84 protein-coding genes and 2 pseudogenes are annotated in these 86353 nt (G+C 61.0%); 63 read left to right on the top strand and 23 right to left on the bottom strand.

Annotated features, from left to right (window positions below; genetic code table 11):
* From RIN49_RS22645 to RIN49_RS22630, 4 genes and pseudogenes are all read left to right on the top strand, one after another.
* Nucleotides 1–294: pseudogene (locus RIN49_RS22645) on the top strand (hypothetical protein); the annotation flags it as partial.
* Nucleotides 295–448: 154 nt separating this feature from the next.
* On the top strand, nt 449–697 hold the full coding sequence (locus tag RIN49_RS22640) for a hypothetical protein (RefSeq protein WP_309122424.1): 249 nt from the start codon (nt 449–451) through the stop codon (nt 695–697).
* A gap of 115 nt (nt 698–812) precedes the next feature.
* A complete protein-coding gene (locus RIN49_RS22635) occupies nt 813–1199 on the top strand; it encodes a hypothetical protein (RefSeq protein WP_309122423.1) in 387 nt (128 codons plus the stop codon).
* 78 nt (nt 1200–1277) lie between these two features.
* Nucleotides 1278–2120 (top strand): hypothetical protein, encoded by an 843-nt coding sequence (locus RIN49_RS22630; RefSeq protein ID WP_309122422.1) that lies wholly within the window; start codon nt 1278–1280, stop codon nt 2118–2120.
* 314 nt (nt 2121–2434) lie between these two features.
* On the opposite strand, the gene RIN49_RS22625 is transcribed toward RIN49_RS22630, so the two are convergent.
* Entirely contained in the window at nt 2435–2647 is a 213-nt protein-coding gene (locus tag RIN49_RS22625; protein WP_309122421.1) for a YrzA family protein, read from the bottom strand.
* 160 nt (nt 2648–2807) lie between these two features.
* Between RIN49_RS22625 and RIN49_RS22620 the strand changes: the two genes are divergently transcribed.
* From RIN49_RS22620 to RIN49_RS22590, 7 genes are all read left to right on the top strand, one after another.
* The gene (locus RIN49_RS22620; protein WP_309122420.1) at nt 2808–4877 is read left to right on the top strand and encodes a bifunctional aldolase/short-chain dehydrogenase; all 2070 of its coding nucleotides are present in this window, start codon (nt 2808–2810) and stop codon (nt 4875–4877) included.
* Between the two features lie 24 nt (nt 4878–4901).
* Entirely contained in the window at nt 4902–6188 is a 1287-nt protein-coding gene (gene rhaA, locus RIN49_RS22615; protein WP_309122419.1) for an L-rhamnose isomerase, read from the top strand.
* A 43-nt stretch (nt 6189–6231) separates the two neighbouring features.
* Nucleotides 6232–7704: a rhamnulokinase gene (rhaB, locus tag RIN49_RS22610; RefSeq protein ID WP_309122418.1), complete on the top strand. Its 1473-nt coding sequence runs from the start codon at nt 6232–6234 to the stop codon at nt 7702–7704.
* A gap of 17 nt (nt 7705–7721) precedes the next feature.
* Nucleotides 7722–8495 (top strand): DeoR/GlpR family DNA-binding transcription regulator, encoded by a 774-nt coding sequence (locus tag RIN49_RS22605; protein ID WP_309122417.1) that lies wholly within the window; start codon nt 7722–7724, stop codon nt 8493–8495.
* 105 nt (nt 8496–8600) lie between these two features.
* The gene (locus RIN49_RS22600; RefSeq protein WP_309122416.1) at nt 8601–10301 is read left to right on the top strand and encodes a hypothetical protein; all 1701 of its coding nucleotides are present in this window, start codon (nt 8601–8603) and stop codon (nt 10299–10301) included.
* Between the two features lie 105 nt (nt 10302–10406).
* Nucleotides 10407–12134: an extracellular solute-binding protein gene (locus RIN49_RS22595; RefSeq protein WP_309122415.1), complete on the top strand. Its 1728-nt coding sequence runs from the start codon at nt 10407–10409 to the stop codon at nt 12132–12134.
* 76 nt (nt 12135–12210) lie between these two features.
* Nucleotides 12211–14223, top strand: a complete 2013-nt coding sequence (locus tag RIN49_RS22590) for a glycoside hydrolase 5 family protein (protein WP_309122414.1) — start codon at nt 12211–12213, stop codon at nt 14221–14223.
* Between the two features lie 285 nt (nt 14224–14508).
* On the opposite strand, the gene RIN49_RS22585 is transcribed toward RIN49_RS22590, so the two are convergent.
* Both RIN49_RS22585 and RIN49_RS22580 read right to left on the bottom strand, forming a co-directional pair.
* On the bottom strand, nt 14509–15387 hold the full coding sequence (locus tag RIN49_RS22585; RefSeq protein ID WP_309122413.1) for a carbohydrate ABC transporter permease: 879 nt from the start codon (nt 15385–15387) through the stop codon (nt 14509–14511).
* A gap of 20 nt (nt 15388–15407) precedes the next feature.
* Nucleotides 15408–16331 (bottom strand): ABC transporter permease, encoded by a 924-nt coding sequence (locus tag RIN49_RS22580; protein WP_309122412.1) that lies wholly within the window; start codon nt 16329–16331, stop codon nt 15408–15410.
* Between the two features lie 174 nt (nt 16332–16505).
* On the opposite strand from RIN49_RS22580, the gene RIN49_RS22575 reads away from it, so the two are divergent.
* Together RIN49_RS22575 and RIN49_RS22570 are read left to right on the top strand one after the other, a co-directional pair.
* Entirely contained in the window at nt 16506–18251 is a 1746-nt protein-coding gene (locus tag RIN49_RS22575; protein WP_309122411.1) for a sensor histidine kinase, read from the top strand.
* 6 nt (nt 18252–18257) lie between these two features.
* Complete coding sequence (locus RIN49_RS22570) at nt 18258–19886, top strand: response regulator (RefSeq protein ID WP_309122410.1); 1629 nt, start codon at nt 18258–18260, stop codon at nt 19884–19886.
* Nucleotides 19887–20002: 116 nt separating this feature from the next.
* On the opposite strand, the gene RIN49_RS22565 is transcribed toward RIN49_RS22570, so the two are convergent.
* A complete protein-coding gene (locus tag RIN49_RS22565) occupies nt 20003–23173 on the bottom strand; it encodes a carbohydrate binding domain-containing protein (protein WP_309122409.1) in 3171 nt (1056 codons plus the stop codon).
* 235 nt (nt 23174–23408) lie between these two features.
* Here RIN49_RS22565 and RIN49_RS22560 point away from each other — a divergent pair, with 235 nt between their 5' ends.
* From RIN49_RS22560 to RIN49_RS22535, 6 genes are all read left to right on the top strand, one after another.
* A complete protein-coding gene (locus RIN49_RS22560) occupies nt 23409–24806 on the top strand; it encodes an extracellular solute-binding protein (RefSeq protein WP_309122408.1) in 1398 nt (465 codons plus the stop codon).
* A gap of 438 nt (nt 24807–25244) precedes the next feature.
* Complete coding sequence (locus tag RIN49_RS22555) at nt 25245–25985, top strand: (Fe-S)-binding protein (protein ID WP_309122407.1); 741 nt, start codon at nt 25245–25247, stop codon at nt 25983–25985.
* On the top strand, nt 25972–27489 hold the full coding sequence (locus tag RIN49_RS22550) for a LutB/LldF family L-lactate oxidation iron-sulfur protein (protein ID WP_309122406.1): 1518 nt from the start codon (nt 25972–25974) through the stop codon (nt 27487–27489). Before RIN49_RS22555 ends, RIN49_RS22550 begins: the two co-directional genes overlap by 14 nt.
* Nucleotides 27482–28201, top strand: a complete 720-nt coding sequence (locus RIN49_RS22545; RefSeq protein WP_309122405.1) for a LutC/YkgG family protein — start codon at nt 27482–27484, stop codon at nt 28199–28201. The genes RIN49_RS22550 and RIN49_RS22545 overlap by 8 nt, the downstream gene beginning before the upstream one ends.
* 14 nt (nt 28202–28215) lie before the next feature.
* Nucleotides 28216–28944, top strand: coding sequence for a FadR/GntR family transcriptional regulator (locus RIN49_RS22540; protein WP_309122404.1), 729 nt, complete (start codon nt 28216–28218; stop codon nt 28942–28944).
* Nucleotides 28945–29031: 87 nt separating this feature from the next.
* On the top strand, nt 29032–29901 hold the full coding sequence (locus tag RIN49_RS22535) for a M15 family metallopeptidase (protein ID WP_309122403.1): 870 nt from the start codon (nt 29032–29034) through the stop codon (nt 29899–29901).
* A gap of 117 nt (nt 29902–30018) precedes the next feature.
* On the opposite strand, the gene RIN49_RS22530 is transcribed toward RIN49_RS22535, so the two are convergent.
* Nucleotides 30019–30441 carry a bactofilin family protein gene (locus RIN49_RS22530; RefSeq protein ID WP_309122402.1) on the bottom strand — a complete coding sequence of 141 codons (423 nt, stop codon included), beginning with the start codon at nt 30439–30441 and terminating at the stop codon, nt 30019–30021.
* A 7-nt stretch (nt 30442–30448) separates the two neighbouring features.
* Nucleotides 30449–31453 (bottom strand): peptidoglycan DD-metalloendopeptidase family protein, encoded by a 1005-nt coding sequence (locus RIN49_RS22525; RefSeq protein WP_309122401.1) that lies wholly within the window; start codon nt 31451–31453, stop codon nt 30449–30451.
* Between the two features lie 190 nt (nt 31454–31643).
* On the opposite strand from RIN49_RS22525, the gene cls reads away from it, so the two are divergent.
* Entirely contained in the window at nt 31644–33080 is a 1437-nt protein-coding gene (gene cls, locus RIN49_RS22520; RefSeq protein ID WP_309122400.1) for a cardiolipin synthase, read from the top strand.
* Nucleotides 33081–33381: 301 nt separating this feature from the next.
* Here the strand turns inward: cls and RIN49_RS22515 are convergent, their stop codons facing one another.
* From RIN49_RS22515 to RIN49_RS22500, 4 genes are all read right to left on the bottom strand, one after another.
* On the bottom strand, nt 33382–34299 hold the full coding sequence (locus RIN49_RS22515; RefSeq protein ID WP_309122399.1) for a DNA polymerase domain-containing protein: 918 nt from the start codon (nt 34297–34299) through the stop codon (nt 33382–33384).
* 70 nt (nt 34300–34369) lie between these two features.
* Nucleotides 34370–35272, bottom strand: coding sequence for a YitT family protein (locus tag RIN49_RS22510; RefSeq protein ID WP_309122398.1), 903 nt, complete (start codon nt 35270–35272; stop codon nt 34370–34372).
* 6 nt (nt 35273–35278) lie between these two features.
* The gene (locus RIN49_RS22505; protein ID WP_309122397.1) at nt 35279–35503 is read right to left on the bottom strand and encodes a hypothetical protein; all 225 of its coding nucleotides are present in this window, start codon (nt 35501–35503) and stop codon (nt 35279–35281) included.
* Nucleotides 35504–35605: 102 nt separating this feature from the next.
* Nucleotides 35606–36928, bottom strand: coding sequence for a hemolysin family protein (locus RIN49_RS22500; protein WP_309122396.1), 1323 nt, complete (start codon nt 36926–36928; stop codon nt 35606–35608).
* A gap of 243 nt (nt 36929–37171) precedes the next feature.
* Here RIN49_RS22500 and RIN49_RS22495 point away from each other — a divergent pair, with 243 nt between their 5' ends.
* Nucleotides 37172–37903 (top strand): DUF1836 domain-containing protein, encoded by a 732-nt coding sequence (locus RIN49_RS22495; protein ID WP_309122395.1) that lies wholly within the window; start codon nt 37172–37174, stop codon nt 37901–37903.
* Between the two features lie 70 nt (nt 37904–37973).
* Here RIN49_RS22495 and RIN49_RS22490 read toward each other — a convergent pair whose 3' ends face one another.
* From RIN49_RS22490 to RIN49_RS22470, 5 genes are all read right to left on the bottom strand, one after another.
* Nucleotides 37974–38933, bottom strand: coding sequence for an ATP-dependent DNA ligase (locus RIN49_RS22490; protein WP_309122394.1), 960 nt, complete (start codon nt 38931–38933; stop codon nt 37974–37976).
* A gap of 31 nt (nt 38934–38964) precedes the next feature.
* Nucleotides 38965–39612 carry a GAF domain-containing protein gene (locus RIN49_RS22485; RefSeq protein ID WP_309122393.1) on the bottom strand — a complete coding sequence of 216 codons (648 nt, stop codon included), beginning with the start codon at nt 39610–39612 and terminating at the stop codon, nt 38965–38967.
* 6 nt (nt 39613–39618) lie between these two features.
* Nucleotides 39619–40017 (bottom strand): helix-turn-helix domain-containing protein, encoded by a 399-nt coding sequence (locus tag RIN49_RS22480; protein ID WP_309122392.1) that lies wholly within the window; start codon nt 40015–40017, stop codon nt 39619–39621.
* Nucleotides 40018–40256: 239 nt separating this feature from the next.
* Nucleotides 40257–41216, bottom strand: a complete 960-nt coding sequence (ku, locus tag RIN49_RS22475) for a non-homologous end joining protein Ku (protein ID WP_309122391.1) — start codon at nt 41214–41216, stop codon at nt 40257–40259.
* A gap of 67 nt (nt 41217–41283) precedes the next feature.
* Nucleotides 41284–42315: an HD-GYP domain-containing protein gene (locus RIN49_RS22470; RefSeq protein WP_309122390.1), complete on the bottom strand. Its 1032-nt coding sequence runs from the start codon at nt 42313–42315 to the stop codon at nt 41284–41286.
* A gap of 334 nt (nt 42316–42649) precedes the next feature.
* Between RIN49_RS22470 and RIN49_RS22465 the strand changes: the two genes are divergently transcribed.
* Both RIN49_RS22465 and RIN49_RS22460 read left to right on the top strand, forming a co-directional pair.
* Nucleotides 42650–45298, top strand: a complete 2649-nt coding sequence (locus RIN49_RS22465; protein WP_309122389.1) for a hypothetical protein — start codon at nt 42650–42652, stop codon at nt 45296–45298.
* 155 nt (nt 45299–45453) lie between these two features.
* The gene (locus RIN49_RS22460) at nt 45454–45657 is read left to right on the top strand and encodes an H-type small acid-soluble spore protein (protein WP_309122388.1); all 204 of its coding nucleotides are present in this window, start codon (nt 45454–45456) and stop codon (nt 45655–45657) included.
* Between the two features lie 97 nt (nt 45658–45754).
* Here the strand turns inward: RIN49_RS22460 and RIN49_RS22455 are convergent, their stop codons facing one another.
* Together RIN49_RS22455 and RIN49_RS28870 are read right to left on the bottom strand one after the other, a co-directional pair.
* Nucleotides 45755–46324 (bottom strand): GNAT family N-acetyltransferase, encoded by a 570-nt coding sequence (locus RIN49_RS22455; RefSeq protein ID WP_309122387.1) that lies wholly within the window; start codon nt 46322–46324, stop codon nt 45755–45757.
* A gap of 73 nt (nt 46325–46397) precedes the next feature.
* Nucleotides 46398–46514 (bottom strand): annotated as a pseudogene (locus RIN49_RS28870) (GNAT family N-acetyltransferase); the annotation flags it as partial.
* Nucleotides 46515–46787: 273 nt separating this feature from the next.
* On the opposite strand from RIN49_RS28870, the gene thiL reads away from it, so the two are divergent.
* The 16 genes from thiL to RIN49_RS22370 all read left to right on the top strand — a co-directional run bounded on the left by thiL (nt 46788) and on the right by RIN49_RS22370 (nt 58046).
* On the top strand, nt 46788–47783 hold the full coding sequence (thiL, locus tag RIN49_RS22445) for a thiamine-phosphate kinase (RefSeq protein WP_309122385.1): 996 nt from the start codon (nt 46788–46790) through the stop codon (nt 47781–47783).
* 27 nt (nt 47784–47810) lie between these two features.
* Nucleotides 47811–48311 carry a tRNA (adenosine(37)-N6)-threonylcarbamoyltransferase complex ATPase subunit type 1 TsaE gene (gene tsaE / locus RIN49_RS22440; protein ID WP_309122384.1) on the top strand — a complete coding sequence of 167 codons (501 nt, stop codon included), beginning with the start codon at nt 47811–47813 and terminating at the stop codon, nt 48309–48311.
* Nucleotides 48304–49149: a tRNA (adenosine(37)-N6)-threonylcarbamoyltransferase complex dimerization subunit type 1 TsaB gene (tsaB, locus tag RIN49_RS22435; RefSeq protein ID WP_309122383.1), complete on the top strand. Its 846-nt coding sequence runs from the start codon at nt 48304–48306 to the stop codon at nt 49147–49149. Before tsaE ends, tsaB begins: the two co-directional genes overlap by 8 nt.
* A 12-nt stretch (nt 49150–49161) precedes the next feature.
* Nucleotides 49162–49668 carry a ribosomal protein S18-alanine N-acetyltransferase gene (rimI, locus tag RIN49_RS22430; RefSeq protein ID WP_375295275.1) on the top strand — a complete coding sequence of 169 codons (507 nt, stop codon included), beginning with the start codon at nt 49162–49164 and terminating at the stop codon, nt 49666–49668.
* Nucleotides 49665–50696 (top strand): tRNA (adenosine(37)-N6)-threonylcarbamoyltransferase complex transferase subunit TsaD, encoded by a 1032-nt coding sequence (tsaD, locus tag RIN49_RS22425; protein ID WP_309122381.1) that lies wholly within the window; start codon nt 49665–49667, stop codon nt 50694–50696. Before rimI ends, tsaD begins: the two co-directional genes overlap by 4 nt.
* A 205-nt stretch (nt 50697–50901) precedes the next feature.
* Complete coding sequence (locus RIN49_RS22420; protein WP_309122380.1) at nt 50902–51675, top strand: CpaB family protein; 774 nt, start codon at nt 50902–50904, stop codon at nt 51673–51675.
* On the top strand, nt 51672–52901 hold the full coding sequence (locus tag RIN49_RS22415; protein WP_309122379.1) for a CpaE/TadZ family protein: 1230 nt from the start codon (nt 51672–51674) through the stop codon (nt 52899–52901). The genes RIN49_RS22420 and RIN49_RS22415 overlap by 4 nt, the downstream gene beginning before the upstream one ends.
* 19 nt (nt 52902–52920) lie before the next feature.
* Nucleotides 52921–54324 (top strand): ATPase, T2SS/T4P/T4SS family, encoded by a 1404-nt coding sequence (locus RIN49_RS22410; protein WP_309122378.1) that lies wholly within the window; start codon nt 52921–52923, stop codon nt 54322–54324.
* A complete protein-coding gene (locus RIN49_RS22405; protein ID WP_309122377.1) occupies nt 54321–55292 on the top strand; it encodes a type II secretion system F family protein in 972 nt (323 codons plus the stop codon). Before RIN49_RS22410 ends, RIN49_RS22405 begins: the two co-directional genes overlap by 4 nt.
* Nucleotides 55293–55310: 18 nt before the next feature.
* The gene (locus RIN49_RS22400) at nt 55311–56177 is read left to right on the top strand and encodes a hypothetical protein (protein WP_309122376.1); all 867 of its coding nucleotides are present in this window, start codon (nt 55311–55313) and stop codon (nt 56175–56177) included.
* Between the two features lie 44 nt (nt 56178–56221).
* Entirely contained in the window at nt 56222–56359 is a 138-nt protein-coding gene (locus tag RIN49_RS22395) for a hypothetical protein (protein ID WP_309122375.1), read from the top strand.
* A 72-nt stretch (nt 56360–56431) separates the two neighbouring features.
* Entirely contained in the window at nt 56432–56680 is a 249-nt protein-coding gene (locus RIN49_RS22390) for a hypothetical protein (protein ID WP_309122374.1), read from the top strand.
* Between the two features lie 37 nt (nt 56681–56717).
* Nucleotides 56718–56894, top strand: coding sequence for a hypothetical protein (locus RIN49_RS22385; protein ID WP_309122373.1), 177 nt, complete (start codon nt 56718–56720; stop codon nt 56892–56894).
* Nucleotides 56894–57049 carry a hypothetical protein gene (locus RIN49_RS22380; RefSeq protein WP_309122372.1) on the top strand — a complete coding sequence of 52 codons (156 nt, stop codon included), beginning with the start codon at nt 56894–56896 and terminating at the stop codon, nt 57047–57049. Before RIN49_RS22385 ends, RIN49_RS22380 begins: the two co-directional genes overlap by 1 nt.
* A gap of 15 nt (nt 57050–57064) precedes the next feature.
* Nucleotides 57065–57502: a hypothetical protein gene (locus RIN49_RS22375; protein ID WP_309122371.1), complete on the top strand. Its 438-nt coding sequence runs from the start codon at nt 57065–57067 to the stop codon at nt 57500–57502.
* Nucleotides 57495–58046 (top strand): hypothetical protein, encoded by a 552-nt coding sequence (locus RIN49_RS22370; protein ID WP_309122370.1) that lies wholly within the window; start codon nt 57495–57497, stop codon nt 58044–58046. The genes RIN49_RS22375 and RIN49_RS22370 overlap by 8 nt, the downstream gene beginning before the upstream one ends.
* 262 nt (nt 58047–58308) lie before the next feature.
* Here RIN49_RS22370 and RIN49_RS22365 read toward each other — a convergent pair whose 3' ends face one another.
* Nucleotides 58309–60240, bottom strand: a complete 1932-nt coding sequence (locus tag RIN49_RS22365) for an ABC-F family ATP-binding cassette domain-containing protein (protein WP_309122369.1) — start codon at nt 60238–60240, stop codon at nt 58309–58311.
* 177 nt (nt 60241–60417) lie between these two features.
* Here RIN49_RS22365 and RIN49_RS22360 point away from each other — a divergent pair, with 177 nt between their 5' ends.
* From RIN49_RS22360 to RIN49_RS22315, 10 genes are all read left to right on the top strand, one after another.
* Nucleotides 60418–61065, top strand: coding sequence for a 5-formyltetrahydrofolate cyclo-ligase (locus tag RIN49_RS22360; protein WP_309122368.1), 648 nt, complete (start codon nt 60418–60420; stop codon nt 61063–61065).
* 29 nt (nt 61066–61094) lie between these two features.
* The gene (gene moaC / locus RIN49_RS22355) at nt 61095–61526 is read left to right on the top strand and encodes a cyclic pyranopterin monophosphate synthase MoaC (protein WP_309122426.1); all 432 of its coding nucleotides are present in this window, start codon (nt 61095–61097) and stop codon (nt 61524–61526) included.
* Nucleotides 61527–61573: 47 nt separating this feature from the next.
* Complete coding sequence (locus tag RIN49_RS22350) at nt 61574–62068, top strand: MogA/MoaB family molybdenum cofactor biosynthesis protein (RefSeq protein WP_138194211.1); 495 nt, start codon at nt 61574–61576, stop codon at nt 62066–62068.
* Nucleotides 62065–63081 carry a molybdopterin-binding protein gene (locus RIN49_RS22345; protein ID WP_309122367.1) on the top strand — a complete coding sequence of 339 codons (1017 nt, stop codon included), beginning with the start codon at nt 62065–62067 and terminating at the stop codon, nt 63079–63081. The genes RIN49_RS22350 and RIN49_RS22345 overlap by 4 nt, the downstream gene beginning before the upstream one ends.
* 16 nt (nt 63082–63097) lie before the next feature.
* Nucleotides 63098–63373 carry a twin-arginine translocase TatA/TatE family subunit gene (tatA, locus tag RIN49_RS22340; RefSeq protein ID WP_309122366.1) on the top strand — a complete coding sequence of 92 codons (276 nt, stop codon included), beginning with the start codon at nt 63098–63100 and terminating at the stop codon, nt 63371–63373.
* A 334-nt stretch (nt 63374–63707) separates the two neighbouring features.
* The gene (locus tag RIN49_RS22335; RefSeq protein ID WP_309122365.1) at nt 63708–63866 is read left to right on the top strand and encodes a hypothetical protein; all 159 of its coding nucleotides are present in this window, start codon (nt 63708–63710) and stop codon (nt 63864–63866) included.
* A complete protein-coding gene (locus tag RIN49_RS22330) occupies nt 63863–64009 on the top strand; it encodes a response regulator transcription factor (protein WP_375295274.1) in 147 nt (48 codons plus the stop codon). The genes RIN49_RS22335 and RIN49_RS22330 overlap by 4 nt, the downstream gene beginning before the upstream one ends.
* Nucleotides 64010–64193: 184 nt before the next feature.
* Nucleotides 64194–64475: a co-chaperone GroES gene (gene groES, locus RIN49_RS22325; RefSeq protein ID WP_242734970.1), complete on the top strand. Its 282-nt coding sequence runs from the start codon at nt 64194–64196 to the stop codon at nt 64473–64475.
* 62 nt (nt 64476–64537) lie between these two features.
* The gene (gene groL, locus RIN49_RS22320) at nt 64538–66175 is read left to right on the top strand and encodes a chaperonin GroEL (protein WP_309122364.1); all 1638 of its coding nucleotides are present in this window, start codon (nt 64538–64540) and stop codon (nt 66173–66175) included.
* 182 nt (nt 66176–66357) lie between these two features.
* Nucleotides 66358–66756 carry a DUF2663 family protein gene (locus tag RIN49_RS22315; protein WP_309122363.1) on the top strand — a complete coding sequence of 133 codons (399 nt, stop codon included), beginning with the start codon at nt 66358–66360 and terminating at the stop codon, nt 66754–66756.
* Between the two features lie 85 nt (nt 66757–66841).
* Here RIN49_RS22315 and RIN49_RS22310 read toward each other — a convergent pair whose 3' ends face one another.
* Together RIN49_RS22310 and RIN49_RS22305 are read right to left on the bottom strand one after the other, a co-directional pair.
* Nucleotides 66842–67054, bottom strand: coding sequence for a hypothetical protein (locus RIN49_RS22310; protein ID WP_309122362.1), 213 nt, complete (start codon nt 67052–67054; stop codon nt 66842–66844).
* A 63-nt stretch (nt 67055–67117) separates the two neighbouring features.
* Nucleotides 67118–67558, bottom strand: a complete 441-nt coding sequence (locus RIN49_RS22305) for a hypothetical protein (protein ID WP_309122361.1) — start codon at nt 67556–67558, stop codon at nt 67118–67120.
* A gap of 186 nt (nt 67559–67744) precedes the next feature.
* On the opposite strand from RIN49_RS22305, the gene RIN49_RS22300 reads away from it, so the two are divergent.
* The 10 genes from RIN49_RS22300 (at nt 67745) to RIN49_RS22255 (ending at nt 80624) form a co-directional block, all read left to right on the top strand.
* On the top strand, nt 67745–69496 hold the full coding sequence (locus RIN49_RS22300) for a sensor histidine kinase (RefSeq protein ID WP_309122360.1): 1752 nt from the start codon (nt 67745–67747) through the stop codon (nt 69494–69496).
* A gap of 10 nt (nt 69497–69506) precedes the next feature.
* On the top strand, nt 69507–70565 hold the full coding sequence (locus tag RIN49_RS22295; protein ID WP_309122359.1) for a response regulator transcription factor: 1059 nt from the start codon (nt 69507–69509) through the stop codon (nt 70563–70565).
* A gap of 133 nt (nt 70566–70698) precedes the next feature.
* Nucleotides 70699–72396: a type 2 periplasmic-binding domain-containing protein gene (locus RIN49_RS22290; protein WP_309122358.1), complete on the top strand. Its 1698-nt coding sequence runs from the start codon at nt 70699–70701 to the stop codon at nt 72394–72396.
* An 84-nt stretch (nt 72397–72480) separates the two neighbouring features.
* Nucleotides 72481–73455, top strand: coding sequence for an ABC transporter permease (locus RIN49_RS22285; protein ID WP_309122357.1), 975 nt, complete (start codon nt 72481–72483; stop codon nt 73453–73455).
* Nucleotides 73456–73470: 15 nt separating this feature from the next.
* Nucleotides 73471–74367 carry a carbohydrate ABC transporter permease gene (locus RIN49_RS22280; protein WP_309122356.1) on the top strand — a complete coding sequence of 299 codons (897 nt, stop codon included), beginning with the start codon at nt 73471–73473 and terminating at the stop codon, nt 74365–74367.
* Nucleotides 74368–74388: 21 nt separating this feature from the next.
* Entirely contained in the window at nt 74389–76581 is a 2193-nt protein-coding gene (locus tag RIN49_RS22275; protein ID WP_309122355.1) for an alpha-amylase family protein, read from the top strand.
* Nucleotides 76578–77960, top strand: coding sequence for a glucosidase family protein (locus RIN49_RS22270; protein ID WP_309122354.1), 1383 nt, complete (start codon nt 76578–76580; stop codon nt 77958–77960). Before RIN49_RS22275 ends, RIN49_RS22270 begins: the two co-directional genes overlap by 4 nt.
* Nucleotides 77961–78071: 111 nt before the next feature.
* Nucleotides 78072–79247, top strand: a complete 1176-nt coding sequence (locus RIN49_RS22265; RefSeq protein ID WP_309122353.1) for a copper amine oxidase N-terminal domain-containing protein — start codon at nt 78072–78074, stop codon at nt 79245–79247.
* 60 nt (nt 79248–79307) lie between these two features.
* Nucleotides 79308–80324, top strand: a complete 1017-nt coding sequence (locus RIN49_RS22260; RefSeq protein ID WP_309122352.1) for a copper amine oxidase N-terminal domain-containing protein — start codon at nt 79308–79310, stop codon at nt 80322–80324.
* Between the two features lie 75 nt (nt 80325–80399).
* Complete coding sequence (locus RIN49_RS22255) at nt 80400–80624, top strand: hypothetical protein (RefSeq protein WP_309122351.1); 225 nt, start codon at nt 80400–80402, stop codon at nt 80622–80624.
* A gap of 76 nt (nt 80625–80700) precedes the next feature.
* On the opposite strand, the gene RIN49_RS22250 is transcribed toward RIN49_RS22255, so the two are convergent.
* Both RIN49_RS22250 and RIN49_RS22245 read right to left on the bottom strand, forming a co-directional pair.
* Entirely contained in the window at nt 80701–80988 is a 288-nt protein-coding gene (locus tag RIN49_RS22250; RefSeq protein ID WP_309122350.1) for a hypothetical protein, read from the bottom strand.
* 87 nt (nt 80989–81075) lie between these two features.
* On the bottom strand, nt 81076–81507 hold the full coding sequence (locus RIN49_RS22245; RefSeq protein ID WP_309122349.1) for a hypothetical protein: 432 nt from the start codon (nt 81505–81507) through the stop codon (nt 81076–81078).
* A 165-nt stretch (nt 81508–81672) separates the two neighbouring features.
* Here RIN49_RS22245 and RIN49_RS22240 point away from each other — a divergent pair, with 165 nt between their 5' ends.
* Together RIN49_RS22240 and RIN49_RS22235 are read left to right on the top strand one after the other, a co-directional pair.
* A complete protein-coding gene (locus RIN49_RS22240) occupies nt 81673–82218 on the top strand; it encodes an NUDIX hydrolase (protein WP_309122348.1) in 546 nt (181 codons plus the stop codon).
* A gap of 14 nt (nt 82219–82232) precedes the next feature.
* A complete protein-coding gene (locus tag RIN49_RS22235; RefSeq protein WP_309122347.1) occupies nt 82233–82664 on the top strand; it encodes a VanZ family protein in 432 nt (143 codons plus the stop codon).
* Between the two features lie 22 nt (nt 82665–82686).
* Here the strand turns inward: RIN49_RS22235 and RIN49_RS22230 are convergent, their stop codons facing one another.
* A complete protein-coding gene (locus RIN49_RS22230; RefSeq protein WP_309122425.1) occupies nt 82687–84348 on the bottom strand; it encodes an S-layer homology domain-containing protein in 1662 nt (553 codons plus the stop codon).
* A gap of 200 nt (nt 84349–84548) precedes the next feature.
* Between RIN49_RS22230 and RIN49_RS22225 the strand changes: the two genes are divergently transcribed.
* A complete protein-coding gene (locus tag RIN49_RS22225; RefSeq protein WP_309122346.1) occupies nt 84549–85172 on the top strand; it encodes a hypothetical protein in 624 nt (207 codons plus the stop codon).
* Between the two features lie 18 nt (nt 85173–85190).
* Complete coding sequence (galE, locus tag RIN49_RS22220; RefSeq protein WP_309122345.1) at nt 85191–86204, top strand: UDP-glucose 4-epimerase GalE; 1014 nt, start codon at nt 85191–85193, stop codon at nt 86202–86204.
* Nucleotides 86205–86353 lie beyond the last annotated feature (149 nt).

The raw sequence follows: 86353 nt of genomic DNA, 5'->3' as shown, positions 1-86353 counted from the left end.
AAGGCGAGCTACAAGGCGCGGATCGAGGAGGCGTTCCCGGACGCGGCGGCCGCGGCGCAATTCGCGGATCCGCGGGCGCTCGTCGTGCCGGAGGCGCGGGCGGCGATTCCGCCGGAGGCGCTGACGAACGCGACGACGGCGCTGGCCGGCTCGATCTCGTTCCTGTTCTGGATTTCGATCCTCATTCCGCTCGTCGGCTTGATCTTCGTGTTCATGCTCGGCAAGGCGCGGATGGAAATCCCGGCGAAGGGACAGGGCGAGGATGCGTCCGCCCCGGTGCCGGTCGGACATTAATCGTGTAGATGCGCAGGGGCCCCGACGTTCCGTCGGGGCTCTTTGCTTACAGCGCACAGAACGGGCGAACGGCGGGGGACAGACATACAGGCCGGACAAGGGCTGTTGTCGTATGCTATGGGTGTAAACCATCACCTGAAGGAGCGTGGGATTCATGGCATACCAAAACAATTGCTACGGTTGCCCTCCGGTTAGCCCGACGATGACGGCGCCGGCGCAGCAAGTCGTTCAGAACGTCTATCATCCGACGGTGGTGCCGGTCGTGCACCCTGTCAACATCGTGAAGAAGCATCATTGCGTCCCGGTCTATCAGCACTGCACGGTCGTGACGGTCACGGACGAAATGGCGAACGTCAGCAACTACAAGAGCAGAAAAAATCGTCGCCGCGCGCGCTCGAAGTAACGGGCGGCGACTGTCTTGCCGGAAGGAACGCCTGCGGGCGTTCTTTTTTTATAGAAGAGCGGGACGAGCCGTTCGTGTTATGATGGGGCTAATCCAAGGAGGAAGGTGGCTTCGGATGATGTGGAGATGGCTCGGGTGGTTGGCGTCGGTCGCGGTCGCGGCCGTCGCCGGCATGCTCGTCGCGTTCGCGCTCGCCTTCGCGCTGGCGGCGGCGCTGTTTCATGTCGCGTTCTACGTCGCGGTGTTGTTCATCGTCATCGGCTTGCTCGCGTTGGGACGAGGGGGCGGCGGCGGGTATCGCATGTCTCTCGAAGATGCAGGCGCTCCGGAGGAGGCGGCGCACGACGCCGGCGAGCTGGAGAAGGAGATGCATACGATCCGTACCGAGGGCGCCCTCGAGTCCGTTCGGCGTCACCGAACCGCGCGGTTGTCGTTCGCGTCGTCGACGTGGATCGGCGCCGGCGTTGCGCTGCTGCTCGCGTGCGTGTTGTTCGGCGGGTAAAGCCATATCGCGGCTTCTTGACCTTGCCCGTAGGGGAAGCTGTATGATCAACGAAACGAAAGGTAAAGGATGCGAAACATGAATCGACTCAAGCAAATCGAATTCGTATTCCCGGCGGGAACCGAGGAGGAGCGGCGATGGAACCGGACGTTCCGCAGCGTGTTGGCGGGAGCGGCGGATTCGCCGGACGAAGCGGTGCTGCTGCCGAAGCCGGAGGGGGCGCTCCCGACGACGGCGTTCCGCGAAGGCGCTTACGCCGCGCCGGCGATCGCGTTGGACGTCGAGGCGGCGATCGACCTGCGCATCGGCGAGTTCGTCCTCGCCGACCGGCGGACGCTCGCAGCTAGAAGAGCGGCGCCGGCGGCGTCGGCTACGGCATCGGCGCCGGCGGGGCTGCCGATCGAGGCGCTTCGGCGGCTGCTGTCCGGCCGCGTCGTCGACGTCGACCATACCGGCCTCAACGTGCCGACGTTTTCGGTCGCGAGGGAGACATGGAACCGGCTGGTGCAGACGCTCGCCGGGGCGGGGAACGTCTACCGGTATCCCGGCGAGGACTGGCCGTTCCTCTTCCCGTCGACGCCGGACGAGTTCGCAGGAGACATCGCTTCGTTCGACGCGTATCGCACGGCGAAATTCGAGCTCGTCTACGACGGCTGGACGAAGCTCCCGATACTGCAATTCGCGCTCTCGACGACGCTGACGCGCGAGGAGGCGGAAGCCGCGCTCCCGGGGCCGCACGGGTTCGGCATTCCCGGCTTGGACGGCATCTTCCGTTCGGCGTTCGTCGATTCCCCATGGCGCGACGCGATCGCGATACGCTTCGATCTGTACTACGTAAGGAGCGACGCCGCTTTGAACGAATGGGAAACCGGCGAATGGCTCGTCCGCGAAGGCGGGCGCATTCGGGCGGAGTCGTCGTAGAGCTAAAAAAACGCTATCCATTACGCTTGCTTCAAGCGTAGGGATAGCGTTTTTGCATCCAATCACCAACAAAGCGCCTGCACGAATGCAGTTATTAATTCGTTCGTACGCCTGCCGCGGCGCTATACCTGCAAAAGTGCATTTATTTGTCCCCATCGAGGCGGGTTCACTCCGAATTACCTGCATTTTTGCGGCTATTCGGAAGTTCGACGCGATTTTTGCGCGAAACAACTGCACTTATGCAGGCGGCTGCCGCAACCGGCGCATCCAACCGCCAAGCGCCTGCGCAAGTGCAGCAGAAAAGGCCCGCTGCCTCAGGGCTGCTTCCCCTTGAAATGCACCACGGCCGAATACAGCATCTTATTATGGAGCGGATGGAACGTGGTCGTGTGCGAGATCGCGTACACGTCCAACAGCAAGGCGCGGTTGTTTTCGATCTGCTCCGCGATTTTCTTCTCTAACGTCGCCAAGTCGTACGCCTCGAAAAACTCGATCTTCGATTCGATTCTTTCCAACATAAATCCCATACGCTGCGAATCCCTCCGAACGAAATCTATCAAGCTTAAGTATACCATAGCGCTGGCGACAATAAATATTTTCGGAAACGGGTTCAAAAGAAAACAAAGTCATGTTAGTATAAAACAAACACATTCAAAAATAAAACAACAAATTCGGAGGTACTTAGACATGCCGCAAAACTTATGGCAGCAAGACCAAGCTTCGCAACTAAAGCCGGGCTTGGATGAACTCGTTTATCGTTCTAACCTGCTCGGCACGGACCGCTCGGTCGCGAACTGGGGCGGCGGCAACACGTCGATGAAGACGGTCGTACAGGATTTCCGAGGTCGCGACGTCGAAGTGATGTACGTGAAGGGGAGCGGCTCGGATCTCGGGACGATGCAGGCGAAGCACTTCACGGGACTGCGTCTGGACGACATCCGTCCGCTGTTCGAACGCGATGCGATGACGGACGAGGAGATGGTCGCGTACCTCGCGCACACGATGATCGACGCGAAGCATCCGCGGGCGTCGATCGAGACGCTGCTGCACGCGTTCTTGCCGTTCAAGCATGTCGACCACACGCACCCGGACGCGATCATCTCGCTCTGCTGCGCGGATAACGGCCGCCAGATCGCCGAAGAGATCTATGGCAACCGGTTCGTATGGGTTCCGTACGTACGCCCGGGCTTCACGCTGTCGAAGATGATCGCCGAGGGCGTCCGGAGCAACCCGAACGCGGAGCTCGTGCTGATGGAGAAGCACGGCCTCGTCACGTGGGGCGACACTTCCGAAGAGAGCTACCGGAAGACGTTGCAAATCATCGGCGAAGCGGAAGCGTACATCGAAGCGCGCGCGAACGCCGAGACGCTGTACGGCGGCAAGAAATACGACGCCCTGCCGGAAGCGGCGCGCAAGCGCGTGCTCGCCCGCATCATGCCGATCGTGCGCGGCGCCGTCAGCGCGGAGCGCAAGATGCTGCTCACGTACGACGACGCGGACGACGTGCTGACGTTCGTCGGCAGCCGCGACGCGGCGGAGCTGTCCCAGGTCGGCGCGGCTTGTCCGGACCACCTCGTGCACACGAAGATGACGCCTTGCTTCATCGAATGGGATCCGGCGACGAACGACGTCGATGCGCTCGTCGAGAAGGTGAAGAGCGGCATCGCGGCGTACCAAGCGGAATATGCGGCGTACTTCGAGCGGAACAAGAACGAAGGCGACAAGATGTCCGAGACGTCCCCGCGCGTCATCCTCATCCCGGGCGTCGGCATGATCAACACGGGCAAGAGCTGGGCGATGGCGCAAGTGAGCGGCGCGCTGTACCACAGAGCGATCGCGGTCATGCGCGGCGCGACGGCGCTCGGCAAGTTCGTGTCCTTAAGCGAAAACGAATCGTTCAACGTCGAGTACTGGCCGCTCGAGCTGTATAAGCTGACGCTCGCTCCGCCGGAAGCGGAATTCAGCCGCAAGGTCGCCTACATCACGGGCGGCGCGGGCGGCATCGGCAGCGAGTCGGCGCGCCGCCTCGTCTCCGAGGGCGCGCACGTCGTGCTCGCCGACCTGAACCTCGAAGGCGCGCAGAAGGTCGCCGACGAGATCAACGCGAAGTACGGCGAGCATCGCGCGATCGCGGTGAAGGTGGACGTGACGAACGAAGAGCTGGTGGCGGCGTCCTACGACTACACGGCGCTGAACTACGGCGGCGTCGACATTATCGTCAACAACGCCGGCCTCGCGACGTCGAGTCCGTTCGACCAGACGTCGCTGAAGGAATGGAATTTGAACATGAACGTGCTCGGCACGGGGTACTTCCTCGTGGCGCGCGAAGCGTTCAAGCTCATGAAGGCGCAGGCGATCGGCGGCTCGATGGTGTTCATCGGCTCCAAAAACTCGATCTACGCCGGCAAGAACGCGAGCGCGTACAGCGCGGCGAAGGCGCTCGAAGCGCATCTGGCGCGCTGCATCGCGGCGGAAGGCGGCGAGTTCGGCATCCGCGTGAACACGATTCTTCCGGATGCGATTCTGCAAGGGTCGGCGATCTGGAACTCGAACTGGCGCAACGAGCGGGCCGCGGCGTACGGCATCGAGCCGGACCAGCTCGAAGAGTACTACCGCAAGCGCACGACGCTGCTCGTGAACATCTTCCCGAGAGACATCGCCGAAGGCGTCGCGTTCTTCGCGTCCTCGAAGTCGGAGAAGACGACGGGCTGCATGCTGACGATCGACGGCGGCGTGCCGGCGGCGTTCACGCGATAACCAATCCTAAGGAGGGTATCATCTATGTCCATCCAACCATCCATCGAAAAAGGGTACGCCGCGGCGAAAGAGCTGTACGCGGCGCACGGCATCGATACGGACCAAGTGTTGAAGCGGCTGGCCGACGTCAAGATTTCCATGCACTGCTGGCAGGGCGACGACGTGCGCGGCTTCCTGTTCCAAGATCAGGAGCTGTCGGGGGGCATTCAAGCGACCGGCAACTACCCGGGCGCGGCGCGCACGCCGGCGGAGCTGCGGTCGGATCTGGAGAAGGCGTATTCGCTCATCCCGGGCAAACATAAGCTGAACCTCCACGCGATCTACGCCGATACGAACGAGAAGGTGGATCTCGATCAGCTCGAGCCGAAGCATTTCGCGACATGGGTCGAGTGGGCGAAGGCGAACGGTCTCGGCCTCGACTTCAACCCGACGTGCTTCTCGCATCCGAAGTCGGACGACGGCTTCACGCTGAGCCATCCGGACCCGGCGATTCGGCAGTTTTGGATCGACCACTGCAAGGCGTCCCGGAAGATCGGCGCGTACTTCGGCGAGCAGCTCGGCCAGACGTGCGTCACGAACGTCTGGGTGCCGGACGGCTACAAGGACGCTCCGGCGGACCGCATGGCGCCTCGCCGACGGCTGAAAGCGGCGCTCGACGAGGTGTTCGCGGAGCCGCTGAACCCGGCGCACAACTTGGATGCGGTCGAGAGCAAGCTGTTCGGCATCGGTTCAGAGGCGTACGTCGTCGGCTCCCATGAGTTCTACATGGGCTACGGCCTGCAAAACAACAAGCTGATTTGCCTCGATGCGGGTCACTTCCACCCGACGGAGACGATCTCGAACAAGCTGAGCTCGCTCGCGTTGTTCGCGGACGGCATCCTGCTGCACGTCAGCCGCCCGATGCGGTGGGACAGCGACCACGTCGTCACGATGGACGACGAGCTGCTCGACATCGCCCGGGAGCTGGTGCGCGGCGAGCTGCTCGGCAAGACGCACATCGGTCTCGACTTCTTCGACGCGTCGATCAACCGCGTCGCGGCGTGGGTCATCGGCACGCGCAACACGATCAAGGCGGTGCTGCGGGCGATGCTCGAGCCGATCGAAGCGCTGAAAGCCGCCGAGCTCGAAGGCGACTACACGACGCGCCTCGCGCTGACGGAAGAGTTCAAGTCGTATCCGTTCGGCGCCGTGTGGGACTACTACTGCGCGACGCAGGGCGTTCCGGTGCGCGAAGCGTGGCTCGCGGAAGTGAAGCGATACGAAGCGGACGTCCTGCCTGCGCGCGGGCAAGAGGCGCTGTCGAAGGCGTAACTAGCGGAGCGTGAAGACGCGCGGGGGAGGAGTGACCTGAGGCATGAGCGTATTGGCATTCGATCTCGGCGCGAGCAGCGGACGCGCGGTCGTCGGGCGGCTGACGGAGGGCCGTCTCGTCGTCGAGGAGGTACATCGGTTCCCGAACGACCCGGTCGAGGTTGGCGGCCGGTTGTATTGGGACATCCTGCGGTTGTATCATGAGATTAAGCAAGGCATCGTGAAGGCGCGGCAGCAAGGCATCGACGTGCGCAGCATCGGCATCGATTCGTGGGCCGTCGACTTCGGGCTGATCGGCGCGAACGGGGAGCTGATCGCGAACCCGTACCATTACCGCGACCGTCATACGGACGGCGTTATGGACGAGGTGTTCGCGAAGCTGGGCAAAGCGTCGATCTATGCGAGGACGGGGCTGCAGTTTCTGCAATTCAATACGATGTATCAGCTCGCGGCGCTCGCGAAGGCGGATTCTCCGGCGCTATCGGCAGCCGACAAGCTGCTGATGATTCCGGATTTGCTCCGGTATTTCCTTACGGGCGTCATGAAAGGCGAGTACACGAACGCGTCGACGACGCAGCTGCTCGGCGCCGTCGACCGCGCGTGGGACGAGGCGCTCGTCGCGGGCGTCGGCGTCCGTCGGTCGCTGCTGCCGGACGTCGTGCAGCCGGGGACGGTCGTCGGGCCGCTCGCGCCGCGCGTGCAGGAGGAGCTGCTCGTCGGACCGATTCCGGTCGTCGCGGTCGCCGAGCATGACACCGCCTCGGCGGTCGCCGCCGTGCCGGCGCTCGAAGCGGACTTCGCGTACCTGAGCTGCGGCACGTGGTCGCTGCTCGGCACGGAGCTTGACGAGCCGGTGTTGACGGAGCAAGCGCTCGCGTGGAATTTCACGAACGAAGGCGGTTACGGCGGCACGTATCGGCTGCTGAAGAACATCATGGGCTTGTGGCTCGTGCAGGAGTGCAAGCGCGCATGGGATAAGGCGGGCGGCTCGCGGTCGTTCGCCGAGCTGGCGGAACGCGCGGCGGAAGCGAAGGGGCATGTCTCGTACATCGACCCGGACGACGATCGGTTCCTGAGCCCGGCCGACATGCCGGCGGAAATTCGCGCCTATTGCCGCGAGACGGGGCAGCCCGTCCCGACCGCGGAAGCGGAGACGATCCGCTGCGTGTTGGAGAGCCTCGCGCTGAAATACCGTTATGTGCTGGAGCGGACCGAGGCGCTGGCCGGGAAGACGTTCGGCGGCCTCCACATCGTCGGAGGCGGCATTCAGAACGAGCTGCTGTGCCGCTTGACGGCCGATGCGATTCGCCGCCCCGTCTGGGCGGGGCCGGCCGAAGGAAGCGCCATCGGCAACGTCCTCGTGCAGCTCATCGCCGCGGGCGACATCACGTCGCTCGCCGAGGGTCGCCGCATCGTGCGCGATTCGTTCGGCGTCGCGACGTACGAGCCGACCGACGGAGAGCGGTGGTCGGCGGAGTACGAACGTTTTCTCGACATTACGAAATTAAGATCTTAAGGAAGGGGGTCCGCTAGATGCTGGTTGCGGAACGACTGCAACGGATCGTCGATCTCGTCAACGAACGGAAGAGCATACGCGTATCCGAGCTGAGCGAGCTGTGCGACGTCACCGAAGAGACGATCCGCCGCGATCTGGATAAGCTCGAAGCGGAAGGCAAGCTCGCTCGTACGCACGGCGGCGCGATCAGCCTCGCGGAAACCCGAACGGAAGTGCCGTATTACGAACGGGAGATCGTCCGCAGCGAGGAGAAGCGGCGCATCGCGGAGGAAGCGGTGAAGCTGATTCGGCCGAAGGACCGAATTTTGCTCGACGCGAGCTCGACGGCTTGGTATATGGCGAGGCTCATCCCCGACATGCCGCTCACCGTCCTGACGAACTCGATCAAGGCGGCGGTGGAGCTCGCGGGCAAGGAGAAGATCCAGGTCATCTCGACCGGAGGCATTCTGTCGCCGGGATCGCTCTCCTACGTCGGACCGCTCGCGGAACGCGCCTTGGAGCAATATCACGTCGGTCGGCTGTTCCTCTCGTGCAAGGGCGCGCGGCTCGATCGAGGCCTCAGCGAGTCGAACGAGCTGCAGGCGCTCGTGAAGCAGCGAATGATCGCGGCGGCCGACGAGGTCGTGCTGCTCGCCGATCATACGAAGTTCGAGGTGCAGGCGTTCACGCACGTCGCAGGCTGGGACCGCGTGACGCGCGTCGTGACGGACGCGGGCACCGCGGCCGGCGACGTCGCCCGCTTGCGCGAAATGGGCATCGACGTCACGCAATTGACGGCTTCGTCGTCGTAACATCACCGCATTCGCCGAAACGGCGGGTGCGGTTTTTATTTGTTCAGTGACAATCGCCGGGGTTCAGGATAATATTGGGAAAAAGGCGATACGGAGGACGAGAGGATGAAGCTTTGGCGAACGGGGGCGTTCTTCCTGGCGTTGGCGGCCCTATGGCTCGCGCTGCCGGGATGCGAACGGAGCGGGGGCGAACCGTCCGAGGGGGCGTCGGATGCGGAGGAGCGGGCTTCGTTCCCCGAACCGTCCGAGATCCGCTCGATTCGAGTCGCGAACGAGGCGGATGGCGCCATCGTTATACAGATCGATAACGCGTTTATCGCCGGGCGGCTGGTCGAAGGTCTGAGAGAGGCGAAGCCGTCGTATATCGATGATCCGGAGCCGCTCGGGCGGAGGTATGAGGTGGATCTGAACGGCGAGGATGCAGCGGGACAACCGTTTACGTACACGTTTACGTTGAACGACATGACCGAGACGGATGCGCTGCGAGACGCCGGGAAGGTGTATTTTACCCTAGAAGACGGGACCACGGAAGCGTGGACGGTGCCGAGCGGGTGGATTCGCGCCTTGTTCGGGTATGACGCGGCTGTGGATCCGCTCCTGTACATCGCGACCGCCGACGCAAGCGCCAGCGTTATCGTGCAAGCGAACCGGCGCATTCGAACGGCGTCCGCGCCGGCGGCCGTCGCCGACACGCTGCAGGTCGCCGGCCTGAAGCCGGGAGAGAAGCCGCCCGGGTATAAGATTCATTGGTCGGACCCGCAGCGGTTCGTCATTCGATTCGATGCGCTGCCGGAAGGCGCATCCGTGGGGCTTCGCTTGGACGGCTTAACGTCGGCGGAAGGCGAGACGTTCGCGGTCGCGGAGCAGCCGGAGCGGAACGCCGCCGTACTGAGAAGCGCAGACGCATGGGGCGGCGTCCGATGGGCGGATGGGGACGGGCGAATCGAGCGGACGCGGGAGGTCGGAGAAGCCGTCATGCTCGGACCGATCAGCGGAGACGAGGGCGATTACGCCGCGGCTTACGGAACGGACGGGAGGGTGACGTTGGTCGAACTGGAAACCGGAGCGACGCGGTACCTTCCGGACATTGCGTGGCCGGAGCCCGGAACGCCGTTCGGCAACGACTACGGCTCCGACACGATGTTCTCCGACCGGCTGCACGGCAGCGTCCTCTTCGCGGTGCACGGGAACCGCACGTTGTATCGGGTCGAGATCGACACGGGCGAAGCGACGAAGCTGTACGAATCGGAACGGCCGGTGAAGTCGGTCGCGACCTCTCCAGACGGACGGCGCATCGCCTTGCTCGTTAACTTGGAGGATTCGCTGACGGCCGAAGGCGACGTGCTCGTGCTGAACGAAGCCGGCGAGCGCGTAACGATCGTACCTAAGGCGACATTCGGCGGACATAGCGACGGCTTCCTCTTTCCGATACCGATCCGGTGGGTCGACGGGCGAACGGTGTCGGTCGGGCGGTACGATGCCGATCGCGGGGCGACGGCGCGGATCGATGTGGAAGACGGTTCGATTCGCGTCGTTCCCGGCGCGGCGCTGCCGGAGCGGGCGCAACGTCTCTTAGACGAGCGGGTCGGTTGGCCGGCGGAGGCGTTACGCGTGCTGCCGCACCCGGACGGAACGCGGTACGCGGTTCAGACGCCCGAAGGGAGCTGGCTCGTCGATACGGCCTCGGCTCGCGCGATCTGGCTCGGACCGGGTACGGCGCTGCAGTGGGCGGACGGCGATCGAATCGCGGTGTGGGAGCAGCCGGCGTCGTCGACCGTACGGCCGTATCCCCTCGGTTGGGGATAAAGTTAATAAAGTTATATGGAAGTTGATACCTTCTTCTGTCTCCCCTTTGAGAAATCGCTTACAATTCGGTTGTAGAAGTCATTAACTCATTGGGGGGCTAGCTACATGGCAAGAACCTTTTCGAAATCGTTCGCATGGCTACTGGCTTTGACGCTTACCATTACCGCGTGTTCCGGCGGCGGATCGTCCGGGGGGTCGTCGGAAGGTCCGGCGGAGACGCCGCCAACGGCGGAGAAACCCGCCGAGGGAGGGGGGGCCTCGGCTCCGGCAGAAAGCGAAGGCTTGCCCGCGAAATTCGATCCGCCCGTCACGTTGACCGTCGTCCGCGGCGTCGGCTCCGACGTGAAGTTCAAGGACGGCGAGTCGATCGAAGACAACGTGCATACCCGATGGGCGAAAGAGAAGCTCGGCATCGAAATTAAATATTTATGGACCGTCGTCGACACGAACGACGCGTTCAAGACGAAGGTGCGCTTGGCGCTGTCCGCCAACCAACCATTCCCGGACGTGCTGCCGAACCGTCTGTCCTCCGACGTCATCAACGACTTGATCGATTCCGGCAAGTTCATGGAAGTCGGCGACGCGTTCGAGAAGTACGCCTCCCAGACGTGGAAAGACGCGATGAACGAAGACCCGACCGTCTGGTACCCGCACACGCGGGACGGCAAAAAATACGGCATTCCGATTTTGGATTACGCGTACAACGGAGACCCGGTTCTCTTCATCCGCGAGGATTGGTTGAAGAAGCTGAATCTGGAAGCGCCGAAGACGCTCGACGACTTGGAGAAGGTGTTGGACGCGTTCACGAACGGAGACCCGGACGGCAACGGCGCGAAGGATACGTTCGGCCTCACGATCGGCTTTAAAAACTGGCTCAATACGTGGATGGCGGACGCCGGCTGGGTGTTCGGCGCGTACGGCACGATGCCGAACCAGTGGAATAAAGACGGCCAAGGCGGCATCGAATACGGCTCGATCAACCCGGCGATGAAGGACGGTCTCGGACGAATCAAGAGCTGGATGGAACAGGGCTACATCTCCAAGGAATCGGCGCTGTGGGACGAAGTGAAAGCGACGGAAGCGTTCACCGCCGGCAAAGCGGGCATCGTCGCGGGGCCGCACTGGATGCCGTATTGGCCGCTCGAGGACGTGAAGAAGAACGTACCGGGCGCCGAATACAAGGCGTATCCGATCCCGACCGGGCCGGACGGCAAAGCGGGGCGCCACGGCACGACGAACGCCAACGGCGTCGTACTCCTCAACAAAGACATCGGCGAAGAACAGTTGAAGGCGTTCTTCGTATACCAGAACTATCTGTTCGACAACTATGCGAACCCGACCGCGGGCAGCGAGCATGAATTGGGCTTGCACCAAGGCTACGATTGGGACATCGTCGACGGCAAGCCGACCGCACTGACCGAAGGCCAAGGCGGCTTCGCCAGCAACAAGTACACGCTCACCTTCGACGGCGCGCGCATTCCTTCGCTGTCGCTTACGACGCTCGCGAAGATCGCGCGCGGGGAAGAAGCGGTGACGCCGTACGAGAAGCTGCAGAAGGAGATGGCGCCGGCGACGGTGCTGGAAGCGGCTAAGATCGTAATGGACCAAAAGGATATCGTCATGCCGAGCATGTTCACCGGTACGCCGACCCCGACGATGTCCAGCAAGCGGGAATTCCTGGAGAAGCTGGAGAAAGAGACGTTCTCCAAAATCATCTACGGCGAGGTTCCGCTGGAGGAGTTCGATAAGTTCGTCCAGGATTACATGAAGAACGGCGGAGAACAAATCAAGCAAGAGGCTAACGAGTGGTATAAGTCGGTAGGCGGCAACTAATCTTTAAGCACCTAAGAAAGCCCGGTCGACGCTGTCGGCCGGGTTTCGTTCTACACTCGCGGAAGGGGAGAAGGCGATGCGTTGGAATCCGAAAGACCGGTATGTTCGCGGCGAGGGCGCCGACATCGCGTGGGAGGGAGCGGCGCTGCGGCTTACGACCGAGCCGGGCGGGGGACATGCGTTCTTTCGCGTGGACGCGTCGGACGAGGACGCGCTCCGGGACGCCCGCTTTCTCGTGATGGACGTCTATCACGAGAAGGACGAGGCGCTTGGCGTAGCGCTCCAGTTTTTCAAAGACGGCGAGGCGCGGGGCGAACGTTCGCTGGCCGCGTTGATGGGCGCGCTGCCGGGCGTGCGGACGCGCCTCGCGTTCCCCCTTGCGGCGCTCGACTCGGAGCGCGTGTTTCTGCCGAGAACGCCGGGGCGATTGAAGACCGTTATTTTCGGCGAGGGGCTGCGGCAGCGGGACATTCGTTCGTTCGCGATCGGGACGCCCGAATCGCTGGACGGTTGGCGGTTCGAGCTGGAGAACGTGCATTTCGCGGCGGAGGAACCGGACTACCCGGTGCCGCCGACGCCGATCGTCGACGAGCTCGGTCAATATAAGCGGAAGACGTGGTCCGGCAAAACGAGCTCGCGCGTGGAGATGATCCGAGCGCTGAGGGAGGAGTACGAGGCGGGGGGAGAGGCGGCGATGCCGAACCGGTCGGCGTACGGGGGAAGCGCCGAGCGTCGGTACGAGGCGACCGGCTACTTCCGCACGGAGCGGGACGGCGCGCGTTGGTGGCTCGTCGATCCCGACGGTTACGCGTTCTTCAGTCTCGGGATGGACTGCGTCCAGCCGGGGGAGGCGGGGAAGGTCGACGGCATCGAAGCGCTGTTCGACAGCCTGCCTCCCGGGGGCGGAACCTTCAAGGACGCTTGGAGAACCGGGGAGGACGGCGGACCGCTGCATCGCGGACGGTACTTCAACTTCGCGGTCGCGAACTTGATCCATGCGTTCGGGGACGATTGGTTTCCCCGTTGGGCGGAGCTCACGGCCCGACGGCTGAAGCGGTGGGGCTTCAATACGGTCGGCAATTGGTCGAGTCCGGAGTTTATCGCAAGCCAAGACATCCCGTACGTGTATCCGCTCCGCGATTTCCCGGCGACGGAACGAACCGTCTTCCGGGACTTCCCGGACGTGTTCAGCGACGAGTTCCGGTCGGCGTCCGAGACGTTCGCGGAGCAGCTGAAGGCGTTCGCGGGAGACCGGCGCCTCATCGGATACTTCCTGCGCAACGAGCCGCTCTGGGCGTTCGCCGACGGGGTGAATCTGGCGGAGAAGCTGCTGGAGAAGGACGACGGATTCGAGAGCAAGCGGGAGTTGATTCGATACTTAAAGGAGCGATACGCGGAAAATGTGGACGACTTCAACGCGGCATGGGCGTCGAGCTTCGCGTCGTTCGACGCGCTGCTTGCGCCGATCGAGAACGCGTCGGGGCGGTCGGAGCGGGCGAGAGCCGACCTCGAAGCCTTCACGCGGCGCATGATCGAAGCGTATACGGCCATTCCTTCGGAGGCGTGCAAGCGGGTCGATCCGCATCACCTGAATTTAGGGATGCGCTACGCTTGGATTTCGTCTCCCGCGCTGTACGAAGGCAGTCAACATTTCGACGTGTTCTCGATCAACTGCTATAAGATGAAGCCGGACGCGGACGACATTCGCGAGATCGCCGAACGGACGGGGAAGCCGGTCCTGATCGGCGAATTCCACTTCGGCGCGCCGGACGTCGGCTTGTTGGCCACGGGACTGCGCGGGGTCGCCACGCAGGCGGAGCGAGGGAAGGCGTACCGGTATTATACGGAGCAAGCGGCGGCGCTGCCGGCGTTGGTCGGCGTGCACTACTTCATCTTGAACGATCAAGCGCTGCTCGGCCGCTTCGACGGCGAAAACTTCCAAATCGGCGCGGTCGACGTCTGCCATCGCCCGTATGAGGACTTCATCCGCGAGGTCGCCGAGACGCATGCGCGCATCTACGACGTCGCTTCGGGCGTCGTTCCGCCGTACGACGAAGAAGCGAAGGAAATTCCGCGCGTCGGCTTCTAACGGCAACAGGGAAAGGGAACACGAAAGTTCCCTATATCCGCTGCGAACGGCCAAAAGGGGCGAATAGGGAACACGAAAGTTCCCTATAGACCTTGGAAACGGGTCGAAACGTCCTTTTCGCGAGAAATAGGGAACTTTGATGTTCCTTATCCGGGGAGATTACGGGGATAGACCACAAATAGGGAAACTTGCTGTTCCCTATTTTGATGCTGCGTACGCTTGCACATGAAAATACCGTCAGGCGCGATCGCCTGACGGTATTTTCATGCCATTTTCCGAATAACCTTACTCCTTCACCGCGCCGAGCACGATGCCCTTGACGAAATACCGCTGCAGGAACGGATACACCAACAAAATCGGCAGGGCGCCGATGAAAATTTGGGCGGCCTTCACGGTACGCTGCGCGATGTTCTCTAGGTCTTCCGGCCGCACGTTCACCTTGCTGAAATCCTGCTGCACGATAATCGTCTGGAGGAACGTAGCCAGCGGATACCGGTCGTATTCCGTCATGTACAGCAGCCCGTCGAACCATGAATTCCAATGGAACACCATGTTGAACAGCGACAGCGTGGCGATGGCCGGCAGGGAGATGGGCAGGAAGACGCTGACCATCGTGCGGAAGTGGCTCGCGCCGTCGATCAGGGCCGCCTCCTCCAGCTCCTTCGGCACCGTTCGGAAGAAGTTCAGCATGAGGATCAGCAGCCAGACGTTGATCGCCGTCGGCAGCACGAGCGCCCAGATCGTATTCATCAGGTGCAGCTTCTGAACCAAAATGTAGAGCGGAACCATCCCGCCGCTGAACAGCATCGTAAATACGAAAAACCAAGCGTACGCGGTCCGGCCCTTGAAAGTGTAATCTTCCTTCGAGAGCGGGTACGCGGTCAGGAAGATGAGCGCCATGGAGATGACGGTGCCGAGCGCGGTCCGCTCGACGGCGATCCATAAGGCGCTTAAGAAGTTATTGTTGCCGAGCGTCTTCGCGTAGGCGTCGACGGTGAAGTCGATCGGCCACAGCCCGACGAGATTGGCGCTGGCCGGCGCCTTGCCGCTGAAGGAAACGGCCAAGATATGAACCATCGGCAGGATGCACAGCAAGCTCGCGACGCCGAGGAACGTATAATTAAACCACGAGAACAGCCGGTACGATATGGAGATCCGACGCATCGGACATGCCCCCCTCTTCGTTAGAATATTTTATAGTTGGCGAATTTGTAGGCGAGACGGTACGAGATGACGATCAGCACCAACGCGACGAACGACTTGAACAGGCCGACGGCCGTGCCGAAGCTCATCTCGCCGTTCAGAATCGCCATGCGGTACACGAACGTGTCGATGATGTCGCCCTTCGAATAGACGAGCGGATTGTACAGGTTGAAAATCTGGTCGAAGCCCGCGTTCAAGATGTTGCCGAGCGATAACGTGCCGAGCACGATCGTAATCGGAACGAGGGCCGGAATCGTAATGTGCACCGTCTGCTTCCACCGGTTCGCGCCGTCGACCTCCGCAGCTTCGTAGAGGGAGGGATTGATGCCTGCGAGCGAAGCGAGGAAGACGATCGTGCCGAAGCCGAATTCCTTCCAGACGTCGCTGAGCACGACCGTGACGCGGAACCAGTCGCCGTTGCCGAGGAAGAAGATCGGCTCGAGCCCGAACGCCGTCAGCGCCTTATTCACCAAGCCGGCCTCGGGAGAGAGCATATCGAGCAAGATCCCGCCGAGGATGACCCAGGAGAGGAAGTGGGGCAGATACACCAACGTCTGTACGGCGCGCTTGAATCCGAGGATGCGGATTTCGTTCAGCAGCAGCGCGAACAGGAACGGAGCGAACAGCTGGAAGACGATCTTCAAGGAAGCGATGATGAGCGTGTTCCAGATGACTTGAATGCTGTCCGGCCGCTCGAACATGTACCGGAAGTGATCCCAGCCGACCCAAGGAGAACCCGTGAAGCCGAGCCAAGGCTTGAAGTCCTGGAACGCCATGACGATCCCGGCCATCGGCAAATAGGCGAAGACGATCGTAAAGACGATGCCGGGAACCAGCATCAGATGCAGCGGCCACGTTTTGCGGAAGTTCCAACGCAGCTTGGGGCCTCTCGTTCGAATGTGCATAGCGGTATCGACTCCTCGCGAAGAATGACCGGTCCGATTTCCACGCGAACCGGCGGTTGTATCCTGGATCGGTTACAGTTATATTGTAGAGGGAAACCGCTTTCATTTCGACGTGAAAATGTAAAGACCGATATAACTTTGTTAACCGATTGATCGCGGAAGGGGAGAATGGCCGTGGTTCGCAACCGATTGACCACGTACGCGAAGCTCGTCATCTTGATCTTTGCCTTGTTGGTCCCGATCTCCGTTCTATACACGTACTCCAACGATACGACGTCGGGGGTCGTGAGGGAGGAGATTTTCGAATCGAACCGGAAGCAGCTCGTCTTCCTCGCCAGCCAAATGGACGAGCGGGCGGAGGAATTGGCGACGCTGGCCGTACTGCTCGTCCAGGACAACATCGTCAACGACTTCCAGTACGTGAAAGATTACGGCCGTTACACGGAAGTGATTCGGACGCGCACCGACGTCGTCGATCGGCTGATGCTGCAGCTGACCGCCAATGGCTGGATTAAACAAATTTCCGTATTCGCGCCTCGCGCGGGCGAGATGGAATCGACCGACCGCGGACGGGTGTTCGACGCGGCCGCGCTCACGACGGGCGTCGAGCACGGCTGGAGGTACGACCGCGCCGCGGGTGAGTTCGGTTGGTTCGCGGTCGAGCCGGCGAGCTTGTACGGCGAGCCGCTCAAGGCGAAGCTCGTGACGGAGATTCGGTTCTCTCGAAGCAATATCGAGGACATGCTCGATAACTACGACGCCGGGGGCTCGCGGAAGCCGTTCCTCTACCGTGCGCGGGACGGCATGATCGCCCTGCGGGAGGACGACCGGGAGATCCGGGAGCGCGTGACCTCCTTGATCGACGAAGTCGGGGGGGCGTTTTTCAACCGGACGCTTACGTACGACGGGAAGGAATTTCTGGCGAGCGCCGTCTATTTGCCGAATCTCGATTGGTATGTAGTGGACTACGTGCCGCTGGAGGAGGTGCTGGCGCCGATCGTTCGAAGCCGGAACCTGTTTTATTCCGTGTTGGTCTCTCTCCTCTTGTTCGGATTGGTCGCCTCCTTCATCCTGTACCGCAACGTGCAATTGCCCCTTCGCGAGCTGATCCGAAACATGCAGCGGCTCAAGATGGGCGATTTCGGAACGCGGATCGACGACGCGCCGCGCAACGAGTTCCGATTCGTCTTCGAACGATTCAACAGCATGGCCCGGCAAATTCAGGATTTGGTCGAGAAGGTGTACACCGAAAAGCTGCGCTCCCGGGAAGCGACGTTAAAGCAGCTGCAATCGCAAATCAACCCGCACTTCTTGTATAACTGCTTGTTCTTCATTCAAAATCGGGCGAGGCTCGGCGACGAGCAGGCGGTGGAAGCGATGGCGCTCAACCTCGGCGAATATTACCGGTACACGACCCGTCACGAGAAGCAAACCCCCCTGCTCGAGGAAGAGGTCCGTCTTCTTGAAAACTACTTGGTCATTCAGAAGCTTCGCTTGAAGCGGATCCGATACGAGATCGACGTTCCGGAGTCGATGCGCAAGCTCTCGATCCCGAGGCTGCTCGTGCAGCCGATCGTCGAGAATGCGATCGTGCACGGTCTCGAGCCGAAGGACGGGGAAGGGCGCATTCGAATTTCGGGGGCGACGGAGGACGGGCGCTGCCGGTTCACGATCGAGGACGACGGCGTCGGGATGACGCCGGAGCGGCTCGCGGAGCTGCGCCGCAAGCTGGACGAACCGCTGCAGGAGGAGACGGGCTGCGGGATGTGGAACGTGAACCAACGGCTGATCTATCTATTCGGCGCCGATTCGGGGCTGACGCTGTCGGCCTCCGAAGGGGGCGGGTGCCGGGTCACGCTGCAATGGCCGGCCGATCCGTCGTCGTCCGGGGAACATCATCGGGAAGAAAGGGCAGGATGAGAGCTTATGTACCAACTGTTGATCGTGGACGATGAAGAAACCGTCGTGGACGGCCTGGCCGATACGGTCCCCTGGGAGACGATCGGAATCGAGACGGTGCACCGGGCTTACTCCGGACACCAAGCGTTAGAGCTTGTAGACGCCCATGCGATCGATATCGTCATCACCGACATCCGGATGCCGGGCATCTCGGGCGTGGAGTTGATCGGGCGCATCCGGGAGCGGTCTCCGAGGACGAAGACGATCCTGCTCTCCGGTCACTCGGAATTCGAATACGCGCAAGAAGGCCTCCGCCAGCATGCATCGGATTATTTATTGAAGCCGATCCGCTACGAGGATCTCTTAGCCTCCGTCGCCCGGGCGATCGATCGGATTCGGGAGGAGTGGGAGGACGTCGTCTCGCATCGGAGAGCGTTGAACGCGCTCCGGCAGCATCTCCCGCTGCTCCGGGCGGATTTGCTGAACGAGCTGCTGCAAGGGCGAAGATTCGCGGCGGAGTCGCTTGCGGAAAAGCTGCGGATGCTGGAGGTGGAGCTGGCCGCCGGGGACGCCGTATCGCTCTTGCTCGTGCGCCTCGAAGAACCGTTCGCCGGGTCCGACCCCGGCAGCTTGTCTCTGTTCCAATATGCGATCGTGAATATGGCGGAGGAAATTTTCGCGGGGGAATTCATGCTGTGGGCGGCGAAGGAGCGGCACGATTATTTGGTGTTTCTGGCGAAAGCCCTAACGCCTTGCGAGCAGTCTGGCGAATCGCCTCGCGAGCGCGAGCGGCTCGAGACCCTTGCGGCGCAGCTGCAGAAAAGCGTGAATTCCTACTTGAAAGGAACGATCTCGATCGTCGCGAGCCCTTGGGGCGCGTTCCCGGACGGCGTCGCGACGCTGTACGAGTCGTCCGTCGCCGCGCTGCGGCGTCGTCTAGGCGCGGAACGCGAGCTGTTCGCCACGTGGAAGGAGCAGCACGGGGCCGGCGAAGGCGTCCATTCGCTTCGGCTGTTATACGAGCCGCCGCTGCTGCAACATCTGCTGGAGGCCGGGCGCTGGTCGACGGCGGAGGAGAAGCTGGAGGCGATCTTCGAGGAGCTCGAAGCGCGGTTCTCCGACTCGCTGGAGCATCTGCTCGAGGCCTATTACTCGATCGCCTCCGTCCTATCTTACATCGCTCATAAGAACGGCCGGAGGCTCGAGACCGTCATCGCCCGGGAATTCGACTTGTTCGCGGAGAGCGGGGGACTGCGTTCGATCGGGCGGCTGAGGGAGTGGACGCGTACGTCGATCGAGCGGATCCGCGCCGATATGGAGCACGAGGTGAAAGAGACGCGCACGTCCGTCGTGCAGCAGGTTCATGAGTACATCGAGCGGCACCTAACGGGGGACGTCTCGCTGCAGGCGATCGCGGGGCACGTCCATCTGCACCCCGTCTATTTATCCAGAGTGTACAAGCTGGAAACCGGGGAATCGCTCAGCGACTACTTGTATCGATTCCGCATGAATACGGCGGCGCATCTCTTGAAGGGAACCGACGATAAAATTTACGAGATCGCCGAACGCCTCGGGTACGCGCATCCGCCGTATTTCATTAAAGTGTTCAAGAAAGAGTTCGGCATGACGCCGCAGGAGTACCGGGACGGCAAATAACGGAGGTCGGGACGACGGAGCGGCGCTGCTACGACGCGAAGGCTCCCCTCGCGGCGACAGGCGATTGCGTACGCCTGCGCCGAAGGGGAGCCTGGTTTCGTTGCGGGGTCGCCCGCTTATTCGGTGATTTCGGATCGACCCGGAGGGGAGCGGACGATCCAAGGCGACAGGCTGTACAGCTCGCCGTCGAGGTAAGCTTTGAACTGTACCTGCTGCGCGTCCTGCGGAATGTCCTTCGGCTTGAAGGAGAAGCGATACTCCGCTTGGCCGTTCTCCGCAAGCCCGTACGTCGCGCCGGTCACGGTCTCCGACGCCAGGAGAGCGCCTCCGCCGTGCACTTCGATCGTCACCGATTCGCCGGCCGGCGCGTCCGCGTACAGCGCCCCGTCCGTCTTGCCCCCCGGATTGAACCGGAGGTCGCCGAACCGGTTCGGCATGACCCGCGCTTGAACCGACGCGGTAACGACGGTTCGGCCGTCGAGCGTAACGACCGCATGGACCGACGCCTCGCCCGCGGCTACGGCGGCGATGCCTTGCGCCGTCGCCGCGACGACGTTCGGATCGCTCGATACGTACCGGACCGACGCCCCGCCGAGCGCGGCTAGCCGTCCGTTCGCCAAGCTCACGGAGACCGAAGCGTTCGCTTCTTCGCCGACGTACAGCGGACCGGAGGACGACAGGGCGATGTCCGCCGAGTCGATCTTCACCGGAATCTTAAACAGCTTGGAGCCGTTCATGTAATAGAGGCTGCCGTCCGAGCCGAGCGTCATCAAGTTGACCGTGCCGTTGATCATCTGCTTCGTCCGGAGGTCCGCCGGGTCGACGGCGAACAAGCTTCTCCCGATATTCGTGTAGAGCAGTCCGTCCGGGCCGAAGCGGAGATAGTACGGACGATATTTGCTCGTGTTGAACGGCGACCGCGTCACGATCTTGCTCTTCACGACGTCGAGCGTCTCCGGATTCATGGCGAACAGCGCGGCGTCATACGCATCCACGGTGCCGTCCGCCTTGTACACGGCGCCGTCCGCGATGCCCCACAGCAGCCCGTCGGGACCGATCTCCAGCTCGCCGATCAAGTTGATCGGGCCTTCAAGGCCGGGGATGCGCGGCGTGAACGGCTGGACGGACAGCTGCCTCGACGCGACGTCGAAGACGAACATCTTGGCTTCCGACGCGGTCGGTTCCACGCCGAGGCCGCCGGCCCGCGACGTTCCGCCGTATACTTTCCCGTTCGCGTAAGCCAAGCCGAACAAGCTCTGGTTCGGAACGAGGCCCTGGTACGTCTCGAATTCGATGCGCGGCCGGTCGTTGTCGCCGTCCGCGATTTCGCGGAGGATCGTCAAGGCGCCGCCGAGACGACCGTACGTCGGGAACGTGCCGATGAACAGCTGGCCGTCGCCGCTCGTCATCGTGAACGGACGGTCCTGATCCGCTTCGAGATCGGCCGCGAGGCCCGGATTCGCCCAGCCTAGCTCGCTGTATTCCAGCGGCTTCGTCATATCCAAGCGATACATCTTCGCTCCGCTGTACGTGCCGAAGTAGACGTTGCCGTCGAGGAAGCCGATGCCCTCGGGCTGATGGAACGCTTGGTTGTTATAGATGAACCGCCCGCTCGCCGTATCGTAGATGCTCACGCCGCGCTGATAGCCGCCGATGAACAAGAAATCGCCTTGCGCTTCCAGCGCGTTCGCCGTCGCGGGCGAAGGAGGCACTGCCGCGAGGTGCTCCTCGTACGCGTTCGTCGTCGGATCGTAGAGGAATGTCTCGCCGAAGGCCGCCATGCCCGCGAGCACCGTCTTCCCCGCGAAGGCGCCGCTCGTCGGCGCAATCCAAGCGTGCGACTTCACGGCGGTGTCGTCCGGCAGCTCCGGAATGCCCTCGACCTTCGCGATGGTATCGGAAGCGAGATTGTAGGCGAACAGGTCGCCGTTTTGCTTATAGTACACTAGGTTCGAATCGTAAGGGGAAGGCGGAGACACCTTCGTCTGGAAGTCGATCGTGCGGATGTACGCATGGGTCGCTTCGTCGAGGACGTGAAGCTTGAGCCCGGAATACACCAACAGCTTGCCGCCGTAGACGTCGATCTCCGACAGCGTGCCGGATCGTCCGGAGACGCCCGGAATGTCGATCTCGGTCGCCTCGCCGCTGCGCCGGTCGTAACGCATGAGGTGAGCGGTCGTGCCGATCCCGACGTACACGTAGTCGTCCGTCACGCCGAGCCCGCGGGCGTATTGCTGGCCTTCCTTCATGACGCCGAGATCCCGGAAGACGCCGGAGGCGATGTCGTATTCGAAGACGCGGCCGAGATTCGTGCTGGAATACGTCGCGCCGTACAGCTTCCCGTCCGCGCTCGCCTTCAGATCGAACACTTGCTTGTTCGACGGATTTTGCCCCAACGCTTCGATGCGGCGCTCTCCGGGCAGGTAACGGTACAATTCGCCGTTCGTGCTGAAGTACACGTTGCCGTCCGGCGCCTTCGTCAGCCCCCAGATCGTGTCGGAGCCGGACAAGCTTTGCGAAAACAAGAGCTCTCCCGTAAGCGCATCTACCGCGTGGAACGCTACAGGGGTGCCGACCGTCGTCACGTATTGCTCCGGACGGCCGTCCGGGCCGACCCCGAACGCCGCCGATTGGGACAAGGCGATCTTCACCGCGTCGCCGATTTCGACCGGTTCGTCGTAGACGAGCGCCAGCGGATTCTCGACGGTGACTTGCTTCCGGTCGAGCGAGACATCGTCGATATACGCGGAAGTGCCGGTTCCGCTGCCGCCCATATAGAAGTAGAAGTCCGCGTACACGGTGCCTGCGGGCGCCGTGCCTTCGATCGTCATCGTCTGCCAGCCGTTGTTCGAGGAGAGGATGCTGACGAGCTGGGTTTCGCTCCCGAGGACCGGGGCGTTGGTACCGCCCTTAAACCGAAGGTACCCGCGCACACTCTTCGCAGCGACGTACACCTTCGCCGTCAATCGGTACGTCTCTCCCGGCGTCGCCGGGACGTTGGCGCCGTAGACGCCGATCTGGTTCGTCGCGTTGTCATCGACGATCTTCAGGCTGTTCGCGCCGGAATACGACTTGTCCTGCACGATCGTCGCGCTGACGCCCGCGGAAGTCGGCGAAGCGACGACCCGCCACCCGGTCGGCGCCGTCGGCGAGCTTTCGAAATCCCCGTTGACGACCGGCATCGGGACGTATTCGACGATTTCGTCCGCCAAGGCGGCGGGGGCGAGAGACGGAACGGCGAGCGCGGCGCTGAGAAGCAAGGCGAGAGGGCGTTTCCTGGTCAACATGATCTTCCTCCTTGTACGTTGGTAAGACAATGCATATCCCGTAGACTCGTCTTAGAATTCCACAAGGCGATATCTAGGCTACATAGGTTCAGGCTACAGGGGAATTGCAAGGATGTCAATCGGGAAAACGGTCGAAATCCGTCTATTTATAGTCTAGAAATCGCCTATCGTTTCGCTGGGGCAACATGCTATAATAATCCGAAACGAACAGATACGAAGGAAGGTAGGGAACGCCATGGCCAGGCCGAGCCGAAGCGAATTTACGGCCCGCATCCGCGCGCTCGCGGATCGGGTGCGCGAGGACATCGCCTCCGGCGCGCTGCAGCCGGGAGACTACTTGCCCTCCGAGGTGGAGCTGGGCGGAACGTTCGGGCTGAGCAAGGAATCGGTCCGCAAGGCGCTGGACGCGCTCGTGGGAGAGGGCTTGATCGTGAAAATGAAACGCGTCGGCAATCAAGTCGTCCGGCCGCCCGAGCGGAAGCCGGACCGCGTCGACGCCGCGGCGGGCGGGGAGCGGACGACGCTCCGCTTCGCCTATTACCCGTCGCTGGAAACGGAAGCGCGGATGGCATCGTCGATCGCCGCCTTCGAGCGGGCGTATCCGACCTTCGCGGTGCGGGCGATTCCGACGCCGTTCCCCGCGGAATATGCGGAACACGGCATCGCGGACGTCATCGCGCTGACCAATTGGGACGCGTTGAAGTGGAAGGAGCGGGATGCGTCGTTCGCGAGGCTCGGGGCCGCGCCGCGGACGGAAGCCGCGCACGCGTCGTTGTTCGCTCCGTTCCTGCGCGCGGACGGACGGGCGGCGGCTGCGCCGTTCGTCTATTCGCCGATCGTGCTCTGCTACAACCGCGAACATCTCGCCGCTTGCTCGCTGGAGGAGCCGCAGCCGGACTGGACGTGGTACACGCTGCTGAAGGCCGCCCGCGTCCTGGGCGGCGAGCTCGGCGTCACGGGCTTCGCCTCCCATATGCAATCCGTGAACCGCTGGACGGTGTTCCTGCTGCAGAACGGCTTCCGCTTCCAAGAAGGGGAAGGGGCTCGGGCGGCGGACCACCCCGCGTTGTGGGACAGCCTGCGGGTCGCGCGCGAGCTCGTCCATCAGCAGGAGGGCGGGCGCCGGTTCTGGACGGAGAACGACGCGGACGCGGAGCGTTGGTTCCAGGAAGGCCGGGTGTCGATGATCATGACCTCTTACTTCGGGTTGAATCGGCTGCTGCAGACGGGCATCGATTACGGCGTCGCGCGGCTGCCGAGGCTTCGGTACGACGCAACGCTGCTGCTCGTCACGGGACTCGCCGTCGCGGCGGACACGAAGCATGCCGAAGCGGCGGAAGCGTTCGTTCGCTTCCTGTGCGGCCGGGAGGCGCAGCTCGGCATTCGCCGCGACACGCTGACGCTCCCGGCTCATCCGGAGGCGCTGGCCGTTCTCGACGGGTTCGACGGAAACCGACCGTCTCGCGAGCCCGACCCGGCGGAACTGTGGGACGCATGCCGAGATTACGAGGAGCTCCGCTTCGGGACGTCGGCGCTCGAGGCGATTCGCGAGGAGCTGAAGGGGTACTGGTCGAAGCTCGAGGACGAAACGGAGGCCAGCCTTCGCTTGGAGTCGCTGCTGCTCGGTAAGTAGCTCGACGAAACGCTTCGAAAGGAAATGCACAAGTACAGCTATTCGAACGGAAAACGGGAAGAAACAGCGGAATACCTGCAAATCTGCAGGTACTCCGGCAGCTTCGTCGGTCTGAAGCTAGAAATAGATGTATTTTCGCAGGTATTGTAAGGCGGCAGGGATATAGGGGACGAAGTAACTGTATATCTGCAGGCAGAGCTGGAGGCGTAACGGCGACAGCTTCGCATGCCTGTGCAAGGACCGCCAAGCAAGCCGGGCGGGACAAGGGGGCTGGCCTTCGGGATGGGTTCGTCCGCAAGCCGGACGTCGGCTGCCGGGAAGAAGAGAGTCGACGCCGCAGGAGGGACGAACATAGCAAAAGGTTCTTTACGCTCCTTGACATGTCTGATAAGCTGATAAGTAAATCACACCATTTCCTCCGAGAGGACGGTTCGGCGCATGAAGGTTTCTTTATTTATTACGTGTTTGAGCGACGCCATCTATCCGCGCGTGGGCGAAGCGATGGCGCGGCTGCTCGCGAAGTACGGCGTGGCGGTCGACTTCCCCGCGTCGCAGACGTGCTGCGGCCAGCCCGCGTTCAACAGCGGTTATTGGGACGAGGCGCGCGCTTCGGCGAAGACGCTGATCGAGGCGTTCGACGACAGCGACTTCGTCGTGTCCCCGTCGGGCTCTTGCACCGGCATGATCCATCATTATTTTCCGAAGCTGTTCGAAAACGACCCCGCGCTGCTCGCGAAAGCGAACGCGCTCGCGGCGAAGACGTACGAGTTCACGCAGTTTCTCGTTCAGGTGCTCGGCGTCGAGGACGTCGGCGCGTCGTTCCCGCACAAAGTGACGTATCACCCGTCGTGCCACGGCAGCCGCTTGCTCGGCATCAAGAACGAGCCGGCGACGCTGATGGCGAACGTGCGCGGGATGGAGCTGGTGCCGCTGCCGTTCGCGGAGGATTGCTGCGGCTTCGGCGGCACGTTCGCGGTGAAGATGTGCGACATCTCCGGCGCGATGGTGTCGGAGAAGGCGGACCATGTGCTCGAGACCGAAGCGGAGGTACTGGTCGGCCTCGATATGGGGTGCATGATGAACATCGCGGGCAATTTGCGTTATCGCGGCAAGCCGGTGCGCGTCATGCATCTGGCGGAGCTGCTCTACGAGGGGGTGTCGGCCGTTGAGTCACGCTAACGCGCACGGGTCGACCGTCAAGGAACGCGCGGACATCGCGCTGAACGACGAGTTTCTGCGCAAGGCCGTCAAGTTTACGACCGAGCGGCTGCGGAACGGGAAGAAGGCGGCGTCCGCCGAGCACGGCAACTGGGACGAATGGCGCGAGCGCGGCCGGCAAATCCGTCTGCATACGATCGCGCATCTGGATTACTATTTGAATACGTTCATCGAAAATGCCCGCGCCAACGGCGTCCATATCCACTTCGCGGATACGGCTGCGGAGGCGGTCGAGATTTCGCTGACGATCGCGAAGCACGTCGGCGCGCGCTCCGTCGTGAAATCGAAGTCGATGGTGAGCGAGGAGCTTCACTTGAACGCGGCGTTAGAGGGGATCGGCGTCGAGTCGATCGAGACGGACCTCGGCGAGTACATCATTCAGCTAGCCAACGAGACGCCGTCGCACATTATCATTCCTGCGATTCATAAGAACCGCTATCAGATCGCGGAGCTGCTGTCGAAGGATGCGGGCGAGACGCTGGAGCCGGAGACGAAGATATTGGCGGGCTTCGTGCGCAAGAAGCTGCGGGAGAAGTTCCTCGAGGCCGACATCGGCATGACGGGCTGCAACTTCGCGATCGCGGAGAGCGGGTCGATGGTCCTGTTCGAAAACGAAGGCAACGCACGCATGGTCACCACGGTGCCGAAGACGCAAATTACGCTGATGGGCATGGAGCGCATCATCCCGACATGGGACGATCTTGAAGTGATGGCGACGCTGCTGCCGCGTTCGGCTACGGGTCAGCGTCTGACGGTGTATATGTCCGGCATTACCGGCCCCCGGCGGACGGACGACGGCGACGGGCCGGAGGAGATGCATATCATCATCGTCGACAACGGCCGTTCGCTGCAGCTCGGCGATCCCGAGTTCCAGGAGCTGCTCAATTGCATTCGCTGCGGCGCCTGCCTGAACGCCTGCCCGGTCTACCGCCACATCGGCGGACACGCGTACGGCGGCACGTACAGCGGCCCGATCGGCGCGGTGCTGACGCCGGCGCTGCAGAAGAACGTCGCCGAGTGGGACGACATCGCGAACGCGTCGAGTCTCTGCGGAGCGTGTTACGAGGCGTGCCCGGTCAAGATTCCGCTGCACGACATGCTCGTCTACTTGCGGCGGCGCAAGGTACAGGCCGGGGGCGGCGACCCGTTGGAAAAGGCAGGAATGAAAGGGTTCCAGGTCATCATGACGAACGCCTCGCGCTTCCGCGGCGTGCTGAAGCTCGCGAAGCTCGGGCAGCCGCTCGTCGCGCGGGACGGGTACATCAAGGCGAAGATCGGCCCTCTGGCGGGCTGGAATTCGTACCGCCATCTGCCGGCGCTGCCGAGCGATTCGTTCCGCGACCGCTGGACGACGTTGTACGGCGAGCTGCAAGCGGAGGCGGGAACGAAAAGCGAGGAAGCGCGTCGCCGGATGGAAGCGGCGCTCGCCAAGCGGAAACAGGAAGGAGGCCGCGGCCATGACTAACGATGTATTGAAGCGGCTCGAGGCGCGGTCGATCGCCAAGCAATCCGAATTTATCGGCAACATCGCGAGCCGGCTCGGCCGCGTCGGGAAAACCGATTCGAAGCCGAAGCATCCGTTCAAAGGCGCGCCGGCGTTCTGGAACGAGTTCGACCTGCCGCTCGAGGAGCGGGTCTCGTTGTTCTCGGACAACTGGGGCAAGGCCGGCGGCCATGTCGTGCGTCACGGCTCCATGGAGGAGGCGAAGGCGTGGATCGCGGCGAAGGCTAACGAGCTCGGAGCGAAGCTGGTGCTCCGGCAAAACCAGCCGGAGTTGAACGCGCTCGCCATCGAAGCGGAGCTGCCGGAGGCGCGCGTCGTCGTGTGGGACGAAGCGCCGAAGTCGGATCGGCTCGCGGTCGCGGCCGGCGCCGACATCGGCCTCATCGTCGTCGACCATGCCGTCGCCTATACCGGCTCGCTCGTCGCGAAGTCGTCCGCGCGGAAGGGCCGCTCCGTCAGCCTGCTGCCGACGGCGCTGTTCGCGATCGTGCCGCTGGACCGGCTGAAGACGCGCCTCGGCGAAGTGCTTCGCCCGCTCGACGCGACGCCGCGCGAGCAGCTGCCGGCCGGCGTCCACTTCATCTCGGGCCCGAGCCGCTCCGCCGATATCGAGAACGACCTGACGATCGGCGTCCACGGCCCCGGCGTCGTGTACGCGATTCTGGTAGGATAGGCGGGCTTCGGGAGATGGACATCGCAAAGCTGTCGAAGCGGAACCACTACGAGCACATTACGGAACAGCTGAAGCGGCTGATCGTGGACGGGGAGCTGAAGCCGGGCGACAAGCTCCCTTCCACGAAGGAGCTGTCGGAGCGGTTCGGCGTCGGACGCTCCACGATGCGGGAGGCGCTCAGCGCGTTGAAGGCGATGGGGCTGATCGACGTCCGGCAGGGCGGGGCGAGCACGGTGCTGGCCCCGCCGCCGGCGGGGATCGAAAGTCTCGAAAGCCTGGTCCTCAATAAGCGCACGATTCTCGATTTGCTCGAGGCGCGGCAGTCGTTCGAGATCGCCAACGCGGGCCTCGCCGCGCGGAAGCGGACCGAGGACGATCTCGCCGCCTTCCGGCTCATCCTGAACGACATGCGCGTCTCCCTCGGCGACGAGGAAGCCGGCGAGCGCACCGATCTCGCGTTCCATCGCCAGCTGGCGGCGGCCACGCGCAACTCGGTGCTGCCGACGCTGTTCGAGGCGGTCTCTTCGCAGATGGAGCTGGCGATCCGCGAGACGCGGCGGGCGGAGCTGTACGCGAACCGGTCCGTGTCGGATCGGCTGTACCTCGAGCACGTGGCCATATTCGAAGCGGTCGAGCGCGGCGACCCGCCGGCCGCGGAACGCCGCATGCGCGAGCATCTCGAGCATGTCGAGAGCATCCTGATGAAACATCTTCAACTCCTACAAAAGTATGGGGAAAAATAGGTCTGGCAATGCTATGTTCGCAATGCTATACTCCCGGTGTATACGTTTAACAACATGAAATACACCAAGATGCCGGGGTGAGCGAAGGTGAAAGTGTTTAAATATATCGTGCTGCCGGTCGTCGCGGCCGCGGTCGTCTGGTTCGGGGCGCCGTACGCGGCCGATTACCTGCAGCCGGATACGTCCGCGCAGGCGCCGACCGAGGCGCCGGCGGACGAGCCTGCGGGCGCCGATGAGCCGTCGGATGCCGAAGGCGAGGCGCCGTCCGAGCCGGAGGACGTTCCGGCCTCGGGCTCGCCGGAGGAAGCTCCGTCGTCGGACGAGCCTGCCGAGGAAGCGCCCGAGGCGGAGGAGCCGCGGGACGAGGAGACGGCGCCGGCGTTCTCCGACGAGGCGAAGGCGGCGATCTTGTTCGTCAACAAGGAGCATCCGCTCGACGCGAAATACAAGCCGGACGATCTCGTCGTGCCGGACGTGAAGTTCTCGTTCGACGGCGACAATCCGAAGAAGCAGCTGCAGCGGGTCGCCGCGGAAGCGCTCGAACGACTGTTCGCGCAGGCGGAAGAGGACGGCATCGAGCTGCGGGCGGTATCCGGCTATCGATCGTACGCGACGCAGAAGGCGATCTTCGAGCGCAACGCGAGCATCAAGGGCGAGGAGGAAGCGAACCGGACGAGCGCGTACCCCGGGCAGAGCGAGCATCAGACGGGCCTCGCCATGGACGTGTCCGCGGCCAGCGTGAACTATGCGCTCGAAGAAGTGTTCGGCGAGACGGTAGAGGGCATCTGGTTGGCGGAGAACGCGGCGAGCCACGGCTTCATTATCCGGTACCCGAAGGATAAAGAGGACGTCACCGGCTACAAATACGAGCCGTGGCATCTGCGCTACGTCGGCGTCGACATCGCCGAGTTCGTGACGGAGCAGGGGCTTACGCTCGAGGAGTTTCTAGAAGAATAACGGCGCCTAAGGGGCCGCCGCGAGAGCAGCATGGATGCTTTCGCGGCGGCTTTTTTACATCTTGGGGAGGGCTTGCCCAGAACAGAGGAAATCAGGTAACCTTCCTCGAGCGCTTCGCTATACCGCCGACGAGCTGTATTCGCCTTGCGGCGCGCGGGTCGGCTCCTGCGACTGCTCCGCTTCCTTGGCGGCCGCCTTTCCTTCCATCTTGCACATCCCTTGGAATACGGCGCCCTCGGCGACGACGAGCGAGTCGGCCGACGCGTCGCCGTACAGCCGGCCGGTGCCGGTCAGCGTCAAAGTGCCGCGGGCGGATACGTTGCCGTGCACGACGCCCGCGATCACGACGTTGCGCGCGTCGATGTTCGACGTCGCCTTGCCGCTCTCGCCGATCGCGACGTCGCCGCCGCACTCGATGTCGCCGATCATCCGGCCTTCGACCCGGAGGCTTGTCTCGGATGCGATCTTCCCTTCGAACGCGCTGCCTTCGCCGATCAACGTATCGGTCGCGCTCACGTCGACGCGTTTGGACTTAAACATGCTCAGGTCATCCTTCCTTACTGGAGAAATATCGTTTCGGATTGATCGGTTCGCCGTTCTTATGTACCTCGTAATGCAGATGCGGGCCGGTGCTGCGGCCGGTAGAGCCGAGCTTGCCGATGCGGTCGCCCTTCTTCACGCGCTGCCCCTTCGCGACAAGCGACTTCGACAGATGCATGTAGACCGTCTCGAAGCCGTTGCCGTGTTTCACGTAAATATAGTTACCCATGGCGCGATCGTACCCGGTGCGGGCGACTTGGCCGTCCGCCGTCGCGAAGATCGGATCGCCGACGTCGCCGCCGAAGTCGATGCCCTTGTGGTACGCGCTGCGGCGGGTGAACGGGTCCTTGCGGTATCCGAACGAGGACGTCACCGTCGTCGACGTCGTCGGGAAGATCGAAGGGGTGCCGCGCCGCAGACTCGCGAGCTTCTCCGCTTCCTGCAGCGCTTCTTGCAGCGCGCCTTCGAGCCGTTCGGCTTCTACGGACATCGCCTCGATGTCGCCGTGCGTCGTCTTCGACAGTCGAAGCGCCTCCTCGGTGTCGACGGGGTCGTATTGGCCGCCGACGGCCGACCCGGCGGGGACGAACCTTCCGGCGACGCCCCCGTTCGCCCGCTTCGCTTCCGCGGCGGGCGTCCCGTCGTCCGCTTCGGTCAAGGACAAAATTTCGCGTTCGAGCGACTGCAGCGCCGCCATCTTCGCGGCGAACGTCTCCGCTTCTTGCGACAATCGGACGACTTCGTCCTGAAGCTTCGCGATCTCCGTATTTTTCGCTTCCAAGGTTCGCTCGTGCGCGGCCCGTTCGGCCGACCATTCCGCCTTCATGTCGCCGTTCGCCTGAAGCGCCGCCGACTGGGTCTGGACTAAGACCGCCGCGGACGCGCCCAACAGGAGCGCGACGGGGGGCAAGACATAGAGCCAGACGGCGGAAAATTGCAGCCGCCGCACCTGCCGGTTCGCTTCGGGAATGATCAAAAACGTTAGCTTCTTGGTCCATCGGTGGGGAATCATATCGTCTCCTTCGAATGCCTGTGTGGGGTAACGTTTCTAAACGCAACGGGATTTAGTATGGACGATTTTGGGAATCGAACGCTTGGAAATTTAAGCCAGGTCGTCGGGTTTCCCGCATCGCGTAGCGCGAATGTTCCCCCGGCCCCGCGGGCATCCTATTCGGTACGCCACGGAGGTGACTTCATCGCTCATGATCTGGTTGACGTCGATCTTGCTGCTGTTCATTTTCCAAATCGCCACCGTTCTGTTCGTAGAGCTCAGGCGCCCGTCCAAAGCGATCGCATGGTTGTCCATTATGTTCATGCTCCCGATCGTCGGCCTATTCGTCTATTATTTTATAGCCCGGGAGTATCGACAGCGTACGATGGTGAAGCGCAGGGAGCGGGAGACGGTAGAGGAAGCGAATCGTCACCGGCTGCCGCCGCACGCGCATGAGCTGCAGCGGATTACGGACTTCCCGAATCCGTCGATGCAGGAGGAGAAACGGTTGTTCGGCTTGCTGCGCAGTTTCCCCGACGCGACGATCACGATGCGCAACGACACGACGGTGCTCGCGTCCGCTCAGGAGACGTACCGCGTGATGCTTGAGGACATCGAGCGGGCGAAAGATCACATACATATGCTGTACTACATCTGGAACGACGACGTGTACGGCCGGAAATTTCACGATGTGCTGGTCCGTAAAGCGCTGGAGGGCGTCGAGGTGCGCATTATTTACGACGGGATCGGCGCGTATTCGACTCCGAAAGGGTTTTGGAACAGCTTGCGGGCGGCGGGCGGACATGTGCATTGCTTCCTGCCCGCGGTGATCGCTTTATTCGACAAGCGGCTGAATTACCGAAACCACCGGAAAATTACCGTGGTGGACGGAATGGTCGGTTACGTGGGCGGCATCAACATCGGGGACGAATACACGGGGAAGGACAAGAAACTCGGGTACTGGCGGGACACCTCCGTAAGAATCATGGGGGATGCCGTATACGAGCTGCAGCGCGTGTTCGCGAAAGATTGGCAGTTCGTGTGCGGCGAGAGGCTGCCGTACGCGGAGCGATTTTTTCCGAAGCATCCGGTCGCGGCGAAGGATACGGTGCAGATCGTGCCGAGCGGCCCGGATTCGAATTGGAACACGATCTTAGAGATGTACTTCACGGCGATCTGCAGCGCGAAGGAGCGGATCTTCGTCACGACGCCGTATCTGATCCCCGACCGCAGCTTGCTGATGGCGCTGAAGACGGCGGCGCTTGCGGGCGTCGACGTGCGCATCGTCATTCCGGGCGTCGCCGATTCGAAGGTGACGTTATGGGCGTCGTTATCGTTCGTCGAAGAGCTGCTGCAGACCGGCGTCCGCATCTACCGGTACCGCAAGGGGTTCATGCATGCGAAAATCGTCGTCGTGGACGACCACTTCGCTACGACCGGGACGGCGAATATGGATTTGAGAAGTTTCTTTGATAATTTCGAAATTAACGCTGCGTTTTTCGACGAGAAGATCGTCGCTCGGTTCGCAAGCGACGTGCTGCTCGACATCGCCGAGAGCGAGGAACTTCGGCTCGATGCGTTCGCTACGCGGGGGAAGCTGCAGATCGCCAAGGAGGCGCTCGGCCGGCTCATTTCGCCGCTGTTGTAGGCGGCGACGCCGGGATGGGGCGCCTCGGCGCTGAGCGACCGGGGGGTGACCCGGATCGGGTCAGGAGGCGGCGCGCGACGTGCCGAGGTGACCCGAAACGGGTCAGCGGCGCCGCTCGGCCGGCGGGCCTGACCTGGATCGGGTCAGGAGGCGGCGCGCGACGTGCCGTGGCGACCCGAAACGGGTCAGCGGCGCCGCTCGGCCGGCGGGGTGACCCGGATCGGGTCAGGGGGCGGCGCGCGACGTGCCGTGGCGACCCGAAACGGGTCGGCGGCGCCGAGCGCCTGGCCACGCGCAGGCGTTACCTCGAGCCCGGACCGCGCAAGCCGGCGAGAATCCGGTCGAGCGACTGCGGCGGAACGCGGCGGATGAGATCCCCGTGCGCGGACAAGCGGGCTTCGATGTTGCGAAGGTGGAAGTCGGACGGCTTCACCCGGGGATGGAGCTCGTCGTAAAACAACGGCGTCGACACGCTGCCGCCCTTCTTCGCTCGAGGCGTGTATGGCGCGGACAACGTCTTCCCGTACCAATGCTGCAAATAATCGAAATAGATGAGCGTGCCGCGGTCCTTCTTCAGCCGCTCGATCGTGAACAGCTTCGGATGCGCCTGCACGAGGTAGTCGCCGAGAAATTTGCCGATGGAGCGAAGCTGCTCGAACGTATAGCCGCGCCGAATCGGGACGTATACCTGCACGCCGGTCGCGCCGGACGTCTTCGCGACGCTCTGCACGCCGAGCGAAGCCAATAGATCGACGACGATCTTCGCCGCTTCCATGATCCGCGGCTCCTCCTCGAGCGTCGGATCGATATCGATGAGCCATTCCGCGGGCAGTTCGTCGTTCAGGTAATGCAAGGACGGATGAAATTCGAGGCAGGCCAAGTTGCCGAGCCAGACGAGCGTCGGCAGCGAATCCAGCACGATGTAGTTAATGTCTCCGAGCGGCGCCGTCTTGACGAAATCGGGCGCGCCTTTGGGGCAATTTTTCTGATAGAAAAATTCGTCGCCCACGCCGTGCGGCCAGCGAATCGTCGTGAGGTACCGGTTCGAGGTGTAAGAGAGCAAATAAGGCGACAGGGCGATGAGCCGATCGAGGAATTCCAGCTTCGTGATCCCGACGTCGGGCCAGAGCGGCTTGTTCGGATTCGTCACGGTCAGCTCGTGCCCGTCGATGGTGACGACGCCTTTTTGCGATTTCGAAGGGGCATGCGCGGGGCTCATCGGGAAAACCTCCTTGGCTTGGAGCGGCGATTTTCCCTAGTATGAGCCAATCGAGGCGAGAGCACTCGCCTTAGTGGATGTCCTTTTTCTTGAACCGGCCGCCCTTCACGTCATGGATATTGCCGACGGCCAGGAACGCCGCGGGATCGAGCTCGTCGACGATCGTCTTCAGCTTCGCTTCCTCGAGACGGGTGACGACGCAGAAGATGACTTTCTTCGCGCCGCCGGTGAACGCGCCTTCGCCGTTCAAATACGTGACGCCGCGGCCGAGGCGCTGCATGATCGAGCTGCCGATCAGCTCGTGATTTTCGCTGATGATCCACACCGCTCGGGACTCGTCGAAGCCCTCGATCGTAATGTCGATCATTTTGAAGGCGATGAAGTAGGCGATCAGCGAGTACATGGCGCGATCCCAGCCGAAGACGAAGCCGGCGCTGCCGAGGATGAACAGGTTCAGGAACATCACGATTTCGCCAACGGAGAAGGCCGTCTTCTTGCTGAACAGGATGGCGACGATTTCCGTGCCGTCGAGCGAGCCGCCCGAGCGGATGACGAGGCCGACGCCGATGCCGAGAATAATGCCGCCGAAGACGGCCGCAAGCAGCGGATCGATCGTGATCGGAGGGATCGGGTGCAGATAATAGGTGCCGACGGACATCACCGCGACGGCGTACAGCGTAGAGACGGCGAACGTCTTGCCGATCTGTTTATAACCGACGAATAAGAACGGAAGGTTGAGCAGCATCAGGAAGATGCCCAGCGGAATGTTCGATAAGTGGGAGGCGATGATCGAGATGCCGACGATGCCTCCGTCGATAATGTTGTTCGGGACGAGGAAAATTTCGAGGCCGACGGCCATGAAAGCTGCGCCCAGCGTAAGAAACAACGCTCTCCGAAGCACCTTCGCCTTGGAAAGCTTGTTATGCTGCGCGGCAGCTTGCGGCTGTACGGCCGCTTTCACCTCTGTGCTCATAAGTCATTACTCCTCTCCATGATGGGATTTCGATTTCGGATGCGAAAGGTCGAGGGCGAATTCCGAGGCGATCTCGTTCACGATCAGATCGATCGCGGACAGCTGCCCTTGCAAATACTCGCGTTGGCCGTCGAATTCTGCCCGTTCGAGCTGCTGCTTCAGCGTATCGCGGCGAAGCGTCAGCATCGAGATATAATGTTCCACCTTAGATTTGCGGAACGTTTCCGCCATGGTCGGGGACACCCCTTTACGCGTGTTTATTACTACAATTGTATACCGATGTATACAATCCTGCAAGAAAAAGCCTCTTGCATGGCGGCAAGAGGCTTCCCGTTACGATTCCGCAGGCGCGGCGGCGACGGCGGATCGTTCCGCGGCGCGCTTGATCTCGACCTTGCGCACGCGGTGCTTCTCCTTTTCCAACACAACGATGTCCAAGCCGCCGAACGAAAGGCTCTCGCCTTTCTCGATGTCGGGCGACGCGCTGTACACCCAACCCCCGATCGTATCGACGTCTTCGCTGTCGAGGTCGGTGCCGAGCAGCGCATTGACCTCGGACAGCAGCACCGTACCGTCCACGATGTAATGCGACGATTCCGCGATCATTTCGATCTCTTTGCGCTCGTCCGCGTCGAATTCGTCGCGGATTTCGCCGACGATCTCCTCGAGAATGTCTTCGATCGTAATGAGGCCGGCCGTCCCGCCGTATTCGTCGACGAGAATCGCGATGTGCACGCGCGCCGCCTGCATCGTCTTCAGGAGCGACTTCACCGGCGTCGCGTCGGACACGGTGAGCGCCGGCTGAATGACCGACTTCCAATCGAAGTCCGGGTTGCCCCGGTATTGCATGAACAGCTTCTTCGTGTTGACGAAGCCGACGATGTTGTCCTTGCTTCCCTGCGCGACCGGGAAGCGGGTATATTGTTCTCTCCAAATAATTTCGATGTTTTCTTGGAGAGTGTTCTCCATATATAAGCAGGCCATGTCGGTTCGAGGCACCATGATTTCCCGAGCGGACAACTCGTCGAACGTGAAGATGCGGCTGACGTACCCGTATTCCGTATTGTTGATTTTCCCGCTCTCGAAGCTGTCGTTCAGGATGATCCGAATTTCCTCTTCGGAGTGAGCTTCCTCGTTCTCGCTCGCCGGCTTCAAGCCGAATACCCGGATGAGGCGGTTCGCGGAGCCGTTCAACAGCCAAATGAACGGATATGCGATGCGGTGAAACCAGATGATCGGCTGCGCGAACCAAAACGACACCTGCTCGGCTTTCTGAATCGCAAGCGATTTCGGCGCCAGCTCGCCGACGACGACGTGCAGGAACGTAATGAGGACGAACGCGAGCACGAACGACACCGGTGCAGAGATGCTCTCCGGAACGCCGAAGTCGTGGAACAGCGGATGAAGCAGCTCCTCGACCGTCGGCTCGCCCAACCAACCGAGACCGAGCGCCGTAATCGTGATGCCCAGCTGACATGCCGAAAGATAAGCATCTAGATTGCTTGTAACCTTGCGAACGGCGAGCGCGTTCTTGCGGCCTTCCAGAACCAACTGATCGACGCGGCTCGACCGGAGCCGGATGATTGCGAATTCCGTCGCAACGAAAAACGCGGTCAAACCGATAAGCAAAGCTACCAAAAACAAGTTTAGCGCCATGAGTACCTCTCTTTTCTGAGATCAATAAACGTTGAACCATTTAAATAAGTTCTTATGAACTCATTTTATGACCTCGAGCGGGTTTCAGGCAATGTCGTTGTGAGGCGGTATGGGCGTATCTCGGTCCGTTTCGGGGGAATAGGCGGGAGGAACCCGCCGTTTCGAACGTTGACAACCGATTGCGACGGTTCTATGATGGTTCACGTGAACTTGAAATTATCGAATGGCCGAGGAGGGGACCGCATGGAATCCTTTACGCTGACGCGCCGCGAGGCGGCATCACTGCTGCTGTCGCTGCAAGGACGCATCGATCGCACGCCGCTCGCAGTGATGCAGGAGGCCTGGCGCCGCACGCATCCGACCGCGCTGCCGCCGGTGTTCGAGAAACTACTGAAGTCGCAAAAGCCGGACGGACTGTCGTTAACGGATATTGTGTCCCTCGGCAATCGAATCGAATATACCAATATTTCGATTACCGGCGCCCAGAACTGGGTGAAGCGGGACTTCAAGGAGTTTCTCGGCTCGCCGCGGTGCGGGAAGAAGTATTCGTTCGAGCAGGCGGCGCTGCTGTTCATCATCGAAGACCTGAAGACCTGCCTCGACTTCGAGTCGATCCGCAGCTTGTTCCACATCTTGTTCGGCAAGCCGGACGACGATACCGACGACATTATTCATCCGACGGATTTGTTTCATACGTATTCCTCACTGTTCGAGGAGCTCGACAAGAACGACGATCAGCTGCTCGACGTCAGCGGACACGAGACGAGCCTGCGCAACCGGGACGCGCTTATGGAGAATATGATCGTGCTGCGCACGTCGCAGTATGTAGAGAAGCACACGGCGCTGTCGAACGGGGAGCGGGAATCGCTGCGCAATGCGCTCATTATCGCGCTCGTGTCGGTGCAAGCGGCGTACTTCCACGCGCTGTCCCGACGGTATATGAACGCGACGATGTTTCTGCACGGGAAGGAATAAGTCTCCGATTTTCCGGAAAATGAACCAGGCCGAGCGCCGACGCCATCGCGTCGAGCTCGGCCTGGGCTCGTTAGGTGGGCGCGGCGAGGAACCGCTCCAGCGCCGGCGGGTCCGCCAGCTTCGGATGGCGGAGCAGCCCGTCCGCCGTCACTTCGAGGCCGGTGACGGCGACGAGGAAGGGACGGTCGAGCCAGACGACCGTCTCCCGCTTCAGGTCGGCGGGCGCGGCGCCGCCGGCGAAGGGGCTTTGCGCGGCGCGGTGCGAGGTCGCGTACGCGGCTAGGGCGGAACGGCTTCGCTCGTTCAGCCCGAGGGAGGCGCGACCGAAGTAGGCGCCCTCGTGTACGAGCGCGAGGCTCGCCACGCGGCCCTCGCGGAACACGACGCCGATGCACTGGGCGTCGTACCGCTGGATCGCGCGCTTCTTATACGCGTCGCGATGCTTCTTGCCCTCCGCGTACGGGGCGGACAGCCGCTTGCTGACGATGCCCTCCCAGCCGCGTTCCTCGACCCAGCGCCACAGCCCGGGGCCGTCGTCGAACAGATCCGTCACGAACAGCGACGGATCGCCGTCCGGCGGGAACGCCGCGCGCAGGCGGGCGTACCGTTCGGCGTACGGCAGGCTTCGCAAGTCCTCGCCGTTCGCGGCGAGCAGGTCGAACAGCACGTACGAAACCGGCTGCTCGGCGCTCGACCGGGCGAGCGCGGCGGCGGCGCGGGTGCGCTCGCGCTGCAGCACCTTCTGGAAGACGGGCCGGCCGAGCGCCGCGTCGAAGTACACGATTTCGCCGTCGAGGACGTAGGAGCCTTCGACCTGTCGAAGCCGACGGACGACCTCCGGGTACGTATCTTCTTTGCGAAGCAGCTTGCGCGAATACAGCTCGACGCGGCCGTCGTCGACGACGGCGAGCGCGCGGACGCCGTCCCACTTCAGCTGGTACCCCCAGTCGGGGCCTTCCGGGATGTCGTCCCGCGAGATCGGACCCATCGGCTCGGCCGGCAGGACGAAGGGGACGGGAGGCGAAGACATGCGATGGTCCTCCTATCGGCGTGACGTTGTTTTAGATCGTGGCGGCGGCTTGGACGAACCGATCCCTCACGTCCATCAGACGACGCTCGATGCTCGTCGCCTGACGCCGGATGAGCAGGATTTCCTCCGAGCTCCAAGCTTTCGGCTGCCGCGAAAATAAATTCATGTGCCCGATGACGCGGCCGTTGTGCAAGAGCGGTACGGTACAGAACGATCGGAGATCGGCCTTCAACAAGTCCTTCCGATGATTAAGCGAAATTAGATGCTCGCTCCGGTCGACGTCGCCGATCGGCACGACGCGCTTCACGTATTCGGGAGTTTCTCCGTCGACGATGTCGCCGATCACGAAGAGGCCGTTGGCGTATTCGGAAAAATGCTTCGGCACGCTCGGATCGGCTCCGACCCAGAGCCGCTTCTCGGCCGAATCGAAAAAATACACGCCGATCGTTACGTCCCGTTCGGAGAACAACCGCTCCGTCGAGAGACAGAACCGATTCAGGAGCAGCTTCGTATCCATGTAAATATATTGCTCCGGCCCGATCCATTCCTCTCGATACAACTTCAGGAAATGATTGGAGACGTCGGATTCCTGCGGAAGCCGTCGGTCTAACGTCTCGAGCGCCCGACGAATGTCTTTCGTCAGCTTGAAGGTTCGTAGAGACGTAATTACCCGGTCCATCTCCGGTCACCTCATCCTATTGGGTACGGACGGCGCGTCGTTCCGTCCGTACTTCGTCGCTTGCGCATTCTTAAGAAGGCCGAGCACCAACTCCAACTCTTCGTCCGTTAGCGGTTCGCCGTTCCAATGCAATGCCGTCTTCCCGGTCGTCTCCATCCGGGAGGCAGCCGCCAGTCCCGGTTCGACGCTCAGCGGATGCGGCCGGTCGGTCAGGCCGAGCAAATAGTCCGAGGTCACGTCGAACAATCGCGCGATCGCGGCCACGGTGTCGAGGGACGGCTCCCGTTCGCCGCCTTCGTATCCGGCGACCGTGCTCTTCGCGATGCCGATGCGCCGCCCGAACTCGGCCATCGACAACCCGTTCTTCTTTCTTAGTTCTCTTAACCGAACCCCGAATAAGGTCATATGGATCGCTCGCTCCCAATAATTAGTTTGTACGCAGAGGACCAAACAATATAACGAGTGAAGTTCGCGAATCGCGAACGTTTTGCGAGAAAATAGTTCTTCCGTCTTCCAACGTACTGTCGCCTTCATACGTCAAGTTGTCAGTATTATAGCATGAACCGTGCGGATCTACCTATCGATCGACGACGACAGAAGAGGCTGTCCCCGGTCCGAATCGGACGGAGACAGCCTCTTCGTCGTTAGCGCGTGCCGATCGGCGCTTTCGGGCGCCCGCGGGGCGCGGGGCCTTCGGGCGCCGGCGCGCCTTGCGGTCCGGCGCCGGCGGCTCGGCGCTTCCGCTTCGGCGGGGCGGCGGGCGGCATGACGGCGCCCTCCTCCGTCACCGGGATCGGCGGCGCGCCCCGATCCGCGGCCGCGGGCGGCGGTCCGCCCTGAACGGCTTGCAGCGATGCCTGCAGCGCGGACATGAGGTCGACCACGTTCGTCCGGCGCGGCTCCGGCGCCACTTCGATGTCCTGCCCCGCGATCTTCGCTTGGATGAGCCCCATCACCCGCTCGCGGTAATCGTCGCGATACTTCGTCGGATCGAACGGAACGGACAGCTGATCGATCAGCATCTTGGCCATCGTCAGCTCGCGCTCGCTCACGACGCCACGGGTCATATGCACGTTCGGAACGTTTTGCGCCGAACGGACCTCGTCCGGATAGAAGATCGTCTCCATGCTGATGCACCCGTCCACGATGCGGATCGCCGCCAGCGACGACTTGTTGCGGATCGTCACCTTGGCGATGCCGATCTTGCCGGTGTCCGCGAGCGCCGCGAGCAGCAGGCCGTAGGCGTTCGCCCCGGTGTCGCCGGGACCGAGATAATACGTTTTCTGAAAATAGATCGGGTCGATCTCGTGCAAATTCACGAAGTCGACGATTTTGATTTCCCGGCTCGCGTCGGCGGCGAGAGCGTCGAGCTCGTCCTTGTCGAAGCGGACGAAACGCCCCTTTTCATACTCGTACCCCTTCATAATCGCCTCGTTCTCGACCGGCGCCTCGCAGTGCGGGCATCGGCGGCTGTAGGAGATCGGCGTGCCGCACACCCGGTGCAGCATGCGCATGGAGATGTCTTTGTCCTCCGTCGCGGCGTACATCTTCACCGGAATGTTGACGAGGCCGAAGCTGATCGCGCCTTTCCAAATCGTATGCATGCAAAGAAGCCTCCCGTTTCTCGTTTCGGTTAGTATAACCAAAACGCGGGAGGCTACCGCGAAGCCGTCAGCTGACGATTTTTTCGATTTCCACGTCGACGCGCGACAGATCGAGAAACTCGGACCCGATGCGGACGAGCGGCTGAAACAGCTCCGTCGTATGGTTCATGACGATTTCTCCGATCCGGCCGTTCGACAGCAGCGCTTCCTTGCCGATGAAGTTCGGAATCATGCGCCGGATGAACGTCTGCGCGATCTTCGGATCGAGCTCGCTGAAGCTTAAAGCGTATAACTCCTTCAACACGACGAACAGGTCCTGCTTCTGCTGATACACTCGCGACGAAATCATCGCGCTGTAGACGTCCGCGACCGCGACGATCTTCGATGCCGGCTGCACCCAATCGTACGTGATGCCGAACGGATACCCTTCGCCGTTGGCGCGCTCGTGGTGCTGCAGCGCCGCGTAGGCGGCCATGCGGTCGTTTAAGCTTTTCATAATGATTTCATAGCCGTATTCGGTGTGCTTCTTAATTTGCGCGTATTCCTCGTCGGTCAGGCGCGAGGGCTTGAGGAGAATCGTCCGATGAATCTTGCTCTTCCCGATGTCGTGCAGGAAGCCGGCCTTGCCGATCTCGTAGGCTTCTTCCTCCGCGTGGCCGAGCCACTTGGCGATATAGTAGGAGAGCATGCCGACTTGAATGCAATGCTCGTAGGTATAGTCGTCCTTGGAATTGAGCGTCAAGAGAAGGCCCACGATATCGGTTTCCTGCTGCATCGATTCGATCAACGGGTCATAAGACTTGTCGATCTCCTCGGGCGTCACGAAGCCGACATGATACGCTTGGTCGAACATCGACTTCATCCGGTCGACCGCTTTGTCGTATTGAGCTTGGAACGGCGGCTCGGGAACGTGCCCCGACGACGCATCGTTCGCCCTTGCGTCCATAATTTCGACGTATTCGATTTGATGTCTGAGCAGCAGGGCGATATGAACGTCCGTAATGACCGTGCCCGGCGCCATAATATGGAGTCCGGTCGGCGCGAAAACATGCTGCCGGAGCATGTCGCCCGCATGAAGTTTCGTTACGTGCAGCCGCATAGGAAGCACCTCTGATTGTAAGTTGCCCATTTATGATATAGCACTTTAGCCTTATTGTCGACACAAACTAATGCGCAAGTCATAGGGACAAAGGGTGAGGGGCGAATCGTCGGCGTACCTCTGGCGATGTTCGGTTGACGGCCACTCGCGGCGTCGAATAACGCTCGATACCACGCCCTTGTAGTCCAGCCTTGAGTGATTTCGTGATGCGTTATCCGCGCAATCAAACGAGCGAAGGACCGCTATCTGTTTACTCTCGAAAGTCCATCGTTTACCATAGATGAATAGAGTTGTGTTTCACATCAGTGCATGGAGCAAAGGGGGTAAATTACACATGTATGATCGAGGTTCCGAACGCTCTAGATCGGTTGCTCCTAAAGAGGGCGGTTCCGTAACTCAAGGGAAACTCGAATCTCCGTTTGTTCCCACAAACGGGCACCGTCGGATGCCGCATACGCCCGATGTCTTGCAGCTACAACGGACGATCGGCAATAAAGCGTTCGGCCGTTTATTAAAATCTGGCTTGGGACGGATATCTCGCTCCGACGGAGGCGCAACCGCCATTCAACGCAAGCCATTAAGGTGGGACCAATTCGAATTAACGAGCGACGAGAAGGCAGATTGGAAGTCCCACAAGACACAAGGAGAAACGAAAGACTTAACCATGGAGCAGGTGAAGAATGAAGAAACCCTTCCACAATTTATGTCTTGGGGTTACGGTGCGAAAGTGGAAGGGACGGTGCAAGGAATGGATTCATGGAAGACAAGTATTACACCCAAGTCAAAATATAAGTTCGGAAGCAAGGGCTTGGAAGCCAAAAAACTAGGTCCGGATCATCCGTACGGAACGCAGGCGAAAACGTCAGATCACGACGAGATCGCAAAAAAGTTGCAAACCATCGCCGAGAAAGCCCGTAGCGGTAAACTGGCTGCCGATGAGAACTACCAGGCGGTAACGATTCTGTCGCCGAATTTAGGAGGCGACGGTTCTAAGATTACTCATGTTTTGCTTCTCCCGCCAACTGCAGCGAATCAAGTCCGTGCCACCTACCAAAATATCGAGAAGTTGGTTAATAATGCGATGTCGTGGATGTATTTCGCAGGCGATGTTACGTACGAGCAGGATAAAAGAACCCCCTATGCAAAAAAAATAGTAATCCAGTATTGGGAGCTGGATGAAAAAGGCGTTGAGGTCGGGGGGACGAAACAATATTACGAAATCGAGGTGCCTTCTCCATCGAAATACGGTCAAACAAAAGCTGCAGCACAATCGAAAACACCGAACAATCTACCGGCGGGAAATGTCCCTAATAAAGCGGCAGATCCGAATAACGGAGCGAGGAGAGATGACAAAACATCGACCGGATGGGCGACCCGACTGACTTTCGGCCCTACCGAGCCGTCGACTGGAGACGGTACGTTCATGGAAGCCAACCCTCTTGGACCCGATCACAAAATTGGAGAAGAACCGCTTAATGGGAAAAACCATGTCTGGAATAGGCGTACGAAAGAACTAGCGGAAATAGCCAAAGCGGGCCAGAAACACCCTTACGTCGCCGGACATTTGCTGAATCATCATTTGGGCGGTCCCGGAAACGATGCGCGCAATTTGGCACCTATTCCGATTGATGCGAACGGCGAACACGAGAGAGAAGTTGAATCGTTTATTAAAGAGATGGTCAATGTGAATAAAGCCTGGATGTATTATAGAGTGGATGTCGTAGAAGGGAATGACGGGTCGGTCAAATATCCGAAGGAGTTAACATGCGTTTGGTATCAGATCGGCGTCGACGGGAATGCTGTTCCGGGAACGAAGGGCGCCAAAACGATTTCCATAAAAAAGCCGACCGAGTACAACAGTACCGAGTCATCGGTGAAGGATAATAGCTCAGAGAGTAATGCTAAATCCCCGCAAGCTGGAGCGCGTACGAAATTCGCGTACAACGAAGTGCTGCTCGATGATGTGGTATCGTTGAGACATCAGCGAAGAGTGATGGCGTCGTTTGTTGCTAAACTGGATCGTCTTGGGCTAAACCATCATTTTCATAACGAGGATTTGTCTCAACACGTAGAATTAATTTTGGCTAAATTTAAACCTACGCAGGCTGAAACCGAAGCATTGCATCGAATTGGAGAAATTGGGGCGGAGATCGAGTCAGTCGGGACCTCGCTTCAAAAAATGGAAGCGTTGCTGCCCGGATTAAAGAAAGACTTGCTTGAGTCGATTACTACGGCTCAAATAGAAATCGATAACCGGCATAACGAATCGTTAAAGGCCGCCAAGGAGTTTCTTGACACTCGTTACAGTGAAACTCTTGCAAAGGAACTCCATTCAGCGTTGGAAACAGCGCAAAAGAATGACAAACAAGCGTTTGAAAGAACTGATAAGTTGGCGGGAGATTTGTTACGTTTAATCGGATCTGCGATTGGCAAAGCGAAAGAACATCATGGCCAACTTATAGACGCGGCTAATCAGGTGCGGGAGTGGATCGGTAAAGATCGAATCGATCCGGAGGACGATGTCGAAAATCTTGATAATGAAATTTTGACCAGTTTTAAGGAAGGAGCGAAGAACATGGTCGACATTTTCAAACGTCCGGGTTCCCCGGGACAAATGACTGGATTCGCGGAGAGGTTGACAGGTACAAAATACGACAACGCAGATGAAGCGCAAGTAGGAATATTGGAGTACAGTGCGAATATTGAGAGAGGCCACAATGCGGGCGTAAATTATGAAACGATTCCCCCGACGAATCGGCTGCAGGAAATGGAAGCCTTGTTGCTTGAAAAGGGAACAAATTTGCCGGAATGGGACAAAACTACAAAGAATAAGGTAGCGACAAGAATGAAAATGATTCGTAAGGGTTTCGAGCCGGATGCCATTCCCGAGGTTCGGGAAGAGGCGAAAGAAATGCTTGAAGATGCGTATAGAGCATCTATAAACGATTTCAAGGAATACTTGGATTGGCTTAAGAAGAAATAATTATCGTTTACAGCCTTCGCGAATTCGAAGTTCCTCGGACGAGACGCGTTGTTCTATTTTTTTGCTTCGAGGGCATAACGGCTCCGCCTGGAATGATTCCGCCTTCGAAGGGAAAGCTAATGGCGAAACCATAGCATGACGGAGGGAACATCCATATGGACGTAAACCGCGCGCAAGAAATCGTCGACAGCCCGAAGGAATTCGTCGTGGAGCTGAACAATAAGGAAGTCTGGATCGACAGCGTCGATTCGACGACGAAGACGGCGACCGTGCATGAGCGGAGCGGGGACTATCAGGCATCGAAAACGGTCCGCGTGGACCAGCTGAAAGAACTAGGCGAAGCGGACAACCGCATGTAAACCGTCGATCCAACGAAACAAAGCCCGATAGGGCGCCTTCCGGGCGCTTATGTCGGGCTTTCGTCGTTGGGGTTCGGGAACGCTTGGGGTTGGCGAGTTACGCTTCGAGACGCTTCTCGTAAATGGTGATTTCGTGGTCGGGCGTCATGCCGGCCTTCTCGTATAGGCGGTACGCTCCGGAAGGATTCGCGGCGTCGACGCCGAGCGACACGAACGGCTGGCCGGCGCGGTACGATGCTTCGAACGCGCGGCGCAGCAGCGCGAGCGCGAGCCCGCGGCCGCGGTACGGCCGGCGCACGCCGACCTGCTCGATGAACAGCAGGTCCTCGCGCATGCGGCCGAGCGCGAAGCCGGCGATCGCGCCTTCCGGGTCGCGGGCGAGCAGCCACCATTGCGGGTCGAAGGACGGCAGCCGCGTCTTCTCGACCCACTTCTCATACGGAGGCGCGGCGAAGTCCCAATGATCCGCGAACGATTCGATGTAAGCGTCGTACACGGCTCGTTCGTCGCGATCGACGGCGAACGCCTCGATCGAGAATCCCCGAAGGGGCGGCGTCTCCGGCGGCGCTTCGTCCATGCGGACGCTCATGCGCTTGAAGTATCGAACCGGCGCGAATTCGCGGGACTCCAGCAGGCGAACGGCGTCTTCGCAACGCGTCGGGATCATGCTCTGGAGGCGCTTCGAGCGCGGCGACGAGCGCCGAGCCGACGCCCCGGCCTCGGGCGGACGGCAGCACGCAGCCGCAGCTGAACAGCTTCTCCTCGCTGTCTTCCTCCAGGAAGGCGTACCCGATCAACGCGGCGGCTTCGTCTTCGACGACCCAAACGTCGTTGTCGAGATCGAAGCGGGACCACATATCCAGCACGTCGTCAAGCACGATGTCGGGGGCGCCCAAGTCTTCGGTATCGCAAGCGGCGACGAGGTCGCAGACGGCCTGAGCGTCGTCCATCGTCGGGGGACGGAGGCGGAACTTCGTGATCTCCATGAATGGTTGTTCTCCTTACAAGGGAAGTTGCTACATATTTCAACGAAGAAGCCTTGAAGTCCTTCTACCCTTCCGTTAGCTTGCTAGTATCCTCATCGGGTCGCTATAATGAGGGGAAAAGTTTGGTCGGAAGCGGGCGGTAGTGTGGACGAGTTTGCGTTGATCCGGCGGTTGACGGGCGGCCGAACGGGGAAGGAAGGCGCCGTCGGCCGCGGCGTCGTCGTAGGGATCGGGGACGACGCCGCGGTGGTGGAGCCGACGCCGGGCCGGCAGATGGTGCTGACTTGCGATTCGATGGTGGAAATCGTCGATTTCTTGCCGTGGACGATGGACGACGCGTCGATCGGCTGGAAGGCGATGGCGCAGAACGTCAGCGATCTGGCGGCGATGGGCGCCGAGCCGCGGTATGCTTTGTGCGCGCTGGCCGCGCCGAAGGGCTTCCCGACGGAGCGTCTCGAGGCGCTGTACGCGGGGCTGTACGCCTGCGCGGACGCCTACGGCGTCGCGATCGTCGGCGGCGACATGTCGACGTCGCCGGAGCGGGTCAGCGTCACGGTGACGGCGATCGGCGAGGTCGAGGCGGGCCGAGCGCTGCTGCGCTCGGGGGCGCGCGCCGGCGACGTCGTCTTCGCGACGGGGCCGCTCGGCCTGTCCGCGGCAGGCCTCGATTGGCTGCTGCGCCGCGAAGCGGGCGGCGGCGAGCGTTGGGCGCCGCTCGTCGCGGCGCATCGGCGGCCGCGGCCGAGGCCGGCCGCGGGACGCGCGCTGCTCGGGCTCGCGACGTCGCTCAACGACGTGAGCGACGGGCTCGCCAGCGAAGCGCGGGAGATCGCCGAGGCGTCCGGCGTGCGCCTCGTCTTGGACGGCGCGGCGATTCCGGTCGACGCCGCGCTCGCCGCGTACGCCGCCTTCGCGGGGCGCGACGCGCTCGAATTCATCCTCGGCGGCGGCGAGGATTACGAGCTTGTCGGCACGGTACCGGCGGCGAAGGCGGGCGAGCTGCTCGCGGCGCTGCGGGCGGCCGGCGCGGCGCCCGCGATCGTCGGCGTCGTCGCCGCCGGCGAGCCGGGCGTCGATCTGGCTCGGCCGGACGGGACGACGGAGCCGCTCGGGCGCCGGGGATATACGCACTTCGAGTGAGCCGGGGGTGCGGGACATTTTCTACAGATGAAGGGGTTGCCGAGGTTGACGGAATATCGATTCGAGGCGCGGGACGAGGCGGATACGGAACGCTTGGCGTCCCGGCTCGCCGCGCGTCTCGGACCGGGCGCGGTGGTGGCGCTGGACGGCGATTTGGGAGCGGGGAAGACGCGCTTCTCGCAGGCGCTCGCTCGCGCGCTCGGCGTGCGGGGGACGGTCAATTCGCCGACGTTCACGATTATTAAGGAATACGAAGGGCGGGACATGCCCTTCTATCATATGGACGTCTATCGCCTCTCGCAGGAGGAAGCGGACGAGCTCGGGCTGGAGGAATATTTCTTCGGCGCCGGGGTGTGCGCGGTGGAGTGGGCGAGCTTGATCGCCGACTTACTGCCGGCGGAGCGGCTAGAGCTGTATATCGGCGTGGCGGGCGCGTCGGAGCGCATCTTCGCGGTCCGTCCGCACGGCGAGCCGTATGCTTCGTTCTGCGCGGCGATGGCGGACGAGGGGGTGCTGGCGCGTGAGTGACAGACGGAATGAGACCGGCCCGGGAACGGGCTTGCCGGACGGCCCGCTGCTCGCGATCGATACGTCGACGGCGTCGATGACGATGGCGCTGACGGACGGCGAGACGGTGCTGGCCGAGCGGACGACGAACGCCGAGCGGAACCATTCGGTGAAGCTGCTGCCGGAGATCGACGAGCTCGTGCGGACGGCGGGGCTTCGGCCGCGCGACGTACGGGCGGTCGCGGTCGGCTGCGGGCCGGGATCGTATACCGGCGTGCGGATCGGCGTGACGATGGCGAAGACGTTCGCTTGGGCGCTCGGGCTGCCCGTGTACGCGGTATCGTCGCTGGAGGCGCTGGCGTTCGGCGGCTGGCGGGATGCGGCAGCGGGGACGACGGCGGTGCGCGCGCCGGCTTGGGTCGTGCCGGCGCTGGACGCGCGGCGCGGACAGGCGTACACGGCGCTGTTCGCCGCCGACGCGGACGACGCCGCCGTCGGGGCCGCCGGCGCTTGGCGCCGGGTCGGCGCGGATGCGGTGACGATGTTCCGCGAGCAAGCGGAGGCGTGGCTGCGCGCGGCGGAGCGGCCGGGGACGGTCGTGTTCGTCGGCGAGGTCGACGGCGGCTTCGCCGACATGCTGGACGCCGCCGCGGCCGGCTTGAACGCGATCGTGCTGCGCCGGCCGTGGTCGATGTCCGCGTTGGACGTGGCGAGCATCGCGCGTCTTCGCGGCGAGGCGATCCGCGTGCGGGATCCGCACGACGCGCTGCCGAACTACGCGCAGCTGGCGGAGGCGGAGGCGAAGCTCGTCGCAGCTAGCGCCGCGGAGGCGCGGGAGAAAGCGCGGGAGCGGAACTGACGCGAAAGGGGCATGGGTAGCATGAGTGCGGCGACGGCGCCGGAAGTGATTTTCCGCATGATGCGGTACGAGGATATCCCGGAGGTCAGCGCGATCGAGGTCGAATCGTTCGCGACGCCTTGGTCGGAGCAAGCGTTCATCAGCGAGCTGACGCAAAATCAGTTCGCTCAATATATCGTTATGGAATACGAGGGCCGGCTGATCGGCTACGGCGGCATGTGGATCATTATCGACGAGGCGCATGTGACGAACATCGCCGTGACGGGCGATTTCCGCGGCCGTCGGCTCGGCGAGCGGATGCTGGCGGAGCTCGGCTCCCGCGCGGTCCGGCTCGGGGCGCAGCGGATGACGCTCGAGGTGCGCCCCAGCAACGCGGTCGCTCGGCGCATGTACGAGAAATTCGGCTTCGAGGCGGTCGGCCTGCGGCCCGGTTATTACTCGGATAACGGCGAGGACGCCATTATTATGTGGGCGGAGCTGCCGTTCGGATCCGCGCGGAGCGAAGGGGGGCGGGCATGATGAAGAGGGAGCTGCTGCTCGCGGTCGAGACGAGCTGCGACGAAACGTCGGCGGCCGTCGTCGAGAACGGCGCGACGATTTTGTCCAACGTCGTCTCCAGCCAAATCGAAACGCATAAGAAATTCGGCGGCGTCGTGCCCGAGATCGCTTCGAGAAAGCACGTGGAATCGATGACGCGCATTCTCGAGGAGGCGGTCCGCGAGGCGGGGGTCGAGCTGCGGGATTTGTCGGCGATCGCCGTCACCCAAGGACCGGGCCTCGTCGGTTCGCTGCTCGTCGGCGTCATCGCCGCGAAGTCGCTCGCGTACGCGCTCGAAATTCCGCTCATCGGCGTACATCATATCGCGGGCCATATTTATGCGAACGCGCTCGTGCAGGAGCTGACGTATCCGCTGATGGCGCTCGTCGCTTCGGGCGGCCATACGGAGCTGGTGCACGTCGCGTCCGAGGGCGACTTCCGCATCATCGGCCGCACGCGGGACGACGCGGTCGGCGAAGCGTACGACAAGGTCGCGCGCGCGATGGGGCTGCCGTACCCGGGCGGTCCGCACGTGGACAAGCTGGCGTCGCAGGCGGACGAGGAAATCGTCCTGCCCCGCGCCTGGCTCGAGGACGACTCGTACGACTTCAGCTTCAGCGGCCTGAAGTCGGCGGTGCTGGCGCAGGTTAACCAGGCGAAGATGAAAGGAGACGTCGTCAACCGCGCAGGCCTTGCGTTAGGCTTCCAGCGCTCGGCGGTCGACGTGCTCGTGACGAAGGCGATGCGCGCGGTGCGCGAGTTCGGCTCGCGGCAGCTGCTGCTGTGCGGCGGCGTGGCGGCGAACCGGGGGCTGCGCGAAGCGCTCGGCGAGGCGTGCGCGGCGGCCGGCGTGCCGCTCGTCGTGCCGCCGATGTCGCTGTGCACCGACAACGCGGCGATGATCGCGGCGGCCGGCTACTTGAAGTGGAAGCGCGGGGAGTTCGCCGGGCTGGAGCTGAAGGCGGAGCCGCTGTTTTCTTTGGAGGAGTGGGGCGCGGGGACGGTGTAGCTGGCGCTGGCACGGGCACGGCCGTTGGCCGGGCGCGGGGATTCTGCGATCTGGCTTTTGCGAAAAGGCTGTTGACGCCGATCGTTCGGCGTGCTAAATTTTAACTAATCGAATCGTTTACGGAGCGAAAGCATCGCCCGGTTACCGCTTAGGACATAAGCGGTAGCTGGGCGTTTTTTGTTTTCCGACGGGGGGAGAGAAGCAGGTGAGGAGATGGTTGGTGACGGGGCTCGGCGTCTTGCTGATGGCGGCGTCGGTGTACGGCTTCGCTCGTTACGCCGAACACGCGGAGCTGGACGCGCGGACGGTGGAGGCGATCATGCCGACGCGGCTCATCGCGAGCGGGGAGACGGTGGACGCTTCGATGGTGCGGCGGGTGCGGATCGCGGAAGCCGCGCTTGCGGCCGACGCGCTGCGGGACGAGGCCGACATTATCGGGAGATCGGCGGTCGCGCCGATCGGCCCGAACGAGACGTTCGCGTCGTGGAAGCTGGCGGACCGGCAGTTGACGCCGGGGGCCGGGGAGCGGTACGTCAGCTTCCCGACCGACGACGTGAAGAACGTGAGCAACATGCTGCGCAGGGGAGACCTCGTCGACGTCTGGGTCGAGTTCGACGCTCCGGCGACGCTCGGCGGCGTCCCGCGAGGAGCGCTGAAGGTCATCGAAGGGCTCCGCGTCGCCAGCGTCCGATCGACGGAAGGAGCGGAAATAACGGACGCCGCGCCGTATGACGCCCCGTTCCAGTCCGCGGCCCGTCAGAGAGATCGAGTCCGGGCCAGCGCCGACGGGAGGCCCGGCATGAACACGTTCATTATGGACGCAGAGATCTACGAAGCGTATGCGCTCGCTTCGCTCGTCGGCTCGATCAAGCTGGCGCTGCCGGAGCCTTCGCTGCAGGAAGCGGAAGAAGCGCGCGTGACGGACGATTTCGCGACGTACGCGGGAGCGTTGATCGAGGAGGAGGCGACGTTGCCATGAGTTTATTGATCGGCATGAAGGAAGGCGAACCGCTGGCCCGCTTGCTGGCCATAATGCCGCAGCGGCCGCGGCGCCGGGTGTTGGCGCATGAGAAGGACGCGTTTTTCCGGCAAGCGGCGCGGGAGACGTTCGAGACGATCGTGCTGCATATGGATCTCGTCGCGGATGCGTACCCTTGGGAATGGATCGGTCCGCTGCGGTCCGTTCGGCCGGACGCGAGGGTCGTCGTCGTCCCGAGCGAGTCGGCGTACGACGCGCTCTGGTTGGAGGCGGCGCAGCGGCTCGCGTCGGATGCCGGGATGGAGTGGGTTCCGCTGGGGGCGGGAACGGAGGAGATCGCCGCGATCGCGCTCCGCGGGGTCGAGCGCGATCTCGCGGAGACGGCGGCGGACCGCGGCATCGTCGCGACGGTATGGTCCGCGGCCAGCAAGGACGGCGCCACGACGATCGCGGGGAACGTCGCGTTGACGCTGGCGCGGGAGTCTCCCACGCTGCGCGTAGGATTGTTGGATTTGAATTTGAAAAATCCGGAGCTTCGCGTCGCCCTCCGCGTCCCCGACGTCGGGCGGACGAACGCGGCGCTGCGGCCGAAGCTCCAGACCGGGGCGCTGTCCCCGGCGGAGCTGCGCGAGGCCGCGGTTCCGTACCGGAAGACGCCGAATTTGCGCGTTCTGTACGGGACGCATCGCCGGGACACGGCGGCCGACGTCAGCCCCGAGATGATGGAGACGCTGCTGTCGGTGTGCCGGCAGACGTTCGACGTCACGATCGTCGACGTATCGTCGTTCCCGGATAACGCGGCGACCGTCTGCGCGGTGCGCGGGGGGGACGTGCGCTGGCTCGTGGCGGCCAATCGCTCGCATTCGTACCTGTGGAGCTGGACCGAATGGTATGCATGCTACTGGAAGCTCTGCGGACTCGCGGCTTCCGACATCGAGCTCGTGTGCAACCGGTTCGATCCGGCGGCGGAGTCCCCGGAGAAAGCCGCCGCGGCGCTCGGGATGACGCTGGCCGCGGTCGCGCCGAACGTGCCGGGCGGCCTCGGCCTTCGGATGGCCGAAGAAGGGCGCCCGCTCGTCGACGCGACGCAGGCGGACGAATTCGCGGCCGGCGTCTATCGGCTCGCGAGCCGGCTTCGCGTCGCGTCCGGTCGAGAGCCGTTCGCGGAGCGGGAGGCGCCGCGCCGGCGGCCGGGGCTCGTATCGTTATTGTCCGGATTGTTCTGAACGGAGGGGGGAGAAGTGCATGGACGCTGTGCCGAGAGCGGTGCCGACGCTGCCGCGCAGACGTTTCGATCCGGCGAAATACCGGAGGGACGCTATGGCTGCCGGGCGTTCCGGGACCGGAGGCGAGGGGAGCGAGCTTCGCAGGGTGTCTTTGCGCGACGCGTCGCGCGTCGTATACGAGCACCTCATGGAGCGATCCAAGCAAGACGATTCGTTGTACCGGGATATTTTGAACGCCGGGTTAGGAGAGCCCGGGGCGCAGACCCGCATGAAGGCGATGATCGACACGCTCTTAACCGAGTTCCGGCTCGACATCGACCCGAGAACGATGATCGACGATTTGTCCCCGACCGACTGCGTGTTCGCGACCGCGTGCGGCGCCGGGCTCATCGAAGACTTGAAGCAGCAGCCGGACGTGGAGGAAGTGCAAGTGATCGGGCGATCGATTTACGTGATCCGCGGCGGGAAGCAGACGCTGCATCACCGGTCGTTCGCCAGCCTGGAGGAGGTCCGGCTCGTCCAAGATCGTCTCGCGTTGTGCGGGAAGAAGCCGATCAGCGAACGGCAGCCGTTCGTGCAATCGTATTTATGGAATCGTTCCCGTCTCGTCATGACCCGCGAACCGTATACGGACGTGCCGAGCATTCATATCCGCAACTTCATCGTGCGGGACGTCACGCTGGAGCGGCTCGTCGAGCTTCGCACCGTCGATGCGCCGACGGCGGAACTGCTGTCGCTGCTCGTGCGGTACCATGCCAGCTTCCTGATCGGAGGAGGGACGAATACGGGAAAGACGACGTTCCTGTTCGCTCTCGTTTCGGAAATTCCGGAGGAAGAACGCATCCGTACGTTGGAGAAGGAGTTCGAAATCGCGCTCCGCGAACGCCTCGGCGAACGCCGGAACATCTTGGCGGCTCGGGAGGCGGCCGAATCGGATTTGACGATGGAGGACGCCTTCAAGCCGCTGCTCGTCATGAGCCCGGAATGGATCGTCGTCGGGGAAGCCAAAGGAGCCGAAGTGTCTCAGATGGTGCAAGGCGCGCTGAGGGGTCACGACGTCATGGGCACGATGCACACGAAGTACAGAGAGTCGTTCTTGTCGGACGTCGTGGACATGATGAAGCAGGACGGTCGTCAGCACGAAGTCGCCGCCGCGGAAAGACGGGTGGCGCGGGCGTTTAACATTCTAGTGTTTCTGCGGCTCGTGAAGGAAGGGGAACGGATGCGGCGCGTCGTTACGGAAGTGACGGAGCTGTACGTCGACGAACGCGGCGAGCCCGTCGCCAGCCCGCTCGTGTTGTGGGATTACGAAGCGAAGACATGGTCGTTCACCGGCGCGGCGTTCAGCGCGCCATTAAGAAACCATTTGCTTTCGCGGGGGGCGGAAGCGGAGCCTTTTCGCCGATTGGGGGTGTGGTCATGACGGCGGGCTGGATCGCCGAAGCCGCTTTCGCGGGGATATGGATCGCCGGAAGCGGGGTCGTCGTCGTGGCATGGATGTCGAGGTTGTCCGTCTGGTGGCGGGACAAGCGTCTCCGCGCGTCGTTGCTCGGACCGATCCGCCTCGAACGAAGCGGAGCGTTCCGGGAGCTGGCGTTCGTAAGAGGGCTGGCGGACGAGATGGAGATCGCGGACGTGCGGTGGCCCGTGGAAGCGGTCGTCGGCGCGATGCTGTTCATCGGCGCGGTCGGCTGGTTCGCGGTCGACGCTTCCGTCGACGCCATGCGGTTGCGGTACGCGCTCGACGCGGACCGGATGATCGGCGCCGATACGTGGCTGCTCAACACCGTCGCCGGCGGGCTGCTGGGATCGTTGCCGTATTTTTACGTCAAATTCCGGCTGCAGCGGAAGCGGCATCGCATCGCGCTGGATATGATCAAGCTCGTGCAGAACGTCGTCGGCCACTACAACGACAACCGCACCGTTCAGGAGCTGATCAGCCGGTCGGCCGCGACGATGCCGGATCACGTCCGGGACGAATGGAGGCGGCTCGAGCTGCGATCGCATATGGGCGGCTCGCTGGAGGAGGCGTTATTCGAATTCGCGCGGCGCGCGGACAACGAGTGGGCGGAAGACGTGGCGGACATCCTGTCGATCAAGCATAAATTCGGACACGACGTGATCGAAGCGTTGCATAAGCTTGTCGTCGATATGCAGCGGGCGCGGAAGAACGAGGAACGACGCCTGGCCATGGTGACCGTCTACCGGATCGGAACGGCGGTGATGGTCGCCTTCGCCTTCGGGATCGTGTTCTTCAACGTGTATGCCGACGGGGCGAATTATCGGCATTATTTCGTCGATCCGGGCGGGCGTTGGATCATGTTGTTCTCCGGCGTCGTACTGTTCGCGTCGATGGTGCTCGTCGTTAGATCGGGTCAGAGAACGTTCTGAGGAGGCGAATGGACGGGGATGAAATGGCTGTGGATGTCGCTCTTCGGCGTCGGCGCGGCCCTTGCTTGGGGGGCTTTGCTGAAGCCGCTGGCGCGAAGCCGCGCGAATACGGTCAAGGCGCTGATCGAGCGGTACTGGCGAAGAGAGCGGGAAGAGGAAGGAGAGGCGCCGTCGTTCCCGGAGCTGTCCGCGGACGAGCGGGCGTTCCTCGAGAAGGCGCGTCTCGCGGGCGTCGGCTGGACGTATCGGGGATATCGATGGGGGCGGCGCGGCGCGGCGTTGGCCGGCGCGTATTTATGGCTCGCGGCGACGCTGCCGAACGCCGCCGGCTTCGCGGGGACGGTACGGGCGATGCTCGGGGGCATAGCCGTCGCGGGGATCGGATGGCTGGCGCCCGCCGCGGCGATCGCGATTCTGGCCGCGCGAAGACGCGCCCTCGTGCTCGGCGAAATCTCGAAGTTCGCGCATCGGCTGTCGATCTGCATGACGGATCAGACGGACATGCGGGAGCTGATCCTTCGAGCGGGGCGGCCGATGCGATTGTTGAAGCCCGCGCTGCACCAGCTCGCCGCGCAGTGGGGGAACGATCAAGGGGAGGCGATCTTGGCGTTCAAAGACGCGGTCGGCATCTCGGAGGCGTTCCCGCTCGTCAACGCGTTCGCCGCGGTCAGCCGTGCGAAATCCAAGGACGTAAGGCGTCTGCTGACCGAGCATTCGAAGAGCATCGACGCGACGCTGGAGGCCGAGCTGTCCAAACGGATCGAAAACGCTCCGATCTGGATTAGCTTCTACATCATGATCCCTTTTCTCGTCTGTTTGGTTTTATTCGTATATCCGTGGATGCTGACCGTGTTGGAGCAGTTGACCGTTAGCTTTACGGCTTGAGAATTCCGGTAATATCGCGGCGAAGCCGGGGAGGGGGCGAAATCATGGGGAAGCTGGTGACGACGTTGGCGCTCGCGGTGTTGATCCTAGGCGCGGCCATCTATACGTTCGGGGAGTTGATCGTGCCGGCAGCCGGCGGCGCGGGGCGCTCGACGGCGGCGCAAATCGAGGCGGCGTTTTGAAGGGGCGTTCGGAGGAAAGGAATTGCCGAGCGCACGGCCCTGGCTCCATGGAAGGAGGGAGGCGCCGATCGCATGTTGAAGGTCAAGGATTTCATTTCTCTCGCCAAGGAGCGGGACAACCCATCGAAGGAGGATCATGTCATGAGTAAAATCGGCGTTGCATTGGCGTTATGCGTACTGTTGTTAGGGGCGGTGCTTATCGTGGGCGACGGCGTCGCGACGCAGGTCGTCGACCGGGGACGGGATATCGGTACGGCGCTGACGAACGGCAATCTGGGCGTGGACAACTCGACCGGCGCCGTGAATTCGACGACGCCGTAATGCGGCGAGGGACAATCTACCGAGGGAGGAATAGGAAATGAGTAAGATCGGCGTAGCATTGGCTTTATGCGTCTTGTTGTTGGGAGCGGTATTGATCGTAGGGGACGGCGTCGCGACGCAGGTCGTCGACCGAGGAGGAGATATCGGCACGGCGTTGACGAACGCGAGCTTGGGCGTCGACTCGTCCGGCGCCGTCCGTTCCACGACGCCGTAATGTCGAAGCTGACGGTTACATTGTCGTTGCTCGTGTTGATTTTCGGTCTCGCCGTGTACGTCTTTCAAGGCGGCGCGGGCGTGAACGACGCGGTTCGAGAAGGCCACGATTCGATATTGGAAAGCGTACGAAGCTTCGATTACGTGTCGAACTAGGAGAAGGTTATGCGCATGGACGAGAGAGGCGGCGCGGATACGCTGCTGGTGACTTTATTCGTATTTCCGCTGCTGTTGTTCGTTTGCTTTGCGGGCATTCCGTTTTTCGTATATTTGATGAAGGGCAGCCACCTGAACGTCGTAGCGAACCATGCGTTGAAAGAAGCGGAGGCGGTCGGCTACGTCAGTCCGGAAGTGATGACGGCGACCGTGACGCGGCTCGCGGAGCTGGGGCTCGAGCCTACGACGCGGAACGGCGTCGCCTATCCGTCGTTCGCAGGCAGTACGGTAAGCAAGGTGCTGCGCGACGACCCGGACGGCATCGTGACGGTGACGATCTCGTATCCCGCCCCGAACGTTACTCGACTGTTGGGGTTATTAGGCGGAGGGGCGGGCGGGGACGAAGGCTTGTATCGCGTCGTGCTGCACGGGAAGAGCGAGGCGTATGAATAAGCGTCCGCCGTCGTTGCTTCGGGACGAACGAGGCGGCGCGCATGTGCTGTTGTTCGCGCTGCTGGGCGTGCTGTGCGCCGTCCTGCTGCTGGTGACGTCGGTCGATTGGATGCTTCAGTCCGCGAATAAGACGAAGTCGAAGCTGGCGCTCGACCGGGCGACGCACGCGGCGGCGCTGCATGTGGACATGCAGGAGGCCGCCTTCGGCCGGCTGGTTTGGGACGAGTCGGCCGGTCGGACGGAGTTCGCGCGGTTTCTGCGCTTGAACTTCGGGTTGGACGAGGCGGGGGAGCCGGCGGAAGACGGCCGTCTGGAGGCTGCGCCCGTCGTTCATCGGTTAGAGTTCGTGACGGCGCCGGCCTACCCCGCGACGGTGCGGCGTACGGTGGTTGCGCGCGAAGGCACGAGTCAAGAGACGACGCGCCAGGTCGACGTCACCGTCTACGGACCGTCCGTCGTGGCCGTCGTCGAAGTGCATCAACGCGTCCGCGGCGTCCTGGAGCCGATCGTGCTCTCCAGCGTCGCAAGCGTACGGTTCCGCTGACCAAAACATCGCCCCTCCCGGCGGACGGAAGGGGCGATGTTTTTGCGATGGCGCGGAGCCGGTGGGGCGAATAGTCGGGGGAAGTCCGACTACATGGCCTCGGCGGACCGAGGGCGGGCGCTGAGCCCCATTTCCCGTCGTGGAAAAGAGGTTATCCCCCGAATCTATCCACATGAAAATTTGTTAATTTAACGCTGTGAAATATATGTTATACACATTATCCACAGGTAGTTACCCCGAATTTGTGGATAACATGTGCAACTTATTGCATTAACGTTTCCCACTCTGCGTACCAACCGGCGAGCTGCGTCTTCCGGGCATCGATCTCCGCTTGCAGCTGCTGGACCGCCAAATAGTCGTTATAGACGGCCGGGTCGGTCAAACGCTCTTCCATGGACGCGATGTCGGTTTCGGCGGCGGCGATGTCTGCTTCGAGCTGTTCGATGCGCCGTTGGCGGTTGCGCTCTTCGCGTTTGTTTTGCTTCTCGGCTTCGTAAGAAGCGGCCGGAGGCGGCTCGACGGCGGCGGCGTTCGATTTTGTCGAAACGGCGGACTTCGCGTTGTTGATTTCCGCCAGTTCCTGCAGCTTTTCGAGATAATCGTCGTAATTTCCCAGGAAATGTCGAATGCCGTCCGGACGCAGCTCCACGACTTGTTCCGCCATCCGATTCAGGAAGTAACGGTCGTGGGAAATGAACAGCAGCGTTCCTTCGTAATCGAGCAAGGCGGACTCCAGCACTTCCTTGCTCACGAGGTCGAGATGGTTCGTCGGCTCGTCGAGGATCAGAACATTGGCGTTCTTAAGCATGAGCTTCGCTAAAGCGACGCGAGCCTTTTCCCCGCCGCTTAAAGAGGAGATTCGCTTCGTCACGTCCTCGCCGCTGAACAAAAAATTGCCCAGCACGGTCCGGATGCGAACCTCCTCGAGACCGGGATAGTCGTTCCAAAGCTCCTCCATGACGGTGTTGCTCGGCGTCAATCCGGTTTGTTCCTGGTCGTAATACCCGATGGATACGTTGGCGCCCCAATACAACGAGCCGGCGGCCGGCTTCATATCGCCGACGAGCGCCTTCAGCAGCGTCGACTTGCCGATTCCGTTCGGTCCGATGATCGCGACGGAGTCGCCGCGCCGCACCTCGAAGCTGACGCCGCGGAACAGCTTCGTCTCCCCTCCGTCGTACGACATGGCGAGATCTCGCACTTCGAGCACATCCTTGCCCGAGATGCGATCGACCTCGAAGCTGAAAGACGCTCTCTTCAGCTCGCCGCCCGGACGATCGATCCGCTCCATGCGTTCGAGCTGTTTGCGCCGGCTCTGCGCTCGCTTGGTCGTGGACGCGCGGACGATGTTGCGGCGGACGAAGTCTTCCAGCCTTGCGATTTCGTCCTGCTGCTTTTCGTATAATTTCATGTTCCGTTCGTAGTCGGCGGCCTTCAGCTCTACGAATCTGGAGTAATTGCCGACGTAACGCTTGGACGAGGTGCGTTCGATTTCGTAAATGACGTCGACGAGCGCGTCCAAAAAGTACCGGTCGTGGGAGACGACCAGCACCGCGCCGGGATAACCGCGTAAATATTGTTCGAGCCACGTCAGCGTTTCGATATCGAGGTAGTTGGTCGGCTCGTCCAGCATGAGCAGGTCCGGCTTCTGCAGCAGCAGCCGAGCCAAGGCGAGGCGCGTCTTCTGACCGCCGCTCAACGTGGAGACGATCGTCTCCGGCGGCGTGTCGCCGAAGCCCATGCCGTGTAGGACGCCGCGGATCGTCGCTTCGATCGCATAGCCGTCGCGCTCGCGAAACGTCTCGGACAACGAAGCGTACCGCGCCAGCACTTGCTCGTAGGCGGCGGGCTCGTCCGCGAGCCGGGGATCGGCCATGCGGGCTTCGAGCTCGCGCAGCTCTTGTTCGATGGCGAGCAGGTCGGCGAAGACGGCGCGCATCTCGTGCGCGATCGACCGGTCGGACTGCAAGCCGCTGTTCTGCGCGAGGTAACCGAGCGTCGCGCCCTTGGCGTAGAACAGCTGGCCGCCGTCGCAGGACGTCTCGCCGGCCAAGATGCGCAGCAGCGTGGACTTGCCCGCGCCGTTGGCGCCGACGAGCCCGATGCGCTCCCGTTCGCCGACCTGGAGATGAATATTCGATAAGATGACCGTGGCGCCGTATTGTTTCCCGATGCCGGAAGCTTGCAATAACATGATGACGTCCCTCCGCGAAAATAAGCGAAAACCCAATGCTTTCAGTGTATCGGAATCGCCGCGAACGCGCCAGTCGCAAGAAACGCGACTCTCGTTCGATTGCAGTCCCTGTCCCCAAGTATGTTACAATATGTAGAAAGAACAGGACGACTGTCGTCATCGGGAGGTCCGCCGGGAATGATTTCGGAAACCAAACGCGAGCTCCGCGCGCGGATGACCGGGGCGCGCGACGCGATTCCGCCGGAGGAGCGCGCGGCGCGGTCCGAGCGGCTCGCGCGGCACGCGATCGCCGCTTGGGAGGCGGGCGCGTTCGCCTGGGGCGCCCCGCCGGACGGCGAGCGGCCGCGGCGGCTCGCGTGGTACGCCGCGTTCCGCTCGGAAGCGGACGCCGCGGGGCTCGCGCGCTGGTGCTGGGCGCGCGGCATCCCCGTGGCGGCGCCGCGCGTGGACGCCGCCGCGAAGGCGATGACCCTGCACGACGTGGCAGGGGAACAAGAGCTGATGCCGGGGACGTACGGCATCCTCGAACCCGCGCCGCACGCGCCCCTGGCGGCGCTGGCCCCGGGGACGCTGACGCTCGTCCCCGGGCTCGCCTTCGACGCCCGCGGCGGGCGTCTCGGCTACGGCGGAGGCTACTACGATCGCCTCCTTGCGCCGCACCGCGCCGCGATCGACGCCGGCGCGATCCTTCTCGCCGCGCCTGCGTTCGCGGCGCAGATCGTCGACGTCGTGCCGACGGAGCCGCACGACGTCCGCGTACGCTTCCTACTGACGGAGGAAGGCATCATCGATTGTAAGACGGGAGGAGCTTATCTTTGGAGCTGACGCATTTCAACGAACAAGGCCGCGCCCGGATGGTCGATATTTCCGGTAAAGCCGACACGGAACGGACGGCGACGGCGACGACGGAAGTCGTCATGCGGCCGGAGACGCTGCAAGCGATTAAGGCCGGCAAGACGGCCAAGGGCGACGTGCTCGCGGTCGCGCAGGTCGCCGGCATTATGGCGGCGAAGAAGACGTCGGACGTCATTCCGATGTGCCATCCGATCCGCATCACCGGGGTCGACGTCGCCTTCGACGACGACGGGGCGGAGACGCTCCGGATCGAAGCGACGGTGCGGACGACGGGCGGCACGGGCGTCGAGATGGAGGCGCTGACCGCCGTCTCCGTCGCCGCGCTGACCGTCTACGACATGTGCAAGGCGATGGACAAGGCGATGACGATCGGGCCGACGCGGCTCGAACGGAAAACCGGCGGCAAGAGCGGAGATTTCGTCCGCGAATGACCGGCGATGCCATCCTTTTGGCTGCGAGAACGAGGGGGAGAGAGACCATGCGATGGAAAGTGGCGATTCTGACCGCCAGCGACCGCGGCGCCCGAGGGGAGCGGGAGTCGACGAGCGCGCTCGTCATCCGGGAGCTGGTGGAGGAGGAACTGCACGGGGATATCATCGAGGATCGGGTGGTGCCCGACGAGATGGACGAAGTGATGGCCGCCTTGATCGAGATGTCCGAATATCATCAAGCCGACCTCATCCTGACGACCGGCGGGTCCGGACTGCAGGTGCGAGACGTGACGCCGGAGGCGACGCGGCAAGTCGTCGACCGGGAAATTCCCGGCTTCGGCGAGCTCATTCGCGGGAACCAGGCGTCGCGCCGCATCCCGTCCGCGTTGTTCCGCGGGACGGCCGGGCTTCGCGGCAGCACGCTGATCGTCAATCTGCCGAGCCGCCCGAAGGGCGTCAGCATGGCGATGATGGCGATCATGGCGGACCTCGAAGCGGCGATGAGAAGCTTGTCGGGACAAGAGGAGGCGCCGGAGGAATGAAACCCGAGCATCTGATGAAGGAAGTGCGCGTGCAGGACGCGGTCGGGCTGCGGCTGGGCCACGATCTGACGCGCATCGTTCCGGGCGAATTCAAGGGACGGGCCTTCCGCAAAGGGCATACGATCGCCCAAGAAGACATCCCGCTCCTGCTCGATATCGGCAAGGAGCATATTTACATTCTCGACGTACCCGAGGGTTGGGTGCACGAGGAGGACGCCGCGATCCGAATGGCGCGCGCGACAGCGGGAGATTATATCGAGACGACCGAGCCGAGCGAAGGCAAAGTCAGCTTGAAGTCTACGATTCTAGGATTGGCGAAAATCGACGAGACGTTCGTCCACCTGGCCAACGAGATCGAACATGTCGTGTTCAGCACGATCGTGAATGACGCGGTCGTGCAGCCCGGCAAGGCGCTCGCCGCGGCGAGAGTCGTGCCGCTCGTCGTGGAGGAGGCGACCGTCGCCCGTTTCGAAACGACGGCGCAGCAGCATCGCTACCGGACGAACGGCGCGCCGATCGTCGCGGTGAAGCCGTTCCGCCGCCTGAAGGCGGGCATCGTCACGACGGGTGGCGAAGTGTTCACCGGCCGCATCGACGACAAGTTCGGCCCCGTGCTGCGGGACAAGTTGGCGGCGCTCGGCTCGGAGGTCGTAGAGCAGCGCTTCTCCCCGGACGACACGGACAGCATCGTCGAGCATATTCGACACTACCAGGCGAGCGGCGTCGATCTGATTCTCGTCACCGGCGGCATGTCCGTCGATCCGGACGACCGAACGCCGGGCGCGATCAAGAAAGCCGGCGCCGATATCGTCTCGTACGGCACCCCGATGCTGCCGGGCTCGATGATGCTGTTCGGGTACTTGCCGGGCGGCACGCCGATCTTCGGCTTGCCCGGCGCCGTCATCTACGAGCCGTTCACCTCGTTCGACGTCCTCCTGCCCCGCGTGTGCGCCGGCGAGCGGATCGAACGATCCGACATCGTCCGGCTCGGCTACGGCGGATTGATCAAATAAAGGAGGCGGTACCGCCATGCAAAGCATAGGATTGCCGGGCATCATCTTGATCGTCCTGATCGCGCTCATTTTGTTCGGCCCGAAGAAGCTGCCGGAGCTCGGCCGCGCGTTCGGACGGACGCTGCGCGAATTCAAAGAAGGCACGAAGGAGCTGCTGAAGGACGACGACGACAAGACGGATTCGGGCAAGGATTCCCGCGTCGCGTCCTCGACCGCCGCTGCGCCGCGCAACGTCGTCGAAGGCGAAATCGTCGCGGAGGCGAAGAAGGAAGACAAACGATTGCCCGAATAAGAGTTTCACGATGAGAAGACGAGCTGCGGAGGCTCGTCTTTTTTTCGTGCAAGGAAGCAGGCGTGCATTCCGGAACTCGCGAACCAGCTATAAGGGAACAGGAAAGTTCCTTATTTTCGACAAACCCGGCAAAAAGAGACGAATCATGAACAAGAATGTTCCTTATTCGCCGTCGAGCGAAATAAGGTAAATTCATGTTCCCTATTCAGGCAAATGTGGGGCAGGGAGCGCAAATAGAGAACATGTTATTCCCTTATTTGCCGCGCGACACCTGGACGGGGGCGCGGTTCCGCTTCAGGTGACGAATTTCCCCGCGGTCGAGGGGGAGGAGGTGATGGGGGGATTCGGCATCTCGATCGATACGACCTGTCTCGGGCGGAGCGCGGCGGAGAACGGCGAGAAGGAGGGACAAGACGGAGAAGCGGCGGACGATCAAGCGCGAAGATTACGAAGCGGGAAAAGGAGGTCATCCGGCTCATCAACTACGGGATGAGCGACAAGGAGATCGCGACGGAACTCGCGATCAGCGAGAATACGGTGAAAAATCATATCAGCAATATGTTCGCAAAACTCAGCATCAGCGACCGAAATCAAGTGCCGATGCTTCCGCCGGATTGTCCTTCCGATCGGGACTAAAGCATAGTGCGGAAGGATACAATGGTGAAGGTGTCAAAAGACGGGAAAAAATTTTGCTCTGTCCCCTTGAAATCGTCTCGAGAAATGAGTAAAATTTGAATCGTGAGTGTTAGCACTAAACACATGCGAGTGCTAACAAAAAGGGAAACCTTGGAGAACCATATTTGAAGGAGGCCATTTTGTCATGATCAAACCTTTGGGAGATCGCGTAGTCATCGAAGCCATCGCGAAAGAAGAGACGACGGCTAGCGGAATCGTATTGCCGGAGACGGCGAAAGAGAAGCCGCAAGAAGGCAAAGTCGTCGCTGTCGGCGCTGGCGCCTACAAAGACGGCGAGCGCATTCCGCTCGACGTGAAGGAAGGCGACCGTGTGATTTTCTCGAAATACGCAGGCACGGAAGTGAAATTCGAAGGCCGCGAATTGTTGATCATGCGGGAGAGCGACATCCTCGCCATCCTCGGCTGATCGCAGTTTACACATACGCACGGACAAGCATTTTCAAGACATTCTAGGAGGTAGAATTTACGATGGCTAAGGAAATCAAGTTTAGCGAAGAAGCCCGCCGCTCGATGCTCCGCGGCGTGGACGCGCTTGCGAACGCAGTGAAAGTCACGCTCGGACCGAAGGGCCGCAACGTCGTGCTCGAGAAGAAGTTCGGCAGCCCGCTCATCACGAACGACGGCGTGTCGATCGCGAAGGAAATCGAGCTCGAAGACGCATTCGAGAACATGGGCGCGCAGCTTGTTAAAGAAGTCGCTACGAAGACGAACGACGTCGCGGGCGACGGTACGACGACGGCTACGGTTCTCGCGCAAGCGATGATCCGCGAAGGTCTGAAGAACGTTACCGCGGGCGCCAACCCGATGGTCGTTCGCAAGGGCATCGAGAAAGCCGTTCGCGCGGCCGTAGAAGAGTTGAAGGCGATCTCCAAGGGCGTCGAAGGCAAGCAATCGATCGCGCAAGTCGCGGCGATCTCCTCGGCGGACGAAGAAGTCGGCCAATTGATCGCGGACGCGATGGAGAAGGTCGGCAACGACGGCGTCATCACGGTCGAAGAGTCCAAGGGCTTCACGACGGAGCTTGAAGTCGTAGAAGGTATGCAGTTCGACCGCGGCTACATCTCGCCGTACATGATCACGGATACGGACAAGATGGAATCCGTGCTCGACAACCCATACATCTTGATCACCGACAAGAAGATCTCCAACATCCAAGAGATTCTTCCAGTGCTCGAGAAGGTCGTTCAATCCGGCAAGCAATTGCTCATCATCGCGGAAGACGTCGAAGGCGAAGCGCAAGCGACGCTTATCGTCAACAAGCTCCGCGGTACGTTCACTTGCGTAGCCGTTAAGGCTCCTGGCTTCGGCGACCGCCGCAAGGCGATGCTGCAAGACATCGCCGCTCTGACGGGCGCGCAAGTGATCACGGAAGAGCTCGGTCTCGACCTGAAGTCCACTCGCGTCGACCAGCTCGGCTCCGCTCGCCAAGTTCGCGTTTCCAAGGAAAACACGATCATCGTCGACGGCGCAGGCGAGAAGAGCGACATCCAAGCTCGCGTGAACCAAATCCGCGCGCAATTGGAAGAGACGACTTCCGAATTCGACAAGGAGAAGCTCCAAGAGCGTCTCGCGAAGCTCGCCGGCGGCGTAGCCGTCATCAAAGTCGGCGCAGCGACGGAAACCGAATTGAAAGAGCGTAAGCTCCGCATCGAGGACGCCCTGAACTCTACTCGCGCAGCGGTAGAAGAAGGCATCGTGTCCGGCGGCGGTACGGCGCTCGTGAACGTATACAACGCTGTAGCAGCCGTGAAGGGCGACAACGTCGACGAGCAAACGGGCGTTAACATCGTACTTCGCGCGTTGGAAGAGCCGGTTCGCACGATCGCGTTCAACGCGGGCCTCGAAGGCTCCGTCATCGTCGAGCGCCTGAAGAAGGAAGCGCTCGGCGTCGGCTTCAACGCCGCTACGGGCGAGTGGGTCAACATGTTCGATGCGGGCATCGTCGACCCGACGAAGGTCACGCGTTCCGCATTGCAAAACGCAGCCTCCGTCGCAGCGATGTTCCTGACGACCGAAGCGGTCGTCGCCGACAAGCCGGAGCCGAAGGGCCAAGGCGGCGGCATGCCGGATATGGGCGGCATGGGCGGCATGGGCGGCATGATGTAAGAGGTTTGAGAAAACCTGAATATAGCAATAGAAAAAGGGCTCCCTTCGGGAGCCCTTTTTCTATTGGCGTTCCAAAGTTCTGAAAACCTAAAACTAGTAATATATATTTGGAAAAGCCTTGTCGAAAGGTTGGATCCCTTATGTCTTGGCATGGTCTTGAGGTTTCGGAGGATACGGGGCGAATGTTGGACGAGTTGACGAAAAGGAAAAAGAAATGGGATGGAGCCAAGAATCAGCTTTTATTGTTTTGTATCCTATTCGCCGCCTGTTCGGCATTCGCGTTTCTCGCTTTTCAAAGATTCGTGTCCCCTGCGATTCGCAATCCTTTCGACGTGCTCGGTCTTTCCATCGGGGACCCGCGCGTATTTATCCCCTTACTTTGCAGTATCGCTTCGGGTTTTCATACGATGCAGCTGACTAAGAAAGTAAACGAGTTCAAGGGGAAATACGAAGTGCTGCGAAAAGAAGCCATTGCCCACCTCGACACGACTTGGATTGCGAACCCGAAGTCGGAGCTGCGGGATCGGGTTACGGAAATCATGCACAAAAAAGGGGTTAACGTGAATTATTATGGAAAGTAATTGCGAGAGGTTTGAGGGGAAACCTTCATTCGGATGGGGAACAGGGCTCCTTTCGGGGAGCCCTGTTCCTATATCGTAGGCTTGGTCAATGGGTTACAGGTGATTCAGGCGAAGCTTCGTCTTCCTCGCGAACGTCGTATTTATTGACGTGAGCCGTAAAGGCTGCCACCGCTTCTAAGTCGGGATTCTCGTTCATGGCGTCGGAACTTACAGTAGAAGCTACGGTTTTTACTTCGTCTTCCGTCTTGTCGAGAAAGTTCGCTTGATCGGCTTTCAGCGTTTCTAGTCGGTTGCTCATGGATTTCCTTCCTCCTCTTCGGGTGCAAATGATCCCGTTTAGCTTTCTCCGCAAGACGGGGGATTATCCTTGCTCGTTTCTCATTATTTTTAAATGCCACGGTAAAAAGACGACGAACACGAAAATAAATACAGGGATGGAGTACCATGTTCTCCACCCTTTGTTTTCCATATAACCCGATGCAACGGCTCCCCATTCCGCGAGAAAAGCGACCGCAACCCATAACCATTTATATACCAGGGTCTTCTTTACAGCTAGAAAGTTGAGGTACGTCAACCCGATGGCCGGCGGAACGATGGAAATGAAAATAAGGTCGATCAGATAAGTTTTTGGGGATGGGCCGATTTGAAAAGCTTTAAACACATCTCCGACCAATACGTCTCCAACCCAAGTGCCGAATCCGATGATTCCAACGCTGTAATACATTTCTTTAGCCGTAAGATGTTTCGGCATGACTAACAAGATCAGCAGTAGAACCCCAATACATGCATATGGATACCACATCGTCGGCAGGTTCCTTCCCTATTCGATATAAGTCTTCTTAATGCGCTTAATTTGTCCTTGCATGGGGTTTTTATACAATTAACATCGCCGCGTAGGCAGGTCGCACTCTTTTCTTTTGTTTCCAACAGGGATAATATAAAATATTCAGTAATGTAATCGCTTCCTTGCCGTGATCGGGGGGGTTCCGTGACGCTCACCTTGCGCCAAAAAATTATTATCGGCTTCGTTCTGCTCTATTCGTTGTTGGCCGCGTTAGGCTTCTTCTGGTACCGGATGTCGACGCAGACGATTCAGGACAATACGATCAGCCTAAGCAATCAAATCATTCGTCAGATGAGCGACCGGCTGGACTATTATTTTACGGAAATCGAAGACTTAATGCTGCCGATCGTATCCCGTTCCGTAACGACCGAATTCATCGACCAATCCGACGCAGGGCCCTACGAGCGTCTGCTGTACAGTTTGCCGGTGAGTAAGTTGTTCGACAGTCTTATGGTCGGGAGAACCGATATTTACGGGTTATCGGTCGTGTCGCAGGACGGAATCGCGACTTCCACCTTCAGCAACCTGTTCGCGGAGGAGCGCTTCCCCGGCATTGTCGATCGGTTGGCGAAGGCGGGAACGTTCGAGTTGATCGGCGTGCAGCGATATAGCGGCGTTCCGCTGCTCACCATGGCGGCCAAGTTTTATAGTCCTAGCTCGATGAATTGGGGAGTTCTGATCGTCGACTTGAAGATGAGCACCATTCGCTCCTTCGTCAGCGACGTGGAACTGGGAGAGCATGGTCAAATCTGGATCTCGGATGTCGAGGGGAACTATTTATTTCATCCGGAGCAAGACCAATGGGGGATGCCGGTACCGGCTTCTTATTTGCTATCGGCGTCGAACGAGGCGGAAGGGGCGCGCATCGATCGGTCGAGCGGTCGGAACCTGTTGGTTACCTATGTTCATTCCGACATGACGCGGCTAACCTTCTTCTCGGAAGTCCCGCTTGCCGAAATCAATAAGGACTTGGTGGCATTGCGGAATATTACGATCGCGATCGGCATCGTCATCATGATCGTCAGCCTGGGCGCCGCATTGACGATCTCCATGTCGCTCACGGACTCGATTCTCGTCATCCAACGCATGATGAAACGAGCGGAGAGCGGCAATCTGGACGTACGCGCGCCGGAGACGAAGACCGGGGAAATCGGATATATGTACCGCAGATTCAATTCCATGCTGACCGAAGTGAAAAACTTGATATGGACGGTCGGGGAATTTCAATTGAAGGAAAAGGAGTTCGAGCTGCAACAGTTGGATTCCCGGATGCAGGCGCTGCAGTATCAGATCAATCCGCATTTCTTGTACAATACGCTCGAGATCGTCAACTCGCACGCCATCGTCGAGGACGTCCCGGTCATCAGCCGCATCGTGCAGTCGCTCGCCAGAATTTTCCGATACAGCGTGGAGAACCATGCCAAGACGGTTCCGCTGCCCGTGGAATTGAGCCATATGAAAGATTATTTGGACATCCAATCGGAACGATTCGAGAAGCTGCAGGTCGAGATCGGGTTGGATGACGACGTGGCCGCACATGTACGAATCGTTCCCATGACGCTGCAGCCGCTGTTGGAAAATGCCTTCAAACACGGGTACCAAAAGCACCTCCTCGAAGCCGTGTATATTTCCGTGCGAGGCATCGGAGACGAGGGACGGTTCCATATCGATGTCGAGGACCGCGGTCACGGGATGGAAGCGGCGGTCATGGATCGTTACAATCGGTTGTTTCTCGATTCGATGCGCGAGGTCGAATGGCCCGGCGACAGCCGGGAATTGGGGCTATGGAACGTACATAGCAGATTACGGCTTACCTTCGGCGAAGGCTGCGGGTTGAGCATCGTACGATCCGATCGGAACGGCACCGTCATCCGCGTCTCGCTTCCTTACGAATAGGGGGGATCCTATGTTCAAGATCGTCACCGCCGACGACGAGAAAATGATTAAACGAAGCATGAGGAAGTTAATCGAAAAGGCGGACGCGCCGTTCTTCATTACGGGCGAAGCGACCAACGGACGGGAAGCGCTGGACATCATCCGTTCGGATCCGCCTCAACTGCTCATTACGGACATCTGCATGCCATTGATGGACGGGCTGCAGCTCATAGCGACGGTGAAGGAAGAGTACCGCGCCATGGAAGTCGTCGTCATCTCCGGGTACAGCGACTTCGACTATGCTCGGCAAGCGATTCGATACGGCGTAACCGACTATTTGTTGAAGCCGATCGATCCCGCGGAGTTTACGGGACTGCTTCTGCGCATCTACGAGCGTCATGAAGATAATAACCGCAAAATCGCGGAGCGGGGAGAGCGGCTGGGGACGTTCATCGAGGAAGGCGAGCACATTGTCGACCGCATCTGGACGATTCAGGAGGAGGCGCTCCGCGCCAAGCTGAAGGATATCGAGGCGGCGAGGAACGATCAAGTCTCGGAGCTCGACGAGCTCAAAGAAACCTACATGGAACAGCTCTTATACATCGTCAATAAGCTCGAAAGCAAATCCGGCCATCCGTTCGACAAGGACGAAGCGCTCCGGTTGAAGGAGGCCCATACGCGCGAAGCGGCGCATCGGTTGTTCCAGCATGCCTGCTTCGGCTTCATCCGAGAAGTGTCCTGCCTGCGAAATCCGGCGCAATCGCTGTACATCCGAAAGACGATCGAGGAGATCGAAGCGCAGTACGCGGACAGCGAGCTGTCGCTGCTCCGGGCGGCCGAGCGCGCCTCGATGTCCGTAACGTATTTCACGCGCCTCTTCAAACAAGAAGCCGGAACGACGTTCATGAAATATGTGACGGACGTACGAATGACGAAAGCGAAGCAGCTTCTGGCGCAACAAGACCGGAAAGTCGGGGACGTCGCGCTCGAGGTCGGGTATACGAATTATCATCATTTCGCCAAGGCGTTCCGCAAATATCACGGGATCACCCCGACGCAATACCGAAAGGCATATGAACAGAGAGGATGATGGGGAGTAAACGGCATCCTCTTTTTTTTGTGTAAGAAATGATACAGCGGGACGATTCTTCCCATATACGACGGTCGGCAGGGTGTTGTACAGTTGCGTTGTAACCGATTTCAATTTATCTCGGAGGTGCCAGATGAGAAAGACGGGGACGTGGGGGATCGTCGGCGCGCTGTTAGTTACGACTTTGGCGGGATGTATGGGCGGCGGCGGGAACGGCAACGAAGGCGGCGGCGCGGCGTCGGAACCTGCCGGTTCGGAACCGGCGAAGACGGGGGCCGCGGCGAAGGAGGAAACGGTCAACGAATTCGGATGGAAGGTTCCGGCCGAAACGTTGGAAATTAACTTCTATGCGGGACAAGACAACCCGGACAAGGTCGCGGAGAACAGCAAGATGATTCAGGAGTTCCTGCTGGAGAAGTTTAACGTGAAGCTCAATAAAATCGTGTACGACGTCGACATGAACGAGAAGCTGAATCTGATGTTGGCGTCCGGCGACTATCCCGAGGTCATTACTGGCTTGAACGAAGAGCAGGCGGCGAAGTGGATCGCGCAGGGCAAAGCCGTCGAGCTCAGCCAATATATCGACGAACACGCACCGAACGTGAAGTCCCAACTAGGAGATATTTATAAGTCGTTCTTCCGCGCGGACGGCAAGCTGTACATGCTGCCCAGCTATTGGGGGTTACTTCCGATCCCGGGCGCTTCCGCGCATATTCGGAACGACTACTGGACGGAGATGGGACAGCCGAGCATCGATACGCCCGAGAAATTTTACGAGGTCTTAAAGCAAATGCAAGCCGCGCATCCGACGAATAGCAACGGCGAGCCGACATACGCGTTGTCCGGGTATGCGCCGATGTACAGCAGGGTCGTTCCGACTTTGGCGGGGATGTGGGGCCTCAAAGGCGGGTATAAAATCGCCGATGACGGAACGAATACGCATTGGGCCAACACGGACGAGGGACTCGCGCTAACCCTGTACATGAATCAGTTTTATCGGGACGGACTTCTCGATCCCGACAGCTTCATCAACACGTTCGACGATATGAAAGCGAAGTTTTCCGCGGAGCGCGTGATGGGTTATATCGGCTCCTGGTGGATTACGTGGAACGTCGGTCACGAGGTGTGGCAGAAGACCGACCCGAATTGGACGGACGACAAGCGCTTCCTGAACGTAGCGGTGAAGGCGGATACGGCGGAGAAGGCGTACATGACCGGCTTGGACGCTCGCGGCACGTATCGGACGATTATTACGGACAAGGCCGAACATCCGGAGGCGATCATGAAGTGGTTTAACTTCTCGATCACCGATATCGGCACGAGAATTATCGGATGGGGCGTGCCGAACGCGGAGCAATCGGTATGGACCTATGAGAACGGCAAGATCGGATGGGTCGAGGAGATGAAGCAGGCGATCGTCGACGGGACGTACGACTTCACGAACAGCGACCTCGTAGGGCAAGGGGTCATGACCCTCGTCGAAGGCATCGGGACGATGAAGGACGACGGCAAGAGCACGTATTGGTTCGACCAAAACTTCAACGACGAAGCCAAGTGGAAGAAAATCATGAACGAAAATATGAAGGATACGATCTACGACAACACGTTCGGCATCATCAACATTCCCGGCAACGACCCGCTGGCGGTCACGAATACGCAAGTGTTGGAGCAGCTGGAGACGTTGTGGGCGAAGGCGGTTACGGCCGGTACGGCCGAGGAATCGGAGCAGTTCTTCTACGAAATGAGAGAGAAGCTGAACGCCGCGGGATTGCAGCAGATCGAAGCCTATCGGACGAAGGAATACCAAAGAAGATTGGCGGAATGGCAATAACGTCGGAGGAGGAAGGCGCTTGCCTTCCTCCTCTCCTTCGATATCGATCGGAAGACCAATAGAGACGGGGAGGATCCGAATCCGATGAAACCTTCGATGCCCGAGCCGGTCTCGCTTCCTTCGGCGAACGGTTCGACATGGACTCAGACATGGACTCACTGGAAAAGAAGATTGTATCGAGAGAGAAAATTATGGTTCATATGCCTTCCGCTCGTCGCATGGGTCGTCACCTTTTCTTATGTCCCGATGTATGGCGTATTGATGGCGTTCGTCGACTATATCCCCGGGAAGACGATCCTTGCCAGCGACTGGGTCGGCTTTAAGCACTTCATGGCGTTCGTCAACGCCCCGGATTTCGGGAACGTGCTGCGGAATACGCTGGCCATCAGCGGGTTGAATATTTTGATTTGTTTTCCGGCTCCGATCCTCCTTGCCTTGCTGCTGAACGAGCTTCGGCATCGGAAATTCAAGCAGACCGTGCAGACCATCTCGTATTTGCCCCACTTCATCTCGTGGGTCGTCGTGGCCAGCATCTTGTATACCTTGATCGGGAACGAAGGGATCGTGAACGATCTCTTGCTGCGGCTCGGTTTCATCGACAAGCCGATCTCCTTCCTCGGCGAAGGCAAATACTTCTGGGGCATCCTGACGTCGGCGAACTTATGGAAGGATGTCGGTTGGTCGACCATCATCTACTTATCGGCCATGGCCGGGGTCGATTCGGAGGTGTACGAGGCCGGCAAGGTGGACGGCTTGGGTCGGTTCGGCGCGATGTGGCATATTACGCTGCCGGGCATTCGGACGACCATCGTCCTGCTATGGATTCTCGGCATCGGGAGCATTCTCAACGCCGGCTTCGAGCAGCAATTGCTCCTCGGCAACGCCCAGACGCGCGAGTACTACGAGGTTATCGACACGTACGCGTACAAATACGGGATTCAATTGGGCAACTATTCATACGGCGCCGCCGTCGGCTTGATGAAGGCGGTCATCGGGGTCGCCCTCGTCTTCGGCGCGAATAAGCTTTCCAAGAAGCTGCTCGATACATCCATTTTCTAAGGAGGCAGGCTTGATATGTACGCTTCTTACGTAAGGGAAAGTGTCGGCAGCAAACTATTCGACGTATGCAACATCCTGTTCATGCTGCTCTTATCCTTCCTCATGCTATACCCGTTCGTCAATTTGCTCGCCCTGTCTTTGAACGACGGAGCCGATGCGGCCAGGGGAGGCATCTACTTTTTCCCGCGCAAGTTATCGTTCGATTCTTATATGATGCTGTTCCAGAACGAGAACTTATGGAAGGGGTTCGGGGTGTCCCTCCTTCGGGTCGCGGTCGGCACGGTCACCTGCGTCTTCATGACCGGATTGCTGGCGTATATGGTCACGATCCGCAATTTCTCGGGCAGCCGTCCCATTCGCATCTTGCTTCTGTTCACCATGTATTTCAGCGGCGGGCTGATTCCTACTTATATGCTGATTCTGAAGCTCGGATTGATGAACAGCTTCCATGTCTATTGGATGCCGGGCTTGTTGAACGCCTATTACATGTTGATCATGGCGTCCTACATGCAGAACCTGCCGGAATCGTTATCCGAGTCCGCGAGGATGGACGGGGCGGGGGAGCTGCTCATCTATTTTCGCATTATTTTCCCGATCTCCCTTCCCGTCTTCGCCTCCATCGCCGTCTTCAGCTCGGTCGGGCATTGGAACGCATGGTTCGACGTCATTCTCTATAACTCGAACGGCACATGGGATACGCTGCAAGTCTATTTGCGCAGGCTGCTCCTCGAGGTGGAAGCGCTGCAGCAGGTCGAGAATGCGCAGCTGGCCTATAACAAGTACAGAAATATCTCCACGGTTACGCTTCGCGCCGCGACGACGATGGTCGTCACGCTGCCGATCGTGTTCGTGTACCCGTTCTTCCAGAAATATTTCGTCGGCGGCATTACGCTCGGCGCGGTGAAAGGTTAATTTGACGAGGAGGCTACGATCGTGAACGACTTCACTCGAACGAATTCGAGGATGTCCAAGGAACCGCCCTACGGACAGGCGAATCATTCCTTCGACGCCGAGAACCATGTCCTGCAATACCATTACAACGGCGGCGCGTTGCTGACGATGGCTCTGCCCGACGGCGTGAAGGCGTATTACCGCCGCGTCTCCGACGGGAACATGGTCAGCCACCCGTTCGTCCAGCAGCTGTACCTGGCTTTCGAATCGAAGCAGACGGTACGCGCGACGTTCGAGCTCAGCGAGGATGCGATCAACATGCGCCCCCGAAGAGCCGGCTCGGGGGAAGCGATTCTCGGCCAAGTCGGACGTCCGACGCTGTACGGCGTCAACGGATTGTATGACGTGATGCAAGATTTGCTCATCGATTGGCACGGGGCCGAATGGCGTTGGGCGCATGACCGTATCGAACGAACGGAAGGCGGACGTTCGAGGGTCGCGATCGACGTGGAGGTCGGCACGACGCCTTGGATCGTGAATCTGAGGATGCATTATTACCGCAAGCACTTAAATTTTCCCCATCACAAGCCTTGGGAGCGGCGCCCGAACGTCAAGCCGGTCGCCGGCTGGTGCTCCTGGGAAGCGTACCGGAGCGACATCCGGGAGGAGCATGTGGTCGAAGCGGCTCGCTTCGTCAAGGAGCACTTCAAGTCCTACGGTCTGGAGTACGTTCAGCTGGACGACGGCTTCCAGCTGCCTCTGGTGCCGCCGGCGCCGGACGGGATCGTAGCCGATGCCTGGCTTGCGACGAACGAGAAGTTTCCTTCCGGTCATGCCGGGATCGTGGCGGGCATCCGGGAGGAGGGCATGGAGCCCGGGATCTGGACGAACGCCGTCGTCACGAATCCGGCATTCGCCGCGGCTAGCGATGCTTGTATCAAGGACGAAGCGGGACAACCGATTCGGGGCAAGTGGATCCACTATGTACTCGACTGCACCCCCGAGACGTTGGCGAAGCATGTAGCTCCCTACTACAAGGGTTATAAAGACGCCGGGTACACCTATTTCAAAACCGACGCGATCCGGCATCTGATCTACGACGGGTTGCACGAAGCGGTAAAGCTCGGCTTGATAACGAACGACGAAGCGGAAGCGAAGTTCCGGGCGTTCTTGGCCTGCGCGCGCGAGCACATCGGCGAAGACGCGTATTTGCTCTCCTGCTGGGGCGTCCTGAGCGAAGCGGTCGGCATCGCCGACGCGTGCCGCATCGCGACCGATTCGAACCCGAGCTGGCCGGCGATTCGGATGCAGCTCGTGGAGTCCGCGCGCTGGTTCCATACGCAGCGCATCTTATTCCTGAACGATCCGGATCATGTTTGCGTTCGCGCGCCGCTCGAGTGGGCCCGATCGGTCATCTCGCTCGTGTCGTTGACCGGGGGGCTGCTCATGATCAGCGACAAACCGGAAAACTACGACGACGAACGGATCGAGCTGATCCGCCGCAACCTGCCGCCGCTCGCTACGGTCGCGGGGGAAACCGGGCCGCTCGATATCAGCTATCCGGGGTATGCATGGACGCATGTGCAAGGCTATGCGATCGACCTGCACAAGGCCGACGAGCGGGCGGCCGGCGGGGCGGACGCGCCGCGGGAAGGCGCGGACCGAGGACATCCGCCGACGACGCTGTGGGCGATTCATCTGCAGACGGCGGATCGAACGTGGTGCGTCGCCGGCCGGTTCGCGACGGAGCCCCTTCCGGCGTCGACGCTCGATATCGCGAGCCTCGGGCTCGATCCGACGCTCGAATACGCCGTGTTCGACTATTGGCGTCAGCAGGTTGTGGGCCGATTCCGAGGCGAGCTGCCGTGCCGGGCGCTCGAGACCGGCCATTGCCAGCTGCTCGCCGTCGTTCCGGTCGGTCCGACGCCCGTATTGCTCGCCTCCTCGCGGCACGTCAGCATGGACGCCGTCAGCGTGGAGCGGGTTCGTTGGAACGACGATGCCTTGCGCTTGAAGCTGTCCGGCATTCCCGGGACGACGGAAACCTATTGGTTTTATGCGCCGGCCGGCTACAAGGCTGCAGATGTAGACGTGACGGTCGGGGCGGGCGAATGGAGTCAGGATGGAGAGGCGGTCAAGGTATGCGTCGGCTTCGCCGAAGGGGTGGCCGACGTTACGTTACGCTTTGAAGGTTCGTCGGGTCGTACGTCGATTGGGGAGGAGGAGGGCCGATGAGCGGCAGGAACAGCCGGCTTCGACTGGAGACGGAGGATCGGCGATTGTCGGACGGCTTCGCGTGGGCGAAGCGGCAAGCTCTCTCGTACGTATCTGACGGCGGCGATCCGGTCGGCCCTTGGTATGAAGCTGCGCTACCCGGGCGAGAGGCGTTCTGCATGCGGGACGCGGCGCATCACGCCGCGGGCGCGCACTTGCTCGGTCTGGGGGCGCATACGAAAAACATGCTGCGCAAATTCGCGATGCATATCGCGCCGGAGCGGGATTGGTGCAGCTACTGGGAGATCGACCGATGGGACCGGCCGGCTCCGGTGGATTATACGGACGACAGTGACTTCTGGTATAACCTCCCCGCGAACTTCGATGTGTTGGATTGCTGCAGCCGGATGTATCGATGGACCGGCGATTCCGCCTATTTGTCGGACGCGGACTTCGCTTCCTTCTACGAGCATACGGTGACGTCTTATGTGAAGTCGTGGGACCGGGACGGCGACGGCATGCTGGAGCATCGCCCTTCGGACGGCAGACGCGGGATCGCTTCGTACATAGAGGAAAACCTCGGAGACAGCGATATTCTAATGGCGGCGGATTTGATTTCCGCCCAGTACGCGGCTTATCGCGCGTATTCCGACATCCTCGCCTGGAAGGGCGAAGCGGAGGCGTCCGCCGCCTACGCCGGGAAGGCGTCGGAGCTGCGGGATTCGTTCCATCGCGAGTGGATCGCCCCCGGGAGCGGGAAGTATTACGTCATGATGTTCCAGGATCGCAGTATGCTGGACGATTGGAATAATGTGTTGGCCGCGTATTTCGGCATCCTCTCCGACGAGGAAGCGACCCGGCGGCTGCTCGACGATATTACGTATTGGAGTTACGTCTACGAGAAGGTCGTCCTGATCGAGATGATGTCTTACGCTCCCGAAGTGTTATACCGGTACGGACGGAACGCGGATGCCTATTCCTTCTTGATGCGCCTCTCCGATCCGTCGATGGCGCGCAGAAATTACCCGGAGGTTTCCTTCGCCTGGATCGGCTGTCTCGCCGAAGGGATGATGGGGATCCGCCCCGACGCCGCGACGCGGACCGTGGAGACGTTCCCCCGGCTGACCGATCGTACGCCGTCGGTCGCGCTGAAGTCGATTCCGCTCTTCGACGGGGAAGCGCATGTGCGTCATGCGGGCAACGGCCGGACGGAGTTCGAACATGCGACCGGCGGCGCCATTCAGTGGCGCGCCGCTTTCCCGGGCGTGCATACGTCGCTAGCGGTGGACGGGATCGAGGTTCATGCCGATGTCGCGATAGGTCTCGACGGAAAGCCGGCATCTTCGGCGATCGTTGTCGTCGAGCCGGGACGGGAGCGAATCGTACAAGTGAAAACGTAAGGACGTCAGAGCAATATCCGATTCCAGGGTATTGCTCTGTAAGTTTTTTGTAAGGCGCTTCTGGTTCAATGAAGGGAGGATCGAAACCGCGGGAAGGGGTTGTTGGATCGCATGGGTGTTCGTGTTCATAAGGGGCTCTCGATCGTCGCGGCGATGCTGGCGGGAACATTGTCGGTATCGCCGGGCGCGTATGCCGCGGAGCAATGGTCGACGGAGCTGTGGAGCGAATCGCCGGGGCAAGGGGAGACGCCGGGCAGCGGCTCTTCCTCGGATTGGGATTGGTGGTGGGGGGCGGACGACGCGTCCGGCGGCGGCTCGCCGGGATCGGGGCTCTGGTCCGACGACCTGTGGTCGGAGCCGCCCGCCGGGAGCGGGCCGCGCGAGCCTTCGCCGACGGCGCCGGACCCGGGGCCGAAGCCGGCGCCTGAGCCGAAGCCGACACCGGAGCCGGAGCCTCAGCGGCCTGCGGAGCCCGAAGAGAAGCCGGGCCCTGCGGGGCCATCGCAACCGGTGCCATCGGACGTCTCGAACACGATCACGATGCAAATCGGCAGCTCGACGGCCTTCGTTCGAGGCAAGGAGACGGCGATGAGCGTCCCTCCGTTCACGATCAACGGGCGAGCGATGATTCCGCTGCGCTTCATCGGGGAGGCGCTGCAAGCCGACGTCACTTGGTCGGAGGCGGAGCAGAAGGTCACCCTTGAGCTGCAAGGGAAGAAGGCGCAGCTTTGGGTCAACCGGACGGAGGCGATCTTGGACGGCAAGACGACCGCATTGGATTTCCCGCCGATGGTGCTGAACGGGGCGACGTTGGTGCCGCTGCGATTCGTCGGCGAATTTTTCGGTTATCGGGTGGAATACGACGGCGCGACCGAGAAGATCGCGATCGTCGACCCGACGACTCCGGTGCCTGAGCCTTCGCCCGAACCGGAGCAGCCGAAGCCGGTGCCCGAAGACAACGGCTTCGATTATTTCGGTACATGGGAGCTTCGAGCGGAAGGGCGCGACAAGGGGATCGAGATGGGGAAGCTGATCGTGAGCGAGGACGGCGTCTACGGGATCGCCAGCGCCGGGAACGGCGTCGTAACGGGGACGTGGCGACGGGCGGCGAAAGACGAAGTGATCGGTCAGGATCATGCGTTGATCCTGGAGAACGGACCCACCGGCGTCGATTGGGCGTTGATCCCGAAGCAGGACGGTCTCGTCAGCGTCAGGTACCACTATGGCTATACGGGCGAGACAAAGATTTGGTTCGAGTACTCGCTCGGCATCCAAGTCGACGAGTAATTTTCCGGAGAGGGAGAGGGAAGCGGTATGATGAGGAAGGATCATTGGAGGAAGGTTTTCTTGGCGATACCTGCGCTCGCATTGGGTAGTTCCGCAACGGCCGGCGCAACGGAAGTATGGACGTCGCCGACGTATACCGAGCAATGGTCGTCGCCGACGTATACGGAGCAGTGGAGCGTGGAGCCGGAGGAGAAGGCGCCTGCGCCCGCGAAAGAGGCAACGTCTACGCCCGCCGCCGGGCCGAAGGCGTCCGACGACTCGATCTACATTCGTCTCAAGCTCGACAGCAAGCAAGCCGTCATCCAGAACGAAACGATGACGCTCGACGCCCCTCCGACCGCCGTGAATGGGCGGACGATGGTGCCGTTTCGTTTTCTAGGGGAGGCTCTTCGCGCTACCGTCGACTGGGATGCGGCGAAGGAGCAGATTACTCTGTCGCTTGGGAACAACAACGTCGTCTTGAAGCTGAATCAGTCCTCCGCCTTGGTGAACGGCCGGACGGTACCGATGGATGCCCCTCCCGTCATCTCCGGGGGCCGGACGCTCGTCCCGCTGCGGTTCATCGCGGAAAATCTGGACCTGTCGGTTACGCATACGGCGTCAACGAATACGATCGAAATCGGGAATCCGCCGGCAGGCGGGACCGCAGCGAATGAGCCGACTGCTCCTGCGGCCGATATCCAAGAACCCATCACCGACTTCGAACAGCTGTACGGCACCTGGCATCTCTGGACGCCGGGCGGCGCGACGAACTTGTACTATACGGATACGGGCAACTATGCGACTCATGTATACGATGCGGGAGCGGAGCAAGGCACCGTCACCGTCAACGCCGACGGAACGTTCGTCATGAAGCATGCGCTCTGGGGCGATGCGGAAGGGGAATGGAGACTCTCGTTCCCGGCGGAAATCAACGGGGAGCGCATCCTCGCCATCGTGCTCCAACAAGGGTCGGGCGACTACGATTGGGCGATCGCTCCGGGAGAGAACGGAAAGATCCGCCTGCTCTCCAGCTGGGGCACGTGGGCGGACGGCAGCTCGAGCTGGTTGTTCGAATCAGAGTTGTATAAGAAATAATTCGTATACGCTCGTCATTCGCCTCATATAATGTACTCCGCACCGCGGAATGACATAGAAGAGGGAGTGAATCGCGTGGGTAAGATCGCACTGATCGTACTCTTGTTAGGTCTCTGCAATCCTGGGGCCGAGATCGATGTGGAAGGGAACAAAATCACGATGGACCGCAATAACGGGTCGCCCGTCGTCGTCATCGAAGTGAAGGACGGGGAACCGGCCGTCATTACAGAGGAGGAAGCGGCGGAGGAAGCGGCGGAAGAAGCGACGGAGGAAGCCGAGGCGGAAGCGTCCGAATCGTAACTCCCGTCCCTTATAAATCGAAAGAAGAAGCCCCAAGGATCGCTCGATCCGAGGGGCTTCCGTCATGTTCTGTATGTCATTGCGCTTTCGATGCCAACGCTTCTGGGATATACTCGCCTTCCACCAACTGGTTCTCGATGTCCGGCGCGTGCTTCTCGAAGCACTTGCAGTAATAATCTTTCCGGCAGATCGTGCACGGAATGTTCAAGAGCCGGTTCACGCTGGATACCTTCCACTCCGGGTCCCGACGCATAAATACGCGAGCCTTCGAGCGGTCCGTGAACGTAACGATGAACTGGTACAGGCCGAGCTCCTCGTTATGATCCGACAGCGCGACGTTATCGATAACAAGCTTTGTTCTCAATACGGATAGCCCCTTTGCCTTAGAAAATGTAGCCGTTACATAAGTTTACTCATTTTCACCCTATAAAGTCAAAAATGATTCCTAAGGCTAGGAGTCCGCAGCTTTCCCGTCGCTCGTCTGCACCGCCGCCAGCACGGGGAAACCGAGCACCTTCTTCAAGTCGTTCATCTCCCGCCGCAGCGCCCGGACTTGCTGGCGAAGCGTGGTCATCTCCTCCTCGAGCCGGAACAGCTGCGAGTCCGAGCCCTTAGGCTCTCCTTCCGACATCGGGCGCGCTTCGATCGACAACGCGGGAATCGCCTTCCGCCGCTGCATCAGCCCTTGGAATTCGCCGACCTCGTAGCGTTCGATGAATCGATGAAGCGCATCGGCTTGAATCTTCCAACCGAGCCTCCGGTTTTCCGGCGGTTCCGCTTCGATATAGCCTTCGTTGAGCCATTTGCGAACTTCTTGTTTGTCTCGGGCGATGCCGCGCTCCTTCAACACTTGGAACGCGTCTCGCACGTTATACGTTAACATTATTACCCTCCTTTCCGTATGGAAAATGTTGATATGCATATTATAAAATAAGGCATATTAATCATCAACGAATCGATAGAATCAGTTTGGAAACAATTTTTGTAACTCGGACGTCTAATCGATACAATAGGTACATTCATTCCATAAGCGGGAGGAAGCGTACCGATGACTCGCGATGAGAACTGGACCGTGCTGGGCAGCCGCCGCACGCGTTATCGATTTTTCGAGATCGTTCAGGAAGAAGTGAAGACGTTCCAAGGCCGCACCGTCGAGATGGAGTACGCCCGCATGCCCGAAGGCGTATGCGTGCTGCCGCTGCTGGACGGCGGGCGGGCCGTCGCATGCATCCGGCAGTACCGGCATGCGATCCGCTCCTGGCAGTGGGAGCTGCCGGCCGGCGGGGTGGATGCGGGCGTTGAGCCGCTCGAGATGGCGAAGCGGGAGCTCGAGGAGGAGACCGGCTACTCGGCGACTGCATGGACGTCCCTTGGGTCGTTCTACCCCTCCTTCGGCTCTACGGATCAGCGGATCCACCTGTTCGTCGCCGAAGGCTTGAGCAAGGGTCAGCAGCGGCTCGAAGCGGGAGAGGAGCTCGACGTGGTCGAGGTTCCGATGGAGACGTTCCGCGAGATGGTCGCGAGCGGCGAGCTCCGCCACGGCGCGGCGCTCGCTTGTATCGCGCGGTGGTGGGCGATGGGGTTGGGGAAATAAACTGGGGGGATGGCATGCGAGGGTTGCTGTGTTTCGGTTGGGCATGCCTGCTCGTGGTATGTACCTGTATCTGGGATTTGACGGAGCTTACGGACTCCTCGCGGTTATCGCCGCCGGTCTGGGCCGCGGCGCCCGATTGGACGACCTTCTTCCACGGGTATTCGCTCTTCGGCGAGATGCTCCTCCGGAAGGTCGGGCATTTCATCGGTTTCGGGGTGCTTCAGGCGCTGTTCTATGGATATTGGAAAAGGTGGTCCGTTTCCATCGGCGCAGCCGTCTCGTTGGCGCTGCTGACGGAGCTCGCGCAGCCGTTGTTTTCCCGGGGCGGCCGGGCGCTCGACGTGGTCGTGGACTGCGCCGGCATCGGAGCCGCGGCGCTCGTCTTGCTGGCGGTACAAGCCGTACGCGCGGGGATTGCTAACGGCAAGAAGAGGGCCCTTCCCTAAGGAAGAGCCCTCTTTTCCTGTCTTACGATGAGAAGCCTACGCTCGTCAGCCATCGCTTCAGCATGACGGCGGCTTGCGCGCGAGTGGCCAGGCCGTTCGGCGCCAACGTCGTCTCCGCCATCCCTTCCACGATGCCGCTCTTCACGACGATCGCCATGTACGTCTTTTCCCAAGCGAGAAGATGCCGATCCGCGAAGCCCGACAGGGCCGCTTCGATCTGTCCCGGGGCGATCGTCATCTGCGGCGTCGTTCCCGTCGCGAAGGCGGTCGCCCGCACGAGCATCGCCGCCATCTCCGCGCGCGTCACCGTATCGTTCGGCCGGAACGCGCCGTCCGGGTAGCCGTTCACGAGCTCGGCCTCGGCCGCCGTCGCCACGACGTCCGCGAACCAGTCGCTCGAGGAGACGTCGGTAAAGTCAGCCGCGCTCTGCTCCTTCGCCGGGAGTCCTAACGCTCTCACCAGCAGCGCGGCGAACTCCGCGCGCGTAATCGATCGCTCCGGCTCGAACGCCTGTGCCGTTACGCCTTCGACGATGAGCTTGCCCGCCATCTTCTCGATGTCCGCCTGCGCCCAATGGTCGCCGATGTCCGCGAACGACTTCGAACGTTCGATGACGGCGTAGACGCTGTTGCTAGGCCGCTTGAGGACGGCGGCTTCGACGTCGCCGCTCGCTTCGCCGTACGCGAGCTGCATCGGCGCGAACGAGAACGTTCCGTTCGCCGAGTCGAACGTCGCGCCCGTAAGCAACGACGGATGGGCCGTCGCGTCGACCGGCAGCGTGCGGGATACGTAGACGCCGCCGAAGTCATGGATCGATGCCGTCCGGTCTTCCTCGCCGATCGCCGTCAATTCGAACGAGACGGCGTCGGATCGGAGCTCTGCGCCGATGCGGCTCGCGGCTTGCTCGACGGCTTCGAGCGCTTCGCCCTCGAGCGGCGCGATTTCCGCTTTGATGACGAGCGCTTCGAGCTTGGTGTTCAGCTGCTCCGCGAGTCGCTCCAAGTTTAGAACGGACAGCGGGAGTTCTAGGGTGATGCCGTCCTTTTCCAGCATGAGGGTCTTTTTCTTCATGTTCGGAGCTTCCGCCAGCACCGAGGCCGGGAGCAGCACGATCTCGCTCGTTAATACGATCCTAACGACGTCCTGCTCGGCCAGCTTCTCCTTCAGCTCGTCCGCAGCGACTGTCCCGTCCGCCTGGGCCAGGATCGCGCCGTCTATGGTCGGCGGCGACGTCGGGACGTACCCGCCGCCCCAGCCGCCGCTGCCGCCGTTACCCGGGGGAGGCGTTACCGCGATGCTTTCGACGTCGTACACGTCGCTGGTGACGGTGTCTTCCGCATCCTTATACCAGCTCGCGAGCTTCAGGCGATCATAGACGTTGGCCGTCACCGTGTACGTAAAGTCGTAACGATCGTAGACGCTGTCGCCCACCGTATAGGTACCGCTTCGCTCGCCCAGGTAGACGCTGTCGATGACGCTGGAGTGCTCGTCCATGATGTCCAAATACACGTTGCCGGTCACCGTCTCGTCCGTGTAGACGCTGGCGGTCACCGTACCGGTCGACTTGTTGTACGAAACCTTGTAAATGTACGATTGCGCGAACGCGAGCAACGGCAATGCCATGGAAACCGCGAGCAGCAATGCCGTAGCGCCGGACAGCTTGGCCGTCCAATGGAACTTCATCCGTTTCAAGTGCAGGTTCCCTCCTTGGTTTTCCCTTTATTACATCTCCTTTGCCGGATGGCCGACGTCTCTATGTGTGTTTTCAATACCCTGTTCTTCCTTGGCATCCACCTCCTTCCATATAGGTTCGCTAGGAGAAAATGGTTTGTGGGGGTAGAGAGATTTATATATAATGAAGGCAAATGTGGAGGGGAATGTTCATGCCGAAGGTAAAGAAAACTCTGTCTACGAAAATGGATTCGAACGTTCGACGGTTTTCCGTCCCGAGATGGGCCAGAAGAACGATCGCCACGGTGTTCTTCCTTGCCGTTGCGGGTATGATCGCATATAAACCTGCTATGAATTATGTATCTACTCTCGTCATGGAACAGGTGTCGGATAAGCTGTTGACGGAGCAGGAAGTGAATGAGCTGCTTCAAGAACCCGAGATCCAGCGAATTGTGAAGGAGCAACTCCAGGAAGTTCCGGCCGTTCCGGTGACGTCGGCGTCGAACGAGGAAGCCGACGCTGCGGGGGCGGAAGCGGTGTCCGAGGCGGCATCGGATGCACCGCCGGCTGCGCCGTCGGCCCCTGACGCAGAGACGAGCGATGACGGAAGTAAGTCGACTTTAGGCACGAGGGAAGAAGCGACGAAGTTTCTTCTTACCCGATTTTCCATGACGGAATTGAACGGCTTCGCCTCGATGGCCGGCGGCGGGTTAACGGCGGAGGAGAAACAGGTGATTAAGGAGAAAGTGCTCGAACGGATTTCTCCGGAGGAGTTCGAAGCCCTGAAGCGGTTGGCCGTCATCGAACTGGCGAAGAAGCAGCAAGCGCAGCCTTAAACAGAAGGGGAGGTAAGCATGGCCATACTTGTAACGGGAGGAACCGGATATATCGGCGCCCATGTATGCGTGGAGTTGCTGGCGGCCGGCTACGAGGTCGTCGTCGTCGACAATTATTCCAACAGCCGGGAAGAAGTATTAAGTCGAATCGAGCGGATCGCCGGCAAGTCTGTAGTCGCTTATCGCGTCGATTTGTTGGATCGATCCGCCCTTGAAGCGGTTTTCGAGGCGCACTCGATCGAAGCAGTCATCCACCTGGCCGGATTGAAATCGGTGGGCGAATCGGTCGCCATGCCGATCGCGTATTATCATAACAACATCACCGGGACCTTGATTTTGTGCGACATTATGCGCGAACGCGGCATCAAGCGATTCGTCTTCAGTTCCTCCGCAACCGTGTACGGCGCACCGGAGCGGATTCCGATCACCGAGGATTTGCCTCTCAGCGCGACGAATCCGTACGGGCAGACGAAGTTGATGTTGGAGCAGGTGCTGCGCGATATCTATGTGTCCGATCCGCAATGGAGCATCGCGCTGCTGCGATATTTCAACCCGATCGGGGCACATGAGAGCGGGACGATCGGCGAGGATCCGAAGGGCATCCCGAATAACTTGATGCCTTATATTACGCAAGTGGCCGTTGGGAGACGCGCGGAGCTGCAGGTGTACGGCGACGATTACGAGACTGTCGACGGTACGGGCGTGCGGGATTACATCCACGTCGTAGACTTGGCGCGCGGGCACCTTGCGGCGCTTCGCTACGTGATGGCGGCGTCCGGCGTCGAAGCGTTCAATCTCGGCACCGGCCGAGGGTACAGCGTCCTTGAACTGGTGAGCGCCTTCGAAAGGGCTTCCGGAGTCAAAGTGCCGTATCGCATCGTCGACCGCCGGCCGGGAGACGTCGCCGCCTGTTACGCAGACTCGACGAAGGCGGAACAAATCCTCGGCTGGCGCACGGCTAAGGGGATCGACGACATGTGCCGCGATTCGTGGCGTTGGCAAAGCCAAAATCCGAATGGCTACGATGGGTAATAAAAAAACGGGGCGCATCGGCGCCCTGGTATTATCCCCTCATGGTAGACAGTGAAAAAAGAGTCCATGGTATCATGGATGAAACACTGTTGACCGGAGGGGATTTTTCTATGCCGCCAAAGAAAGGGCAGAAGCAAATCCAATACAAT

The sequence above is a fragment of the Paenibacillus sp. genome (genome assembly GCF_031177825.1).
Classification (GTDB): Bacteria; Bacillota; Bacilli; order Paenibacillales; family YIM-B00363; genus Paenibacillus_AE.
Note: the sequence above shows the minus strand (reverse complement) of the source record. Positions and strands in the feature narration are given on the sequence as shown.

What these genes read in the sequence shown, in the direction of transcription:
- RIN49_RS22585 (WP_309122413.1), bottom strand. Translation starts at nt 15,387, where the DNA reads ATGCGTCGGATCTCCATATCGTACCGGCTGTTCTCGTGGTTTAATTAT.
- RIN49_RS22495 (WP_309122395.1), top strand. Translation starts at nt 37,172, where the DNA reads ATGGAATCCTTTACGCTGACGCGCCGCGAGGCGGCATCACTGCTGCTG.
- rimI (WP_375295275.1), top strand. Translation starts at nt 49,162, where the DNA reads ATGGGTAGCATGAGTGCGGCGACGGCGCCGGAAGTGATTTTCCGCATG.
- RIN49_RS22390 (WP_309122374.1), top strand. Translation starts at nt 56,432, where the DNA reads ATGTTGAAGGTCAAGGATTTCATTTCTCTCGCCAAGGAGCGGGACAAC.
- RIN49_RS22565 (WP_309122409.1), bottom strand. Translation starts at nt 23,173, where the DNA reads ATGTTGACCAGGAAACGCCCTCTCGCCTTGCTTCTCAGCGCCGCGCTC.
- groES (WP_242734970.1), top strand. Translation starts at nt 64,194, where the DNA reads ATGATCAAACCTTTGGGAGATCGCGTAGTCATCGAAGCCATCGCGAAA.
- tsaE (WP_309122384.1), top strand. Translation starts at nt 47,811, where the DNA reads ATGAAGGGGTTGCCGAGGTTGACGGAATATCGATTCGAGGCGCGGGAC.
- RIN49_RS22400 (WP_309122376.1), top strand. Translation starts at nt 55,311, where the DNA reads ATGAAATGGCTGTGGATGTCGCTCTTCGGCGTCGGCGCGGCCCTTGCT.
- tsaD (WP_309122381.1), top strand. Translation starts at nt 49,665, where the DNA reads ATGATGAAGAGGGAGCTGCTGCTCGCGGTCGAGACGAGCTGCGACGAA.
- cls (WP_309122400.1), top strand. Translation starts at nt 31,644, where the DNA reads ATGATCTGGTTGACGTCGATCTTGCTGCTGTTCATTTTCCAAATCGCC.
- ku (WP_309122391.1), bottom strand. Translation starts at nt 41,216, where the DNA reads ATGCATACGATTTGGAAAGGCGCGATCAGCTTCGGCCTCGTCAACATT.
- RIN49_RS22460 (WP_309122388.1), top strand. Translation starts at nt 45,454, where the DNA reads ATGGACGTAAACCGCGCGCAAGAAATCGTCGACAGCCCGAAGGAATTC.
- RIN49_RS22370 (WP_309122370.1), top strand. Translation starts at nt 57,495, where the DNA reads ATGAATAAGCGTCCGCCGTCGTTGCTTCGGGACGAACGAGGCGGCGCG.
- RIN49_RS22635 (WP_309122423.1), top strand. Translation starts at nt 813, where the DNA reads ATGATGTGGAGATGGCTCGGGTGGTTGGCGTCGGTCGCGGTCGCGGCC.
- RIN49_RS22485 (WP_309122393.1), bottom strand. Translation starts at nt 39,612, where the DNA reads ATGGACCGGGTAATTACGTCTCTACGAACCTTCAAGCTGACGAAAGAC.
- RIN49_RS22515 (WP_309122399.1), bottom strand. Translation starts at nt 34,299, where the DNA reads ATGAGCCCCGCGCATGCCCCTTCGAAATCGCAAAAAGGCGTCGTCACC.
- RIN49_RS22510 (WP_309122398.1), bottom strand. Translation starts at nt 35,272, where the DNA reads ATGAGCACAGAGGTGAAAGCGGCCGTACAGCCGCAAGCTGCCGCGCAG.
- RIN49_RS22560 (WP_309122408.1), top strand. Translation starts at nt 23,409, where the DNA reads ATGGCCAGGCCGAGCCGAAGCGAATTTACGGCCCGCATCCGCGCGCTC.
- RIN49_RS22270 (WP_309122354.1), top strand. Translation starts at nt 76,578, where the DNA reads ATGAGCGGCAGGAACAGCCGGCTTCGACTGGAGACGGAGGATCGGCGA.
- RIN49_RS22285 (WP_309122357.1), top strand. Translation starts at nt 72,481, where the DNA reads ATGAAACCTTCGATGCCCGAGCCGGTCTCGCTTCCTTCGGCGAACGGT.
- RIN49_RS22470 (WP_309122390.1), bottom strand. Translation starts at nt 42,315, where the DNA reads ATGCGGCTGCACGTAACGAAACTTCATGCGGGCGACATGCTCCGGCAG.
- RIN49_RS22410 (WP_309122378.1), top strand. Translation starts at nt 52,921, where the DNA reads ATGGACGCTGTGCCGAGAGCGGTGCCGACGCTGCCGCGCAGACGTTTC.
- groL (WP_309122364.1), top strand. Translation starts at nt 64,538, where the DNA reads ATGGCTAAGGAAATCAAGTTTAGCGAAGAAGCCCGCCGCTCGATGCTC.
- rhaA (WP_309122419.1), top strand. Translation starts at nt 4,902, where the DNA reads ATGTCCATCCAACCATCCATCGAAAAAGGGTACGCCGCGGCGAAAGAG.
- RIN49_RS22570 (WP_309122410.1), top strand. Translation starts at nt 18,258, where the DNA reads ATGTACCAACTGTTGATCGTGGACGATGAAGAAACCGTCGTGGACGGC.
- RIN49_RS22600 (WP_309122416.1), top strand. Translation starts at nt 8,601, where the DNA reads ATGAAGCTTTGGCGAACGGGGGCGTTCTTCCTGGCGTTGGCGGCCCTA.
- RIN49_RS22375 (WP_309122371.1), top strand. Translation starts at nt 57,065, where the DNA reads ATGGACGAGAGAGGCGGCGCGGATACGCTGCTGGTGACTTTATTCGTA.
- RIN49_RS22235 (WP_309122347.1), top strand. Translation starts at nt 82,233, where the DNA reads ATGCGAGGGTTGCTGTGTTTCGGTTGGGCATGCCTGCTCGTGGTATGT.
- RIN49_RS22580 (WP_309122412.1), bottom strand. Translation starts at nt 16,331, where the DNA reads ATGCACATTCGAACGAGAGGCCCCAAGCTGCGTTGGAACTTCCGCAAA.
- RIN49_RS22530 (WP_309122402.1), bottom strand. Translation starts at nt 30,441, where the DNA reads ATGTTTAAGTCCAAACGCGTCGACGTGAGCGCGACCGATACGTTGATC.
- RIN49_RS22335 (WP_309122365.1), top strand. Translation starts at nt 63,708, where the DNA reads ATGGGGGGATTCGGCATCTCGATCGATACGACCTGTCTCGGGCGGAGC.
- RIN49_RS22240 (WP_309122348.1), top strand. Translation starts at nt 81,673, where the DNA reads ATGACTCGCGATGAGAACTGGACCGTGCTGGGCAGCCGCCGCACGCGT.
- RIN49_RS22360 (WP_309122368.1), top strand. Translation starts at nt 60,418, where the DNA reads ATGATTTCGGAAACCAAACGCGAGCTCCGCGCGCGGATGACCGGGGCG.
- RIN49_RS22365 (WP_309122369.1), bottom strand. Translation starts at nt 60,240, where the DNA reads ATGTTATTGCAAGCTTCCGGCATCGGGAAACAATACGGCGCCACGGTC.
- RIN49_RS22590 (WP_309122414.1), top strand. Translation starts at nt 12,211, where the DNA reads ATGCGTTGGAATCCGAAAGACCGGTATGTTCGCGGCGAGGGCGCCGAC.
- RIN49_RS22490 (WP_309122394.1), bottom strand. Translation starts at nt 38,933, where the DNA reads ATGTCTTCGCCTCCCGTCCCCTTCGTCCTGCCGGCCGAGCCGATGGGT.
- RIN49_RS22545 (WP_309122405.1), top strand. Translation starts at nt 27,482, where the DNA reads ATGACTAACGATGTATTGAAGCGGCTCGAGGCGCGGTCGATCGCCAAG.
- RIN49_RS22555 (WP_309122407.1), top strand. Translation starts at nt 25,245, where the DNA reads ATGAAGGTTTCTTTATTTATTACGTGTTTGAGCGACGCCATCTATCCG.
- RIN49_RS22620 (WP_309122420.1), top strand. Translation starts at nt 2,808, where the DNA reads ATGCCGCAAAACTTATGGCAGCAAGACCAAGCTTCGCAACTAAAGCCG.
- RIN49_RS22500 (WP_309122396.1), bottom strand. Translation starts at nt 36,928, where the DNA reads ATGGCGCTAAACTTGTTTTTGGTAGCTTTGCTTATCGGTTTGACCGCG.
- RIN49_RS22345 (WP_309122367.1), top strand. Translation starts at nt 62,065, where the DNA reads ATGAAACCCGAGCATCTGATGAAGGAAGTGCGCGTGCAGGACGCGGTC.
- RIN49_RS22595 (WP_309122415.1), top strand. Translation starts at nt 10,407, where the DNA reads ATGGCAAGAACCTTTTCGAAATCGTTCGCATGGCTACTGGCTTTGACG.
- RIN49_RS22385 (WP_309122373.1), top strand. Translation starts at nt 56,718, where the DNA reads ATGAGTAAGATCGGCGTAGCATTGGCTTTATGCGTCTTGTTGTTGGGA.
- tatA (WP_309122366.1), top strand. Translation starts at nt 63,098, where the DNA reads ATGCAAAGCATAGGATTGCCGGGCATCATCTTGATCGTCCTGATCGCG.
- RIN49_RS22380 (WP_309122372.1), top strand. Translation starts at nt 56,894, where the DNA reads ATGTCGAAGCTGACGGTTACATTGTCGTTGCTCGTGTTGATTTTCGGT.
- RIN49_RS22480 (WP_309122392.1), bottom strand. Translation starts at nt 40,017, where the DNA reads ATGACCTTATTCGGGGTTCGGTTAAGAGAACTAAGAAAGAAGAACGGG.
- RIN49_RS22295 (WP_309122359.1), top strand. Translation starts at nt 69,507, where the DNA reads ATGTTCAAGATCGTCACCGCCGACGACGAGAAAATGATTAAACGAAGC.
- moaC (WP_309122426.1), top strand. Translation starts at nt 61,095, where the DNA reads ATGGTCGATATTTCCGGTAAAGCCGACACGGAACGGACGGCGACGGCG.
- RIN49_RS22405 (WP_309122377.1), top strand. Translation starts at nt 54,321, where the DNA reads ATGACGGCGGGCTGGATCGCCGAAGCCGCTTTCGCGGGGATATGGATC.
- RIN49_RS22350 (WP_138194211.1), top strand. Translation starts at nt 61,574, where the DNA reads ATGCGATGGAAAGTGGCGATTCTGACCGCCAGCGACCGCGGCGCCCGA.
- RIN49_RS22330 (WP_375295274.1), top strand. Translation starts at nt 63,863, where the DNA reads ATGAGCGACAAGGAGATCGCGACGGAACTCGCGATCAGCGAGAATACG.
- RIN49_RS22245 (WP_309122349.1), bottom strand. Translation starts at nt 81,507, where the DNA reads ATGTTAACGTATAACGTGCGAGACGCGTTCCAAGTGTTGAAGGAGCGC.
- RIN49_RS22465 (WP_309122389.1), top strand. Translation starts at nt 42,650, where the DNA reads ATGTATGATCGAGGTTCCGAACGCTCTAGATCGGTTGCTCCTAAAGAG.
- RIN49_RS22395 (WP_309122375.1), top strand. Translation starts at nt 56,222, where the DNA reads ATGGGGAAGCTGGTGACGACGTTGGCGCTCGCGGTGTTGATCCTAGGC.
- RIN49_RS22455 (WP_309122387.1), bottom strand. Translation starts at nt 46,324, where the DNA reads ATGATCCCGACGCGTTGCGAAGACGCCGTTCGCCTGCTGGAGTCCCGC.
- RIN49_RS22630 (WP_309122422.1), top strand. Translation starts at nt 1,278, where the DNA reads ATGAATCGACTCAAGCAAATCGAATTCGTATTCCCGGCGGGAACCGAG.
- RIN49_RS22310 (WP_309122362.1), bottom strand. Translation starts at nt 67,054, where the DNA reads ATGAGCAACCGACTAGAAACGCTGAAAGCCGATCAAGCGAACTTTCTC.
- RIN49_RS22305 (WP_309122361.1), bottom strand. Translation starts at nt 67,558, where the DNA reads ATGTGGTATCCATATGCATGTATTGGGGTTCTACTGCTGATCTTGTTA.
- RIN49_RS22605 (WP_309122417.1), top strand. Translation starts at nt 7,722, where the DNA reads ATGCTGGTTGCGGAACGACTGCAACGGATCGTCGATCTCGTCAACGAA.
- galE (WP_309122345.1), top strand. Translation starts at nt 85,191, where the DNA reads ATGGCCATACTTGTAACGGGAGGAACCGGATATATCGGCGCCCATGTA.
- RIN49_RS22640 (WP_309122424.1), top strand. Translation starts at nt 449, where the DNA reads ATGGCATACCAAAACAATTGCTACGGTTGCCCTCCGGTTAGCCCGACG.
- rhaB (WP_309122418.1), top strand. Translation starts at nt 6,232, where the DNA reads ATGAGCGTATTGGCATTCGATCTCGGCGCGAGCAGCGGACGCGCGGTC.
- RIN49_RS22415 (WP_309122379.1), top strand. Translation starts at nt 51,672, where the DNA reads ATGAGTTTATTGATCGGCATGAAGGAAGGCGAACCGCTGGCCCGCTTG.
- RIN49_RS22625 (WP_309122421.1), bottom strand. Translation starts at nt 2,647, where the DNA reads ATGGGATTTATGTTGGAAAGAATCGAATCGAAGATCGAGTTTTTCGAG.
- RIN49_RS22540 (WP_309122404.1), top strand. Translation starts at nt 28,216, where the DNA reads ATGGACATCGCAAAGCTGTCGAAGCGGAACCACTACGAGCACATTACG.
- RIN49_RS22230 (WP_309122425.1), bottom strand. Translation starts at nt 84,348, where the DNA reads ATGAAGTTCCATTGGACGGCCAAGCTGTCCGGCGCTACGGCATTGCTG.
- RIN49_RS22280 (WP_309122356.1), top strand. Translation starts at nt 73,471, where the DNA reads ATGTACGCTTCTTACGTAAGGGAAAGTGTCGGCAGCAAACTATTCGAC.
- RIN49_RS22505 (WP_309122397.1), bottom strand. Translation starts at nt 35,503, where the DNA reads ATGGCGGAAACGTTCCGCAAATCTAAGGTGGAACATTATATCTCGATG.
- RIN49_RS22265 (WP_309122353.1), top strand. Translation starts at nt 78,072, where the DNA reads ATGGGTGTTCGTGTTCATAAGGGGCTCTCGATCGTCGCGGCGATGCTG.
- RIN49_RS22525 (WP_309122401.1), bottom strand. Translation starts at nt 31,453, where the DNA reads ATGATTCCCCACCGATGGACCAAGAAGCTAACGTTTTTGATCATTCCC.
- RIN49_RS22290 (WP_309122358.1), top strand. Translation starts at nt 70,699, where the DNA reads ATGAGAAAGACGGGGACGTGGGGGATCGTCGGCGCGCTGTTAGTTACG.
- RIN49_RS22315 (WP_309122363.1), top strand. Translation starts at nt 66,358, where the DNA reads ATGTTGGACGAGTTGACGAAAAGGAAAAAGAAATGGGATGGAGCCAAG.
- RIN49_RS22225 (WP_309122346.1), top strand. Translation starts at nt 84,549, where the DNA reads ATGCCGAAGGTAAAGAAAACTCTGTCTACGAAAATGGATTCGAACGTT.